We start from the raw sequence: 112154 nt of genomic DNA on the forward strand, positions 1-112154 counted from the left end.
CCAACGCGCCCTGGAAACGTTCATCTTCCAGATCGCGTGACGGTTCCATATGCGCACTCGCGCCGTCCTCGTGCAGCCCTTCGTGTTCGCCGTCCTGCAACAGGTCGTCGAAACTGAACAGGCGGCTGCCCAAGGTATCGTTCAAAATCCCGTAATAATCGTCGAGACTCAATTGGAGTTCGGCCGCAACTTCATGATCTTTAGCGTCACGACCGGTTTTTGCTTCAATTGCACGAATTGCGTCACTGACCATGCGCGTATTGCGGTGTACCGAACGCGGCGCCCAGTCGCCTTTACGCACCTCATCGAGCATCGCGCCACGGATACGGATACCCGCATACGTCTCGAAACTCGCGCCCTTGCTCGCGTCATATTTGGTCGACACTTCGAGCAGGCCGATCATGCCGGCCTGGATCAGGTCTTCCACCTGCACGCTGGCGGGCAGGCGCGCCAACAGGTGATAGGCAATGCGCTTGACCAGGGGCGCATAGCGCTCGATCAATTCGCCCTGGCTGTCACGTGCCGACTTTTTGTAAAGGTTGTAGCCGCTTGATGTCATAGCACAGGTCCCGCGCTCGTCTGATGCACCAGTCGCTCGACGAAAAACTCCAGATGCCCCCGAGGGTTGGCAGGCAGCGGCCAGGTATCGACCTTCTGGGCAATGGCCTTGAACGCCAGTGCGCACTTCGAACGAGGGAACGCTTCGTAGACCGCACGCTGCTTTTGCACGGCCTTGCGCACACACTCGTCATAGGGAACTGCGCCGACGTATTGTAACGCCACATCGAGGAAACGATCCGTGACCTTGGTCAACTTGGCGAACAGGTTGCGCCCTTCCTGCGGGCTCTGGGCCATGTTGGCCAGCACGCGGAAGCGGTTCATGCCGTAGTCACGGTTAAGCAGTTTGATCAGGGCGTAGGCATCGGTGATCGAGGTGGGTTCGTCGCACACCACCAGCAGGACTTCTTGCGCTGCGCGTACAAAGCTGACCACCGACTCGCCGATCCCGGCGGCGGTGTCGATCACCAGCACGTCGAGGTTGTCGCCGATATCGCTGAAGGCCTGGATCAGGCCGGCGTGCTGCGCCGGGCTCAGGTGCACCATGCTCTGGGTGCCGGAGGCGGCCGGCACGATGCGGATCCCACCGGGCCCCTGCAGCAGCACATCGCGCAGCTCACAGCGGCCTTCGATCACATCGGCCAGCGTGTGTTTGGGGGTGAGCCCCAACAGAACGTCCACGTTGGCCAGGCCCAGGTCAGCATCCAGCAGCATGACGCGACGGCCAAGCTCTGCCAGGGCCAGGGACAAATTCACTGACACGTTAGTTTTGCCGACGCCACCTTTGCCGCCGGTCACCGCGATCACCTGTACGGGATGCATGCTGCCCATTTTATTTCTTTACCTTGTCTTGCTTAGACGCAGGCTACATGGCTTGGCCGCGTGTATCGCTTGCAGGCCATCGATGTAGGTACATTTCACGGTGTTCATCCTGCCTCATCCCACCCGTTTTGCCGGGTTGTGATAAAGGTCGGCGAACATATCGGCCATCGCTTCCTCGCTAGGCTCGTCTTGCATTTGCACGCTGACAGCACGGCTGACCAACTGATGACGGCGCGGCAGATGCAAATCATCCGGGATCCGCGGCCCGTCGGTCAGGTAGGCGACCGGTAGTTCATGACTGATTGCCAGGCTCAACACTTCGCCCAGGCTGGCAGTTTCATCCAGTTTGGTCAGGATACAACCGGCCAGCCCGCAGCGTTTATAGCTGTGGTAGGCAGCGGTAAGAACCTGTTTCTGGCTGGTGGTTGCAAGCACCAGGTAATTTTTTGACTTGATGCCACGCCCGGCCAGGCTTTCGAGCTGCATGCGCAGGGCCGGGTCGCTGGCTTGCAGGCCGGCGGTATCGATCAACACCACGCGCTTGCGCAGCAGCGGGTCGAGGGCGTTGGCCAGGGACTGGCCCGGGTCGACATGGGTCACCGGCACATTGAGGATGCGGCCCAGGGTCTTGAGCTGTTCCTGGGCGCCGATGCGGTAACTGTCCATGCTCACCAGCGCGATGTTTTGCGCGCCGTACTTGAGCACGTAGCGCGCTGCCAGCTTGGCCAGGGTGGTGGTCTTGCCCATGCCGGCGGGGCCGACCATGGCGATCACACCGCCCTCTTCCAGGGGTTCGATTTCCGGGGTGGCAATCATGCGTGCCAGGTGCGCCAGCAGCATGCGCCAGGCCTGGCGCGGCTCCTCGACTTCGGCGGTCAGCGCCAGCAGGTCGCGGGACAACGGGCCGGAGAGGCCGATGCGTTGCAGGCGACGCCACAGGTTGGCCTGTTGCGGCTTGCTGCCTTGCAGTTGCGTCCAGGCCAAAGAGCCGAGTTGCACTTCGAGCAGCTCGCGCAGGCCGTTGAGTTCAAAGCGCATCGAATCGAACGCACGCTGATCGACCGCGGCGGCCGGGGCTGGCGCGGCGGGACGCGGCGGTTCGACAAACGTAGGTTCCACCAGCGGCTCGGAAGCGGTCAGCGGCAGGCCGGCGAACAACTGGCGATTGGTGGTGGCGTCGCTGTCGCCGCGCATGCTCAGTTCGGCCTGGGCCGAGACGATGCGCGAAGCGGTCTTGCGCAGCTCGTCTTCAAGCTCCATGTTCGGCACGCGCGGCGCCAGGGCCTGGGGGGTGTAATCCAGGGCAGCCGTCAGCTCGACACCGCCGGCAATACGACGGTTACCGATAATCGCGGCATCGGCGCCCAGCTCATCGCGGACCAACTTCATGGCCTGACGCATATCGGCGGCGAAAAAACGCTTAACTTGCATAACCCACTACCCTCAGCCGTTGGGCCCTACTGTCGCGACGATAGTCACTTGCTTATTGTCAGGAATTTCCTGGTAAGCCAACACGTGCAAATTCGGTACTGCCAGGCGTCCAAAGCGCGACAACATCGCGCGGACCGGACCGGCCACCAGCAAAATCACCGGCTGGCCCTGCATCTCCTGGCGCTGCGCGGCTTCGATCAAAGAACGCTGCAGCTTTTCAGCCATGCTTGGCTCCAGCAACACACCTTCTTCCTGGCCTTGCCCTGCCTTCTGAATACTATTGAGCAATATCTGTTCCAACCTTGGCTCCAAGGTGATAACAGGCAGCTCAGACTCAACGCCTACAATGCTTTGCACGATTGCGCGGGACAAACCGACGCGCACCGCAGCCACCAGCGCGGCAGTATCTTGACTCTTGGCGGCGTTGTTGGCGATGGCCTCGGCAATGCTGCGAATGTCCCGTACCGGCACTTGTTCGGCGAGCAAGGCCTGCAGCACCTTGAGCAACTGCGACAGCGACAGCACGCCCGGCACCAGCTCTTCGGCCAGTTTCGGCGAGGCCTTGGCCAGCAAACCCATCAATTGCTGGACTTCCTCGTGGCCGATCAGCTCGTGGGAGTGCTTGTAGAGAATCTGATTGAGGTGAGTGGCGACCACGGTGCTGGCGTCGACCACGGTGTAACCCAGCGATTGCGCCTGGCTGCGCTGGCTGACTTCGATCCACACCGCCTCCAGGCCGAAAGCCGGATCTTTGGCGGTAATGCCGTTGAGCGTACCGAACACCTGGCCCGGGTTGATCGCGAGTTCGCGGTCCGGGTAGATCTCGGCTTCGGCCAGGATCACGCCCATCAAGGTCAGGCGGTAAGCGCTGGGGGCCAGGTCGAGGTTGTCGCGGATATGCACGGTGGGCATCAGAAAGCCCAGGTCCTGGGACAACTTCTTGCGCACACCCTTGATCCGCGCCAGCAACTGGCCGCCCTGGTTGCGGTCCACCAGCGGAATCAGGCGGTAACCCACTTCCAGGCCGATCATGTCGATCGGGGTCACGTCGTCCCAGCCCAACTCCTTGGTTTCCTGGGCGCGGGCCGGGGATGGCAGCAATTCCTGCTGGCGTGCGATTTCCTGCTGGGCCTGGACCTTGACTGCATTCTGCTTTTTCCAGAACAGATAGGCCGCGCCGCCGGCCATGGCCGCCATGCTCAGGAACGAAACGTGAGGCATGCCCGGCACGATGCCCATGACGGCCATGATGCCGGCGGCCACGGCCAACGCCTTGGGGGATGCGAACATCTGGCGGCTGATCTGCTTGCCCATGTCTTCGGAGCCCGAAGCACGGGTCACCATGATCGCTGCCGCTGTAGATAACAACAGTGATGGCAATTGCGCCACTAAACCGTCACCGATGGTCAGCAAGGCGTACACCTTGCCTGCGTCGCCGAACGTCATGCCGTGCTGGAAGATCCCCACGGCCATGCCGCCGATCAGGTTGATGAACAGGATCAACAGGCCGGCGATGGCATCACCGCGCACGAATTTGCTGGCGCCGTCCATGGAACCGTAGAACTCGGCCTCCTGGGCGACTTCGGCCCGGCGTGACTTGGCCTGGTTCTGGTCAATCAGGCCGGCATTGAGGTCGGCGTCGATGGCCATCTGCTTGCCGGGCATCGCATCCAGGGTAAACCGCGCGCTCACCTCGGAAATCCGCCCGGCACCCTTGGTCACCACCACGAAGTTGATAATCATCAGGATCGCGAACACCACGATACCGACCACGTAGTTACCGCCGATCACCACCTCACCGAAGGCCTGGATCACCTTACCGGCGGCGGCGTGACCGTCCTGGCCATGGAGCATCACCACGCGGGTGGACGCCACGTTCAGCGCCAGGCGCAGCAGGGTCGCCACCAGCAGGATGGTGGGGAACACCGCAAAATCCAGTGGCCGCAGGGCGTACACACAGACCAGCAGCACCACCACCGACAAAGCAATGTTGAAGGTGAAAAACACATCGAGCAGGAACGGCGGCATCGGCAACATCATCATTGCCAGCATCACCAGCAACAACAACGGCACACCCAGATTGCCCCGCGACAGGTCAGTCAGGGTGCCACGGGCCGTGCTGAGCATTTGAGAGCGATCTACCACCGGTATTCCTCGTGTCCTTGAAGCAAAGTTTTGACGCTGTGAGACGTCCTGAAGGCGGTATTGCAAGAAGCCTTCCAACTTTGCTTTCGGGCTCTGACAACCTGCCAAGCGCCCCAGGCCATCGGGCCTGAATCCATTCAAATGTGGGAGGGGGCTTGCCCCCGATAGCGGGGTATCAGCTATGGATTTGTTGACTGACACACTGCAATCGGGGGCAAGCCCCCTCCCACATTTGGTTTTGTGTGCAGCCAGGTAATGCCCAGGAAATTTCCGACAAGGATTTGGGGTTGCCCCTAGGGAAACCCGCTCTCTAGTCTCCGTACACCGCTGCAAACGCAGCGGACGGGCGTCGCGGCCCGGTTTACCAATGCGCAGAAGCACCATTGTCCGCTTTCAGTCAGCGATTTTTTGTCGTTTACTGTGCGGCCCTTATGGTGGCTGTGCGCGGGATACCTTCGGGTATGCCGGGTTCCTTGGTAACCGGTCCGCGAACCTGCGCACAGCTGCCACCCTCCATCGCATCGCGGCGATCAGTGGCAGCTCCACCTTTACCGAGGATATTCACAGTGATCAAACCCGCCCCAAATCCCCCCATCCGGCTGTTTACCATCGCCGCCGGCATCAGCAGCGAAGACCTGCTGGTTAACCTCAGCGAAACCCTCGCCTCGGCCAATGCGCTGAGCTGCGACCTGGCCTTTGACCTGGAAGGCTCGAAACGAGAAGAACTGCTTGGCGTTGCACAGTTGATCGAACTGGCGCAATTACTGGCTGATCGTGTGCACGCCGACACCGGAATGACGGATACCGCAAGCAGCGCATAACGCGGTCCAACTGTGGGAGCAAGCCCCCTCCTACATTTGAGCTGTGTTCTGCCTTGAAATAAACGGCTATTCGGTTGAGTCAACCGTACGCACATTCTCAGCCTGCGGACCTCACCGTGCCCGTTGCCATTGCCGCTCTCCTTTACCCATCGGGTCCCGCCTCGGTGTCATTACTCGCACTGATGGGGAGTGCATAGACGCCGTTGGGTTTATGGATCATCTGAAACGTTATCTGCTCACCAATCGACAGTGCAGTCCAATGCCAATCGCTCCAATCGATGAAGATGTTTTCTTCCCCGTCGTCCAACGCAATCAACCACTCGCCGCGGGTCAACTCATAGGATTTGACAGTACCCGTCGCCACCTTCAATACCGCTCTCCCTGCATCTGGTTTACTACATGCGCGAAGTGCCAGGTATGTAATAAACAACGGGAAGCGCCCTGTGGCTACTGTCAAAGTTGACAGGTAGACGGGGGTCGCCGTTAGGTGCTAGAGCTGGCGAATCATGCATCCGGTGCTTTTTTTCGCGTGTGGGGTTTTCGCAGCTTGGGAGGGGCTTGGGGGACGTCAGCGTTCTTAACGCTTGTCGACTGAACGCCAACCTCATTGCCATCGCGATCCAGAGCCTTGAAGCCAATGCCCTTGACCGCATCGCACCACCTGACCGTGCCCCTGCTCATCATCGCCTCCCGAGCCGCGCATGGCTGCGTGGCTCATCGCTGTATCAAACAGTGAAGGCGGCGTAATGGCTACTGTCAAAGTTGACAGGTAATGGGCACCCTCCTGTAGGAGCGAGCTGGCTCGCGAAGGTGGGTAACGATAACGCGGGGCGTCAGGATGAACGCGGCGACCGTGAGTTTTTCGCGAGCAAGCTCGCTCCTACAGTGAGCAGCAGCGTTCAGGAATCGCGGCGCAGGTCTGGCGGAATCGGCAGGTCCTTGAGCGGATCAGGCCGCTTGCCCTTGCCCGCCCGGTATTGGCGGATCTGGTAGACGTAGGCCAGCACCTGCGCCACCGCCAGGTACAACCCGGCGGGGATTTCCTGGTCAAGATCCGTGGAGTAGAAGATCGAGCGTGCCAGCGCCGGGGATTCCAGCAGCAGAATGTCGTTGGCCACGGCGATCTCACGGATCTTCAACGCAGTAAAGTCGCTGCCCTTGGCCAGCAGCATCGGCGCGCCGCCCTTCTCCGGGTCGTACTTGAGAGCCACGGCATAGTGGGTCGGGTTGGTGATGATCACGTCGGCGTCGGGCACCGAGGCCATCATCTTGCGCTGGGACATTTCCCGCTGCAATTGGCGGATGCGTTGCTTGACCTCCGGACGCCCTTCCTGGTCCTTGTGTTCGTCGCGCACTTCCTGCTTGGTCATCAGCAGTTTCTTGTGGCTTTCCCACAACTGGATCGGCGCGTCCACTGCCGCGATGATGATCAACCCGGCGGACATCCACAACGCGCTCCACCCCACCACTTGCAGGCTGTGAATGATCGCCGACTCCAGCGGCTCATGGGCGATGCGCAGCAGGTCGTCGATGTCGGACGACAACACCGCCAACGCCACGAACAGGATCAGGATGAATTTGGCCAGGGCCTTGAGCAGCTCCACCAGGGCCTTGGTGGAAAACATGCGTTTGAGCCCGGCGCCCGGGTTCATACGGCTGAACTTGGGCGCCATGCTGCCGGCGGCGAACAGCCAGCCGCCGAGGGCGACCGGGCCGATCAACGCGGCCAGCAGCAAGGTGATGAGAATCGGCTGCACCGCCAGCAGCGCGATCTTGCCTGAATGCAGCAGGTACTGGCCCATGGAATCGGGGTTGAGCAACACCTCCCGGGGCAGACTGAAGTTGTGCTTCATCAGCTCCAGCAAGTCCAGCGCCAAGCCACCGCCGTAGATCAGCAAGGCACCGGCGCCGGCCATCATGGTCGCAACGGTATTGAGCTCTTTGGAGCGCGCGATCTCGCCCTTTTCCCTGGAGTCCTTTTTACGTTTCTCCGTGGGGTCTTCTGTCTTGTCCTGACCACTCTCGCTCTCGGCCATGGCTCAGCGCGCCCGTGCCAGGTCACGTAAGAACTGCAGGGCTTCGGTCGCCAGCGGTTGATACTGATTGAGAATGTCAGCCAGGCCGATCCAGAAAATCCCCATGCCCATCACCAGGGTCAAGGGGAAGCCAATCGAGAAAATGTTCAGCTGCGGCGCCGCGCGGGTCATCACGCCAAACGCGATGTTGACCACCAGCAGCGCGGTGATCGCCGGCAGCACCAGCAGCAAGGACGCGCCCAGCACCCAGCCGAGGCGCCCCACCAACTCCCAGAAATGGTTGACCACCAGCCCCGAGCCCACTGGCAAAGTGGTAAAGCTTTCGGTCAGCACCTCGAACGCCACCAGATGGCCGTTCATGGCCAGGAACAGCAAGGTTACCAACATGGTCAAAAATTGCCCGATCACCGCCGCCGACACGCCGTTGGTGGGGTCGACCATGGACGCGAAGCCCATGCCCATCTGGATCGAGATGATTTGCCCGGCCACCACAAACGCCTGGAAGAACAGGCTCAGGGAAAAGCCCAGCATGGCGCCGATCAGGACCTGTTCGGCAATCAGCAGCAGCGCACTGAGGTCGAGCGCGCTGACCGGCGGCATCGGCGGCAGGCCAGGCACGATCACTACCGTAATGGCCACCGCGAAATACAGGCGCACACGCCGTGGTACGAGGGTGGTGCCGAACACCGGCATGGCCATCAACATGGCCGTGACGCGAAACAGCGGCAGGATGAACGAGGCCACCCAGGTACTGATCTGGGTGTCGGTCAAGGCCAACAAGGACTGCATCGGCTCAGCCGATCAACTGCGGAATACTGCCGTACAGCTGCAGGATGTATTCCATGAAGGTTTGCACCAGCCACGGGCCGGCGACGATCAGGGTGATCAGCATCACCAGCAGGCGTGGCAGGAAGCTCAGGGTCTGTTCGTTGATCTGGGTGGCGGCCTGGAACATCGCCACCAGCAGGCCGACCAGCAGGCTCGGCACCACCAGCACGGCGACCATCAGCGTGGTCAGCCACAGCGCTTCACGGAACAGGTCGACGGCAACTTCAGGGGTCATAGCCCTATACCCCCCCGAAACTGCCGGCCAGGGTGCCGATAATCAGCGCCCAGCCGTCGACCAGCACAAACAGCATGATCTTGAACGGCAGCGAGATGATCAGTGGCGACAGCATCATCATACCCATTGCCATCAGCACGCTCGCCACCACCAGGTCGATGATCAGGAACGGGATGAAGATCATAAAGCCGATCTGGAACGCGGTCTTCAATTCCGAGGTAACGAAGGCCGGCACCAGAATCGTCAGCGGCGCCTGGTCCGGGGTGGCAATGTCGGTACGCTTGGACAGGCGCATGAACAACTCAAGGTCGCTGGAGCGGGTCTGCGACAGCATGAAGTCCTTGATCGGGCCCTGGGCCTTGTCGATCGCGTCCTGGGCCGTGAGCTTTTCCGCAAGGTAAGGCTGCAGGGCTTGCTGGTTCACCTTGTCAAATACCGGCGCCATGATGAACAGCGTCAAAAACAGCGCCATGCCGGTGAGGATCTGGTTCGACGGCGTCTGCTGCAGGCCCAGGGCCTGGCGCAGGATCGAGAACACGATGATGATCCGCGTAAAGCTGGTCATCAGCATGACGAACGCCGGGATAAAACTCAGCGCGGTCATGATCAGCAGGATCTGCAGGCTGACCGAGTATTCCTGCGCGCCGGCCGCATTGGTGCCCAGGGTAATCGCCGGGATCGACAACGGGTCGGCGCCCAGTGCCATCGGCGCGGCCAGCAACAGCATGAGCGTCAGGAACACGCGCATTACTTCTTATCCTTCTGATCCTTGCCCAGCAATTCCATCAGGCGCTGGGCGAATTCTGGCGTGGCGGTCTCGGTGCTGGCCGCGTCCACCGGGGTCTTGAGTACGTGCAACGGGGTGATGCGGCCAGGGGTGATGCCGAGCAGGATCTGCTCCTCGCCCACCTGCACCAGCACCAGCCGGTCCCGCGGGCCGAGGGCGCGCGAGCCAACCAGCTCGATCACCTGGGCATTGCCCGGGCCGATGCGCTGCACGCGGCGCATCAGCCAGGCCAGCACGAAGATCAAGCCGATCACCAGCAACAGGCCGAGCAGCAACTGCGTCAACTGCCCGCCGACGCTGCCGACCGCCGGTGCCGCCGCCGCTTGCGCGACCGGCTCGGCCGCCAGCGCGCTCAATGGCAGCGCCAGCCACAGTCCCGCCATCGAGTACTTCATTTCAGCGCAACTTCTTGATGCGTTCGCTCGGGCTGATCACGTCGGTCAGGCGGATGCCGAACTTTTCGTTGACCACCACCACTTCGCCATGGGCGATCAGCGTGCCGTTGACCAGCACGTCCAACGGCTCGCCGGCCAGGCGGTCCAGCTCGATCACCGAGCCCTGGTTGAGCTGCAGCAGGTTGCGGATATTGATTTCGGTGCTGCCCACTTCCATGGAAATCGACACCGGAATGTCCAGGATCACATCCAGGTTGGGGCCGTCGAGGCTCACCGGCTCGTTGTTTTTCGGCACGCTGCCGAATTCTTCCATCGCCAGGCGCTTGCCGGCCGGTGCAGACGCGGCGTCGGCGGCCAGCAGCGCGTCGATGTCGTCCTGGCCGACATCGCCGGTTTCTTCCAGGGCCGCAGCCCACTCGTCAGCCAGGGCCTGGTCTTCGGCGGAAGTGTTTTCGTGTTCGGTAGCCATTACATGTCCTCGGCGTAGCAAAAATGAATGTTGATCAGCGGCGGTTGATCGGTTCGATCACTTGCAACGCCAGGTTGCCTTTGTGAGAGCCGAGCTTGACCTTGAACGACGGCACGCCGTTGGCGCGCATGATCAGTTCTTCCGGCAATTCGACGGGGATCACGTCCCCCGGCTGCATGTGCAGAATGTCGCGCAGGCGCAGCTGGCGACGGGCCACGGTGGCGCTCAGGGGCACGTCGACGTCCAGCAGGTCTTCGCGCAGGGCCTTGACCCAGCGTTCGTCCTGGTCGTCGAGATCCGACTGGAAACCGGCGTCGAGCATTTCGCGCACCGGCTCGATCATCGAGTACGGCATGGTCACGTGCAGGTCGCCGCCGCCGCCATCGAGTTCGATGTGGAACGTGGACACCACAATGGCTTCGCTCGGCCCGACGATGTTGGCCATGGCCGGGTTCACTTCCGAGTTGATGTACTCGAAATTGACTTCCATGATCGCCTGCCAGGCCTCCTTCAAGTCGATGAAGGCCTGCTCCAGCACCATGCGCACCACGCGCAGCTCGGTGGGGGTGAATTCACGGCCTTCGATCTTGGCGTGACGGCCGTCGCCGCCGAAGAAGTTGTCCACCAGTTTGAACACCAGCTTGGCGTCAAGGATGAACAGCGCGGTGCCGCGCAACGGCTTGATCTTGACCAGGTTGAGGCTGGTGGGCACGTACAGCGAGTGGACGTATTCACCGAACTTCATCACCTGCACGCCGCCCACCGCCACGTCCGCGGAGCGGCGCAGCATGTTGAACATGCTGATGCGGGTGTAGCGGGCGAAACGTTCGTTGATCATTTCCAGGGTCGGCATGCGTCCACGGACGATGCGATCCTGGCTGGTCAGGTCATAACTTTTGACACTGCCGGGCTCGGCAGCCATTTCGGTCTGTACCAGACCATCGTCCACGCCATGCAACAGCGCGTCGATTTCATCCTGGGACAGCAGGTCTTGCACGGCCATGTCGTGATCCTACTGCAATACGAAGTTAGTGAAGAGCGCCTGCTCGACTACGACTTTGCCGAGCTCTTTCTGGGCCACTTCCTGCACGCTGGCAGTGACCTTCTGGCGCAGCATCTCCTGGCCCACCGGCGTGGCCAGGCTGTCGAAGCTCTGACCCGAGAACAGCATCACCAGGTTGTTGCGGATCACCGGCATGTGCACTTTGAGCGCGTCCAGGTCCGCCTGGTTGCGCGCCAGCAAGGTGATGCTCACCTGCAAGTAGCGTTGGCGACCGTTCTGGTTGTAGTTGGCGACAAAGGCCGGCAGCATCGGTTCGAAGATTGCCGGTTGCTTGACGTTAGTGGCGGTTTCGGCGGCGGGAGCCGGTTTGCTTGCGTTGCTGTGCATGATGTACCACGTGCCGCCAATCGAGGCGCCAATGGCCAGGAGCAGGCCCAGCACAATCAGCAGGATCAGCTTGAGCTTGCCTTTGCCTGCGGGGGGAGTTGCTGCGTCGTCGCTCTTCGCCATGCCAATAATCCGTCACTATTCGGGGATTCATAGATCTACGGATAGGCAAGAGCAAGTGTTATGCCAGAGTTGTCTGAGAAAGCCAGCAACACAAACCAATGTGGGAGGAGGCTTGCCCCCGACAGCAGTGTGTCAGTCAACAAATCTGTCGCTGATACGGCGCAATCGGGGGCAAGCCCCTCCCACATTTTGGATCTCTATCTGATTCAGGTCAGGCGTAGTAGTCGACGGCGCTGGAGCCGATCACGGTCTGAGTCACCGGCGCCACAGCCTCAGCCACATCCACTTGGCCGGCGCTGTCGCCACCGCGTCCGACGCTGGCGCCCACACCCCGCGCCTGGCTCTGCTGTTGCTGCTGCTCCTGCCCCCGGGACTGGTCGGACACATTTACATCCACCTGCCCCATGCCCTGCTGGGCGAACATCTCGCGCAAGCGGCCGGACTGGCTTTCCAGCGCTTCACGCACCACGGCATGGCCGCTCATGAAACTGACTTGGGCCTGCTGGTCGGGCGTCATGTTGACCTTGATATCCAGGCGGCCCAGTTCGGCCGGCTGCAATTGGATTTCGGCCGACTTGAGGCTGGCGCTGGAGAGGTACATCACGCGGTTGACCACTTCTTCGGTCCAGCCGCTCTGGTGCATGGCCAGCGGGGCGTTGACCACTGGCGGCAAGGCATTGGCGGTTTTTGGCGTGGCGGCCTGGGTCAGCGCGGCCAGGCGGTTGGCGAAGTCATCCACGCGGGTGTCGCTGCCGGCATCCTTGAGGTCCTTGAGGCCGTCATCGATCAGCGCGCCAAAGGCTTTCTCGCCGCCGGTGTCGGTGCTGTCCTTGGTGGCTTGTTGATCGACCATCGTGGCCAGGCCCGCCGCAAAATTCTGCGCGGCGGTCGGCTGATCCAAGGCCGTGCCAGGCGCCGCTTTCTGCGGCGCCTGGCTGCCGGCCGACACATGACCGCCCTGCTCCATCGCCAGGCGCACGGCAGGCATGGCGTCCAGGGGGTCGGCTTCGGGGTCGAAGGCCGGCTGGCTGGCCTCATCGATCACGGTGACGGCGGCCGCCACCGGTTGGGGCGTGTCATCCTCCACAGCCACCGCAGAGGCCGGGGTTGGCAGCGGGACGGCGACGGGTGTGACCGTGGCGATCAAGGCCGGATCCACCGGTGTATCGGACGCGGGCTGTTGCGCCAGGGACGGATCGGCGGGTGTGTCCTCGGCCGCTTTGTCGGTATCGGACGGCTTGGCAGGCAAGGAATTGCCGCTATCGGCAACCGCAGGCGTACTGGCGGCAGACGGGTTGTCGGCTGTTGCCGGCGACGATTTGCCCGGGGCGCTGTCGGTTTTCAGCGTCGGTTTGGCGCCCTGGTTGGCGAACACTTGAGCGAAGCCAGGGCCCTTGTCCCGTGGGTCCGCAGCCGCCACCGCAAGGGTGGCGACAGGCGCTTGAGGCTTGGCCGCGGGGGCAGCCTGAAGGAGCGAATTGGGGGCGACTGGCATAGTTAAAGGTCTCCACTGCATGGGGGTCGGGGATGCAGTATCGGGAGATAGAGCAAGAGTCGGGCCAGGTTGGCAGCGACGACTTATAAAGTGAAACGCTGGCGCTCCGATTCGTACATCGGCTTGACCAACGCGAACTCACGGTCAATCTGATCAACCAACGCACCGAGATCCGATGCGGGCTCAGCGGACTCAGCCTCCAATCGCTGGCACAACTGCGCCAACCGCACCGCGCCCAGGTTGCCACTGCTGCCCTTGAAGCTATGCGCTATGTGCCCCAGCGCCTTGGCATCGTCACGCGCCTTGCGCAACGCGGTGACACGCTCCTGAGAATCATGAAGGAAGGTATCCAGCAATTTCGGGTATTCGCCCTCCATCACCTCCTTCAAACCCGACAACACGTCCGGGTCCAGATGTATATCGACCACTTGCTCGCTCCTTGATCAAGAATTGACGGATTATGCCAGAGCCTTCCAGCAAAACTCCACGCAGACGCAGCGCCCGCCATCGGACCAGCGTACGTCGCCGCTCAGTTGACGCACCAGGTTCAAGCCGCGGCCGGACAGACGGTCAGCATCCTGCGGCCGCGCCAGCACCTCGTCAACATCGAAGCCAGGTCCGCTGTCCTCGACACGTAGCGTCATTTTGCCGCCCTGCGCAGTCGGGGACACCTGCACATGCACCCGGATATGGCCGCTGTTCAAGTGCGCCAGCCGCTCATTGCGCAGGCGGTAGTACTGCGCAAACCCATCGGCATCGCGCTTGAGCTGTGAATCCAGCCCCAGTACGCCATGTTCGAGGGCATTGGCATACAACTCGGCCATCACCGTGTAGAGCGCGCCGCTCTGCTCACGCAGGCCGTGGACCTCCAGCAGCAATTGCAGCAGATACGGCAATGGGTTGTAGCGCCTGAGGGTCTGCGCGCGAAATTCGAAACTCACCGACCAATTCAGCGGGCACGACTGGCCACTGTCGGAATACATCGGCTCGGCCACACGGACCGGTTGGCCGGGCAGCAAAGTGATTTCAACCATGCTGACGTCGTCCCGTGCCTCACCGCGAAAGGCCGCCAGCGCCTGCTCGATATCCTCGAACAAGCGGTCGGGCTCGCGGTTGGCGGCAAACACCTGCTGCAAACGCTCGGCGCCGAACAACTGGTCATTGGCGTCGGCAGTGTCCAGCACCCCATCGGAGAGCAGGAACACCCGATCGCCCAGAGCCATGGGCCAGACTTCGGTGCTGTCATCGAATGCCTGGGCCGGCAGCACGCCCAACGGCAGATGCCGCGACATCAACGCCGTGCGCTTGCCGGTGGCGACCTCATGCACATAGCCTTCGGGCATGCCGCCGTTCCACACCTCCACCACGCGCCGCTCGGTGCTCAGGCACAACAGTGTGGCGCAGCAGAACATGTCCACCGGCAGGATGCGCTTGAGCTTGGCGTTCATCTCGCGCAGGGTTTGCGTCAGCCCATAGCCCTTGGCGGTCATGCCGTAGAACACTTCGGCCAGGGGCATGGCACCGATGGCCGCCGGCAGGCCGTGGCCGGTGAAATCGCCAAGCAGCACGTGCATGTCGCCGGACGGCGTATAGGCCGCCAGCAACAGGTCGCCATTGAACAGTGCATAGGGCGATTGCAGGTAGCGGATATTCGGCGCCGCGTTGATGCACCCCGAATGCGCGACCTTGTCGAACACGGCCTTGGCGGCGCGCTGCTCATGTAGCAAGTAGTCGTTGTGCCGGGCGATCTGGTCACGCTGCTGCAGCACCGTGGCTTGTAACCGCCGCAGGCGGTCCATGGCATTGATCTTGGCGGCCAGAATCAACTGGTTATAGGGCTTGGGCAGGAAATCGTCGCCGCCGGCGTCAAGGCACTCGGCCAGCGCAGCGCTTTCGCGCAGCGAGGTCAGGAAGATGATGGGGACCAACTGCTCGCCCGCCAATTGCTTGATCCAGCGCGCGGCGAGAAAACCATCCATCACCGGCATGATCGCGTCCATCAGCACCAGCTGCGGGCGCTCGCGTGCAAACACTTCAACGGCTTGCTCGCCATTGGTCGCGGTGAGCACATGGTGGCCCTGACGCCGCACGATGGTCGACAACAACAGCAAGTCGGCGGCACTGTCTTCGGCAATCAGGATGGTCAGCGGCTCGGATAAGGGGGCCAGGACTCTCACGATATATCGAACAGCTTGTCGAAATTGGAAATGGCGAGGATTTTGCGCACATCGTGGCTGCTGTTGCTGACGTGCACTTGAGACTCATCGCCACCGGCATGGTCCCTGAGCAGCAGGAGCATGCCCAGGGCCGAGCTGTCCATGTAGGTGGTTTCTTTAAGATCGACCACATACAACTCGGGCACCTTGTAGTAACGCTCGTAGGCATCGCGAAATGCCTGGTGGCTGCCGAAATCGAACCGGCCCTTGATTGCGATCGTCAACTTCTTCCCGTCCAGGGATACTTCTGACTCGATTGACATGTGACTGCTTCCTTGTCATGGGTCTGTGCAACAAGGTGTAGCAGGCGAACCCGATCTGAGCAACACAGCAAATCAAATGTGGGAGGGGGCTTGCCCCCGATTGCGGTGTGTCAGCCAAGGATTTCTTGACTGACACTCTGCTATCGGGGGCAAGCCCCCTCCCACATTTGTAATGCTTCGCTAGTTAGAACTGTTCCTGGCGCGGAAGGCGCTGGGACAGTTCATCCAGCAGTTTCTGCTCGCGCTTGTCTTCGATGGCTCGTGCTTCATCGATATAGCGCTGCACCAGCTTGCGCAACCCTTCGACGCGGGCAAACGCCTGTTGCCAGCTTTCACGGGCCTTGTCGAGGTTGTTCTGATGCCAGGCCAGGCTCTGGCGCTGTTGGCCGACGGCGGTTTCCAGCTGATTGAGAAAGCCCTGGTACCCCATCAGCCACTGGCCCGACACGCCCTTGCTGCCGCGCTCGATCCACTGCTGTTGGTACTCAAGGCGAAAGCGCTCCAGGTCGCCCAGCTTGCTCTCCGCCAGGCGCACCTGGCCCTGGAAATACCCCAGGCGCTGCACGGCGGCTTTTTCGGCCTTTTCGGCCATTTCCACCACCGGGGCCAGGCGCGCGGCGCGGCTGTTGGCCATGGGTTAGCCGCCCGGCGCGGGGGCGAAGATGGACTGCAGATGCGCTTCGCTTTCGCCCATGCTGATCTTGTCGTTGAGGCCCTGGCGCAGGTAGGTCACCAGTTGCGGTTGCAGGGCAATGGCCAGGTCGGTCTCGCGATCGCCACCGGCCACGTAGGCGCCGACGCTGATCAGGTCGCGACTCTGCTGATAACGCGACCACAGCTGCTTGAAGTACTGCGCGCGGGCCATGTGCTCCGGCGTGACCACCGCCGGCATCACCCGGCTGATGGACGCTTCGATATCGATGGCCGGGTAGTGCCCTTCTTCCGCCAGGCGTCGTGACAACACGATGTGCCCATCGAGCACGCCCCGCGCCGAGTCGGCAATCGGGTCCTGCTGGTCATCACCTTCGGACAACACCGTGTAGAACGCGGTGATCGAGCCCCCGCCGGCCTCGGCGTTACCGGCACGCTCCACCAGCTTGGGCAGTTTGGCGAACACCGACGGCGGATAACCCTTGGTCGCCGGTGGCTCGCCGATGGCCAGGGCGATCTCACGCTGGGCCTGGGCGAAACGCGTGAGCGAGTCCATCAGCAACAGGACATTCTTGCCCTTGTCGCGAAAATATTCGGCGATGCGCGTGCAGTACATGGCGGCGCGCAGGCGCATCAGCGGTGCGTCATCCGCCGGAGAGGCAACCACCACCGAGCGCTTGAGGCCTTCTTCACCCAGGCTGTGCTCGATGAATTCCTTGACCTCACGGCCGCGCTCGCCGATCAACCCGACCACGATGATGTCGGCCTCGGTAAAGCGCGTCATCATGCCCAGCAACACTGACTTACCCACACCGGTACCGGCGAACAGGCCCAGGCGCTGGCCGCGACCGACCGTCAATAAACCGTTGATGCTGCGAATGCCCACGTCCAGCGGCACGCTGATGGGGTTGCGGTTGAGCGGGTTGATGGTGGGGCCGTCCATCGGCACCCAGTCCTCGGCCTTCATGCCGCCCTTGCCATCCAGCGCGCGCCCGGCGCCATCGAGTACACGGCCAAGCATGCTCATGCCCATCGGCAAGCGCCCGGTGTCGGCCAGGGGCACCACACGGGCGCCCGGGGCAATACCGGCGAGGCTGCCTACCGGCATCAGGAAAATCTTGTTGCCGGAAAAGCCCATCACTTCGGCTTCGACCTGCACCGGGTGGTAGCTGTCGTCGTTGATCACCATGCAGCGGCTGCCCATGGCGGCGCGCAAGCCCTCGGCCTCAAGCGTCAGGCCGACCATGCGCAACAGGCGCCCTTCGAGGATCGGCTGGCCGGGCAATTGAGTGGCCTCGGCGTAGGTGCCCAGGCGCTTGGCGAAGCTGGTGCGATCAAGGCGCATCGGTGGCGTCCAGGTCAACGCTCAGGTCAGGCTCGGCCGGGTGCAGCGCCTGTTCGTGCGCCTGGTCGAGCAGCTTGGCCATGATCTGGCTGATGCGGGTTTCCACCGTGGCATCGATGCGGCTGTGCTCGGTCTCGACGCGGCAGCCGCCGGGCTGCAGCGCGGCATCCTCGACGATGCGCCAGGTTTCTTCATGGCGCTCGCGCAAGGCTTTGACCTGCTCGAAATCCTGCGGATTGATGTACAGCCGCACATTGCCCACGCCCAAGGGCAGCAGCTTGAGGGCTTCGCGCATCACACTTTCGATCTGGCTGGAATCCAGCGCCAGTTCGCGCTGAATCACCTGGCGCGTGATGTGTTGCACCAGGCCGACCATGGATTTTTCCAGCTGCGAGTCCTGTTCGGCGATGGGGTCGAACAGGCTGCCCATCAAGCGCTCCAGGCTGCCCAGCTTGACGCTGAGGGCCTCTTCGGCCTCCTGACGGACCTTGAGGGTGGTGCTGCGAAAACCATCTTTCTCACCCGCCGCGAAGCCTTCGTTGTAAGCCTCCTGACGGATGGTTTCCAATTCTTCAAGGGTCAGTGGCTGGACTTCTTCCAGCGGCACTTCTTCCATCTGTGCTGGCGGTTCCGCCACCGGCTCAGGCTCTGGCTCCGGCACGTGGGGGTCGAAGCTGGGCAACGACCAGATGTCGAACCCGCCGACATCCCGCGCGCGAATCAGATCGCTGGGCGTCTCATCTTTGTTCGACATGTGGGGCGCCTTAGATCATTTCTTCGCCGCCCTTCCCGCCGAGAACGATTTCTCCGGCTTCGGCCATACGGCGGGCAATGGTGAGGATTTCTTTCTGCGCGGTTTCCACGTCGCTGACGCGTACCGGGCCCTTGGCTTCGAGGTCGTCGCGCAGCAGTTCGGAGGCACGCTTGGACATGTTCTTGAAGATCTTTTCCTTGACGCCCTCGTCCGAGCCCTTGAGCGCCAGCACCAGTACGTCGGACGACACTTCGCGCAGCAACGCCTGGATGCCACGGTCGTCGACATCGGCCAGGTTGTTGAACACGAACATCAGGTCTTCGATCTGGCCGGACAGGGTGTCGTCGATCTCGCGAATCGAGTCCATCAACTGGCCTTCGACCGAGCTGTCGAGGAAGTTCATGATGTCGGCCGCCCGCTTGATACCACCCAGGGTGGTGCGCGAGGCATTCGAGTTGCCCGAGAACTGTTTCTCGAGAATCGTGTTGAGTTCTTTCAGCGCCGCCGGCTGCACGGTGTTCAGCGACGACACGCGCAGGATGATGTCCAGGCGCACTTTATGGTCGAAGTGGCCAAGCACTTCACCGGCCTGGTCCGGGTCCAGATAGGCGACGACGATGGCCTGGATCTGCGGGTGCTCGTAGCGGATCACGTCGGCGACGGCGCGTGGCTCCATCCATTTGAGGCTGTCCAGACCGCTGGTGTTGCCGCCCAGCAGGATGCGGTCGATCAGGCCGTTGGCCTTGTCTTCGCCCAGGGCCGAGGTGAGCATTTTACGGATGTAGCTGTCGGAGCCGACGCCCAGGCTGGTCTGGTCGCCGACGATCTCGACGAACTCGCTCATCACCTGCTCGACTTGCTCGCGGTGCACATTGCGCATCTGCGCCATGGCCACGCCCACGCGCTGGACCTCTTTGGGGCCCATGTGGCGCAGCACTTGGGCAGCATCGGTTTCGCCCAGCGACAGCAGCAACACGGCGGCTTTGTCGACCCGGGAAAGCTTGGCCACAGCGACTCGATCATTCATCAGCGTTAATCCACTCTTTCACGACCTGGGCCACACGGCCCGGGTCTTCTGCCACCAGACTCTTGATTGCGTTCAACTGAGCGTCATAGCCTTCGCTCGGGCTTGGCAACAGGATGCTTTGCGGGCCGCCCAGGCTGACGCGGTCGTTGGCCAACTCGCCGTCCAGGCCGCCCATGCCGCCCAATTCGACGTCGCCGCCAGCAAAAGGCGCCAATTGTTTCTTGCCCCCACCGGTGATGTTGTTGAGCACCGGGCGCAGCACGCCGAACACCAGCACCAGGATGAACAACACCCCCAGCACTTGCTTGACGATGTCCCAGAACCACGGCTGGGTGTAGAACGCCGGGTCGGCGATCACTTCGCCGCGTTCGGCGGAGAACGGCATGTTGATCACGCTGACGCTGTCGCCACGGCTGGCGTCGAAACCCACGGCGTCCTGCACCAGGCGGGTAAAGCGCGCCAATTCGTCGGCGCTCCACGGCGCGCGGGTAACGGCACCGTCGGCGGCGTTGACCTTGACCTGGTCATCGACCACCACCGACACCGACAGGCGATTGATCTTGCCCTGCTGCTGTTTGGTGTGGCTGATGGAACGGTCGAGCTCGAAGTTCTTGGTGGACTGGTTACGCTTGTCCGCCGGGTAAGGCGCGAGCATCGGCTGGCCGGTGGCCGGGTCCATGATCTGCTGACCGTTGGCGTCCAGCAGCGGTTGGCCGGCCGCAATCGCGCCAGCGGTGGCAGCGGCGCCACCGGTGGTTTGCGGTGCGGACGCCGGGGCCGGCGGCTGGTTGCTCAGGGCCCCCGGCACGCCTTGCGGACCATTGCTGGCAGTGCGTTGTTCGCTGGTCGACTGCTCGCTGCGCAGGGCGGGCTGGTCCGGATTGAACTGCTCGGACGTCGACTCTACGGCGCTGAAATCCACGTCGGCGGACACTTCAGCCTTGTAACGGTCGTTGCCCAGCACCGGTTGCAGGATGTTGTGCACGCGCTGGGTGAGCATGCTTTCCATGCGGCGGCTGTAATCGAACTGCTTGCCGGCCTGGCTCAGCGCGGAGTTTTCGGCCATGTCGGAGAGCAGGTTGCCCTTTTGGTCGACGACGGTGATCTGCGACTTGCTCAGTTCGGGAACACTGGTGGCCACCAGGTTGACGATCGCCAGCACCTGGCCAGGCTCCAGGGAACGGCCGGAAAACAGCTCGACCAGCACCGAGGCGCTGGGCTTGCGTTCGTCACGCACGAACACCGAGCTTTTCGGAATCGCCAGGTGCACACGGGCACCCTTGACGTTGTTCAGGCTGGAGATGGTGCGCGCCAGTTCGCCTTCCAGGCCCCGACGGTAGCGGGTGGCTTCCATGAACTGGCTGGTGCCCAGGCCCTGGTCCTTGTCGAGGATTTCAAAGCCGATATTGCTGTCGGACGGCGTCACGCCGGCGGCTGCCAGTTTCATCCGCGCACGCGCCACATCGTCGGCCTTGACCAGCAAGGCGCCGGAGTTGGGCTCCACGGTGTAGGCGATGTCGGCGGCGGCGAGGGTTTCCATGATCTGCTTGGAATCCATGCCCGCCAGGCTGCCGTACAGCGGCCGGTAATCAGGTTGCTGCGACCACAACACCACGGCAAAACCAATCGCCACGCTGGCAGCCAGGCCGACCATCAGGCCCACCTGACGCAACATGGTCATTTCGGAGAGATTTTCCAGGAACGACAGGCCAAACAGCGGTGGTTTGCCGTCTATCTTGGCGGGTACGTTGTCGATTGCTTCTGCCATGAGTTAAATCTCGCCCTTAAACCGGCATCTGCATGATGTCTTGATAAGCCTGGACCAGTTTGTTACGCACTTGGGTCAAGGCCTGGAAGGACACACTGGCCTTCTGCGAGGCGACCATCACATCGGTGAGGTCCACGCCGCTTTTACCGATCTCGAACGCCGTCGCCAACTGGCTGGAAGCCTGCTGGGTATCACTGACTTTATTGATTGCCTGACCGAGCATGTCGGCAAAACTGCTTTGGCCCAATTCCGGCGCTGGCGCGACGGATTTCGGTTGAGCCATGGCATCCATTTGCATGGAGCGCATATCCAACATCAACCGATTGAACTCAATACCCTGGCTCATGAACTTCTCTCTCCGACGACCCGCAATTTTTTGACACTACGCAGCGGTTACCAGGGGGAGGTGCAACAAGGGTGCCAGCTTCGTTGCGACTCGTAAGAAAAGGCGACAAAGCTTGTCGAATTCGTTACCGCACGTTTTTTGTAGGAGCGAGGGGGACGCCTAGTTCTTGCTCGCGAAAAACGTCAACGATAACGCGTGCTTCCTGGATGTACGCGGCGTCCATGAGTGCTTCGCGAGCAAGCTCGCTCCTACAAACAGCATTGACGCGAAGTCAGGTCGCGAAAAGATACGCTTCCACATCCATCCCGGCGTCGCGCATCTGTGCCAGCTTGTAGCGCAGGGTGCGCGGGCTGATGCCGAGCCGCTCGGCCGCTTCCTTGCGACGGCCGCGCTCGGCGCGCAGGGTATCGATGATCATCTGGAATTCGCGGCGGCGCAGGTCATCGCCCAGGGCGCCGGCCGATTCCGTTTCGGCGACGAGCGGTGCCGGCGCGAGGCTTGGCAACGGCGCCACGCCATTGCCCATGGCCAGGCAAAAATCCTGGGGCTGGATCAAGCCGCCCTGCTGCAGGATCAGCGCACGCTGGATCGCGTTGTCCAGCTCGCGCACATTGCCGGGCCATGGATAAGCGACCAGGCAAGCCTGGGCCTCGGCCGACAGCCGCGCCTGGGCGTGCTTCATTTTTTTGACGTGATTGTTCAGCAGGCGCTCGGCCAGGGGAATGATATCCGCCGGGCGTTCGCGCAACGGGCGCCAGGCCAGCGGAAACACCGACAGGCGGTAGAACAAGTCTTCGCGAAAGCGCCCCGCCGCTACTTCGCCCGCCAGGTCGCGGTTGGTGGTGGCGACCACGCGGATATCCAGCTGGATCGGCTTGCGTGCGCCCACCCGCTCCACTTCGCGCTCCTGCAACACGCGCAGCAACTTGGCTTGCAGGCCCAGGGGCATTTCCGAGATTTCGTCGAGCAGAATGGTGCCGCCGTCGGCCTGTTCGAACTTGCCGGCCTGGGCCGCGATGGCGCCGGTGAACGAGCCCTTTTCATGACCGAACAGGGTCGCTTCGAGCATGTTGTCCGGAATCGCCGCACAGTTGATCGCGATGAAGGGTTGCCGGGCCCGACTGGACTGCTGGTGGATATAGCGCGCCAACACTTCCTTGCCGGTGCCGGACTCGCCCGAGATCAATACGGTGGAATCGCTGCGCGCCACGCGGGCCGCCAGCTCGAGCAATTGCGCGCTGGCCGGTTCGAAGGCAATCGGGCCATCACCCTCCACTGTCGAAATCACGCCAAGCGCATGCCGCGCCACCAGCTCGATCAACGCCTTGGGCTCGAACGGCTTGACCAGATAATCCGCCGCGCCCTGGCGCATGGCGTCCACGGCCCGCTCCACGGCGCCATGGGCGGTCATCAGCAGTACCGGCAATTGCGGCTGGCGCGCGCGCAGCAGGCCGAGCAACTGATGGCCGTCCATGCCGGGCATGTTCACGTCGCTGACCACCAGGCTGAAAGTTTCTTGCTCCACCGCCTCCAAGGCTTCCTCGGCAGAGCCGACCGCGCGGTAGTCATGGCCCGCCAACAGCAGCGTGTCTGCCAATGCTTCACGCAGGGCGCGATCGTCCTCAACCAACAAAACCTTGATAGTCATGATCCTTTACTCCGCGCTTGCCGCGCTGGAAAACAGCGGCAAGGTCATCAATGCACAGGTGCCGCGCCCCAACCGGGAACGCAGCTGCAATTCTCCCTGATGCGCACGTGCCACTGCCTTGACCACGGTCAGGCCCAGGCCCGTGCCGTTGGTCTTGGTGGTAAAAAAGGGCTCGCCCAGGCGTTGCAGCACGGCCGGCGCTATACCGCTGCCGCTGTCGCTGATGCACAGGCGCAGGGTTTGCTCGCGGCGGTACAGGTGCACCTTGAGGCGCGCACCCGGGCCGCTGGCCTGGGTGGCGTTTTCGATCAGGTTGAGCAGCGCGCCGACCAGGGTGTCGCGATTGCACAGCAACTCACCCTGATGGCTGTCGCATTGCCAGCGCAGGCTGGCGCCCTCGGTATGCGTGGCCGCCGCTGCCTGCAGGGCTTGCATCAACCCCGCCGGGGTCACGCGATCGGTCAACGGCAGTTCGCCACGGGCAAACACCAGCATGTCGCGCACCTGATGCTCCAGCTCGTGCAGGCGCTCCTTGAGGCGCCCGGCAAAGCGCTGGTGGGTGGCCGCCGGCAATTGCTCATCAGTCAAATGACTGGCGTAGATCAATGCCGCCGACAGCGGTGTACGGATCTGATGCGCCAGGGAAGCGACCATCCGCCCCAACGACGACAAACGCTCATGACGCGCCAGTTGATCCTGCAGGTGACGGGTTTCCGTCAGGTCGTTGAGCAGCACCAACTGGCCCGGCTCGGCATCCAAGGAACGGGTGGCGATGGACAGGCGACGCCCATCTTTGAGGGACACTTCGTGGCCGTCATCGTCACGCGGCGCGAAGCAACGGGTGATGACGTGGCGCCACAGCTCGCCTTCCAGCGGCAGGCCGAGCAGGTCGCAGGCCGCCGGGTTGGCTTCGCGCACGCGGCCCTGGTCGTCGATGACGATCACGCCACCGGGCAACAGCGAGAGCAGGTTCTGCAGGCGGTTGGCCAGACGTTCTTTTTCCGCCAGCTCCTGCATGCGCTGGGCGCTGACCACCGCCAGTTCGCCTTTGAGCTCGGACACCCGGGCTTCAAGCAGACTGTAGGAATCGGTCAGCTGGCTCGACATCTGGTTGAACTGCGAGAACGCCTGTTCAAGACCCTGGCGGGTCGGCGGCTCTACAGGCGAAACCAGCCCCGGGATGGCAGGGGCTGCAGATAGTTGGGCGGCGTGGGGCATCGTGCTCTCTCGCTTGGCTGACCGTCAGTTAAACGGAACGTTGCGAGGGCTATAGCAATACCCGTGCCGAAAAAAAACTACTTATAAATCAATACGCTGAAAAACACGCGTCAATCATCCGCCTGCTCATCACCCTCTTTGCGGCTCATACCGTACTTGCGCATCTTCTCCACCAGGGTGGTTCGGCGAATGCGCAGGCGCTCGGCGGCGCGGGCGACGATGCCGTTGGCATCGTCCAGGGCCTGCTGGATCAGGCCTTGTTCCAGGTTGCCGAGGTAGTCCTTAAGATCAAGGCCTTCGGGCGGCAGCATGGCCGTGGCGCCGAAGTCCGGCGTATGGCCGTTGATCGCCACGCGCTCTTCCATGTCACTGCGCAGGCTGTCGACCATCTGCTCGTCTTCATCGTCGACGTAGCGGAATTTCTTCGGCAACTCGACCACGCCGATCACGCCGTAGGGGTGCATGATCGCCATGCGCTCCACCAGGTTGGCCAGCTCGCGCACGTTGCCCGGCCAGCCGTGGCGGCACAGCGACATGATGGCGGCGGAGTTGAAACGGATGGAGCCGCGTTTTTCGTGCTCCATGCGCGAAATCAATTCGTTCATCAGCAACGGGATGTCTTCCACGCGCTCACGCAGCGGCGCCATCTCGATCGGGAAGACGTTGAGGCGGTAGTACAGGTCTTCGCGGAAGCTGCCGACCTCGATCATGCTTTCGAGGTTCTTGTGGGTGGCGGCGATAATGCGCACGTCCACGCTCTGGGTCTTGTTACTGCCCACGCGCTCGAAGGTGCGCTCCTGCAACACGCGCAGCAATTTGACTTGCATCGGCAGCGGCATGTCGCCGATTTCGTCGAGAAACAGCGTGCCGCCGTTGGCCAGCTCGAAACGCCCGGCACGGCTGGTGATTGCCCCGGTAAAGGCGCCCTTCTCGTGGCCGAACAATTCGCTTTCCAGCAGCTCTGCCGGGATCGCCCCGCAGTTGACCGGCACGAACGGCCCGTCGCGGCGCTTGGAGTGATAGTGCAGGTTGCGCGCGACCACTTCCTTGCCCGTGCCCGACTCGCCGAGGATCAACACGCTGGCATCGGTGTCGGCCACTTGCTGCATCATCTGGCGTACGTGCTGGATCGCCCGGCTGGTGCCGACCAGGCTGCGGAACAGGTTGGGTTCACGATGGCGACCGCGTTCACGGGCCTGGTCGTACATCTCGCGATAGACCTGGGCACGGTGCAGGGAATCGAGCAATTTGCTGTAGCTGGGTGGCATTTCCAGGGTGGAAAGCACGCGGCGGCGCTGGTCTTCCGGCAGGTCCACGGAAGAAATATCGCCCATCAGCAACACGGGAAGGAACTCATCCCAGGTTGACAGTGTCTTTAACAAGCCCAAAAGAGCGCCAGGAGCGTTTACCGTCCCGATCAGCACACAAATGACTTCACGGCTCGATGCCAGCGAGCTGACAGCCTGCTGCCAATCATGGCTACCGCAGGGCAAATTTTCTTCACCAAGAAAATTCAAAATCACCGCTAAATCGCGGCGGCGGACGCTATCGTCATCGATCAGCAGAATTTTGGTTTCACGCCACATGCAATAGCAACTTCCCTAGTAAAACTTCCTGCCCCGGAATCAGGGCAATCAAGACGCCTGTAAGACTTATTACCTACTAGACGTCTGAAATCTGAAAACAGCACTAGTTAAGTCAAAAATGCTGGCACAGTCAAATATATGACGCGCCGTTCGGACCAACTGAGCGTCTATCAGCCGAACAGATGGTAGACCTTTGACGCATTTTTCGCTTGGTTGATCTGCGACATCTCTTCGAAAATCGCCTGGCGCTCGCCGGTGGTCACCTCAAGCAACTGCTGGTACACCGCCAACAGACTCTCCAGTTTTTCGCGCAGCGCATCCTCGTCCACCGGCGCCTGGCTGAGCACGTCATCGATCACGTTGCGACAGCCCAGGTCCAGTTCGCCGATGGCGTCCCAGTTGCGCGCAGCGAGTGCGTCGACCAGGGCTTCACGGGTTTCATCTATGCGTTGCAGTGCGTGGCTCATGACGTGTTCCTCAAGGCCGGTGGCCTTACTGTGCGGCGCCTTGGGGTGCAGCGATGGCATCCCAGCCTTCTTTCACGGTGATCAACAGACGAGCGACTTCGTCGATCATGTCGGCATCGTTATGCAGATTGGCCTCCATCAAACGATTGGTCATGTATACGTACAGGCCTTCCAACTGCTGGACATAAGCCTTGTTGTCACTTTTCTCCGCATCCAGACCATCGCGAAGACCGATAAGAATATCAGTCGCCTTGCCAAGCATCAGGCCCTTCTGAGCGATGTCTCCGCGTGCCAGTGCACCCTTGGCTTGCGCCATACGGTCCAGGCCGCCTTCCATCAGCATCTGCACCAGACGGTGCGGGCTGGCTTCGGAGATTTGCGCATGGGAATTGACCTTCTGGTATTGGCGAAGGGCTCTCATGGGATTCATGTTTCTACCTCGTGACAGGCAACAGCGAGAAGGGTTGCAGTAACCATTATGTCGACGGGATTGCAAAAAACTTTAACCCGCCGGCCGTGGAAAAAACAAAGCCCAGGTCAACGGACCCGGGCTTTTTCATGCGCATTCAATCAGCTTTCGCTGCTTTGCGATTTACTGATCGCACTCAGCGTACCGAGGATGCTGTTGCTCTGTTGGCGCAGCTGCGCGACCAGGGTGTCCATGGCGGTGTATTTGCGCGTCAGCGCATCCTGCATGGTGGTCAGGCGCTCATCCAGCGAGGTCTGTTGCTTGGTCAGGTTCTTCAGGCTGTCGGCCAGCGACGTGGTGCGCGTCGCCAGGATCCCGGTGGTGGGCTTGGCATAGGCGTCGGTCGCCGCCGTCAAGCGCGCCAGCAGGCCGGTCTTGCCGCTGAAGATGCTGTTGATATCCGCGGGATTGCTCAGTACCGCCTTGTCCCACTGCTTGCTGTCGATGCTCAGCGCACCGGTGTCCTGGTCGGTCGTGATGCCAAACTGCGCCAGGGATTTCAAGGTGCCGTTACCGGACAGCGCGTTGAACTCGTTGCGGATCGCCCCCTGCAAGGTGCGCATGGTCGAGTCGCCGGTCAAGGTCGCCGCGATGGAGTTGCCGGCGGCATCCTTGGTCACCTTGGTCTCGGCGTTCATGGCCTTGAGCAAAGCGTTATAGGTGTCGACGAAGCCCTTGACCCCGGATTTCAGGGAGGTGGCGCTGGTGGACACGGAAATGGTCAGGGCCGTACGAACCGGATTGTCTTTATTCGGATCGTTGGCAATAACGGTAGGCGAGACGGTGAGCAACTTGATGCTCACGCCGCTCACCGCATCGGTAATGCTGTTGGTCTTGGATTCGGCAGCAATACCATCGATGGTGTACTTGGCATTCTGAGGCGGAGTCACCACGGTGTAGCCAGTGTCCACCCCCGAGTCACCCGACAGGGTCAAATCCGAACCGACCCCGGCATTGGTGGAGGTCAGGATCAGGCGCGAACCGTTGGAGTCAGTCAGGATGTTCGCACTCAAGCCGGCGGTACCGAACTGTGAGTTGATCGAGTCACGCACCTGTTGCAGGGTCGCACCCGCCGGCACACTAAGGTCGAAGTTCTTGCCCGATTGGGAGATCGTCAGCTTCGTTGCACTGGTGGTGTTATTCACCACCGTCGACGCGCCACCGGCGAAACTTTTGGTCGACAGCTTCGAAGGCGTTGCCAACTGATTGACCACCAGCGAGAAGCTGCCGTTGGCGGCGCCTGGGTTGGCCGTCATGGTGGCGACCTTTTCATCCGAAGAGCTACCGCTCAAGCCAGTAAAGCTGTTGTCGGTGCTCATGCTGGTCAGCGCACCGCGAAAGGCGTCCAGGGCAGCCTGGATCTTGCCGATCGACGAAAGCTGAGTGGTGGCCTTCTGCGACTGGAGGTTGATCTGCGCCTGCTTCGGCGCGCGCTCGGCATCCACCAGGGATTTCACAATCGCCTGGGTGTCGAAGCCCGACCCCACGCCAGTAATCGTTGTACCCGCCATCATCATTCTCCTGTTGCGGTGGCTGCCGTTATCTTGACGAACAACGCTTCAAGACCTGACAGCAACAAGTTTCGTGCCAGCTCAAGCCTTGTCGTCAAACAACACATGACTGGCGCTGGACAAACTCTGCGCCAGCTTCAACGCAGTTTCCGAGGGGATCTGGCGGATCACTTCACCGGTATCGGTGGCAATGACCTTGACCACAACCCTGTGGGTGGAATCGTCAATGGAAAAGTCCAGATTGCGCTGGGCCGCTTGTACGAATTCTTTAATATCAGTGACCGCTTTTTCCAGATCGCCCGTTTGGGACTTATCTGCGGCTGGCGCGGCCGGCTCAACCTTGCTCTTGTCTTTGTCAGCAATCACAGGCGCCATGGAGGCTTGAACGGCCTGAGGCGGATAAGACAGGTTCAGCTTCACATTCATGTCCACGTTCAATCTCCTCTGACTGGACTGGAAAAGACGAAAGGGCACGTAAACGCGCCCTTCCGTCAGTTACCCAGCGCCGTGATTACTGAAGCAGCTTCAGTACAGCCGATGGCAGTTGGTTAGCCTGCGACAGGATCGCAGTGGAAGCCGACTGCAGGGTTTGCTGCTTGGTCAGTTCAGCGGCTTCGGAAGCGAAGTCGACGTCCTGGATGGTGCTACGAGCAGCGGTGGTGTTTTTCTGGATGTTGGACAGGTTGTCTACAGTGCTTGTCAGACGGTTCTGTACAGCGCCCAGGCCCGAACGGGAGCTGGAGATGGTAGCGATAGCCTGGTCGATCACGGAAACGGCGTTCTGAGCCTTGGTGGCGTCGGTCACGTCGGTCTGCGATACGGAGGTCTTGAGCGAGGCAGCGGAAGTCGCGGCACCGAACACGCCAGTCACACCGGCACCTTCCAGGGAGTAGCCCTTGGAAGAGTTCAAGGTCACAGCACCGGTAGCGATAATACCATCGGCCAGGGCAACACCGGCACCGTAAGCGCCTGCGCCATCTTTGGTGGCAACGGTGATGGTGCCGGCAGCGGTCGAAGCGCTGAATGCCAGGTTTTCACCGGTATCGGATTTAACCGACAGTGTGCCTTTGGATTCGTCGTAGTTAACGCTGATACCCAGTTTGGCGGAGTTCGACTTCAGTTGGTCAGCCAGGTTGGAAGTGCTGGTTACGCCAATGAACGTGGTGGCTTGGCCGCCAACGGTCATGGTGAACGAAGCTGGAGCAGCCGCTGCGCCTGCAGCAACAGTGAACTGAGCTTCGGTGCTGGCAGTAGCGCTCAGGCCACCAACGGCGCCATTGAGCTGTGCAGCGATGGCTTTGGCGGAAGCAGCAGCGCCGATGTTGACGGTTTTGGTCTCGCCGTTACCGGTGACAGCAATGTCGCCACCTGCAACACCAGCACCTGGAGCGACGCCCAAGCTTTTGATCTGCTGCGAACCAATGTTGTTGGCTGCAACGTTGTCCAGGCTCAGGTTGATGGTTTCGTTAGCGTTGGCGCCAACCTGGATAGCTTTGGTACCGTACGAACCGTCCAGCAGCTTCTGGCCACCGAAAGTGGTGGTTTGCGAGATACGGGTCAGTTCCGAAGTCAGAGCCTGGTATTCGTCGTTGTTCGACTTACGGTCGTCGGTGCTCAGGGAGCCGGTAGCCGAGGACAGAGCCAGGGTACGCATTTTTTGCAGAATGTCGGTCGAAGCCTGCATTGCGCCTTCAGCGGTCTGCGCGATGGAGATACCATCGTTGGCGTTCTTCACTGCTTGACCCAGGCCATTGATCTGGCTGGTCATACGGTTGGAGATACCCAGGCCGGCTGCGTCGTCTTTAGCGCTGTTGATACGCAGGCCGGAAGACAGGCGCTGCATGGAAGTGGCCAGGGCGCCGCCAGCTTTGTTCAGGTTGCCCTGAGTAGTGATCGAAGCAATGTTGGTGTTTACTGTTAAAGCCATGACGAAATCCTCGATGGATGGATACTGCGGCTTCCGGCCCTGGCAACCGCCGGGTGTGGCCTGAGAACCTACGTAATAGTTATCGTCGTGGTAGCCGGTTGCTTGAGGGTTTTTTTGATTTTTTTTACTAGCCCTGTGCCAGCCCTTGCAATTCAAGCAGTTACCGAGATTAAAACCCCCGGTTTTGTTGGCTTTTCTGGCGCCAAATAAAAAACGCCGATGATCGTTCGATCATCGGCGTTTTTTTACGCACCCCTCAAAGGGTCATGGGCGATACAGAATCGCCGAGCCCCAGGACAGGCCCACACCAAAACCGCTGATGGCCACGCGCTGCCAGGCCGCATTCATCACATGCTTTTCCAGCAGCAACGGAATGCTCGACGACACGGTATTGCCGGTCTCGACCATGTCTTTGATGAACTTGTCCACCGGCGCATCTTCAAAGCGTCGCGCCACGGCGTCAACGATGGCCGCACTGCCCTGGTGAATGCAGAATGCATCGATGTCATCGGCCTTGAGGTCCGACTCATCGAGCAGCTCGTGCAAATGCGCCGGCACCTTGAGCAAGGCGAAGTTGAACACCTGGCGGCCATTCATGAAGAACACGCCGTCGCTGACCTTCAGGTGCGGCGCGCCGGAACCGTCGGTACCGAACTTGGACTTGCCCAGCAACCACGGCGCGTCTTCGCCCATCCAGGTGGCGGTGGCGGCGTCGCCGAACAGCATGGTGGTGTTGCGGTCTTGCGGGTCGACGATTTTCGAATACGGGTCGGCGGTAATGAGCAGGCCATTTTTCAGGCCGGTGGCTTCCATGAAGCCCTTCATTGCGTAGATGCCGTATACGTAACCGGAACAACCCAGGGAAATATCGAAGGCGGCCACGTGGGTTGGCAGGCCCAGTTTGTCCTGGACGATGGCTGCGGTGTGGGGCAGCCCTTCTTCGTCGCCGTTCTGCGTGACGACAATCACCGCGTCGATGGACTCGCGCTTCAAGTCCGGGTTGCTGGCAAACAAAGCGTTGACCGCTTCGACACACAGATCGGAGGTTTCCTGCGCGGCTTCCTTGCGCGGCAGGAAGGCCGACCCGATCTTGCCAATGATGAATTCCTCATCCTTGGCGAATTTGGCACCCTGGGCGTAGTTATCGATACCGTCCGCCGGCACGTAACTGGCGATGCTTTTTATGCCAATCATTGTGGCTTCCCAATACTAAATAGCTGGAGAACACCCCAGGGCCTGCGCCCGAAGTGCTGACAATAAAAGGGGATAACCCCAAAAAATTCGCTGAAAGCCGCCCCGCAAGGACCCCTGTGACGACTTATCCTTTTCACACGATACAGTGAAGATGCGCTTTATGACTCACAGGTCACTCAATTTTGCGCGCTTTATGTAAAACGCCGCAACATTTGTGCGGCCAGAAACGACAACGGCCTCCCCTGTCGCCAGGGGAGGCCGCTTGCCGAGCGCGCCCATTACATGCGGCTGAACAGGCTCAGTTGGGAAATCTTCACAAACGCCAACTGGGAAGCCTGCAGCATGGTCTGTTGCAGGGTCAGGTTGATCGCCGCCTCGCCCATATCGATGTTGGCCAGGTCGCTCATGGTGCTGGTATTGGCGATACCCACGCTGGTGTTCTCGCTGGCCTGGATATCCAGGGCATTGCCCCGCGCACCGATGGAGCCGCGCACGTTGGTGATCTGGGAACTGGAGTTGGCGAGGTTGCCAATGGCAGCGTCCAGCACGTCCTTGAGCTTGATGGTTGCCGCAGGATTGCCGTCAGCCGGCAGCTCCAGCGCTTTGCGCAGTTGGCCGAGGGTATCGAGCGCATTCTGGGTCTTCTGGGTATTGGCCCCCACGGAAAACTGGTCGCCCGGTTGCGGCGGCCCGGCACTGACATCAAATGTCACGCCAGCGGCCGTTACCGTGGTGCCGCCGCCGGTATCGCCCGTGGCGATGGACTTGCTGTCGCTCGAGTAGGGCTGCGCATACACCTCATAGGCGGTCGCACTGGTGAACTTGATCAGTGCGCCGCTATTGGTCGGAAACGTGCTGGTGTAGTCCGCCTGGCTGGATACGCGGGCCCCGGTCAGCTGCGCAGTGGAAGCATTGCTGGGCGTACGCGAGACGCTGAACGTGTCCGGCTTGGCCTCCAGGCTGAAGGAACGGTCCTTGACCAGCGCATCGGCGTTGGCGCCTGGCGTGACGTCCCCCAGGTTGAGGGTTATGTCGAACTTCACCCCGCGCAAGGCCACGCTGGAGCTGCCTTCCTTGGCGGCGTCGAAGGTACCGTTGCCGGCAATCTCCGAGGTCACATCGTTGCCGTTCTTATCGGCGACTTTATATTGCGTGCTGCTGGTAAAGGTCAGTTTGTACGGCTGGCCGTCAGCGAACTTGCCGGCGTAGTCGCTGCTCGACGTCACCAACCCGGCCGACAGCGCCACTTTGTTGTCGTTGACCGTCGGCGGCACTGTCTGCGGCACGGGCGACAGCCACGTGGCCTGGGTACGGCTGGAGTTGGCCGCGCCCTCCAGGATGGTCTTGCCGGTATCGCCTGCGCTGACTCTCAGGGTATTGGAAACCTGCAGGCTCAGCGGCGTTTCGTCGCCCTGATAGCTGTAAGTGCCATCGTTGTTGCGGCTGTAGGGCGGGGTCTGGGTCTTGGACCCGGAAAACAGGTAGTTACCGGAAGAGTCCTTGCTGTTGAGCAAGCCCAGGACTTGATCCTCAATTGCGCCGACTTCACTGGCAATCGAGCGTCGATCGGCATCGCTCACCGAGCCGCCGGCACGCAGGGCCAGTTGCGTGGCACGCTGCAAGGCATCGTCGATCGAGGCCAACACGCTTTCTTCGTTGGTCAGCGAATTCTTCAGGCTGGTGATGTTGCCGTTGAACTGCCCCAGCATGTCTTTCTGCTGTTGCAGCAGCAACAAGCGCGCCGCCGCCACCGGATCATCTGCCGCGGTTTGCACGCGCACGCCGGAACTGGCTTGTTCCTGGGCCTTGACCACGCCGGAGTAATTATCCGAATACTTGGTCGAGCTGGTTTCGAAATATTGAGCAGTGGAAATACGCATCGTCCCAGACTCCCTTAAAGACTATTGATCAGCGTGCTGAAGGTTTCTTGCGCAGCCTTGATGATCTGCGACGACGCGGTGTAGTACTGCTGGAACTTGATCATATCGCCCGCCTCTTCATCCAGGTTGACCTGGGACACCGAGTTGCGCGCATCCTGGTTGGCCTTGAGCAGTGCACCGGTGGCGGTGGTGTCGGTGGCGGCGGAGGCAGCCTTGGCGCCGACGGTCGAGACCAGGCGGCTGTTGGCCGTCACCAGGCTCACGCCGCCGCCACTGCCATCGGACAGGCCGACCGTGGCCTTGGTTTGCAGGTCGAGCATCGCCTGGGCGTTGCGGTTATCCGACTTGCCCGAGGCGTTGAAGGAAAACGTGGTGCTGTCGCCGTCTGCGGGCGAACCGCCGACGGTGGTATCGAACTTGAAGCTCTTGGCCGGCACCAGCAGTGCGCCATTGGCATCGCGCATCGGGACGTCGACGGTGATCTTGTTGCCCTGGCCCGGAACGATAGTGCCGGTGCCGATCGGATTACCCTGGGCGTCATTGAGGGTGTAGCCCTGGGTGCCGTCTGCCGCAGGCTTGCCGAAGACCATCTTCACCGGCATGGAGTGTTCAATGCCGGTACGCAGTTGAGCGGTGTCGGCGCCGCCATGAATATCGATAGGCTGCGTCAGGGACGGCGGCGTAAATGTGCCGGTGCCCTGATTGGTCTTGCTGCTTTCACCCAGCAAGGGCCCCGCGAATGCAATTTTATTGGCGTCCGTCAGTCCGGTGCCGATACCACTGGCACCGTTGGCGGTGGGGCTGACCTTGAAGCTGTCACCGGCTGCCATCGGGCCCTTGCCATCCAGGGCCAACGTGAAACCTTCGATGACCGGCGGCGGCGCGGTGTTGGTGTCGAACGCGCCCATGGCCTTGCCGTCGGAACGCACGACGGTGTAGTTGTTGGCGCTGGTAAAGGTCACTTTGTAGTCGTAGGTCGACAGCTTGCTGGTGTCGCTGATGCTCACGTTCAAGTTGCCGGAGCCGCTGCTGTTGCCCATCGCGCCCTGACTGCGCTGGGCGATGGCGGCCGCGCTGTTGATGTCCTTGAACAGCGACGAACCAAAGTCGCCGTTCAGGTCCAGGCCCTGGCCCAGCTGGCTGTTGACGGTATCGGCGGTGGCCAGGGCGATTCGCCCCAGGTCATTGATGGCCGGCATCAGTGCGTCACTGCGATAGCGCAGCAGGCCGCCGATGCTGCCGCCGCTGAGCACATTGCCCAGGTCGATCGCCGTGCCGCCACCAGCATTGAGTTGAATGGTGTACTGGCTCGGATCGCTGTTGCTCGGGACCGCCGAAATCGTATTGGACTGATCGCCCAGTACCAGAGATTGGCCGGTGCCGGTGCTGACGCTGAACACGCCGTTTTTTTCACTGGTGGTCACGCCCACCAGTTCATTGAGCGAACGCACCGCTTCGTTGCGTGCATCCAGCAGATTGGCCGGGGCGCTGCTGGCGGAGCCCTGGGCCAGGGTGATCTGCTTGTTGAGCGACGCAATCGACGAGGTCAACTGGTTGACTTGATCACTCATGGTGCCGAGCTGGCCATTGATCGACTGTTTTTGCTCGTTCAACTGGCCGGAGATCGAATTGAAACGGTTGCTCAGGGTCTGGGCACTGGTCAGCAGCACTTGCCGGGCGGACACATCGCTGGGGTTGGCCGCCGCAGTCTGCACAGCGGCGAAAAAACCGCTGAGTACCGAGGACATGCCGGTGGTCTTGTCCGACAGGGTCTTATCGATGGCGCTGGCCTGGCTGGCATACGCCTTGGCGTCGTTGCTCAGCGCGGTGCTGTTCTGGTAGGCCGCATCGAGGAATTCGTTATACACCCGGCGCACATCCGCCAGGGTCGTGCCGCTGCCGATATACACACCGCCGTAGGGGTTGTTGGCATTGGCATTCTGCGTGGTCTGCTGACGCGAATAACCCGAGGTGTTGGCGTTGGCAATGTTATTACTCAAGACCGACAGCGATCCTTGAGCGGCATTGAGCCCTGACATCCCGATACTGAGCAAACTCATGGTTCAGACCTTATAAATGTGTGGTTGCGCCAGCGGCAGCGTAATTCTGGTAACTGTTCATGTTTTTGGCGATCTGCGAAATCTTGCTGGCGTAGGCCGGGTCGGTTGCATAACCGGCTTTTTGCAACTCGCGTACAAACTGTTCCGGGTTATCGGCTGATTTCACAACTTCTTTATAGCGATCATTGCTTTGCAGCAGCGTCACGAGGTCATGGAAGCTGTCCTGGTAGGAGCTGTAGGAGCGGAACTGCGCCGTCTCCTTGACCATCGCGCCGTCACGAAACTCGCTGGTGATCGCCCGCGCCTGGCCGCCCTGCCAGCTCTGGCCGGCCTTGATGCCGAACAGGTTGTGGCTGCTGCTGCCGTCTTCGGCACGCATCACCGATTTACCCCAACCGGTTTCCAGGGCGGCCTGAGCCACCAGGTACTTCGGATCGATACCGATACGCGCGGCGGCGGCCTTGGCCATCGGCAACATGGTGGCGACGAACTCATCCTGCGAGCTGAAGGCCTTCTTCGCCGGTGCCAGCGGTGGCTGGGCAATGGCGCGACCGTAGACCTGCATCTTCGCGCTCGGCACAGCAACGCTGCGCGCACCGCTATTGATCACATTGTCATCGGCGGCGCTGTTGCGCAGCGGCGCGACCTTGGCCTCGACCTGGGTACTCGGCACGATCCCCGCGAGCAGGCGGTCGGTCAGTTTGCTTGGCAAGGCAATACGGCGCTGGTTCATCAGCTCCATGTCGTTGCTGTGGGACGCAGCGGCACCGGCCTGTGGCTCGGCGACGCGGTAGGCCCACAACGGACGCTGGCCATTGGAGCGCCCCAACGGTCCCTCGGCCTGGGTGCCGGCGGCGATTTCAGTCGGCACATCGACCTTCTTCACCGTCTCGGCCGTGGCGGGGCCCTGCAAGGTGGCGGCCTGGGCGTCCACCGGTTTGTTCTTCTGCATCTGGCGCATCAGCACGTCGGCCAGGCCGATCCCCCCGCCTTCGCGGGACATCGACACCGCCAATTGCTGGTCATACATTTCCTGGTACTGCTTGGCCGCCGGGGTGTTCATCGGGTTGTCCTTGCCCAGGGCCTCGGTGGCCGAACGCATGGATTTGAGCATTTCGCTCAAGAACAACGACTCGAACTCCTGCGCAACCTTGCGCATGTTGCCTTCGCTGTTCTTGTCGTCGCCGACCTTGAGCTGGTTAAGCCGGTTCAGGTCGGAGTAAGACCCCGAGTCCGCCGTGCTGGTAAGACCGCTCTTGCGCATATCCATGACCATGGCCTCAGATCACGATCAGGTCGGCTTGCAGGGCGCCGGCCTGTTTCAGGGCTTCGAGGATCGCCATCAAGTCGCCGGGGGCCGCGCCCACCTGGTTCACCGCGCGGACAATCTCGTCCAGGGTGGTACCGGGGCCGAACTTGAACATCGGCTTGGCTTCCTGCTGGGCATTGACCCGCGAACGCGGGACCACGGCAGTCTGGCCGTTGGACAGTGGCCCGGGCTGGCTGACGATCGGGTCTTCGGTGATGGTCACGGTCAGGCTGCCGTGGGTCACCGCCGCCGGCGAGACCTTGACGTTCTGGCCGATCACGATGGTGCCGGTGCGCGAGTTGATGATGACTTTGGCCACCGCCTGGCCGGGGTCCACCTCAAGGTTTTCCAGGATCGACAGGTAGTCCACACGCTGGCTTGGGTCCAGAGGTGCAGTCACGCGCACCGAGCCGCCATCGATGGCCTGGGCCACGCCTGGGCCGAGCATGTCGTTGATCTTGTCGACCACGCGCTTGGCGGTGGTGAAGTCGGAACGGTTGAGGTTCAGGGTCAGGCTGTTGCCCTGGTTGAACCCGCTCGGCACGGTGCGTTCAACCGTGGCGCCACCCGGAATGCGCCCGGCCGACGGCACGTTGACGGTGATCTTCGATCCGTCGCGGCCTTCGGCGTCGAACCCGCCCACCACCAGGTTGCCCTGGGCGATGGCATAGACGTTGCCGTCGATACCTTTGAGCGGCGTCATCAGCAAGGTACCGCCACGCAGGCTTTTCGAGTTACCGATGGACGAAACGGTGATGTCCACCACCTGCCCCGGCTTGGAAAACGCCGGCAAGTCGGCACTGATCGACACCGCCGCGACGTTTTTCAGTTGCACGTTGCCCGAACCCGCCGGCACTTTGATGCCGAACTGCGACAGCATGTTGTTGAAGGTTTGCAGGGTGAACGGGGTCTGGGTGGTCTGGTCACCCGTGCCACTGAGGCCGACCACCAACCCGTAGCCGATCAACTGGTTGGAGCGCACGCCGGAAATGCTGGCGATGTCTTTCAGGCGTTCGGCCTGGGAGACGGCGCTCAGGGACAGCAACACTACCGCCGCCATCAGTTGCTTGACGTTCAAAATGGCCACCTAGAAAGGGAACAGCGGGCTGAGGAAGAAACGGTCGAACCAGCCCGGCTGGCTTGCATCGGCAAACGAACCCGTACCCGAGTAGGTGATGCGCGCATCGGCAATCCGCGTCGACGGCACGGTGTTGTCGGTGGCAATGTCATCGGCGCGCACCATGCCCGCAATGCGCACCAGCTCGTCGCCGGTATTGAGGGTCATCCACTTTTCACCGCGTACAGCAATGATGCCGTTGGGCAATACGTCAGCCACGGTCACGGTGATCGAACCGGTCAGCGTGTTGCCCTGGGCCGCCGCACTTTTGCCGTTGGTGGCACGGTCGCCGCTGTAACCGGCGTCAAGGCTCAGGTCACCACTGCCCAGCGGGTTGTTGGTGTTGGGTACGCCACCGAACAACGACGTCAGGCCCAGGCTGGCTTTGCTGGTCTTGCCGATCTGCGAGTTGGCGTTCTTGCTGGCCTGGGTGCGCTCGTTCAGGGTGATGGTAATGATGTCCCCGACCCGGAACGCCTTGCGGTCGCTGTACAGGTTCTGCTCGAAACCGGCCTGGTAGATCGAGCCATTGTTGGCCGCCGCCGGCAACGGCGTGCGCGGCAACACCGGCGCATAGTACGGGTCATTGGGTTTCGGCGACGGGGCGACACAGCCCGTAAGTACGGCGATCCCACTCAATGCCAGAACAGAAACAAAGCGATTCATGACCCTAACCTCACGGTGTTGCAGGCGCTTTCGAAGGCGCCCCATAGACTGATTACAGATTCTGCGTAACGAACGAGAGCATCTGGTCGGCGGTGGAGATCACCTTGGAGTTCATCTCGTAGGCGCGCTGGGTGGTGATCATGTTGACCATCTCCTCGACCGTGCTGACGTTGGACGTTTCCAGGGTGCTCTGCAGCGTGGTGCCGAAACCGTTCAGGCCTGGGGTGCCGATTTGCGGCGCGCCGCTGGAGGCGGTTTCGAGGAACAGGTTGTTGCCCATGGCCTGCAGGCCGGCCGGGTTGATGAAGTCGGCGGTTTGCAGGTTGCCGATCACTTGCGACGCCGGGTTACCGGCCACGGTGATGGACACGGTGCCGTCGTTGCCGACGGTAAAGGTCTTGGCGTCTGCCGGAACCACGACGGCAGGTTCCAGGGCGAAACCGTTGGCGGTCACGATCTGGCCGTTGGAGTCCAGGTGGAAGGTGCCGTCACGGGTGTAGGACGTGGTCCCATCCGGTTGCAGGATCTGGAAGAAGCCACGGCCGTTGATTGCCATGTCCAGCGGCTGACCGGTCTGTTGCAGGTTACCGGCGCTGAAGTTTTTCTGGGTGCCGACGATCTGCACACCGGTACCCAGTTGCAGACCCGACGGCAATTCGCTGTCCTGGGTCGACTGGGCGCCTGGCTGGCGCTTGATCTGGTAGAGCAAGTCCTGGAACTCGGCGCGATCACGTTTGAAACCCGTGGTCGACACGTTCGCCAGGTTGTTGGAAATGGTCGTCAGGTTGGTGTCCTGGGCGGACAGGCCTGTCTTGGCAACCCATAGAGCCGGAAGCATGCTGTTCTCCTCTGTGCGCCTGTTTGTTGGCGCCGTGCTGCACTGTTTATTTAAACGCCCGCTAAGGCTATTAGCTCATCTGCATGACGCGGGTCATGGCCTGGTCGTCTTCTTTGGCGCTGTTCATCATCTTGACGTGCAGCTCGAACTGCTTGGAAAGCGCCAATACCGCGGTCATTTCCTCAACGGCATTGACGTTGCTCGCCTGCAGGAAGCCCGAGGTCAGCTTGACGTTCGCGTCGGCCTGGGCCGGCTGGCCATCCTTGGTGTGAATGGTGCCGTCCAGGCCTTTGGTCATGTTCTTGAGGTCGGGCTGGACCATCTTGATGCGGTCCACTTCCGCCATCACCCGCGGTCCTTCGCCCATGGCGCGGATGCTGATGGTGCCGTCCGAACCCACTTCGATTTTCTGCTGGGGCGGTACGGCAATCGGGCCGCCATTACCCATGATCGGCATACCGTTGCCGGCCCGCAGTACGCCCAGTGCGTCCACGTTCATGCTGGCGCTGCGCACGTAGGCTTCGCCGCCATCCGGGGTTTGCACGGCCATCCAGCCGTCGCCGCTGACGGCCACGTCCAGGTCACGCCCGGTTTCAATCATCGCGCCGGGGGTGAAGTCGGTAGCCGGCCGCTCGGTCAGGGCAAAGGCCCGCGCCGGAAAGCTGTCACCGAACACCGGCATCGACCGCGCCTGCTCCAGGTCGCGCTGGAAACCATTGGTGGAAATGTTCGCCAGATTGTTGGCATGGGCCTTCTGCGCCAGAGCATTCTGGCTGGCGCCGGTCATTGCCACATAAAGGTACTTGTCCACGCTCTATCCTCTTTCTGACGGACGCTTGCCGCCCACCGTTGTACTGAGGAGGCTTAAGCAATTTGCGAACCAACTTTTTAAAAATGGCTGAAGTGCAGGCGGGGCGGGGGTTTTCGGGTGAGCAGCAAGATTTCGAGCATGGGCGAGAGTCGAAAAAACGGCGGACTACTGCCGCTCACGGCAAGCCTCGGTCTTGTAGGCGACGCAAATCAAATGTGGGAGGGGGCTTGCTCCCGATAGCGGTGGGTCAGTCGATCAATCTGTGGCTGACACACCGCTATCGGGAGCAAGCCCCCTCCCACATTTTCACCGCAGTGTGTCAGCGGATTATTTCCCGGCCTTGAGGATTTCGTAATCACGCAGTTTGTTGGCGATAGTGGTGTGGGATACGTCCAGGCGCTTGCCCAATTGCCGACTGCTCGGATGCTCGGCATAGAGACTTTCCAGAACGGCCTTCTCGAACCGACCGACAATCTCCTCCAGCCCGCCTTCCAGCGAGAAATCGCCAAGCGGCTGGCGCACGCCATAATCGGGCAAGCGAATATGCTCAACCTTCACCGTCCCGCCCTCGCACAGTGAAACCGCCTGGAACAGCACGTTCTCCAACTGCCGCACATTGCCCGGCCAGTGGTAGTGGCTGAGCTTGTCCATTGCGGCAGGCGCCAGTTTGGGCAGTGGGCAACCAATCTGTCGGCTGGCTTGATCGAGAAAATGCTCGACCAGGGGCGCCAGCCCATCAAGGCATTCGCGCAACGGCGGGATATGCAGCGACAGTACATTGAGGCGGTGATAGAGGTCCTGACGAAATTCGCCGCGCGCGCACAGTTCGGACAAATCGACCTGGGTCGCACAGATCACCCGCACATCGAGATACACCTCTTCGTCGCTGCCGACACGACGAAAGCAACCGTCCTGCAAAAAGCGCAACAGCTTCACCTGCAGGCGTGCGCTCATTTCCCCTACGCCGTCGAGAAACAACGTACCGCCCGCCGTCAGCTCCAACAGCCCCAGCTTGCCTTCGGCGCGGGCCCCTTCGAATGCGCCGGGGCCGTAGCCGAACAGCTCGGTCTCGGCCATCGACTCAGGCAGACCGGCGCAGTTGAGCGCCATCAAAGGCGATTGCCCACGCGGGCTGGCGAGGTGACAGGCCCGCGCCAGCAACTCTTTGCCGGTGCCGGTTTCGCCTTCTATTAATAGAGGCGCATCCAACGGCGCCATGCGCCGCGCCTCACGCACCACCGCCGCCATGACTTTGGAGCTTTGAAAAATGCTGTCGAAGCCGCGCAGTTCCTGCTTGCGTACATTGTAGATGCGCTCACCTACGCGGTCGGCGCGGTGCAGGGTCAACACCGCGCCGGCCATGGCTTCGCTGTCGTCGTGTTCGGACGACTGCAGCGGCGCGATATCGGCCAGGAACACATCGCCCTTGACCTTGACCCGCAGGCCGTTGATCCGCGATTTGCTCGCGCGCACCAGCTCCGGCAAGTCGAAGTCTTCGGCGTAGCGCGACAGCGGAATGCCCGGCACTTCGTCCACGCGCACACCCAGCAACTGCGCCGCCGCACGGTTAGCGGCGACGATCGAGCCACCCATGTCGATGGACAGCACCGGAAACTCAAGGGCACCCAGCAGCGCATTGAGCTCCATGTGCCGACGCTCGCTGGGCATCAGCCCTACCCTTTTCACGCCGAACACCCCAGCTATCGCCTCGAACTGCGGGCGCAACGCCTGGAACTGCATGTTCACCAGGTTCGGGCAGAACAGGTAGATGGCGTTGCCATGCTCGCCGCCGACCTCGCCCTTGGCGACGTTCACGCCGTACTCCACCAGCAGGTTGAGGATGTCCCGCAGGATGCCGATGCGGTTCTGGCAATGCACTTTGATACGCATGAAAAGGTCCGAAAGTGGGTAAGGCGCCGCGTCTATTTGCCGCTTGGCGCAGAAAGTCGTCAAGATTATGTGACAGTAGACGGGCTTTTCCCAGCCCATGGTCGCGACCAGTCCTGCATACGTAACGAATAGTTTACGAAATACAGTAACCTTTCCTACGCAAAGGCTTTTGAACCGGGTGGAAACCCGCCGCGCCCGGGTTATCAATAGAGACACAGCAGGACATAACAAGAACGAATGCCTAGCAGGAGAGCCGTATGAAGCAGACGCACTACGTGGCCCGCGAGCCCGATGCGCAAGGTTTTATCCACTACCCGCCGGAAGAACACGCGGTGTGGAATACCCTGATCACGCGCCAGTTGAAGGTGATCGAGGGCCGTGCCTGCCAGGAATACCTGGACGGCATCGACAAGCTCGGCCTGCCCCTGGATCGCATCCCGCAACTGGGCGAGATCAACCAAGTACTGGCCGAGACTACCGGCTGGCAAGTCGCTCGCGTGCCGGCGCTGATCCCCTTCCAGACCTTCTTCGAATTGCTCGCCAGCAAGCAGTTTCCGGTGGCGACCTTTATTCGTACCCGCGAAGAACTGGACTACCTGCAAGAGCCGGATATTTTCCACGAGATCTTTGGTCACTGCCCGCTGCTGACCAACCCCTGGTTCGCCGAATTCACCCACACCTACGGCAAGCTCGGCCTGGCGGCCACCAAGGAGCAACGGGTGTACCTGGCGCGTCTGTACTGGATGACCATCGAGTTTGGCCTGGTGGATACCCCTGAAGGCCGGCGCATCTACGGTGGCGGCATTCTGTCTTCGCCTAAAGAAAGTGTGTATTGCCTGTCGGACGAGCCCGAACATCAGGCGTTCGATCCGCTGGAAGCCATGCGCACGCCGTATCGCATCGACATTCTGCAGCCGCTGTACTTCGTATTGCCCGAGCTCAAGCGCCTGTTCGACGTGGCGCAGGAAGACATCATGGGCATGGTCGAGCGTGGTATGGAGTTGGGCCTGCACGCGCCAAAGTTTCCACCCAAACCAAAAGCCGCTTGAACCTTACGTTATAAGGCCAGGTGAGTCTGTTCCCTGGCCCCGCGTTGCTTTAGGGTAACGCCACTGACCTTCAAACATTCGAATTCAGGACACCGCCCATGACCACCTTGAACCAAGCCCACTGCGAAGCCTGCCGCGCCGACGCCCCGCAAGTCAGCGATGAAGAACTGCCGGAGCTGATCAAACAGATCCCGGACTGGAACATCGAAGTGCGCGATGGCGTGATGCAATTGGAAAAGGTTTTCCTGTTCAAGAACTTCAAGTTCGCCCTGGCCTTCACCAACGCCATGGGTGAAATCTCCGAAGCCGAAGGCCATCACCCTGGCCTGCTCACCGAATGGGGCAAAGTCACCGTGACCTGGTGGAGCCACTCCATCAAGGGCCTGCACCGTAACGACTTCATCATGGCCGCGCGTACCGATGAAGTGGCCAAGCGCGCCGAGGGCCTCAAGTAATGCACTTCGATGCGATTGGCCGCGTGCCCGGCGACCCGATTCTCGGGCTGATGGACCTGTACGCCCAGGATACCAACCCGGACAAGTTCGACCTGGGCGTGGGCGTCTACAAGGACGACCAGGGCCTGACGCCGATCCCGGACTCGGTAAAACGTGCCGAGCAGCGCCTGGTCGATACCCAGGCCACCAAGACTTACATCGGCGGGCACGGCGATGCCGTCTTCGGCGCACTGATCAGCGAACTGGTGCTGGGCGCCGGTTCGGCGTTGATCGCCGAACGCCGTGCCGGCGCCACCCAGACGCCGGGGGGTACCGGCGCCCTGCGCCTGAGCGCCGACTTTATCGCCCACAGCCTGCCTGGCCGTGGTGTGTGGCTGAGCAATCCGACCTGGCCGATCCACGAAACCATTTTCGCCAAGGCCGGGCTCAAGGTCAGTCATTACCCGTACGTAAGCAGCGACAATCGCCTGGATGTGGCGGCGATGCTCGCCACCCTGTCCAACGTGCCCAAGGGTGATGTGGTGCTGCTGCATGCCTGCTGCCACAACCCGACCGGGTTCGACCTGTCCCGGGATGACTGGCGCCAGGTGTTGCAGATTGTGCGCGAGCGCCAATTGCTGCCGTTGATCGACTTCGCCTACCAGGGCTTTGGCGACGGCCTGGAGCAGGACGCCTGGGCGGTGCGCCTGTTTGCCGCTGAACTGCCGGAAGTATTGATCACCAGCTCGTGCTCGAAGAACTTCGGTTTGTATCGCGACCGCGTTGGCGCATTGATCGTGTGTGCAGCAGATGCCGAGAAGCTCATGGATGTGCGCAGCCAGCTCGCCAATACGGCGCGCAACCTGTGGTCGACGCCGCCGGACCATGGTGCCGCCGTGGTTGCGACCATCCTTGGCGATGCCGAGCTCAAACAGCAGTGGAGCGACGAAGTCGAAGCCATGCGTTCACGCATTGCGCAACTGCGCGCCGGGCTGGTGGAAGCACTGGCGCCCCACGGCCTGGCCGAGCGGTTTGCCCATATCGGCACACAGCGTGGGATGTTTTCCTATACCGGTCTGAGTGCCGAGCAGGTCAGGCAACTGCGGGAGAAGCACAGTGTGTACATGGTCAGTTCGGGCCGGGCCAATGTGGCCGGGGTTGATGCGACACGGCTGACGCTACTGGCCCAAGCCATCGCCGACGTTTCCAACTGAAGACACCGGGATTAAAAAATGTGGGAGGGGGCTTGCCCCCGATAGCAGTGGATCAGCCAGCTTATATTTAGCTGACCCACCGCCATCGGGGGCAAGCCCCCTCCCACATTTGGCCCAGTCAAGACTTCAGGTTGTGACCATCTCAGCCTTAAGCAGCGCCTCTTTGGCTTGCGCATCCGCCAATCGATACAACTCGATATGCCCATCCCAGTGCTCGATCAACGCCGTGCACGATTCCACCCAGTCCCCGCAGTTCAGGTAATCCACCTCGCCCACCTTGCGGATCTCGGCATGATGGATATGCCCGCACACCACCCCATGCAACTCACGCTTGGTCACCTCGTGGGCGATGGCCTCTTCGAAATCGCTGATAAAACTCACGGCGGTTTTTACCTTGTGCTTCAAGTACGCCGACAGCGACCAATAACCGTAGCCATAGCGCGCTCGCCAGTGATTGAGCCAGCGGTTCAGCGTCAGGGTAAATTCGTAGGCCGAGTCACCCAGGAAGGCAAGCCAGCGGTGGTAACGGGTGATCACGTCGAACTGATCGCCATGAATCACCAGCAGATGACGACCATCTGCCGTGACATGCACCGCCTCGTCCACCAGTTGGATATTGCCCAGGATCAGCTTGGAATAGCGCCGTAGAAATTCGTCATGGTTACCGGTGACATAAATCACCTCGGTGCCGCGCTTGGCCATGGTCAGCAGGCGACGGATCACGTTGGTGTGGGCCTGGGGCCAATACATGCCGCCACGCATTTTCCAACCATCGATAATGTCACCCACCAGGTACACCTTGTCGGCGTGATAGCCCTTGAGGAACTGCGATAGATGCTCAGCCTGGCAGTCCCGGGTGCCCAGATGCACGTCGGAAATCCACAGGGTTCGCACCCGTTGCTTGCGGCTGGGCTTGGCGAATTCGGCACGGGTCATGGGTGTCCCTCGACGCTGTTTTCGCGAGCTTGCGCCCTGGTGGTTAATAGCCCATGACAACTGCGCGTCAGTCTGATGACAACGCTTGGCCGCCCCTAAGCGATGTAGACTGGGGACTTGCCGCCCAGGAGAGCGCAATGAGCCCCAGTCTTACGCTTCGCCAGTACACCGATGCCCCCATCGCCCACAGCCATGACCATGCACAATTGGTGTTTGGCCTGTCCGGGCGCCTGGATTTCGAAGTGGATGGCTGTGCTGATCAGGTGCAGGAAAGCAGCGTGATGATCCTGCCGTTTGCCGCTCACCACGCCTGCGGCAGCCGCGACGGTAGCCGCTGCCTGGTGCTGGATGTGCCAACCGAGCATTGGCTGCTGCAGACACTGGGTGACCACGCCGATGCCAGTCGCCGCCTGCTCGACCGGCCGGCCCGGCTGGCGCTGGATTCGCGCCAGCACCAGTTGGTGCAATGGCTGGCCGGCAGCCCGATACAGGATCCATTGATCGCCCGGCAAGGCGCGCTGCTGCTGCTCGCCAGCCTCAATCATCCGCAGGCGATGCCACCGCCGGGGCGGCGCCTGCCTTATGCCGCGTTCAACGCGCATATCGAACGCCACGCCGCTCACCCGCTGCATGTCGCGGACCTGGCACGGATTGCCTGCCTGTCAGTGGCGCGCCTGCACGCGCGCTTCATGCTTGAATGCGGGCAGACCCCCATGGATTACGTGCGCCACCAGCGCCTGCAAATGGCATTGACGCTGCTGCGCGAGACGCCGCTGCCCGTGGGTGAGATCGCCGCACGCGTGGGCTACCGCTCGCAAAGTGCCTTCGCTGCCGCCATGTTGCGCGAGTTTGGCGCCTCGCCGGGCACAATGCGGCGAACGTCATAGGAAGAGTTTCGCGCTAAAAATCGCGAGCCGCACGACAGACATCCCTTTCACCCAACCTCTAGACTGGTGGTCACTTTCGTTGGTAGGCATCGTAATGACTCCCCGCTCAGCCCTCGGCGCCCTGCATATCGGCGCATTGATGTTCGGCCTTACCGGCGTGTTCGGCAAACTGGCGGCCGCCTCACCGTCCATCATCGTATTCGGGCGTGCCGCGTTTGCGGTGATTGCCCTGGCGGTGTTCGCGCGCTTTGCCAGCAATGCGCCGTGGAAACACCTGCAGATGCGCGACTGGCGCCGCCTGCTGGTCAGCGGCGTGCTGCTTGCCGCGCACTGGGTGACCTTCTTCATCGCCGTCAAGGTCGCCGGGGTGGCGGTGGCAACCCTGGGGTTCGCCGCCTTCCCGGCCTTTACGGTGATCCTTGAGGGGTTGATCTTCCGCGAGCGGATTCGCGCCAATGAAATGGTGCTGGTAGCGCTGGTCAGCATCGGCCTGGTGCTGGTGACCCCGGACTTCAACCTGGCCAGCGACGCCACGGGCGGCTTGCTCTGGGGCATCGCATCGGGGCTGCTGTTCGCCTTGTTGTCATTGAACAACCGCGCCAGCTCCGGACGCATTCCGGCGGTACAGGCCGCGCTGTGCCAGAACGTGGTGGTCGCGGTCTGCCTGCTGCCCGTGGCGGCACCGGGGCTGGCGGATGTGCGCGCACTGGACTGGCTGTGGATCGGCCTGCTCGGGGTGTTCTGTACCGGCCTGGCCCACAGCCTGTTCGTCGCCAGCCTGGCGGTGATCAAGGCGCGCACCGCCTCGGTGGTGTTTGCCATGGAACCGGTCTATGGCATCACCGTGGCCTGGCTGCTGTTTGCCGAAACGCCCACCCTGCGCATGCTGCTGGGTGGCGCATTGATCATCGTCGCCATCGTGCTTTCCGGCCTGATGGGCAGCGCGAGCCAGGCCAAACAGCCGGTGGCGACCTGACGTCACTGCGTGCGGTCGTTATGCCCCAGGTCGCGCTGCGGGTCGATCTGATCGCGCACACGCTGCTTGAGCACCTTGGCTTCCGGAAAACCGCCATCGGCCTTGCGCTCCCAGATCTGTACAGCGTCGCAGGTGATGCGAAACGCGCCGCCGGTCGACGGCTCCAGCGACACTCTGCCCAGATCCTCGGCAAACGTACTCAACAATTCCTGGGCCAGCCACGCGGCACGCAACAGCCACTGGCACTGGGTGCAATAGGTGATCACGATCTCGGGTTTGCTGGCGGACATAACGTGAAAGGCTCCTGGGTGACGGCTTGGGCGGATCGAGCGGCTATAATAGCGGCCTTTATCGCCCAGCCTCGAGATTCATGATGCGCCGCTTGTTGTCCTGCCTGTTCCTGTGCCTGCTTCCCCTGCTCGCCGACGCCGTTGAAAGCCCACGCCCGAAAATCGGCCTGGTGCTGTCCGGCGGCGCCGCCCGTGGCCTGGCGCATATCGGCGTGCTCAAGGCGCTGGAAGAACAAGGTATCCAGGTCGACGCGATTGCCGGCACCAGCATGGGCGCGGTGATTGGCGGGCTGTACGCCTCGGGCTACAAGATCGACGAGCTGGAAAAGCTCGCCCTCAGTATCGACTGGCAACAGGCCTTGTCCGACGCACCGCCGCGCGAAGACGTGCCGTTCAGGCGCAAGCAGGATGACCGCGATTTCCTGGTCAAGCAGAAACTCAGCTTCCGCGACGACGGCAGCCTCGGCCTGCCGCTGGGCGTGATCCAGGGCCAGAACCTGGCGCTGCTGCTGGAAAGCATGTTCGCCCACAGCAGCAACACGCGTAACTTCGACAAACTGCCGATTCCGTTCCGTGCCGTGGCCACCGACATCACCACCGGCGAAAAAGTCGTGTTCAGCAAGGGCCACCTGCCCCAGGTGATACGCGCCAGCATGTCGATCCCCGCGGTGTTCGCGCCGGTGGAGCTGGACGGGCGGCTGCTGGTCGACGGCGGCATGACCGACAACATTCCCCTGGACGTGGCACGGGACATGGGCGTGGACATCGCCATCGTGGTGGACATCGGCACACCGCTGCGCTCACGCAAGCAATTGGCGACCGTGGTCGATGTGCTCAACCAGTCCATCACCCTGATGACCCGGCGCAATTCCGAGGAACAACTCAAGGCCTTGCACCCCAGGGACGTCTTGATCCAACCGCCCCTGGCAGCCTACGGCGTGACGGACTTCGGACGCGCCAGGGACATGATCGACGCCGGCTACCGCGCCACCCGCGCCCTCGACCTGCGCCTGGCGCACCTGCGCCCCGCTGAGCCGGTCGACCCGCAACTGACCGCCGCCCGCACACCGGGCGAACGCACCCCGATCATTACCGCGATCGACGTGGAAAACGACTCCAAGGTCAGCGATGACGTGATCCGCTACTACATCCGCCAGACGTTGGGCGAACCGCTCAACCTTGGCCGCCTGCAATCGGACATGGGCACGCTGTACGGCCTGGACTATTTCGAGCAGGTGCAATACCGCGTGGTGAAAAAGGGCAAGGACAATACCCTGGTCATCAGCGCGCGCGGCAAACGCAGCGGCACCGACTACCTGCGCCTGGGGCTGAACCTGTCCGATGACATGCGCGGCGACAGCGCCTTCAACCTTGGCGCCAGCTACCGGGTGAACGGGATCAACCGCCTCGGCGCCGAATGGCTGACGCGGGTGCAGATCGGTGACCGCCAGGAGCTGTACAGCGAGTTCTATCAACCGATGGACACCGGCTCGCGCTACTTTATCGCGCCCTATATCAGGGCTCAGGCGCAGAACGTCGAGCTGACCCTGGACAACGATCCCATCTCTGAATACCGGCTGGAGCGCTACGGTTTCGGCCTGAACGTCGGACGGCAGATCGGCAACAGCGGCGAAATCCGCTTCGGCGTCGGAGAAGCCTGGGGCAAGGCGGACGTGCGCATTGGCGACCGCGACCTGCCGAGCATGAGCTTCAGCGAGGGTTTTTATGAGTTGAAATACTCGTTCGATTCTTTCGATAACGTGTACTTCCCGCACACCGGCGAAGACATCGGCCTCGCCTTCCGGGAGTTCGCGCCCGGGCTGGGTTCGGACCAGCGCTACCGCCAATGGGAGTTCAAGCTGGACAAAGCCATGAGCCACGGCCCCGACACCCTGATTCTCGGTGGTCGCTACGGACGCACCCTGGATGATTCGGACGTGGTGGTGTCCAGCTTCCTGCTGGGCGGCGCGCGACAATTGTCAGGCTTTCGCCAGGATGCGATCTCGGCCCAGAACATCAGCCTGATGCGCGCGGTGTACTACCGCCGCCTGACGCCGCGCTCATACCTGCCGCTGGATTTTCCGCTGTACCTCGGAGCCTCGCTGGAGCGGGGCCGGGCGTGGAACAATGACAATGAGTTCGACAGCGGCTACATCAACGCGGCGAGCATTTTCCTCGGCTTCGATACGCCGCTGGGGCCGTTGAATTTCAGCTATGGGTTCAATGATGATAACCAGAAGGCGGTGTACCTGAACCTGGGCCAGACTTTCTGACACAGCGCAGAATAAATGTGGGAGGGGGCTTGCCCCCGATAGCAGTGGATCAGCCAGCTTATATTTAGCTGACTCACCGCCATCGGGGGCAAGCCCCCTCCCACATTTCTTGATCTTCGGAACACTGGGGAATCAGGACTTTTCCAGATTCGCCAGGATATGCCCATGGACACGCATGCACACGCGCAGATCCTCTTCGTCCACCCCAACGAACAGTTCATGGCGCAACGCCGTGGCGATGGTCTCGATCTGGTCGATCAGCGGGCGCGCCGTGTCACACAGCAGGATACGTTTGGCGCGGCGATCTTCCACTACGGCCTGGCGTTGCACCAGGCCCTGGCCTTCCAGGCTGTCGAGCAGACGCGCCAGGGTCGGCCCTTCCACGCCGACACTTTGTGCCAATTCACGCTGGGTAGGTGCTTCGGTAAAACGGGCCAGGTGCAGCAGCACCAGCCATCGCGCCTGGGACAAGCCCAGCCCCGCCAGGCGGCGGTCCAGCTCGGCGCGCCAACCTCGGGACATTTGCGCCAACTGCATGCCAAAACGGTGTTGATCGGTTAACGGCATAAAAAACTCATGGTTTAGACTGAAAATAAAGTGTGGCTAATTATTAGTCAGCTAAGCATGAGCCATGCCAGGAGGCAAGGCCCGGTATGTACTGATTCGTTACATTGTCGTAATTGCCACACTAAATTTCGAATTCCGACTGCAAAGCGGCACGCACGCAGTACAAAACACCTTCGGGAACCCGCCCGGCAAACAGCGGCGCGATCTCCGCGACAGGTGGCAATTCGCCCTCCCCGTCGAGAAAGGCGTCCTGGATTTCGCCGAGCAAATCCTCCGGCAAATCAAGGGCCTGCTCCAGGGACAACTGCTGCTTGCCGATGGCTTCGGCCAGCAACGTGTACACATTTTTTTCCGAGCATTGCAGCTGGCCGGCGATCTGGATCGGGGTCATGCCGGCGCGGGCCAGGCTGATCAGTTCGTGGCGGATATCGGCGATTTCCTTCGGTGCTTCGGCCTGGCCGCCGAGCACCTCGAGGAAGGCCTGGCCATAACGCTCCAGCTTGCGTGCGCCCACGCCGCTGACCCTGGCCATTTCGGCCATGCTGGTGGGCTGCTCGCGAAGCATCTCGAGCAGGGTCGAGTCGGGGAAGATGACGTAGGGCGGCACGCTGTGTTCCTGCGCCAGTTTGCGCCGCAGGGTACGCAAGGCCTCCCACTGTTCGCGCTCCTCGCCACGCACCAGCTGGCTGGCCTGGCTGGTGCTGCTCTTGGCGGTGGTCTGCGGCTTGAGGTCGCGGCGCAGCTCCAGGCTGACCTCGCCCTTGAGCAAGGGCCGGCAGCTGTCGTTAAGGCGCAGGCCGCCGTAGCCTTCGATATCGATGTCGACCAGCCCGCGCGCGACCATCTGGCGAAACAGTGAACGCCACTCGCCTTCTGCACGGGCCTTGCCGACGCCATAGACCGAGAGTTTTTCATGGCCGAAGCTGCGGACCTTTTCGTTGTCCTTGCCCAGCAATACATCCACCAGGTGACCGACGCCATAGCGCTGGCCGGTGCGGTAGATCGTCGACAACGCCTGGCGCGCCGGCTCGGTAGCGTCCCAGGTCTGCACGCCGTCGATGCAGTTATCGCAGTGGCCGCAGGGTTGCGGCATGTCTTCATCGAAATACGCCAGCAGCGTCTGGCGGCGGCAGCGGGTCTCTTCACACAGCGAGAGCATGGCGTCGAGTTTGTGCTGCTCCAGACGCTTGTGGCGCTCATCGCCTTCGGAGTTCTGCAGCATCTGCTTGAGCATCACCACATCCTGCAGGCCGTAGACCATCCAGGCATCCGCCGGCAGGCCATCACGGCCGGCGCGGCCGGTTTCCTGGTAATAGGCCTCGAGGGATTTGGGCAGGTCCATGTGCGCCACGAAACGCACGTTGGATTTGTCGATCCCCATGCCGAAGGCGATGGTCGCCACCATGATCAGGCCTTCCTCGTTGAGGAAGCGCTTCTGGTGCGCCGAGCGTGTTTCATTGGGCAAGCCGGCGTGATAAGGCAGCGCCGGATAACCTTGCTCACAGAGGAACGCGGCGACTTCATCGACCTTCTTGCGTGACAGGCAATAGACGATACCCGCATCGCTGCGCCGCTCGGAGAGAAACGCGAGCAACTGCTTGCGTGGCTGCTCCTTGGGCACGATGCGGTAGAAAATATTCGGTCGGTCGAAGCTCGACAGGAAACGCTCGGCGCCCTGCAAATGCAGGCGCTCGACGATCTCTTCGCGGGTACGCTTGTCGGCGGTCGCGGTCAGGGCAATACGCGGCACGTCGGGGAACAGTTCCGCCAGTTGGCCAAGCTGCAGGTATTCGCGGCGGAAATCATGGCCCCACTGCGACACACAGTGGGCTTCGTCGATGGCGAACAGGGCAATTTCCAGGCTCTGCAGGAACGCCAGCATGCGCGGCTGCACCAGCCGCTCCGGCGCCAGGTAGAGCATCTTCACTTCGCCGCGCTTGATCCGCGCGGCCAGGTCGCGCTGCTGCTCGGCGCTGAGGGTGGAGTTCAAGGCAGCGGCGGCGACACCCAGTTCTTCCAGGGTGGCGACCTGATCGTCCATCAATGCGATGAGCGGTGACACCACCACGGCCAGGCCATTGCGCAACAGCGCCGGCACCTGGAAGCACAACGACTTGCCGCCGCCCGTAGGCATCAGGACCAGGGCATCGCCGCCACTGGCCACGCGCTCAATGATCGCACCCTGGCGGCCACGAAAACTGTCGTAGCCGAAGATGTCCTTGAGGACGCGTTGAGCCTGCTCGAGCATGTAAAACTCCAAAATGGTGCGCAAATCCCTCTGTACAGGCTGGCCGAAAAAACCCGTTTTCACGGAAAATAATCCGTAAGCGAAGTTTTCCCGGAGTGCCGCATGGCCTGCAGGGGCATCACAAAACGCGGCAGTATACTCGAGCGTTCACCGGCAAAGGGCGCGACTGACGAATAGACACCGCTGTCTAAAACCGGGCAAATATGCCGTGCGGCTGGCCTGGGCGCTCAAGAACGCCTAGAATTCCCGCATCGTTTATTCCCAAGGTAATTCTTCAATGTCCTTCGCTGAGCAACTAACCCGCCTGCAAGCCTTCCTCGACGCCGATGAGCTGCATGACGAGGCGCTGGACTATGTGGCCGCCCACGGCTACCTGACCGCGTTGTCTATCTGCTCCGAAGTCGTACCCGACCGTGAGTGGATCGACGCGCTGTTCGCCGAAGAACCTCATTACGCCGACGACGCCCAGCGCGAAGAAATCGAAGCCACTCTGCTGGCCCTCAAGGCCCACATCAGTCGCCAACTGGCTTCCGATGAAGAGTTCGAGCTGCCGTGCGAACTGGACCTGGGCGACGATCCGGACGACTCCGACCTGCGCGGCTGGTGCATCGGCTTCATGGAAGGCGTGTTCCTGCGCGAAGCCGCCTGGTTCGAAACCGCCGAGGAAGAAGTCAGCGAAATGCTGCTGCCGATCATGGTCGGTTCGGGGCTTTTTGAAGAAGAAGCTGAATTTTCCGATATCGCCGCCGACGCCAACCTGATGGACGACATGATCGTACAGATCCCGGAAGCCCTCACCGCGCTGTACCTGCTGTGCAACGCGCCTGACGAAAAACCGGCGATCCTCAAGCCACGTCACCACTGAGTCGCTTGCCCGTGGACCCCATGGGCAAGCGCTCGCCGCTCCTGCGTTACGCGCTGCTGGCCATCGGCTGGCTGAGCGTAGCGCTCGGGGCGATCGGCATTTTCCTACCGGTATTGCCGACGACCCCCTTTCTCCTGCTGGCCGCCGCCTGCTTCGCTCGAAGCTCCCCGCGTTTTTACCACTGGCTGGTCGAACACCCGCGCCTGGGCCCCTGGATTCGTGATTACCTGGACGGTAATGGCATCCCGCTCAAGGGCAAGGTCTACGCCATCGGCTTGATGTGGCTGAGCATCACCCTGTCCTGCTACCTGGTGCCGTTGCCGTGGGCACGCGGGTTCATGCTGACCAGCGCGGTGCTGGTGACGATTTACATCCTGCGCCAGAAAACCCTGCCCCCTCGCTAAGCCGCGACATCAAGTCGCGCTCAGACCTTGGTCGACACTGACTAACCCCAAGCATCATGCGAGACTGTCCGACCGGGCCCGCACTGCCCGGGTGTTCCTATGCTCGGAGTTACCATGACGCTGTCCAGCGGGCTGATCGCCGCCGTTGCCCTGGCCTATATGGCCATTATGTTCGCCATCGCCTTTTACGGTGACCGCCGCCACGCGCCGCTGCCGCCGCGTGTGCGTGCGTGGGTGTATAGCTTGTCGCTGGCGGTGTATTGCACCAGCTGGACGTTCTTCGGCGCCGTGGGCCAGGCGGCCGAACAGCTTTGGGCATTCCTGCCGATCTACCTGGGGCCGGTGCTGCTGCTGGTGCTGGCGCCCTGGGTGCTGCAGAAGATGATTCTGATCAGCAAGCAGGAAAACATCACGTCCATCGCCGACTTTATCGCCGCACGCTACGGCAAATCCCAGTCCCTGGCAGTGGTGGTCGCGTTGATCTGCCTGGTCGGCGTATTGCCTTATATCGCCCTGCAGCTCAAAGGCATCGTGCTCGGCGTGAACCTGTTGATCGGCTCCGGGCCCGACACCACGGGCACCCGAGCCCAGGACACCGCATTGGTGGTGTCGCTGGTGCTGGCGCTGTTCACCATCGTGTTCGGCACGCGCAACCTCGACGCTACCGAACACCACCGGGGCATGGTGCTGGCGATTGCCTTTGAAGCGCTGGTCAAGCTGTTCGCGTTTCTGGCGGTCGGCGTGTTTGTAACCTACGGGCTCTACGACGGTTTCGGCGATCTGTTCAGCCAGGCGATGCTCGCACCGCGCCTGGAGGAATACTGGAAGGAGACCATCAACTGGCCGTCGATGGTGGTGCAGACCGGCGTCGCGATGATGGCGATCATCTGCCTGCCCCGGCAATTTCATGTGACGGTGGTGGAGAATATCGACCCGCAGGACTTGCGCCTGGCCAAATGGGTGTTCCCGGCTTATTTGATCCTTGCCGCGCTGTTCGTGATCCCCATCGCCCTCGGCGGCAAGATGCTGTTGCCCGGTTCGGTGCTGCCGGATTCCTACGTGATCAGCCTGCCGATGGCCGAAGCCCACCCGGCCCTCGCCGTACTGGCCTTCATCGGCGGCGCCTCGGCGGCCACCGGCATGGTGATCGTGGCCAGCATTGCCTTGTCGACCATGGTCTCCAACGACATGCTGCTGCCCTGGCTGTTGCGCCGCTCCAGCGCCGAACGCCCCTTCGAAGTGTTCCGCCACTGGATGCTGTCGGTGCGCCGGGTCAGCATCGTGATCATCCTGCTGCTGGCCTATGTGAGCTACCGACTGCTGGGTTCCACCGCGAGCCTGGCCACCATCGGCCAGATCGCGTTTGCCGCCGTGACCCAGCTGGCACCGGCGATGCTCGGTGCGCTGTACTGGAAACAGGCCAACCGGCGCGGGGTATTTGCAGGCTTGGCGGCGGGGACGTTCCTGTGGTTCTACACCCTGGTCCTGCCGGTTACCGCGAAAAGCCTGGGCTGGTCGCTGAGCCTTTTCCCCGGCCTGACCTGGATGCACTCGCACCCGTTCGGCTTTTCCGTGACCTCACTGACCTTGGGCACCGTGTTCTCCCTGGCCGGTAATTTCACGCTGTTCGTATGGGTATCGATGCTGTCGCGCACTAGGGTCTCCGAGCATTGGCAGGCCGGCCGCTTTATCGGCCAGGAAATCAGCCAGCGCGCCAGCGCCCGCTCCATGTTGTCGGTACAGATCAGCGATCTGCTCAGCCTGTCGGCGCGCTTTGTCGGTGAAGAACGGGCCCAGCAGAGCTTTATCCGTTTTGCCTATCGCCAGGGCAAAGGCTTCAACCCCAACCAGAATGCCGACAACGACTGGATCGCCCACACCGAGCGCTTGCTGGCGGGCGTACTCGGTGCCTCCTCCACGCGCGCCGTGGTCAAAGCCGCCATTGAAGGGCGGGACATGCAACTGGAGGACGTGGTACGGATCGCCGACGAAGCGTCCGAGGTGCTGCAGTTCAACCGCGCCCTGCTGCAGGGTGCGATCGAAAACATCACCCAGGGCATCAGCGTGGTGGATCAGTCGCTCAAGCTGGTGGCCTGGAACCGGCGCTACCTGGAGCTGTTCAACTACCCCGACGGCTTGATCAGTGTCGGCCGGCCAATTGCCGACATCATCCGCTACAACGCCGAGCGCGGCCTGTGCGGCCCTGGCGAGGCGCAAGTGCACGTGGCGCGACGCCTGCACTGGATGCGCCAGGGCCGTGCGCACACGTCAGAGCGGCTGTTTCCCAACGGACGGGTGATCGAACTGATCGGCAACCCGATGCCCGGCGGCGGTTTTGTCATGAGTTTCACCGACATCACCGCGTTCCGCGAAGCCGAACAGGCGCTGACCGAGGCCAACGAAGGTCTGGAACAACGGGTGACCGAACGCACCCATGAACTGTCGCAGCTCAACCTCGCGTTGACCGAGGCCAAGGGCGTGGCCGAATCCGCCAGCCAGTCGAAGACCCGTTTCCTGGCGGCCGTCAGCCATGACTTGATGCAACCGTTGAACGCCGCACGCCTGTTCTCCGCCGCCCTGTCCCATCAGCATGAAGGCCTTTCCAGCGAGGCCCGGCAACTGGTGCAGCATTTGGACAGTTCGTTGCGCTCGGCCGAGGATTTGATCAGCGACTTGCTGGATATCTCGCGCCTGGAAAACGGCAAGATCAATCCACAACGCCAGCCGTTTGTCCTCAACGAGTTATTCGACACCCTGGGCGCCGAATTCAAGGCCTTGGCCCATGACCAGGGCTTGCGCTTCCGTTTGCGCGGCAGTCGCCTGCGGGTGGACAGCGACATCAAGTTGCTGCGGCGGATCCTGCAGAATTTCCTCACCAACGCCTTTCGTTATGCCGATGGGCCGGTGCTGCTGGGCGTACGTCGCCGCCAGGGCCAGTTGTGCCTGGAGGTCTGGGACCGTGGCCCTGGCATCCCGTTGGATAAACAGAAAGTGATTTTCGAAGAGTTCAAGCGCCTGGACAGTCACCAGACCCGCGCCGAAAAGGGCCTGGGCCTGGGCCTGGCGATTGCCGACGGCCTGTGCCGCGTGCTGGGCCATCGCCTGAGCGTAAGCTCGTGGCCGGGCAAGGGCAGCGTGTTCAGTGTGCGTGTGCCGCTGGCGCGTAACCAGACCGCCGCACCGGTCAAGGCCGCGCAGGAAAATGGCCTGCCACTCAGCGGCGCGCAAATACTGTGCGTGGATAACGAAGAAAGCATCCTGATCGGCATGCGCAGTTTGCTGACGCGCTGGGGTTGCGAGGTGTGGACCGCCACTGACCAGGCGCAATGCGCGGTCCTGCTGGCTGAAGGCATGCGCCCGCAACTCGCGTTGGTGGATTACCACCTGGACCACGGCGAGACCGGTACTGAATTGATGGGCTGGCTGCGCGCCCAATTGGCCGAGCCGATTCCCGGCGTGGTGATCAGTGCCGATGGCCGTGCGGAGATGGTGGCCAAAGTGCATGCGGCGGGGCTGGATTACCTGGCCAAGCCGGTGAAACCGGCGGCGTTGCGGGCGCTGTTGAGCCGGCATTTGCCCCTTTAATTCAAGTGTACTCCGTACAATGTGGGAGGGGGCTTGCCCCCGATAGCGGTGCATCAACCAATAGATCTGGCGACTGACACTCCGCAATCGGGGGCAAGCCCCCTCCCACATTTTGGCCTGTGTTTACTCAGGAAGATGCGCTACACCGTCAGCATCCGTCATCGCGCGCTCGAGCAAATCCGCCGGCAGGCTCTTGCTGGCTCGGGCGCCGAGCAATCTTAACTGCTCGGTACGGCTGACCAGATTCCCGCGTCCGTCCGTCAGCTTGTTGCGCGCTGCGCTGTAAGCCTTATCCAACTGTTGCAGGCGATTACCCACTTCGTCCAGATCCTGGATAAACAGCACGAACTTGTCATACAGCCAACCCGCGCGCTCGGCGATTTCCCGCGCGTTCTGGCTCTGACGCTCCTGCTTCCACAGGCTGTCGATCACCCGCAGGGTGGCCAGCAAGGTGGTAGGGCTGACAATCACGATATGGCGATCAAAGGCTTCCTGGAACAGGTTCGGCTCCGCTTGCAGCGCTGCGGAAAACGCCGCTTCGATCGGCACGAACAACAGCACGAAATCCAGGCTGTGCAGGCCTTCCAGGCGCTTGTAATCCTTGCCGGCCAAGCCCTTGACGTGATTGCGCAAGGACAGCACATGCTGCTTCAACGCCGCCTGGCCAATCACCTCGTCGTCCGCCGCCACGTACTGCTGGTAGGCGGTCAGGCTGACCTTGGAGTCCACCACCACCTGCTTGTCGCCCGGCAACATGATCAGCACGTCCGGCTGGAAGCGTTCGCCATCCGGGCCCTTGAGGCTGACCTGCGTCTGATACTCGCGACCTTTTTCCAGGCCCGCATGTTCCAGCACCCGCTCGAGGATCAGCTCGCCCCAGTTACCCTGGGTTTTCTGGCCTTTAAGGGCGCGGGTCAGGTTGGTGGCTTCGTCCGACAGGCGCAGGTTCAGTTGCTGCAGGCGCTCAAGCTCCTTGGCCAGGGAAAAGCGTTCGCGGGCCTCGTTCTGGTAGCTTTCTTCAACGCGCTTCTCGAAGGACTGGATGCGCTCCTTGAGCGGGTCCAGTAACTGCCCGAGACGCTCCTGGCTGGTTTCGGCAAAGCGTTGTTCGCGCTCGTCGAAAATCTTCCCGGCGAGTTCGGCGAACTGCGCGCGCAGTTCATCCCGGGAACCTTGCAGGTCGGCGAGACGTTGTTGATGGCTGTCCTGCTGTTCCCGCAACTCGGCGCGCAGGGCTGCAGCCAAGGCGTCAAGGCGGCGCAGTTCGGTTTCCTTGGCGCTGCGGTCAATATTCCACGCGTGGGCCGCGTCGCGGGCGTTATCGCGGTCGATCTGCAACAACTCGACTTCGCGGCGTACCGCAGCCAGGTCGGCCTGCTTGGCGGCGTTGGCCTGGCTCAGATCGCTGATCTCGTCACGGCTGGCGTCCAACTGCGCAGCAAGCCCTTCCTGGGCCAGTTGCGCGGTGGCCAGGCGCTCTTCCAGCAATTCCCAGCCGGTGGTGCGCGCGGTCAGCCGCCGTTGAATCTGCCAGCACCACGCCAATAAAGGCAGCGCTGCGCCTGCAAGGCCAAGGGCGACACTGGTCCAGTCGAACACCATAGTCATTTCTGCCTTCACCCAAAAACAGCAAGGTTAACCAAGCAAGGCACGGGAGGACAGCTCAGTCTTCGACCTGGCCCAATTCGCGCTGGGCGCGGCGATCACCGGCACGAGCCGCCGAACGCAGCAGGTCCTGGCCGATACGCCGGTCGCGGGCATTTCCGCATTCACGGCACATCAGCTGGCCCAGGCGGCTCTGCGCGGCCACCACGCCTTCGCGGGCAGGCTGCTTGAGCAGGCGGCCAGCCAAGTGCTTGATGTTGGTACTCTGCCCCAGGCGCGGGCTGTCGAGCAGCCACAAGGCAACTTTCAAAGAGAAGCGCTTGGGCGCGGTAACAGTTTGAGGAGTGTCGGTAACAGAAGGTGATACTGAGCGAAACTTCATAAAGCACTGTGGGACAGAACGGAAGGCGCGCCACTCTACTCTTTTTTTCGTACAGGTAAAGCTGAAAAAACGCTGCACGCCCGTTCTAGAGCAAGCGCTTGGGACAATCCACAGAAGCTGTGGATAACTCAGTGGACAACCCCGCTTTAACCCGCGCAAAGGCCCATGGAGCGGGGGCTGCAGTCAAACTGACGATTTTTTCACCAATAAAAAAAAGCCAGATTTTTCATTGACTTAAATTTTGATTGCAGGCAAATGAGCGGGCTCCGGGGCTGCTGCCCATGAGGTTACACAGGCTGCGACGAATGTGCACAACTCACCAGCCAATGGTTATATCGCCAGCTTTTTGGATCCGACAGACTGGGAAAATGTTACTGCCGGCAAGCCTGGGGACTTTTCAAAGCTGTCGCGGCTCGCCACACTCCCCCCCCCGAAAACGCAACCGTGCAGGGCCGATGAAAGGAATTCTGTTATTCGCCGCGTTGCTGCTGGCCATTTGCGCGACGGCCCTGGGCATCAACGCGCTATTACCGTCCCCGGACGGCGCGCTGTTTGCCATCGCTATCCTGGTATCCGCCGCTCTGACCGCGTCAAGTCTGTGCATCGAACTGGGAGAAGGCGGGATCGACGACATGCGTGATGTCGTGCGAGTTATCGAGACCGGCAAGTCCGTAAGGCTGACACTCGCCGCCTACGGGCTTGGTTGTACGTTGGCCGCGTCGATCACCGTGCTGGTCTATCGCGGGCTGCTGGGGGGCTGATCGGGATTTTTTACGGGACCCCTTCCCTTCCTTGTTTCGATCCGTTACTATCCGCAGCGTTAGTACCAAGCTGAAAGTCAATTCTGGTCGAACATATCCCCTGAACCACATGGGATCGACCACCTCGATGGTTTCCAGATATCACTTGCGACGACACGGCCTTTGAACAAGCAAAGGGTGTCGCGAAGTCTCCATACTCTGACCGAACCAACCTGCAAATTGATCAGGATCTTCACCCCGGGCCCAGAACCTTTGCCCCTGTTGTGTTGCCTGCCCTCCTAAGTACCTACCTGCCAGCCCAAGCGCGCCTAATTCAATAGCGCTTCAAACTGGCTGCTTTGTTCCAGTCGGGTTCTTCGTTTGATCAATGGTGATCAACGTCACTGGAACGTTTTAATACGGCACGGTTCTTATCTGTGTCATTTGTAGGAACACCCATAATATGAACGCTCAAATCCATACTCAGGATGCCATCCGCACCCTCACCAACGCTTTTGCCCCAATGAACTGCCTGATCATGGCTGCTCGCAAAGGCTGCTTCAGCTTCACCCTGGTCAACGAACACGGCATCGCGCGTCACAGCGAACGCCTGTACCCCGATCAATACTCCAGCGCAGAACCGCTGCAGGCCGTGATCGAGCGTACCCGTCAGGCATTGACTGCCTGATCGACCCGAGTCGCTGAAACACAAAAACCCTGTCTGAAAAGCAGGGTTTTTTATTGCCTGAAATTTAGCCGAAGACTTTTTACTAATCACAAATAGATATAAACGTTATAACCGGATAACAAAGATGTTTTAAAAACAGTCCTTTACAAGACGAATATGACACTACACTTCAACTCAAGCAGCATGATCCGCTTGCGACGGGCCTGAGATCCGATTCACCGCTGCCAAGCCCTCCTTCTCGGGCCCGTCATTCATTTTCTCGCGATGAGGCTCTTATGGGTATTGCCGCCAGCGAATTGTGTCGTTATGTGATCAGGCCGACCCTGAAGTACCTCGGGCGCCATAATCCGACCGCCGAAGCCCTGCTGCTGGGCATTGCCGCCAGCCAGTCGGAGCTGGGCTCGGCCTTGCATGATCGTCGCGGCCATGGCCTCTACAGCATCACCGAACCCCGTCACCGCGCCCTCTGGGATGCCTACCTGGCGCTCGATCCCGAGCGTGCGAGCCTGGTGCGCGGGTTGGCCAGCCAACATGCTTTTCTCAGTGCGCCACAATTGGAATTGACGGTGAACCTGCGTTACGCCACGGCGATCGCGTGGCTGCTGGTCGAACAACAGCGTCCCGCCCTGCCCGCGCCGGGCGATGTACTGGGCATGGCGCGTATCTGGAAAGAAATATTTCACCCTCAGGGTCGCCTGCGAGATTTCTCCCAGGCCTGGCAAACCTGTGTCTCCCCCATGAAACAGGTGGCCTGCTGACCGGGCAATTTGCAAGATTCGCCAAAAAACCGCAAATCTGGTCGGATTGTCCTACAAAACCGCTCTATCTCCTGCATTACAGCCTATAGCGCGATGTGAAATTTATTGATACTTTCCGCAGCGGTGATCACACGGAGTTCTAATAATGAAAAAAGTAATGCTCAAGACCACACTTAGCCTCGCCGTTGCCATGGCCTCTTCCCAACTGTTCGCCAGCGGCTTCGCCCTGAACGAACAGAGCGTCAGCGGAATGGGCACCGGTTTTGCGGGTCGCTCATCTTCTGCCGATGACGCAAGCACTGTCTATGGCAACCCTGCCGGTATGGCTCGCCTGAACGGCCAGCAGATCACCGGCGGTGTCGCAGCCATCGATGCGTCCACCGATCTGAGCGATACCAGCGGTCGCTCCAGTGGCAGCAACAAGGGCGATATGGTGCCGTTCACCGCCGTCCCTTTCGGTTTCTACACCAATAAACTCAACGATCAGTGGTCTGTGGGTTTCGGCGTCTATGCTCCGTTCGGCCTGATAACTGACTACGAAAGCGGCTTCCAGGGCCGTGGCTTCGGCAGCAAAAGCGAAGTGAAAGTCATGACCTTGCAACCGACGGTCAGTTACGCCTTCAATGATCGCGTTTCCGTGGGTTTTGGCCCGACCATCAACCGCATTGCCGGCACCCTGGAATCGGACCTCACGCTGAACCCTCGCGCGCCGGACACCAACATCAAGATCAAGGGTGACGACACCGCGCTGGGCTTCAATATCGGCGTGCTGGTACAAGCCACCGATACCACCCGCGTCGGCCTGACCTATCACTCCAAGGTCAGCTACAAGCTGGACGGCCACACCGAAGTCACCGCGCCGACCGCGACTTCGCCGTTCCTGCGCAGCAATCGCTACGACGCTTCGCTGAAGATCGACACGCCTGAGTCCTACGACCTGTCGGTGACCCAGGACCTGACCGACGCCTGGAAGCTCTACGCCGGTGCAACCTGGACCCGCTGGAGCCGCCTGAAAGACATCACCGTCAAGAACGAAGGCGTGACAGCCGCAGCGGGTGGCGCGCTGGCCCCCGGCCTGGTCAGCACCATCAAGGAAGACCAGAACTGGCACGACACCTGGGCGTACGCCTTGGGTACTTCGTATCAGTTGACCAAGCAAGTGGTGCTGCGTACCGGCCTGACATTCGACCAGTCGCCGACCAACAACACGGATCGCTCGCCGCGCATTCCTACCGGCGACCGCACCATCTTCAGTCTGGGCCTGGGCTACGAGGTCATGCCGAACATGACCGTCGACGTGGCTTACTCCTACCTGAAGGAAGAGGACGTCAAGGTTGCACGCTCCAATCAACTGGCCAGCTACAACGCCAAGTATGAGAACAGCGCCAACGGTTTCGGCCTGGGCATGACCTACCGCTTCTGATTCATCGCGGTCTAAAAAAGCCCCGCTCTCCTGAAAAGGAGGCGGGGCTTTTTAATGGACGATCATGTATCAGGGCTTGGAAGCTATCGCCTGCTCCACCGCCTTGATCAGCTCGGGGCTGTCAGGCTTGGTCAGGCTGGAAAAATTGGCAATCACCTTGCCCTGGCGATCCACCACATACTTGTAGAAATTCCACTTCGGCGGCGTGTCGGTCTGCTGCGCCAGGCTCTTGAACAGGTGCACCGCATCCGGCCCCTTGACCTTCTGCGGTTCGGTCATGGTGAAGGTCACGCCATAATTGACGTAGCAGACCTTGGCAGTCTCCTCGCCGGTCTTGGCCTCCTGCTTGAAGTCGTCCGAAGGCACGCCAATCACCTCCAGACCTTCACCCTTATAGCGCTGATACAAAGCTTCGAGGCCTTTGAATTGAGGAGCGAAGCCGCAGAAGCTCGCCGTATTGACGATCACCAGAGGCTTGCCTGCAAAGCGCTGGCACAGGTCAATGGATTCCTTGGCCCGCAACTTGGGCAATTGGCCTTCCAGCAACGGCGGGCATCCGGCGGCCAGGGCCACGCTGCCAGCAGCCATCAGGACGGGTAGAGCGAGCCAGCGCATCAACATATCAAAGGTCCTCGATTCGGTTCAGACAGAGAACTTAACAGATCGCCATGCCCAACTGCATCAATGCCAGGCCGCCTTGCTGCCAGCCCCACCAGGCCAGCAGCAGCAACACCAGCGTCGCCGCCAGGATCACGCACCGCAGCGCTGCACTCATGCCGCCTCCATTTGCGCCTGCACACGCGCCACCGGCCGTTCACGCACCGGCCAGTTCAAGGCCGCCGCGAGCAGGCTGAGCAGAATTGCCACTTGCCAGATCAGGTCATAGCTACCGGTTCGATCATAGACCACCCCGCCCAACCAGCCACCGAGGAACGAGCCGAGCTGGTGGAACAGGAACACAATCCCACCCAGCATCGAAAGGTTTCGCACGCCGAACAAGGTGGCGACGGTGCCGTTGGTCAGCGGTACGGTGGACAACCAGAGGAATCCCATCGCCATGCCAAACACGTATGCCGTGACCTCGGTGACCGGCGCCCACAGGAACAGCACGATCACCACTGCCCGCAGCAGGTACAAGCCGGTGAGCAAGCGCGGCTTGGACATGCGCCCACCCAGCCAGCCGGCGGTGTAGGTGCCGAACACATTGAACAAGCCGATCAAGGCCAGCACCGTGGTGCCCACTGTGGCCGGCAGATGCTGGTCCACCAGGTACGCCGGCAGATGCACACCGATAAATACCACTTGGAATCCGCAGACGAAAAAGCCGAAGGCCAGCAGCCAGAACCCGCTATGGGAACAGGCCTCCTTCAACGCTTCACGCAGGGTTTGTTGACCGACCGTCACCGGCAGCGGTTTATCCTTGAGCATGGCCACCAGCGGCAGGATCAACGCCACCATCAAGCCCAGCGCCAGCAGCGCCGCCGACCAGCCCAGCCAACCAATCAAGCCGAGGGTGCCAGGCACCATGGCGAATTGGCCGAAAGAGCCGGCGGCGCTGGCGATGCCCATGGCCATGCTGCGTTTCTCCGGTGCTACGGCGCGGCCGACCACGCCGAGGATCACTGAAAACGACGTGCCGGACAGGCCGATGCCAATCAGCAACCCGGCACTCAGCGACAATGACCACGCCGAGTCCGACATCCCCATCAGCACCAGGCCCACGGCGTACAACACGCCGCCGACGAACACCGCCCTGGTCGCGCCGAAGCGGTCGGCCAGCGCCCCGGTGAACGGCTGTGCCAGGCCCCAGATCAGGTTCTGCAAGGCAATGGCAAAAGCGAACGTCTCACGGCCCCAGCCGAATTCGCTGCTCATCGGCGCCAGGAACAGCCCAAAGCCGTGCCGCACGCCCAGGGACAACGCCAGGATCAGCGCACTCCCCAAAAGAACCCAGCCACTGGTGCGCCACATCGAGGTCATTTCTTATTCTCCGTTCGCGGGTATATACCCGCTTGTAGCCGAACAAACCGCCGTTCAGGCAAGTTCATCCAGCAAGGCCAACAGGGTTTCGCGCTTTTGCGCGCCAAGCTGATCGATCAATGTCTGTTGCGCCGCTTCCCATGCCGGCAGGGCCGCCGCCAAACGCTGCTGGCCCGCCTCGGTCAATACCACCAGGCGATTGCGCAGGTCGTCACCCTCGACCAGCCGCACCAGGCCCTCCCCTTCGAGTACGCGCAAATTGCGCCCCAGGGTGCTGCGGTCCAGGCCCATGGCTTCTGCCAGGCTGGAAATGCTCGGCTGATCGAGACGTTGCAGGTTGCACAGCAAGGAATACTGCGCAACGTTGATCCCGAAGCCATCGAGGGCGCCGTCGTAATGCCTGCTGACGCCACGGGCGGCACGTCGCAGGTTGGTGCATAAACATTGGGAGGCAAGCATGGAGCGTGTATATACCCGGAGTTGTGGAAATGCAAGAAAGTGTTACAACGCCAGTCCAATCAGCACCACCGTTTCCAGCAGTTCCAGCAGTGCGCCCGCAGTATCGCCGGTGGTGCCACCGAGGCGCCTGATCATCACCTGGCGCAACCCGATAAAACAAGCTGCGGCGAACAACACCGCCAGCCCACCGCCGAAGCCGCCGATCAGGATGCAGGCCAGTCCGCTGAGGATCAGCACTTGCTGGCCGACAACCCTGGGCAAATGATCCGACAGCGCCTGACCTAATCCGCCCGCGCGCACGTAACGCGTGGTGAGAAACAGCGCCAGCATCGACGCCCGGCCGATCAACGGCGCGAGAATCAGCGCAGCGCCATTGCGCTGCTCGATCAGCGCCACCAGCGCGGTGAACTTGAGCAGCAGCACCAGGCCCAGGGTGACCACGGCAATGGGCCCGCTGCGTGGGTCTTTCATGATGGCGAGGGTGCGTTCACGGTCGCCGAAGCCACCCAGCCAAGCGTCGGCACTGTCGGCCAGGCCGTCCAGGTGCAGGCCACCACTGAGCAGCACCCAGGCGCTCAACAGCAGCGCGGCGTGCAGCAACAGGGGCGCGCCCGTCAACAAAGCGTTCAGGCCCCACAGGAGCAAGCCGAACAGCACGCCCACCAGCGGATAAAACAGCAACGAACGCCCCAGCTCCTGCGGTTGCGGCATGCCCGGCAGGCGAATCGGCAGGCTGCTCAGGAACTGCAGGGCGATCCAGAATGGCAGCATGTTCAGCCCCCTTCCTTCAACGTGCCATCGGTCGCGACTTGCAAGTTGAACAGCCCGCCGTGGCCGACTTCGACATTCAGCAATTGTTCACGGGGCAAGCCGCGCGCGCGCGCCAACAGCAGCCGCATCACACCACCGTGGCTGATCAACAGCACACGCTCACCGGCATAGGCCTGGCGCAGACGTGAGACAGCGCCGAGCACCCGCTCGGAAAACGCGTCCACCGGTTCGCCTTCCGGCGGGGTAAAACTGTACGGGTCCGCCCAGAACAAGCCCAAGGCCTCGGCATCGGTCTGCATCAACGCCGCCGCGCTCTGTCCTTCCCAGGCGCCGAAGTGCAGCTCCTGCAGGTCTTTTTCCAGGCTGACCGGAAGGTCGAGACGTTCGCCCAGCTCCTGGGCAAAGCGCGCGCAGCGTTGCAACGGCGAACTGATCAGTCGGTCCCACGGCCCCCGCCCTGCGACAGCGGCGCGCATCTGTTCCCAACCCTTGGCCGTCAGGGCGTCATCCAGGCTGCCGCGCAGGCCGCCGCCCAGTTCGGTTTCACCGTGGCGCAGCAAATCCAGGTGCAAGGTCATGCGGGGCGGTCCGCCACGGCCGCTTCGGCGAAGGTCGCCATCTGCCCGTGCAGCGCACAGGCCAGGCGCAACAGCGGCACCGCCAACGCCGCACCACTGCCTTCGCCCAGGCGCAGGCCCAGGTCGAGCAGAGGCTGCGCGTCAAGGCTGTGCAGCACGTGACGATGACCCGGCTCGGCGCCACGATGGCCGAACACCAGCCATTCGCGGCATGCCGGGTTCAGGCGCGTGGCAACCAGTGCGGCGACGCTGCAGATGAACCCGTCCACCAGCACCACGATGCCCGCCTGGGCACAGGCCAGGTAGGCACCGACCAGCGCGGCGATTTCAAAGCCCCCGAGGTTGAACAGCGTCTGCAACGCGTCGTCGCGCTGGGCCGCGTGCCGTTCCAGGCCGCGCTCGATGACCGCCACCTTGTGACTGACACCCTGGGCATTCAACCCCGTGCCTGGCCCGGTCAGGTCACTCACCGGGCAATCGAGCAGCACACAGGCCAACGCACTGGCGGCGGTGGTGTTACCGATGCCCATCTCGCCACCGATAAACAGCTGTGCGCCGTTTTCCAGGGCGCGGTGTGCGCTGTCTCGCCCGGCCTGCAGGGCCTGATTGCCCTGAGCCTGGGTCATCGCCGGGCCGTTGACAAAGTTGGCCGTGCCCGCGCCGATATTCAGGTGACGCACGCCGGGCAACGCCAGGGATGGCGTCACCGTGCCGAGGTCGACCACCTCCAACTGTGCGTCCAGTTGCCGAGCCAAGACGCTGATGGCCGCGCCACCGGTGACAAAGTTATGCAGCATCTGCCCGGTCACTTCCTGGGGAAACGCCGACACGCCTTCCGCGACCACCCCATGGTCGCCGGCAAAAATCGCGATCCACAGTCGATCCACCGACGGCTTGACCCGTCCCTGCAAACCGGCCAATTGCACCGCCAGCGCTTCCAACTGGCCGAGGGAGCCGGCGGGTTTGGTCAACTGCTGCTGACGGTCCCGCGCCTGTTCCTGCGCAGAAGCATCGTTGGCCTTGCAGGGGTTGAGCCACCAGGAATCGGTCATAACGCAGTACCTTTCAAAGTCAGGGGCAGGCCGGCCACCGTCAGCACCACACGCTGACACCGCTCGGCCAAGGCTTGATGCAGCCAACCGGCTTCATCCACATAACGGCGAGTCAATTCGCCCAGCGGCACGACACCCAGTCCGGTCTCGTTGCTGACAAAAATGATTTCACCCGGCAGCGACGCCAGGCTGTGCAGCAGTTGATCGCGCTCGAATGCCAGGCGCTCGGCATCCTCGAGCATCAACAGGTTGGTCAGCCACAAGGTCAGGCAGTCGACCAACAGGCAATGATCGGCAGCGGCGTTTTCGCGCAACACATGCGCCAGTTCGACGGGTTCTTCAATCAGGCCCCAGTGGTCGGGCCGACGCTCACGGTGCAGGGCAACGCGCTGGTTCATCTCACCGTCCAGCGGTTGGCTGGTGGCGATATAAATCACGGACAGACCGCTGTCGCCGGCAAGCTTTTCAGCCAGGCGACTCTTGCCCGAACGAGCGCCGCCAAGGATCAATTGATGCATGAGCACATACCTTCCAAGTCCCGCGCCACCGAACAATGTGGGAGGGGCGGTGCGACGATTCGACTTGCCCCCGATGAGGGAGTAACAGTGAATACATCGATAACTGACCCACCGCTATCGGGGGCAAGCCCCCTCCCACAATTCGTCCGCGGCTGTCTACACAACTCAGTAGCGCCCAAGCCTAACCACGATGCGCAGCGAGTCGCTCTTGATCTTGATCTTGATCTTGATCTCAGGCGCCCCGTTAAACCACGCTGGCCGAACGCAGGCTTGAATCCGTGGGTAACCCGGCAGGACGCCGGGTTAGCCGCACTGGGCCATGGATGGCCCATTGCGGCGGCCCACGGATTCAAGCCGGAGAGAGGGCACACCGAGCCCAGGCGAGGTGCCGAGTGGTGGGGCAAGAGCCCTTTGGTTACTTTGGGGCTTTTCCAAAGTGACCCGCTGTAAGAGCGGAACCCTAAGCAGCCGTGACCGCAGAAACGGATATGTACCCGGTCCGACCCAACATCCTGGTCGGCCCAGAGGCCGCCATCGAGAGCAAGCCCCCTCCCACATGTTGTCCGCGTACACACCGTCAAAGCCCGCACAGTTTGCGCAACAAGTCCGTATCCAGATGGTTCTCCACCAAATCCGCCAACCGCTCGATATCCCGCTCACGCAGGGCGTGATAATCCACCTCCTGCACGTCCTGCAACCCCGCCCAGCGCAACAATGCACTGCACGCGGCCGGCGTTTCGAACAACCCATGCAGATACGTCCCGAGAATCTGCCCATCGGCACTCTGCGCCCCCTCACTGCGCCCATCATCGAGCCGTACAGCGGCATTCGCCAGCGCCTCGCCGCTCGTCACGCCGGCATGGATCTCATACCCACTGACCTCGACATCCTCCAGCAACAAGCGCCCGCGCACATTGCGCAGCTGCTTCTCCTGCGCAAGCGTGGTACTGAACGCCAGCAAACCCAGACCATCGCTGGAGCCGGCAGCACCTTCCAGACCCAGCGGGTCATGCACCTGCTCGCCGAGCATCTGCAACCCGCCACAAATGCCCAGCACCTTGCCGCCATAACGCAAATGCCGCGCCACGGCCGTATCCCAGCCATTGGCACGCAAATACGCCAGATCACTGCGCACGCTTTTCGACCCCGGCAGGATCACCAGGTCGGCAGCCGGGATCGACTGGCCCGGCCCGACGAATTGCAGGTCCACCTGGGGATGCAGGCGCAGCGGGTCAAAATCCGTGTGGTTGCTGATGCGCGGCAGCACCGGCACTACCACCTTGAGCACCTGGGCGGCCTTGTCGATCTGGCGCCGATCGATGCCGTCTTCGGCCTCCAGGTGCAGGTCCATCACATAGGGCAGCACGCCCACCACCGGCTTGCCGGTGCGCGCCTCCAGCCAATCGAGCCCCGGTTGCAGCAGCGCAATATCACCGCGAAAACGGTTGATGATGAACCCCTGGACCCGTGCCTGTTCGCTGGCAGACAACAATTCCAGGGTGCCGACCAGATGGGCGAACACCCCGCCGCGATTGATGTCGGCGATCAACAGCACCGGGCAGTCCACGGCCTCGGCGAAGCCCATATTGGCGATGTCATTGGCGCGCAGGTTGATTTCGGCCGGCGAGCCCGCGCCTTCGACCATGACCACCGCATAGGCCTGGCTCAACCGCGCATGGGAGGCGAGCACCGCCTGCATCGCGATGGCCTTGTAGTCGTGGTAGGCGACGGCATTCATGCTGGTCACGGCGCGGCCATGGATGATCACTTGGGAGCCGGTGTCGCTGTTGGGCTTGAGCAACACCGGGTTCATGTCGGTGTGGGGCGCCAGGTGGGCGGCCTGCGCCTGTACCGCCTGGGCGCGGCCGATCTCGCCGCCTTCGGCGGTCACCGCACTATTGAGCGCCATGTTCTGTGGCTTGAACGGTGCGACCGGGACCCCCTGGCGCACCAGCCAGCGACACAGCGCGGTCACCAGCGTGCTTTTGCCGGCGTCGGAGGTGGTGCCCTGCACCATCAGCGTAGTCATGTCGCTTCCTTATAGGCGGCCAGGGCCGTCTCGAGGCGCTGCCAATCGGCCTCGCTGTCGGGCAGGCCGAAACGCACGCTGCTGTTGTGCACGAACAGGCGCAGCAGGATGCCGCGCTGGGCCATGAATTCGTGCAAGCGTTCGGCGTGCGGTGTGATCAGCCACTGGAACAGGGCGCAGCCTCCCTGGGGTTCAAAGCCCTGGCGCTCCAGCAGGTCAAACAAGCGCTGGCCGGCCTCGATGCAACGGGTGCGCTGGCGGGTGTGCCCGGCGCTGTCGCGCAGGCAGTGCTGACCAATCACCCGTGTCGGCCCGCTGACCGCCCAGGGCCCGACCTGTTCGGCCAGCAACCTGAGCAACTTGCGCTCGGCCAGCACAAAACCCAGGCGCACCCCGGCCAGGCCGAAGAACTTGCCGAACGAACGCAACACGATCAAGCCGACCTGATGGGTGTGGCCGGCCAGGCTCAAGTGCGGGGTAACGTCCATGAAGGCCTCGTCCACCACCAGCCAGCCGCCGCGCTGGGCCAGCCGCGTATGCCAGTCGAGCAGGCGCTCCGGGGCCAGGCTCAAGCCGGTGGGGTTGTTGGGGTTGACCACCACCAGCACGTCGAGGCCGTCGAGAAAGAAGTCGACTTCCTGCTCCTGCACTTCGCGTACGACATAACCGGCCCGCCGCCAGGCCTCGGCGTGCTCGGCATAACACGGCGACAGCACCCCGACCTTGCCCGAACGGCGCAGGCGCGGCAGTAACTGGATCGCGGCCTGGGAACCTGGAACCGGCAACACTTGAGCGGCGCCGTAGTAGTCGCTGGCCGCTTTCTCCAGGCCGTCATCGACTTCGGGTAACCGCGCCCAGGCGCGCAACGGAATCTCGGGAATCGGCCACGGCCAGGGCGCCAGGCCACTGGACAAATCGAGCCAATCCGCTTCGGCGATCCCGTACTCGATCGCGGCCTTACGCAGCCGACCACCGTGTTCAAGCATAAAATTGCGCCCCCGCGCACAGGATCAGCAGCCATAACCATACGCCGCGCTGCACCAGTTGCCAGCCGCGGTCGATGGCGTCAGCGTCGGCCGGCGGGCCTTCGCCCAACGGCGGGCGCTGGTGCACCTCGCCGTGATAAATCGCCGCGCCCCCCAGTTCGACGCCCAACGCGCCAGCGCCAGCGGCCATCACCGGGCCGGCATTGGGGCTGTCCCAGGTCGGCCCCTGGGTGCGCCAGCATGTGAGCGCCAGCCGCGTCTTGCCCAGCAATGCGTAGGTTAATGCCACCAGACGTGCAGGAATATAGTTGAGCCCATCGTCGATCTTCGCCGCCGCCCAGCCAAAGCGCTCGAAGCGTTCATTGCGATAGCCCCACATGGCGTCGAGGGTGTTGCTCAGGCGATAGAGCACCACGCCCGGCACGCCGGCCACCACAAACCAGAACAGTGCGGCGAACACGGCGTCGCTGCCGTTTTCGAGCACCGACTCGGTGGCGGCGCGGGCAACTTCAGTGCGATCCAACTCGCTGGTCTGGCGGCTGACCAGATAGCTCACGCGTTTGCGCGCCTCGTCCAGATCATCGCTGCGCAGGGCCTGGGCAACCGGGATCACATGCTCCCCCAGGCTGCGCATGCCCAGGGCGCAATACAGCGCCAGGATTTCCAACACCCAACCGATATAAGGCGCCCAGGATAATGCGGTGGCCAGCAGGGTCAGCGGCACCACCGCGATAAACCACGCGGTCACGCCATGGCTGCGCCAGCCCCGGCCCCCCGGGTTGAAACGTTGCTCGATCCGCCCGGCAAAATTGCCGAACGCCACCAGCGGATGCCAGCGCCTGGGCTCGCCCAGCAGCGCATCCAGCGCCACTGCGGCGACACACAGCAAGGCCACACTCATTGACTCACCCCCCACAGGTTTTCATACAGCATGTCACTCAATGGCCGAGGTTCGGTCCAGCCTTCAAGTTGCAACATCGGTGCCGGATAGAACTGCGCGACCGGTCCCAGGCACAGTACCGCCAGGGGTTTGGCGCCCGCCGGCAAACCCAGCAGGTCGGCCAGTGCCTGGGGTTCGAACAGCGAGACCCAGCCCATGCCCAAGCCCTCGACGCGGGCGGCCAGCCACAGGTTCTGAATCGCGCAGGACAAGGACGCCATGTCCATTTCCGGCAAGGTGCGTCGGCCGAAGATGTGCCGCTCGCGATCGTCCATCAGTGCCGCCACCAGCACTTCGGCGCAGTCGTGGATGCCTTCGACCTTGAGCTTCATGAAGTCGTCGGAGCGCTCGCCCAGGGCCTCGGCGGTGCGGATGCGTTCTGCTTCCACCAGTTGTTGAATGCGGCCCCGCAATTGACGGTCACTGATGCGGATAAAGCGCCACGGCTGCATCAGGCCGACGCTCGGCGCCTGGTGGGCGGCCTGGAGCAGGCGCTGCAGTAATTCAGGCGCGACGGTGCCACCGCTGAAGTGGCGCATGTCGCGGCGTTCGGCGATGGCGCGGTAGACGGCTTGGCGGTCGGCTTCGGGGAAGGCGTGGTCAGTCATGGCCTCATCGGGGGCAAGCCCCCTCCCACATTGGATGGGGTTTCAACTCGGTAAATTGTGGGAGGGGCGGTGCGACGATTCGACTTGCCCCCGATAGCGGTGTCGGGACCTGGCGCAAACAATGCGGCCACCGCCGCCGGGTTCGACGGAAAGTAAAAGTGCACATAGGAGGCTGTCATCCGCCCCTGCCGATAGACCGCCTCGGCCCCGCGCCCACCATTGGGGCTAAGCCCGCGGGCGATCGGCTCCAACGCTGTGCTGGTCAAGGAGTGATGATAGGTATGCCCGCGCAACGTGCCCTCGGGCAGCTCCACGCTTTGCAGCGCCAGGGCGGCCAATTTCTTTTGCATCACTGCATCGCCCTGCAGCAGACCGAGCAGTTCGGCGCGGTTGCCGTCGACATCGGTCAGCGAGTCGAGCAAATACAGCATGCCGCCACACTCGGCGAGCAATGGCTTGCCGGCGGCATGATGGGCGCGGATCGCCTCAAGCATTGCAGTATTTTGCGACAGCGCCAGGTGATGCAGTTCCGGGTAGCCACCTGGCAGGTACAGGCTGTCGGCGTCAGGCAACGTATGATCGTGAAGGGGCGAGAAAAACGTGAGCTGCGCGCCCATGGCCCGCAGCAGGTCGAGGCTGGCGCCGTAGATAAAGGCGAAGGCTTCGTCGCGGGCTACCGCAATGCGTACCCCGGCGAGCAAGGGCTCGGCCTCGATGACTTCGGGCGCGGCAAACATTACCGGCGGCGGCACAGCCACTTCGCAACTGCTGCCCAGCGCTTGGGCGGCGGCGTCCAGGCGCGCGTCGAGGTCATTCAGTTCGCTGGCTTGCACCAGGCCCAGGTGACGGCTGGGCAATTCGATGCCGGTTTCGCGCGACAGCGCGCCGTACCAACGCAAGCCTTCGGTCAGGCTGCCCTCCAGCAACTGCGCATGGCGCAGCGTGCCGACGCGGTTGGCGAGCACCCCGGCGAAGGGCAGGTCCGGCTGGTAGCGTGCCAGGCCTAACGCGAGCGCGCCGAAGGTCTGCGCCATGGCCGTGCCGTCGATCACGCCCAGCACCGGCACCCCGAAATGCCGCGCCAGGTCGGCGCTGGAAGGGGTGCCGTCGAACAGGCCCATCACGCCTTCGATCAGGATCAGGTCGGCCTCACCCGCCGCTTCCCACAACAAGCGACGACTTTCCTGCTCGCCGACCATCCACATGTCCAATTGATACACCGGCGCGCCACTGGCGCGTTCGTGAATCATCGGGTCAAGGAAGTCCGGCCCGCATTTGAATACGCGGACCTTGCGCCCCAGGTTGCGGTGCAAACGCGCCAACGCGGCGGTGACCGTGGTTTTGCCCTGGCCGGACGCCGGTGCGGCGATCAATACGGCCGGGCAATGACGGGGCTGATTCAAAGTTCGACGCCTTTCTGAGCCTTGATACCGGCCTGGAACGCGTGCTTGAGCATGCCCATGTCGGTGACGGTATCGGCCATTTCGATCAGTTCCGGCTTGGCACCCCGGCCGGTGACCACCACGTGCTGCATCGGCGGGCGGGCTTGCAGGTCGCCGAGCACCTGGTCCAGGTCAAGGTAGCCGTGCTTGAGGGCGATGTTCAACTCGTCCAGCACCACCAGGCCGATGGAGGGGTCATTCAGCATCGCCCTGGATACCGCCCAGGCCGCTTCGGCGGCGGCGATATCGCGCTGGCGATCCTGGGTTTCCCAGGTAAAGCCCTCGCCCATCACATGGAAGCGCACTTGCTCGGGGAAACGGCGGAAGAACATCTCTTCGCCGGTACTGTTGCGCCCCTTGATGAACTGCACCACGCCGCACTGCATGCCATGGCCCATGGCCCGGGCCAGCATGCCGAAGGCCGAGCTGCTCTTGCCCTTGCCGTTGCCGGTCAGCACCAGCAGCAAACCGCACTCATTGGGCGAATTGGCGATGCGTTCATCGATCACGGCTTTTTTGCGCAGCATGCGCGCCAGGTGGCGTTCGTCGCGGTCGGGGGTATCGGTCATGGCAGCTCTCCGTTGGGGCTGGACAAAAAACGGCGGGCAGGAAAAAAACAAAACAGACAGCCAAGCATCGCCCACCGTGATGCTGTTGAATGTTTCAGGCCGGTCTCCGGGCTCATGAGTGGCACTCGGTCTGTGTAAAAGACCGTGCAGGCCGACGGCGCGCCTTCCCATATCGCCTGCGATACAGTGGCCAACAGCGCCGTCTTGACTCATTTACCGTTGCGGGGGCAGCGCCGGAATTGCGGCAGCACTGTGTACAAGTGCGCTCACTCACCGGCTTCCCTGTTTCACTCTGTCGGCGCGTACGCCACGGAGCACCTGAAACAAGCCGCGAAGGTTAGTGGGTTGGGGGTGGAGCGTCAATTAAAGCTGGTCCTGTACTTGAACCATCAAGGTGATGTGCTTCTCTACCCTTACAGGTATTCAGGAGAACACCATGCATAAAACCAGACTTGCCTTACTGATCATGCTGGCCGGCACCCTCGCCGCCTGCGGAGAAAGCTCTACCCTGCAGGTGACGGATGGCACCGGGCCCTCGCCCAAGCTGCCGGAACCGAACAAGACGCTGATCCCTACCGTGAACATCGCGCCGGCTGTCGGCTGGCCCGACGGCGCCAGGCCAACCGCCGCTGCCGGCACGCAAGTGGCCGCATTCGCCGAGGGCCTGGAGCATCCGCGCTGGCTCTATGTGCTGCCCAACGGCGACATACTGGTGGCCGAGACCAACGCACCGCCCAAGCCGGATGACACCAAAGGCATTCGCGGCTGGGTCATGGAAAAAGTCATGGGCCGCGCCGGCGCTGGTGTGCCGAGCCCGAACCGCATCACCCTGCTGCGCGACGCCGACCACGACGGCGTCGCCGAAACGCGCACGGTGTTCCTGGAAAACCTCAACTCGCCGTTCGGCATGGCCCTGGTCGGCAACGACCTGTACGTGGCCGACTCGGACAAGTTGCTGCACTTCCCCTATCAGCCTGGCGAAACCGCGATCAAGGCGGCCGGCACCAAGGTCGTCGATCTACCGGGCGGCAGCCTCAACCATCACTGGACCAAAAACGTGGTGGCCAGCCAGGATGGCAGCAAGCTGTATGTCAGCGTCGGCTCCAACAGCAACGTCGGCGAGAACGGCCTGGAAGCCGAAGAAGGCCGGGCGGCGATCTGGGAGGTCGACCGCGCCACGGGCCAGCATCGTATTTTCGCCTCCGGCCTGCGCAATCCCAACGGCATGGCCTGGGAACCCCAGAGCGGCAAGCTATGGACGGCGGTGAACGAGCGCGATGAGATCGGCAGTGATTTGGTGCCGGACTACATCACTTCGGTCAAGGACGGCGCCTTCTACGGCTGGCCTTTCAGCTATTACGGGCAGCATGTGGATGTGCGCGTCACGCCGCAGAACCCGCAGCTGGTGGCCAAAGCCATCGCGCCGGACTATGCGGTGGGCCCGCATACCGCGTCGCTGGGGCTGACCTTCGCCACCGGCAACAAACTCCCTGCCCAGTTCAGCAACGGCGCGTTCATCGGCCAGCATGGCTCGTGGAATCGCAAGCCGCACAGCGGCTACAAGGTGATCTTCGTGCCGTTCGAAGGTGGGCAACCGAAAGGCAAGCCGGTGGATGTGCTGACCGGGTTCCTGGATAAGGACGAGAACGCCCTGGGCCGGCCGGTGGGCGTGGTGATCGATCAGCAAGGTGCGTTGCTGGTGGCTGATGATGTGGGCAACAAGGTGTGGCGGGTGTCTGCTGCCCAATAAATATTTCCGAGACAGATACAAAACCAATGTGGGAGGGGGCTTGCCCCCGATGGCGGTGGGTCAGCTGAAATTTTATCAACTGACCCTCCCTCATCGGGGGCAAGCCCCCTCCCACATTTGAATCAGGTCTGTGTCTGACTCAGGGATTGCGTGCCAGGTTTGCCGGCAGCACGCGCTTGGCGCTCAGGTAGGCATTCTGCCAATACGCCTTGGACAAGGTATCGAGCTTCACCGTACCGCCGGTCTGCGGCGCGTGCACAAAACGGCCCTCGCCCACATAGATTCCGGCATGGCTCACCCGCGAGCCACCACCGGTGGCAAAGAACAGCAGGTCACCGGTTTGCAGGTTTTGCTCGCTGACGTCCTGGGCGCGCATCACGATCAGTTCGCGGGTGGTACGCGGCAGGGAAATACCGGCCGCATCGCGATAGACGAAGCCGATCAGGCCGCTGCAATCAAACCCCGAGTCCGGCGTATTGCCGCCCCAACGATAGGGCGTGCCCACCAGCCCCAGCGCGCGGAAGAGCACGTCTTCGGCAGCAGGCGAGAAATTCTGGGTGGAATAGTTGAACACCGGCTTGGGCTTGACCGCTACGGGCGCGGGCGGCGGTGGACGGTTCGCGCAGGCGCTGAGGAGCGCGGCGCAAACAAGCAGAATGAGGCGGGCCGAGGTCGACATGTGCAGAACAATCCTGGACTGGATGCGGCTTTCGCTGCCGAACGTTGAAAACCAGAACGCGCAAGCAGGGCTCGCGCGAACGGATTACAACAATGTCCAGGGATTCTAGCGCTTACGTGTCAAACTTCAAGTATCACTTTAACTTTACTTACTGGCGGTAACCGTAGACGGGGCCATGGCAAGTGCGCGCTTGGCTTCGATGAAGGTTTTGCTCCAGTAGCTGTCGCCCAGGTTATCGACCCGCACCCCACCGCTACGGCGGCTGCTGGAGTGGATAAACTGGTTATCGCCCAGGTAGATACCGGCGTGACTGACACGACCGCGACCGGCTGTACTGAAGAAAAGCAGATCACCGGGCTTGAGGTTGTTGCGAGCGACCAACGGTGCATTCACGTTGATCATTTCGCGAGTGGAGCGCGGCAGATTCATGCCGGCTTCTTCACGAAACAGGTAGCCGATAAAACCGCTGCAATCGAAACCGGCTTCGGAAGTGCCGCCGAAACGGTAACGGGTACCGATCAGGGACATGCCGCGTTCGAGAATGCTGTCGGCCAGAACGGGAAGCTGGTAAGGCTTGCTGCCGGAGAAGTTGGCGAGTTCTTTTTCGGTTGCCAGCTCTTCTTCATAAACAGAAGCAGACTGTGCAGCAACGAATTTAGCCTGATTTTGAACCTGTGGTTTTTGCTGTTCTGCCACCTGCTGAGGGTGGGAGGCGCAACCAAACAACAGGGTAACGAGTGCGAGAGGCACGAGGGGTGCGAAGCGATTTAGCATGGGCACGACCGTGGCTGATGTGTAAAGAAGGCGAGACTATGCCCGCTATCACATCGATTTGCAAATTCAATCGAGTTCTTTGTGACTTCTTGTTTGGACTATGCCATCTAAGCCCTTGATCCCTGATACCTGTCTTTAGCGTGGCCAAACCGGCTCAAACGCAGGTTTTCTGGCGCCTGGAATTTGCCGAAAGCCTGGAAACACACGGGTTGGCTACCAGCCGAGGGTTTCCTTGAGGAACGGAATGGTGAGCTTGCGCTGGGCCTGCAGCGAGGCCTGGTCGAGCTGTTCGAGCAGATCGAACAGGGCACTCATGCTGCGTGTGCCACGGGTGAGGATGAAGTGCCCGACCTCGTCGGTCAGGTGCAAGCCGCGACGCGAAGCGCGCAGTTGCAGGGCGCGCAATTTGTCCTCGTCGGACAAGGGGCGCATCTGGAAGATCAACGCCAGCGTCAGGCGCGACTTGAGGTCGGCCAGCTTCACCGGCAACTCACGTGGCGAGGTGGACGCGGCGATCAACAGGCGCCGGCCGCTGTCGCGCAGGCGGTTGAACAGATGAAACAGCGCCTCTTCCCAGTCCGCCTTGCCCGCAATGGCCTGCAAGTCGTCCAGGCACACCAGCTCATATTGTTCGAGGTTGTCGAAGATCCCGACCCCATGGTCCATCAGCTCGGCCAAAGGCAGGTAGACCGCCGGCTCGCCCATCTGCTCGAAGCGCAGGCACGCGGCCTGCAGCAAGTGGGTTCGCCCTACCCCATGTTTGCCCCACAGATAGATCAGGCTTTCAGTCCACCCGGCGTCGGCTTCGCAGAGGCGCTCGACATAGCCGAGTGCAGCGGCATTGGCGCCTGGGTAGTAATTGATAAAGGTAGCGTCGTCACGCAGACGCACACCTAGGGGCAGCTGAATCGGTTTCATGCTGACTGAACGGCTCCCATCGAACCGTTAGTGGCCTCTGTGTAAAGTTTGCAAAGTTTATACGCGTGGCGCCGAGCGCACAATGCAGCAGACCATAAGCAAAATCAAAGGTTTGCGTTAACCTGTTGGTTTTATGCGAATTGTTTGACGCCTCCACCCCCGTAAACAACAAACCCGGCGATGAGCCGGGTTTGTGATACCTCGATTACAGATCGGGGTCTTCAACCCCCGTGTACACGTCCGAATCCTTGTACAGATCGTGAACATGCCGCACCAGTACCATAATCACCGCCGCCACCGGCAGCGCCAGCAGGATGCCGGTAAAGCCGAACAGCTCACCGCCCGCGAGGATCGCAAAGATCACCGCCACGGGATGCAGGCCGATGCGATCGCCCACCAGCAGCGGCGTCAATACCATGCCTTCCAGCGCCTGACCGACCATGAATACCGCGACGATCCCGAGCATCGGGTACAGGTCGCCACCAAACTGGAACAACCCCGCCACCAGCGCCGCACCGATACCGATGACGAACCCCATGTACGGCACGATCGCGGCCAGGCCGGCGATCAGGCCGATCAACAGGCCCAGCTCAAGGCCGATCGCCATCAAGCCGGCGGCGTAGATGATACCCAGCGCCAACATCACCAGCAGTTGCCCACGTACGAACGCGCCGAGTACTTCATGGCACTCGCCGGCCAGCGACACGATGCGTTCCTCGCGGTCGCGCGGCAGCAGGCTGCGGATCTTGGCCATCATGATGTCCCAGTCACGCAGCAGATAGAACGCCACCACCGGGATCAGCACCAGGTTGGTCAGCCAGCCGATCAGCGCAAGGCTGGAAGCGGTTGCCTGGCTGAGCACCATACTGACGATATCGGTGGTCTTGTCCATGTGCTCACTGATTGCCGCCTTGACCTTGTCGAACTTCCAGAACCCGTCCGACAGCCCCAGCTTGGCCTGGGCCCACGGCATGGCCGTGTGCTGCAACCAGTCGAGCATCTGCGGCGCCAGTTCGTAAAGTCGATACAGCTGCTTGGCCAGCATCGGCACCAGCACCAGCACCAGCGCGGTGACGATCAGGGTAAACAAGGCAAATACCGCGATCACACCCCAGGTTCGCGACAGGCCGGCCTTCTCCAGGCGATCCACCACGGGATCGAACAGATAGGCGAGCAACAACGCCACCAGAAATGGCGTCAGGATCGAATGCAGCAAGAACACAAAAACGCACAGCAGGACAATCCCGCCAAGCCACACCCAACGACGCGTATCCGCCATATACCACTTCCTCTGTTATTGGCTTCCCTCTTCTATATAGAAGGAAGACCGCTTACCCACTTATTCATTTACCAATGAAAACGTAACTGCGCCTGAGGCTCAGGCGCGACGGCCGGTTGTGCGCCGTCAGCCGGTGGTTGCTGGACGGAGGCATCACCGGCCGGCACTTCCTGCAACTTGGCCAGGCTCAGCTGGGTACGCAACTGGTCGGCGCTGCCATTGACGCGATACACAATACGATCGCCATCCACCCGCTGCGGCTGACCACCAAAGGGCTCCAGCAAACGACCCAGCGCGGCATAGCGCTCCAGGTTCATGCCTTGCACCTCAAGCAACTGCTCGGAGCTGACCCCCGGCTTGACCGCAAAGCGCGGTGCCAGCGTCTGGCTGACAGCGAGCAATACAGCGTCGGCGACCGCGGCGGTGTCAGCCCCCTGGACGCTGCCCTGCTCGGTCTTGTCGCCCAGCCACAGACGCCATTTGGCCTGCCACTGGCTGCCTTCCTGGCGCGCATGAACCGCCAGCAGCGCATCGGCGCCATAACGTTCGGAGGCGGCGCGCAGCGGCGTGGCGTCTGCGCTTTCCAGATTCGGTGCGGTGGCGACGACCTGCTCGTCCAAATCACCCAACGGCAGACGCAGCGGCAAACCACGGTGCTGGGCCGCCCGGCGTAGCGCCTGAGCCACCGCCTGGCCGTCGCCGACCAGGCTGCTGCCGTCGGTGGAGTCGTTCAGCCACCAGCCGAGGATCGAGGGTCGATTGCTGCCCCAGATCGCCAACCCGGCGTCGCGCAAGGCGCGATCGGTGCTGACCGGGTCGAAATCCACTTGCAGGCTTTCCGGCGGGCCGGCGTCGTAGCCGTATTGGCTGATGATTTGCTGCGGGTCCTTGCGGATCGCCGCCAGGCCCGGGCCCTCGGCGGCCTTGGCATCGCCGGTCAGGCGGATGACCAGGGTCTGCACGGCGCGCTGGGTGGCCTGGTCGCGCTCTTGGGGCGACTGGCTGCTGACCGGTTCGAGGACTTGATAGAGGCCATTGAGGGTTTCGGCATGACTCGCCAGGCTGACCCATGACAAGCAGCCTACAAAAAAGAATTTACACAGACGCATGGAAGATTCCCGAACGACAAATTTAGCGGCTGGAACAGACCGCGTGATCTCGGTTTGGCAAGGCTGTGACACAGCGACCGCTAAAACATTCACGGGTCTCGGTAAGTTTTCATACTGTCATAACGATAGCGGGTTCAAGGCTATACCTTAATACGCTCCATTACCGCGCCGATTCCGGTTTTTTTAAGCTCATATGCCCTGCCCGTCGGCCCGAGGATGGCCGCTGCCCCTCAAGCCTGATAAAATCGCGCGCCTTCGCAGACCGTCAACGGCTGGGCCTTCCAAAAGTGCCCGCCCGCCCGGTCGTTACCCAGAAATCCCCCCTAAAGGCCTGGATCATGAGCAAGCAACCCTCCCTGAGCTACAAGGACGCCGGTGTAGACATCGACGCCGGTGAAGCATTGGTCGAACGCATCAAGAGCGTCGCCAAGCGCACCGCGCGCCCCGAAGTCATGGGCGGCCTGGGCGGTTTTGGCGCCCTCTGCGAAATCCCGGCCGGCTACAAGCAGCCTGTACTGGTCTCCGGCACCGACGGCGTGGGCACCAAGCTGCGCCTGGCGCTGAACCTGAACAAGCACGACAGCATCGGCATCGACCTGGTTGCCATGTGCGTCAACGACCTGGTGGTGTGCGGCGCCGAGCCGTTGTTCTTCCTCGACTACTACGCCACCGGCAAGCTCAATGTCGAGACCGCGACCCAGGTGGTCACCGGCATCGGCGCCGGCTGCGAACTGTCGGGTTGCTCCCTGGTGGGCGGCGAAACCGCTGAAATGCCAGGCATGTACGAAGGCGAAGACTACGACCTGGCAGGCTTCTGCGTCGGCGTGGTGGAAAAAGCCGAGATCATCGACGGCTCCAAAGTGGCTGCCGGCGACGCCCTGCTTGCCCTGCCATCCTCCGGCCCGCACTCCAACGGCTACTCGCTGATCCGCAAGATCATCGAAGTGTCCGGCGCCGACATCGAGACCATCCAGCTCGACGGCAAGCCACTGACCGACCTGCTGATGGCCCCGACGCGCATTTACGTCAAGCCGCTGCTCAAGCTGATCAAGGACACCGGCGCCGTCAAGGCCATGGCCCACATCACCGGCGGCGGCCTGCTGGACAACATCCCACGCGTGCTGCCAAAAGGCGCCCAGGCGATCGTCGACGTGGCCAGCTGGCAGCGCCCTGCAGTCTTCGACTGGCTGCAAGAGAACGGCAACGTCAACGAGACCGAGATGCACCGCGTGCTCAACTGCGGCGTGGGCATGGTCATCTGCGTGGCACAGGAACACGTTGAAACCGCGCTGAACGTCTTGCGTGAAGCCGGCGAACAACCTTGGGTCATCGGCCAGATCGCCACGGCTGCCGAAGGCGCCGCTTCGGTTGAACTGAAAAACCTTAAGGCTCATTGATGCAAGAGCGGATGCCCGCGACCTGTAATGTCGTGGTGCTGCTTTCCGGCACCGGCAGTAACTTGCAGGCCCTGATCGACAGCACGCGTGCCGGCGACAGCCCGGTGCGCATCGCTGCGGTGATTTCCAACCGCAGCGACGCCTATGGCCTGCAGCGTGCCCGGGACGCGGGTATCGAGACCCGCTCGCTCGATCACAAGGCGTTCGAAGGTCGCGAGGCCTTCGACCAGGCCTTGATCGAGCTGATCGACGCCTTCGACCCCAAGCTCGTGGTGCTCGCCGGCTTCATGCGCATTCTCAGCGCAGATTTCGTGCGCCATTACCAAGGTCGCCTGCTCAATATCCACCCGTCCCTGCTGCCCAAGTACAAAGGCATGCATACCCATCAGCGCGCCCTCGATGCCGGTGACAGCGAGCACGGCTGCAGCGTGCACTTTGTCACCGAGGAACTCGATGGTGGGCCTCTGGTCGTACAGGCAGTGGTTCCGGTAGAGTCAGGCGACTCGGCGCAGACGCTTGCGCAACGGGTTCATACCCAGGAACACAGGATTTACCCGCTGGCCGTTCGCTGGTTTGCCGAGGGTCGGTTGATTCTTGGTGAACAGGGTGCATTATTGGACGGTCAGTTACTCGCGGCCAGCGGCCACTTGATTCGAACCTAGGAGATTTTATGCGTCGCGCCCTGCTTTTCGCTTTTGCGCTGTTCGCTCTGCCTGCCGTGCAAGCGGCAGACCTTCACCCCTTCTCCGTCAGCTATACCGCCGACTGGAAGCAATTGCCCATGAGCGGTTCGGCTGAACGCAGCCTGACCAAAAACGGCGACGGCACGTGGACCTTGAACTTCAAGGCCTCGATGATGATTGCCAGCCTGACCGAAACCAGCGTGATCCTGTTCGACAAGGACACCCTGCAACCCAAGAGCTACAGCTTCGAGCGCGGCGGCCTGGGCAAAGCGAAGAAGGTCAACCTGGATTTCGACCAGGCGACCAAGAAAATCACCGGCTTTGAAAACAAGGACCCGGTTAACGTCACCCTCGAAAGCGGCATGCTCGACAAGTCCACCTATCAACTCGCCCTGCAGCGTGACGTGGCTGCCGGCAAGAAAAGCATGAGCTACCGAGTGGCCGAAGGCACGGACGTCGATACCTACGATTTCCGCGTCATTGGTGCGGAAAAGGTCCAGACCAAAGTGGGCGCCATCGACGCGATCAAGGTTGAACGCGTGCGTGACCCCTCCCAGAGCAAGCGCATCACGCAGATGTGGTTTGCCAAGGACCAGGGCGGCATTCTGGTTGCCTTGCGCCAGGTTGAGACCGATGGCAAGGAATACAACATCATGCTGCAGGATGGCACCGTTGACGGTAAGGCCGTTAAAGGTAGCTGATTGCACGGATGTGCTTGAAGAGAGCCTCGCTGAATGCGGGGCTTTTTTTCGCCTGCAGGTATTGGTGTTGAAGCATCCACAGCCATCGGGGGCAAGCCCCCTCCCACATTGGAATGCATTTCAAAGGTGGGAGGGGGCTTGCCCCCGATGGCGTCAGTGTCGGCCCCCAAACATGAAACTTTTGTCATCTACCCTCCACCACCGCGACCAAATGCCACGGTTTACAAGGCCTGCAGCACTGTTGCGTTTCCTGCAATGAATTGTTGCATGCAAAACCGGTTTACTTAGCAAGCTAACAAATCATATAACAAAGACCTGCGACGACTTGCCGCAGATCAACCAGAGATTGGAGCAAGCAGATGACTGTAAAAGTAACTGAACGCGACGATGAACATATGTCCCATGAAGCGGTAGGCCACGGGATTCACATCTGGGATGTACATCAACAAGATTTGCTGGTCGGCATGTTTCATAACGAGAGCGATGCTCATAATTATAAAACCGAACTTGAATCGCTTGAGATGAAACGCCAGGCACAAGGCTCCTGAAATTCCGAAATCGCGTAGACGCCCGGCCCACGCAGCCGCGCCGCCTGCAAACGAAAACCCCGCCTTTTGAGCGGGGTTTTCGTTTTTAGAAAACGCCCTCGCCGCCCTGAATAATCGTTTCCGCAAAAAGCGTAACAACAAATAGACATTTGGTAATGATTCTCGATAGTATCGCTGCGCTTTTACTCGACCCCACGGAAACGGAGTTTGACTTGATGCACGGACATGTCACCACACCGGAAAAATCCCTGCTTGACCGCTGGGGTGAAGCACTCGCCACCCGTCAATTCCAAGCCAGGCACATTACGATCGATACGCTGGTCGCAACCCTGGCGCCAGCCTGCGAACGCAGTTTCCAGCGCCTGATCCAGGCACTGTTTCGTGAAGGCCTGCTTGATCCGGACACACTCAGCCATGACGAACACGGCCACGGCTGGCTGACGCTGCCCGACCAGACCCGCGTGCGCTTCGAGCATCTGCGCCGCGGCCGCATGGCCAGCTGGGATTTGCGCGGCAAGGTCAGCGTGGTGCGGGCTGGGCAGCCCGAACAGAGAATCCAATTCCCGTCGCAGTTGCTGACCTTACTGAACACCCGCCTCCAATCGTCTGCCGAGCCAGAGGTCCTGGACCGCCTCAACACAGAAATCGACGACAGCTTCATCAACGATACCCTGTGCCTGGCCTTTCACGAGCAATGGACGCTCCAGTTGCAGGCCGCAATGGACCCTGTGCATCAGGGCAACCTGCTCGGCTATCTGAAGAATGACCCTGGCGTTGGCAACCCGACGTCAGTGCTTGAGCAATGGGGTACGCTCGGCCATCCCTGGCACCCGAACTACAAGACGAAGCTGGGTCTGGGAACGGAACAGGTGATCGATTTCTCACCGGAGTTCGAAGCGCGCTTCCCGGTATTGCTGTGTGCCCTGCACCGCCAGTACGCCCACGTCGAAAGCCTGGGCGGTACCGCGGACTACTGGCAGTGGTGGCAACACCAGTTCCCGCAGGCTGCCCGCCAACTGACGGCGCACCTGACCGCCCAGGGCCTTGAGGCCAGCGATTATCTGCCGCTGCCTGCCCATCCCTGGCAAGCTCACCAGGAGTTACCGCAGTTGTTCGCCAATGAGATCGCCGATCGGCTGCTGGTGCTGACCGACATCGTTGCCTTCACGGCCCACCCGACCATGTCGTTCAGGACCGTCCTGCCTGAAGGCCGCAGCGACGCGCCAATGGTCAAGCTCCCGGTTTCACTGCGCCTGACCAGCGTGCAGCGCACGGTGTCACCACGCTCGGCGCGCATGGGCCCGCGCATCAGCCATCTGCTGCAGACCATTCTGGCGCGTGAGCCCGACATCCAGCGCCTGCTCAGCATCGTGCCCGAACGCCTCGGCGTGCATTTCAAACCACAACCGGTAAATGACGAGCACTCCCGTCACCTGGCAGTGCTCTACCGCGACAACCCGCAAAGCCTGCTCGAAACGGGCGAGATGGCCATTCCGGTAGGCAGCCTGTTTGCCACCGACCAACATGGGCAGCCGTTGCTGCGGCAGTGGGTGCGCCTGAGTAAAGGCACTGACGACGCACAGGCCATCCGCGCATTCTTCAAGGACTACGCATCCATCGCAGTGCCCGCCCTGCTGGGCATGTACCTGCGCTACGGCGTGGCCTTCGAGGCCCATCAACAGAACTCCTTTATGGTGATGGGCGCAGACGGACACGTCAGCCGCCTGCTGTTGCGCGATTTCGGCGATATCCGCATCGACCGCAAAACCCTGCACGCCCAAGGCCTGGACATCGAATTGCATGACCCGAAGATGACCTTGTACGACGATGCGGGTTTCGTGCGTGACAAGTTGCTGCACACGGTGTTCATGTGCCATTTGGGCGAGTTGGTATTGCTCTGCGCGCGCCACTTCGAGATTGCCCAGGCACTGCTGTGGGACGAACTGTCAGCGCAAGTCAGCCAGTGCTTCGATGACGTGCGCAGCCAGGTCGAACCACAACGCTGGCTGACCGAACGCGCCGCATTGCTGGAACAGGACTGGCCGGCCAAGTCGTTTATGCGCATGCGGCTGATGGAAAGCCATGCCGACATCGTCGGGCGTCTCCCCAACCCGTTGAGCACTGCCGCCCATGTCGGCTAACAGCACTGCGCTGCGCTTGCTGGTGGTGATTCAGTTGGTGTCGATGGGTGCCATGGAAATGAGCGGGCCTTTCTGGCCCTTGCAGATCCAGAAATTGCTTGGCACTGCGAACGCCCACTACACCGGCCTGCTTTCTTCGCTGGTGTACGCCGGGCCGATGATGGCGGCGATGATCCTCACGCCCATGTGGGGGCGTCTGGGTGACCGTACAGGTCACAAGCCAATGATCCTGCGCGCGCTGCTGGCGCTGGCGCTATGCCAGGCGCTGGCCGCCGTCACTGACGACCCTTGGCTGCTGGTACTCGTCCGTGTGGCGCAAGGCGCGTTGGCCGGCTTCATCGCGGCAGCCCAGGCCTATGCACTGGCCTGCTGCGGCGACGGCGGTCGCGGGCATATTCTGGCCCGGCTGCAATCCGCCACCGCCGTGGGCTCCCTGGCCGGGCCGGTGTTGGGGGGCTGGCTGATGGATATATCCGGTTTCGCTTTGCTGTGTTACAGCGCCACCGCAGTCTGCCTGATATGCGCAATAATCAGCGTGTTCCTACCCAGCGACTCACCACGCTCGAGACCCGCACTCACGTCCAAGCCTGCTGCGCTTCCCAAAGGTTGGCTTGGCGCGATGCTGGGAATCATCGTATTGATCCAGGCCGCCAAGATGATGCCGCAACCGTTCTACGCGTTGTATGTTGCCGATGTTCTGCATGCGCCCGCATGGCTGATCGGCGCCAGCTACGCCGCCAGCGCGCTGACCCTGGCGCTGTCCGCGCCGCTGTGGGGCCGTTTGTTTGACCGGCACTCACCCGCACGCACGCTGCACATCATCGAATGGGTCACCTGGTTCTGCGCCCTGACCCTGGCCTTCACGGCGTTGGCCGGCGAATGGCTGGGGTTCCTTGCCAGCCGCCTGCTGTGGGGCGTGTGGCAGGGCGCGTTGCTGCCTGTCGCCTACACCTTGATCGCCAACACCGTTGCCCCCAGCCAGCAGGGATTTGCCTTGGGCATGGGCAACAGCGCCGCCAAGGCCGGCGCGTTGTGCGGCGCGCTGTTGGGTGGCATCGGTATGGCAATGGTGGGCCTGGCGCACAGCTTCTGGCTGGTGGCACTGACGTATGCCCTGGCCGCACTGGGCATCCGCGCGATTCGTTCGTTCACCCGAACACCTGAAATGTCCGATTTTTCTGTCAATACTTCTAATAACTCAAAGGCAAGGTCATGAATACAACACAATGGGCGATTCTGCTGCCCCTGCTCGGGTCGATCAGCGCCCCCGTCTGGGCCGACCAGACTGAGGAGACGCCAGCGGCGAACAACCTGCAGTTACAGGCCACGGTGGTCTCGGCCACGCGCAGTGAAACCAGCATCGCGGCGATCCCGGGCTCGGTGCAGGTTATCGACGAAGAAGAGATCCGCCAGCAGACGTCGGCGGGACGCCGGGTTGCCGATATCCTCGGGCAACTGGTCCCCGGCATCGCCCCCTCCAGCGGCGGCATGAGCAACTTCGGCCAGACGCTGCGCGGGCGCAATACGCTGATCCTGATCGACGGGGTATCCCAGAACGCCACGCGCGACAACTTCCGCCAGCTCAACAGCGTGGCGCCGGAAAGTATCGAGCGCATCGAAGTGATTTCCGGCGCCAGCAGTGTCTACGGCGCCGGCGCATCGGGCGGCATCATCAACATCATCACCAAGCGCAACACAGGTGAAGACCTGGCCTTCAGCAGCAAGATCGGCATGACCGCCGGCGACAACCTCAGCCGCAAAGGCTTTTCCTACCAGGCCTTCCAGAGCGCAACAGGCCGCCAGGGCCCGCTGGACTGGTATGTGTCGGGCAACACGGTGCAACGCAACGACCAGTTCGACGGCAACGGCAAGCGCATTCCCCAGGACACGTCCCAGGGCAGCAACATGGACACCGACACCTATGACCTGCAAGGTCGCTTCGGCTACGCGCTCGATGACGACAAGAAGATCAGCCTGTCGCTGCAGGACTATAAAGACGAACAGGACACCCGCTACACCAAGAACCCGCGCATCACCAGCGAGGCCGTCGCGGTCAAAGGCCTGGACCTGGACGACCAGCCGTCCACCCACAATCAGGCGGTCAACCTCAATTACGCCGACAAGGACTTCTACGGCCAGGGCCTGCAGGTGGAAAGTTACTGGCGCCGCGCGGATGCGTTGTTCTTCCCGGACCTGTCCAGGGGCCGGGCAGGCGTCTCGGACAACAACAGCGTGCAAGACGTGTATGGCTTGCGCGCAGCCATCGACACGCAGATGCCGGACATCGGCCCCGCCACCGGCAACCTGGTGTGGGGCGCCGACTACGATCACGAAACCTCGCGCCAACGCGGCGACCAATACCGGGTCAACGGCCTGACGTACACCAAGACCGGTACCACCTTCGAGTTGGGCCCGGACATCCAGACCACCACCAAGGCGATCTTCGGCCAACTGTCCTATGACATCGGCGACTGGACCTTGCGCGGTGGCGTGCGCCGTGAGTGGATCCAGAGCGAAGTCGACGACAGCATCGCCTACGGCGAAATCGTTCAGACAGGCAACCGCGCGACGCTGCCGGGCGGCACCCTCAAATATGACGACACCCTCTACAACCTCGGCGCGGTGTACCACCTGAGTGAAAACCAGGACGTGTTCGCCAACTTCAGCCAGGGCTTCTCCCTGCCGGATATCCAGCGTTTCCTGCGTGACGTCAACAGCACGTACAACATCCAGGACCTCAATGCCCAGGCGCTGAAGGTCGACAGCTATGAACTGGGCTGGCGTGGCAACTGGGACAAGTGGCTGGCCAATGTCACGGCGTATGAAAACACCTCGGACGTCACGCAGTTCTACGATGCCAATGACCGCGTACTGCGCCTGATCAACCAGAAAGAGCGCGTGCGCGGTATTGAAACCAGCCTGACGTACAACGTCACCGATCAGTGGTCGGTAGGCGGCACGTACGCGTACGCCAAAGGTGAAACCCAGCAGAACGGCAAATGGATCGACCTGCCCGCCACGCGTATTTCCCCGGCCAAGGCCACCGCCTTCGTCGGCTATCAGCGTGACGACTACAGCCTGCGCTTGCAGGGCATGCGTCTGGCCAATTACGACGCGGCCTTCAAGGACAACAACGGTCGCGATATCCAGGGCTACACCCTGGTTGACCTGCTGGGCTCGGTCAGGCTGCCGGTCGGTCGCCTCGAAGGTGCGGTGTACAACCTCACCAACCGCAACTATCAGAACATGTTCGCCCAGGCCAACGCCCGCGCACCGTACCCGAATGCCGAAGGTCGCACCTTCAGCTTGAGCTACGCGGTGGATTGGTAACCGGCAGGCGCTGTACGGTAAAACACAAACCCCGCCTGTTGGCGGGGTTTGTCGTTTCTACAGCCTTACCACATCAGATCATCCGGGATCTGGTAGGCGGCGTACGGATCATCCTCATCCGGCACCTGGCTTTCGGTCAGGATATTGAGCTGCACGATACGTTCCGGCGCGCGCTCCTGGATCTTCAGCGCGGCTTCGCGCGGGATCACTTCGTAGCCGCCGCCGTGGTGCACGATGGCCAGGGAGCCATTGCTCAGTTTATTGCGCATCAGCGTGTTGACCGACAGGCGCTTGACCTTCTTGTCATCCACAAAGTTGTAATAGTCCTCGGTGGTCAACTTTGGCAGCCGTGAGGTTTCGATCAATTGCTTGACCTGGGCCGTACGGGCCTTGGCCTCGGCTTTTTCCTGCTGCTGGCGGTTCAGTTCCTGGTCGCGCTTGACCTTCTCGGCGTGCGCCTCGGCCGCCAGGCGCGCCTGGGTGTCATCGACCTCAGCCTGACCCTTGTGGACCAGCCGCTGCTGTTTCTGCTTCTCTTTGCCGACCTGCTTGGCCTGCTTTTGGTTGACCAGACCTGCTTTGAGCAACTGGTCGCGAAGGGAAAGGCTCATGGTGCTTACTCACTTGGGCAACTGCTCAACCGCAGCTGGATATAGTCTTTTCCTGGCGTTTGGCTTCGCCCCACAGGGCGTCCAACGTTTCGAGGGTGCAATCTTCTATGGGTTGCTGTGTATCGCGCAATGCCTGTTCGATAAATCGGAAACGTCGCTCGAACTTGGCATTGGCGCCGCGCAGCGCGGTTTCAGGGTCGACCTTGAGGTGACGGGCCAGGTTGACCGCTGCGAACAGCAGGTCGCCGACCTCATCGGCAATCGCTGCCGAGTCGTTATCGGCCATGGCTTCGAGCACTTCATCCAGCTCTTCGCGTACGTTATCCACCACCGGCAACGCGGACGGCCAGTCGAAACCCACCTGACTGGCGCGCTTTTGCAATTTCGCGGCGCGGGACAGCGATGGCAAGGCGGTGGGCACGTCATCAAGCAGGGACAGTTGCTCGGGCGCGTCGGATTTTTCCACACGCTCCTCGGCCTTGATCTGCTCCCAGCGCTGCTTGACCTGCTCCTCGCTCAACCGCGGGATATCCAGCGGTGCGTAAAGATCGCCGGTAGGAAACACATGGGGATGACGCCGGATCAACTTGCGGGTGATGCTGTCGATCACGCCGGCAAATTCGAAGCGCCCATCTTCGCGTGCCAGCTGGCTGTAATACACCACCTGGAACAGCAGGTCGCCCAGCTCACCTTGCAGATGATCGAAGTCGCCGCGCTCGATGGCATCGGCCACCTCGTAGGCTTCTTCAAGGGTATGCGGCACGATACTGGCGTAGGTTTGCTTGATATCCCACGGGCACCCGTATTGCGGGTCGCGCAGGCGGTTCATCAGGTGTAGCAGGTCATCTAGTGAATACATTGATCTCTTTCCAATCAGGTATGAACACCGCCGATCCAATGTGGGAGGGGGCTTGCCCCCGATGGGAAAGGATCAGCCGACACCTGTATTGACTGACCCACCGCTATCGGGGGCAAGCCCCCTCCCACATTATTTGACTGCGTTCAACCAGGGGTGCGATTGCGCCGCGTCTCAATGATGTTCGGCAACTGGGAAATCCGCCCCAGCAACCGCCCCAGCGCGTCCAGCCCCGGAATCTCGATGGTCAGGGACATCAGCGCGGTGTTGTCCTCTTTGTTCGAACGGGTGTTGACCGCAAGTACGTTGATCCGCTCATTGAGCAGCACTTGCGAGACGTCACGCAGCAAACCGGAACGGTCGTAGGCGCGAATGATGATGTCCACCGGGTAGGTGAGCACCGGCACCGGGCCCCAACTGACCTGGATGATCCGCTCCGGCTCGCGCCCGCCCAGCTGCAGCACCGAGGCGCAGTCCTGGCGGTGAATGCTCACGCCGCGGCCCTGGGTGATGTAGCCGACGATGGCGTCGCCCGGCAACGGCTGGCAGCAACCGGCCATCTGCGTCATCAGGTTGCCCACGCCCTGGATCTGGATATCGCCGCGCTTGCCGGGCTTGTAGCCGGTGGCCTTGCGCGGGATCAGCTCCAGCTGTTCGTTGCCACGCTCCGGCTCCACCAGTTGCTGGGCCAGGTTGACCAATTGGGCCAGACGCAAGTCGCCGGCACCGAGGGCGGCGAACATGTCTTCGGCAATCTTCATGTTGGCCTTTTCGGCCAGCTTGTCGAAGTCCACCTGGGGCAGGCCCAGGCGTGCCAGTTCGCGTTCGAGCAGGGTCTTGCCGGCGGCGACGTTCTGGTCGCGGGCCTGCAGCTTGAACCAGTGGACGATCTTCGCCCGTGCCCGTGAGGTGGTGATATACCCCAGGTTAGGGTTCAGCCAGTCGCGGCTCGGCGTGCCGTGCTTGCTGGTGATGATCTCGACCTGCTCACCGGTTTGCAGGCTGTAGTTGAGCGGTACGATGCGCCCGTTGATCTTGGCGCCACGGCAGTTGTGGCCGATTTCGGTGTGCACGCGGTAAGCGAAGTCCAGCGGCGTGGCGCCCTTGGGCAAGTCGATGGCGTGACCGTCGGGGGTGAAGATGTAGACCCGGTCCGGTTCGATATCCACGCGCAGCTGTTCGGCCAGGCCGCCGATATCGCCGAGTTCTTCGTGCCACTCCAGTACTTGGCGCAGCCAGGAGATCTTCTCTTCGTACTGGTTCGACCCGGCCTTGACGTCGGTGCCCTTGTAACGCCAATGCGCGCAGACGCCCAGCTCCGCCTCTTCATGCATGGCATGGGTGCGGATCTGCACTTCCAGCACCTTGCCCTCAGGACCGATCACCGCCGTGTGCAGCGAGCGATAGCCGTTTTCCTTGGGGTTGGCGATGTAGTCGTCAAATTCCTTGGGGATGTGACGCCACAGGGTATGGACGATACCCAGCGCGGTGTAGCAATCGCGCATTTCCGGCACCAGCACACGCACGGCCCGTACGTCGTAGATCTGGCTGAACGCCAGGCCCTTGCGCTGCATTTTGCGCCAGATGGAATAGATGTGCTTGGCGCGGCCGCTGATGTCGGCATCGACGCCGGTGGCCTGCAACTCGGCGCGCAACTGGCCCATCACGTCGCTGATAAAGCGCTCGCGGTCGAGCCGCCGCTCATGCAGCAGCGTGGCAATCTGTTTGTATTGATCGGGTTCGAGGTAGCGGAAGGACAGGTCCTCCAGCTCCCATTTGATATGACCGATACCCAGGCGGTGCGCCAGCGGCGCGTAGATGTCGAAGACTTCGCGGGCAACGCGGTTGCGCTTTTCGTCGTCGGCGGTCTTCACCGCACGGATCGCGCAGGTACGTTCAGCCAGCTTGATCAGCGCGACGCGGACGTCGTCGACCATCGCCACCAGCATCTTGCGCAGGTTTTCCACCTGGCCCTGGGTACCCAGCACCATGGACTGGCGCGGGCTGAGGCTGGCACTGATGGCCGCCATGCGCAGCACGCCGTCGATCAGCTTGGCCACCACCGCGCCGAAACGCTGGCTGACGGTCGGCAACGGGATATGTCCTTCGCGCACGCCGCGATAGAGCACGGCGGCGATCAGCGAATCCTGGTCCAGCTTGAGATCGGCCAGGATCTCGGCGATTTCCAACCCGGTACGAAAGCTTGAAGTGCCCTCCGCCCACAGGTTCTTGGCCGCATTGTCCTGCTGTTCAGACTCACGAGCGAACTCGCAGGCTGCTTTCAAGGCTTCACGGTCCAGTGCCGGGTCGACACTGACGGCATGATCCAGCCATGCCTCGAGATTGATACTGCCGTCGGTGTTGATCGGCTGGTGTGCTCTCACCTGTACCATCTTGCTTACCTTCCCTACGACGCACCTTGGATGCGCCAAAAATCATCGCCGACCTTGCTGCAGATTCCCTGGCAGTTCACGGCCCTGGAGACTGCAGGCCAGTCGGATTAAACGGGCATCCTAGCCCGCTTCAAATAACGCCATGGCCTCGACATGCGCTGTCTGCGGAAACATGTCGAGGATCCCGGCACGCTTTAGCCGGTAGCCTTGCTTGACCAATTCAACCGTGTCCCGCGCCAGCGTCGCCGGATTGCAAGACACATACACCAGGCGCCTGGCGCCCAGGGTGGCAAGTCTGCGCACAACTTCCTGGGCACCGTCGCGCGGTGGGTCCAAGAGTACCGCAGAAAAGCCTGGTTTGGCCCATTCCGCGTCAGTCAGGGGCTGGGACAAATCGGCCTGAAAAAACCGCGCGTTATGCAAATTGTTGCTTACGGCGTTCTGTGCCGCGCGTTCCACCATGGTCTGCACGCCCTCCACGGCAACGACTTCGCGGACCTGCCTGGCCAGTGGCAGGGCAAAATTGCCCAGCCCGCAAAACAGATCCAGCACCCGTTCATCGGGTTGCGGCGCCAACCATTCCAGGGCCTGGGCGACCATCGCCTCGTTGACCCCGGCGTTGACCTGCACAAAATCACCCGGCCGGTACGCCAGCTCCAGGTCCCATGCCTCCAGGCGGAAACCGAGCGTGCGACCCGGCTCGACCGGCTCCGGCTGGCCCTCGCCATGCAGCCACAACTGGGCATCATGGAAGCTGCAAAATTCTTTCAACACCTGCATGTCCGCCTCGGACAGCGGTGCCATATGCCGCAGCAACACGGCGATGGACGTTCCACTGAACAATTCCACATGCCCCAACGCCTGAGGCTTGCTCAAGCGGCGCAGCATGTTCGGCAGACGCTGCATGATCGGCTGCAAGGCCTGTACCAGGACCGGGCAATCATCGATGGCGACGATGTCCTGGCTGGCCACGGCACGAAAACCGACCTCCAGGTGTTTGGCCTTGGCATCCCAACGCACGGCCACGCGGGCGCGGCGACGGTAGCCGAATTCCGGCCCGCTCAACGGCGCAGCCCACGCTTGCGGCTCCACACCGGCCACACGGGACAATTGCTCGGCGAGCATGCGCTGTTTCAGCGCAAGTTGTTCGGCATGGGGCAGGTGTTGCACGCTGCAGCCGCCACAGCGGCCAAAATGCGCACACGGCGCCGGGCGACGCAGTTCGCTGGCCGTGAACACACGCTCGGTGCGCGCCTCGACCACCTTGCCGTGGGCGCCGAGCACCCGCGCTTCCACCTCTTCGCCGGCCAGCGCACCGTTGACGAACCAGGTACGCCCTTCGAAGAACACAATGCCGCGTCCGTCATTGGCCAGGCGTTCGATGGTCAGGCGTTGCTTCTTGCCCACCGGAATCTGCGGAGCCCGGCTGCCGCCCGTCGGTTGAAAGCGCAGGCCTCTCTCGTGCTTGGCCATCAGTTGGGTTCGTCAAAGATGCCGGTCGACAGGTAACGGTCGCCTCGGTCACAGATGATCGCGACGATCACCGCGTTTTCCACCTCTTTGGACAAGCGCAACATACCGGCCACGGCGCCACCGGACGACACACCGCAGAAGATGCCCTCTTCACGGGCCAGGCGGCGGGTGGTGTCTTCGGCTTCACGCTGGGCCATGTCGATGATGCGGTCCACGCGCGTGGCGTTGTAGATCCTGGGCAAATACTCTTCGGGCCAGCGGCGGATGCCGGGGATGGCCGCGCCTTCCATCGGTTGCAGGCCGACGATCTGAATCGCCGGATTCTGCTCCTTGAGGTAGCGCGAATTGCCCATGATGGTGCCGGTGGTGCCCATGGAGCTGACGAAATGCGTGATGGTGCCCTGGGTCTGGCGCCAGATTTCCGGGCCGGTGCTGGTGTAGTGCGCTTCGGGGTTATCACCGTTGGCAAACTGGTCCAGCACCACGCCACGGCCTTCGGCGGCCATGCGTTCGGCGAGGTCGCGCGCGCCCTCCATGCCTTCTTCCTGGGTGACCAGGATCAGCTGTGCGCCATAAGCGGTCATCGCCGCCTTGCGCTCGGCGCTGCCATTGTCGGGCATGATCAGCACCATCTTGTAACCCTTGATCGCGGCGGCCATGGCCAGGGCGATCCCGGTATTACCCGAGGTGGCTTCGATCAGCGTGTCCCCCGGCTTGATCTGCCCGCGCAGTTCGGCGCGGGTGATCATCGACAGCGCCGGACGGTCCTTGACGGAACCGGCGGGGTTGTTGCCTTCAAGCTTGAGCAACAGGGTATTGCTGGTTTCACCCGCCATGCGTTGCAAGCGGACCAGGGGCGTGTTGCCGACGCAATCGGCGATTGTTGGGTACTGCAAGGTCATGGCGTATTCGCAATCCAGACTGCGGGGGCGGACATCATACCGGGAAAGGTCGGCGGGCCATATCACGCAAAGTGTGGTGCTTATGGCTTATAGGAATAAGGCAAAGAGGTGGAGACTGGGCGGACGCCACCGAGGGCAAGCCCCCCTCCCACACTGGACCGCATTCTCATGTTGGGACGCTGTCAACTGCGGGAGGGGGCTTGCCCCCGATGGCCACGCCTCGATAATCCGCCTGGCCCTAGTCCCCACCGCCATGATTTCTCTGAAAAACCTCTTCCCCCATCGCCGCAATCTGCCCCTCGATCAATGCTTCAAAGGGTTTGAGCAGCGTCTCGAACGATGCTGGCGCTTCCAGTACCTGCAACGCTTGCACGATCGCTTCGACCGTCGACAACGCGCCCGGGCCCGGTGCCTTGCGCAGTCGATAGCGCGACACACCGCCATCGGCCAGCGTCACCCGAGGCAACGCCGCCAACAGTGGGTTCAGATGCAGCAACTTGCGTGCCTTACGCCAGGTGCCGTCGGGCACCACCAGCAACAGCGGCTGATCGTTTTGTGCGTAGGCTTGCAGGGGTTGGGCATCGTCGGCCGGAAACAACAGCCGCGCCTGATAACCGGGCCGGTTCAACAGGTTCGCCAAGTCATTGAACACCTCGCCCACCACCAACTGCGCATTGTTCAACCCCAACGCCGCGAGCCGCGCGGTGTTGAGCGCGTGGTTGACCTCGCTCGGATGCTGCAGCAGCAACACGCGGGTGCGACTGTCGAGACGGGGAATCAGCGGGCACAAGCAGTGGCTGACTGGCCTGAGACAACGGGGACACTGGGGTCTGGACATGTTTTTTTTCAGGCCTGGTTGAGCTGGGCTTTAAGTAGATCGCGAAAGGTCTGTATCAGCGGTTCGCGGCTTCGGCCCCGGCGCATGATCATCGAAAACGGCGCCTGGTAGCCAAAGGTGGCCGGCAGCAGCACGCGCAGGTCGCCCTTGTCGGCCCAGGCCTGGGCGTAGTGCTCGGGCAGATAGCCGATGTAGGCCCCCGACAGCACCAGGATCAGCTGCGCCTCCATGCTTTCCACGGTGGCCGCGCTGTGCTTGAAGCCGTGGCGCGCCAGTTCGGCCTGGCTCCAATAACCCCGCCCGACCATACGTTGCTGGGTAATGACCTGCTCGGGAATGCGCCGTTCATTGAACAACGGGTGCCGGGTGCTGCAATAGAGCCAGTGCTGTTCGCGGTACAGCGGCATGTAGATCAGCCCGCTCATGCGGTTGGAAAACGCGCCAATGGCCAGGTCCAGGCGATTGTCCTGGACCCCCAGTTGCAGTTCATAAGGGCTCATCACCGACAGATGCAAATGAACCGCCGGGTGTTCGAGGCTGTAGGCACCGATCACCTCAGCGAACGGCAGCGCTTTGTCGCTGACGGTGGAGTCGAGCACGCCGAGCTTGAGCGTGCCGCGCAATTCGCCCTTCAACGCGGCGGCATATTGTTCGAAGCCTTCCAGCTCGGCCAATAAACGCAAGGTTTCCTGATAAAACAGCGCGCCCTTGCTGGTCAGGCTGAAGCCGCCCCGCCCGCGATGGCACAGCACCAGGCCCAACGCCGATTCCAGCTGGCTCATATAGGTGCTGATGGCTGACGTCGACAGGTTGAGTGCGTGCTGGGCGTTGGCGAACCCCTGGTGCCGCACGACGCTGACGAAGATGCGCAGCAGTTTCAGGTCGGGCAAGGCGTTGGCCATTAAATCTCCGCAGGCGCTCTCATTTGAACCGAGTTTACCCCAGGCTTTAGTTTAGAAAAATCTGAACTAAGTATTTGCCTCTGCCGATTCTTCCCTGCCCTCGCTTTTTACAGAATCGGCCACCTGATAAACACCACAACGATGAGGCAATCCCGTGGACAAGATTTTCCACCAACCACTGGGCGGCAACGAAATGCCGCGCTTCGCCGGCATCGCCACCATGATGCGCCTGCCCCACCTGCAAACGGCCAAGGGCCTGGACGCGGCCTTTATCGGCGTGCCCCTGGACATCGGCACCTCGCTGCGCGCCGGCACCCGCTTCGGGCCTCGGGAAATTCGCGCCGAATCGGTGATGATCCGTCCGTACAACATGGCCACCGGTGCTGCGCCGTTCGATTCGCTGTCGGTTGCGGATATCGGCGACGTGGCGATCAATACCTTCAATCTCCTCGACGCCGTGCGCATCATCGAACACGCCTACGATGAAATCCTCGAGCACGACGTCATCCCCATGACCCTGGGTGGCGACCACACCATCACCCTGCCGATCCTGCGGGCGATTCACAAGAAACACGGCAAGGTCGGGCTGGTGCACATCGACGCCCACGCCGACGTCAACGACCATATGTTCGGCGAGAAAATCGCCCACGGCACCACCTTCCGCCGTGCCGTGGAAGAGGGTCTGCTCGATTGTGACCGCGTGGTGCAGATCGGCCTGCGTGCCCAGGGCTACACCGCCGAAGACTTCAACTGGAGCCGCAAGCAGGGCTTCCGTGTGGTCCAGGCCGAAGAATGCTGGCATCACTCGCTCGCGCCGTTGATGGCCGAAGTGCGCGAAAAGGTCGGCGGCGGCCCGGTGTACCTGAGCTTCGACATCGATGGCATCGACCCGGCCTGGGCACCGGGCACCGGCACGCCGGAAATCGGCGGGCTGACCACCATCCAGGCGATCGAGATCATTCGTGGCTGCCAGGGCCTGGACCTGATTGGTTGTGATCTGGTGGAAGTTTCGCCGCCCTATGACACCACCGGCAACACCTCGCTGCTGGGTGCCAACCTGCTGTATGAAATGCTCTGCGTACTGCCTGGCGTGACACATCGCTGATGAACGATGAGCAGTTCCAAAAACAATGAAAACAGTGTCTTCACACTAACAGTCAAGGGGATCGCACAGATCCCCAACCACTGATGTACCTGACCTTGGCTCGCACGTTTGCCGAGCCGACTGCCGCCTGATCGTCCATAAAAAATATAATCGGAGAATCAACGCCATGGCTTTGGATCTATTCGTCGTACTCATCTACACCGCCGGCATGCTGGTGCTCGGCTACTACGGCATGCGCCGCGCCAAGACCCATGAAGATTACCTGGTGGCCGGACGCAACCTGGGGCCATCCCTGTACATGGGCACCATGGCCGCCACGGTATTGGGCGGCGCCTCCACCGTCGGCACCGTGCGCCTGGGTTATGTGCACGGTATTTCCGGTTTCTGGCTGTGCGCCGCACTGGGCGCGGGGATCATTGCGCTGAACCTGTTCCTGGCCAAGCCGCTGTTGAAGCTGAAAATATTCACCGTCACCCAGGTCCTGGAGAAACGCTACAACCCCATGGCTCGCCAGGCCAGTGCAGTGATCATGCTGGCTTACGCACTGATGATTGCAGTGACCTCGATCCTGGCCATTGGCACTGTGCTACACGTGCTGTTCGGCCTGCCGTTCTGGATCTCGGTGCTGCTGGGCGGTGGCGTGGTAGTCGTGTATTCGACCATCGGCGGCATGTGGTCGCTGACCCTGACCGATATCGTGCAGTTCGTGATCAAGACGGTGGGGCTGATGTTCATTCTGTTGCCGATCTGCCTGTACCGCGTCGGCGGCTGGGATGAACTGGTGGCCAAGCTGCCGGCATCGAGTTTCAGCTTCACCGCGATCGGCTGGGACACGATCATGACCTACTTCATGATCTACTTCTTCGGCATCCTGATCGGCCAGGATATCTGGCAGCGCGTATTCACCGCCCGCGACGAAAAAGTTGCCCGGCACGCCGGCACCTTCGCCGGGTTCTATTGCATTGTTTATGGCCTGGCATGCGCATTGATCGGCATGGCGGCGCATGTGCTGATCCCGGACCTGGACAACGTCGACAACGCGTTCGCGGCCATCGTCAAAGCCTCGCTGCCGGACGGCATCCGCGGCCTGGTAATTGCTGCTGCCCTGGCGGCGATGATGTCCACGGCCAGCGCCGGCTTGCTCGCCGCCTCCACCGTGCTGACCGAAGACTTGTTGCCACGTTTGCGCGGCGGCAAGCAGTCGAGCCTGGGCGTCAACCGCTTGTTCACCCTGCTGACCGGCATCGCCGTGCTGGGCATCGCACTGGTGGTGAACGATGTAATCAGCGCCCTCACCCTGGCCTATAACCTGCTGGTGGGCGGCATGCTGATCCCGCTGATCGGAGCGATCGTGTGGAAACGCGCGACCACCGCCGGGGCGATTACGTCGATGGGCCTGGGGTTCTTCACCGCGCTGGTATTTATGTTCAAGGATGGGCTGGATGCAAACACGCCGATTTATTACAGCCTCGCGGTGGCGTCGGTGAGTTTTGTGCTGGTGAGTGTGGTGTCGCGTAAACCGGGAGCGGTGGCGGCACGGGTGGCTTGAAACAAATGTGGGAGCGGGCTTGCTCGCGAATGCGGTAAATCAGTCAACTATTTATCGACTGACTCAACGTATTGGCAAGCAAGCCCGCTCCCACCTCAATCCCGAGTTGGCTGGGGCTCAACGCCGACGGGGACGGCGTTGCTCGTCATCGGTGCGAATCGGCACCGGCTGCAGTGGAGGCTCGATCAAGCCTAGCGCAACGCCAAGGTCATGGAGCCAGGTTTGAATTTTCTCTTTCATGATGTGCCCCCTTTGAGGGTAATGCGTGTAGGCGCCCGTTTTGTCGCCCTTTCCTACACTGATAGTAGCCCTAAGTCCTACGTATTGCTTGCGCGAAACCACAACGAACTATTACTGAATGGATCAGGATCCTGACGAATCGTTCAAGCAATCTCGCGCCTGTCTTGCACGCTGTCTGCCTGGCTCGCCTGCTGCAACTCGATCCATGCATTGAGGTTAGCGCCGAGCATACCCTTTCGCCACATCAACCAGGTGGTGGCAGTGGCAAAAGGCCCAGTCAGCGGATGAACGGACACGCTGTCCCTGCCCGGCAGGCTGTCGAGCATGGATTCGGACATCAACGCCACGCCTGAACCGGCGATGACACAGGCGAGCATGCCTTGGTAGGACTCGATCTCGATGGCGCGGCCCATGGCCACACGCTCGTGGGAAAACCACGTCTCCAGGCGGGTCCGATAGGCGCAACTGCGGCGGAACGTGAAGACCGAGCGGCCGGCCACATCCTGGGGGCCGCGCACCGGCGGGTGGTCGGCCTCGCAAATGATCACCAGGCGCTCTTCGCACAACGGCACGCCGTCCAGCGTGGCAATCGTCAATGGACCATCCACCAGCGCCGCATCCAGCCGCCCGGTGATCAAGCCTTCCAGCAGTTCGCCGCTCGGCGCAGATTGCACCTGCAGGTTCACTTTCGGGTAAGCCTTGTGATAACGCGCCAAAAGGGTGGGCAAGTGAATCGCCGCCGTGCTGTACATGCTGCCAAGGACAAAATCACCCGCCGGTTGCCCGCCCTGCACGGCGCCGTGAGCTTCGTCGTGCAGCGCCAATAGACGGGTGCTGTAGTCCAGCAGCACTTTACCCGCAGGAGAAAGTTGCAAGCGCTGGCGTTCACGCACAAACAGCTCGACGCCAAGCTGTTCTTCCATTTGCTTGAGCCGGGTCGACAGGTTCGACGGCACACGGTGCAAGCGCTCGGCGGCGCGGGTAATGGAGCCCTCCTCCGCCACCGCCTGGAAGATGCGCAGTTGACTGAACTCCATAGCCTTTCTCCAAAACTGAACAAGTTACTCACTATTATTCATTTTTACAGAAAGTCAATCCGCTTTAGCCTGAAGGTCTTCGCTTTCTCGCAGGACACTTGAACATGTCACCGTTGATTCGCTTAACCGCCAGCTTTGTCGCCCTGATGATGGCCATGGGCATTGGTCGCTTTGCCCTGACCCCGCAGATGCCGCATTTGCTCAGCGAAGGTCAGATCGACCTGACCGGCGCCGGGGTGATCGCGGCCGCCAATTACCTGGGTTACTTCGTCGGTGCGGTGGACTCGATCTTCGCCCGCAGTCATCAACATATCAAAGGCCGCTTGTACGGCGGGTTGTGGCTGTGCGTGCTGCTGACACTGGCGTCCTATTGGGCCGAGGGCTTCTGGCCCCACCTGCTGCTGCGTTTCGGCACTGGTGTCGCCAGCGCCTGGGCCCTGGTGATGATTACCAGCCTGAGCCAGCCGCTGGCGATTGCCGCCGGCCGGCCACGCCTGGGAGCGCTGGTGTTCGCAGGGCCTGGCTTGGGCATTGTGCTCACCGGCCTGCTGGCGCTGGGCGCCAATCTATTGGGGCAAAGCTCCGCGACGCTGTGGCTGGTGTATGGCGCGGTGGCACTGGCGATGCTACTGGCGATCCTGCCCTTCCTGCCGAAGCCGACCACACTGGCTGCACCCGCCTCCACCGCCGGCAATAACGGCAGCATCGCGCACTTGGGCTGGATCTACTTCCTGTACGGCCTGGGCTACATCATTCCAGCGACCTTCCTGTCGCAGATGGCCAGTGCGCAGTTCAAGGGCGCCTGGCAGGCCGACGTGTTCTGGCCGTGCTTTGGCCTGGCCGCAGCGATGGGCGTGGTGATTGCCAGCCTGCGCCGCAAGGACCCGAACACCACCCGACGCTGGCTGATGACCACGCTGTGGCTGCAAGCGGCCGGCGTATTCACTTGCCTGCTGGGCAATGGCTGGGGGCTGGCGTTGGGGGTGTTGCTGTGCGGAGCACCGTTTCTGGCCTGCATGCAATTGGTCATGGCGCGCCTGCGCGAGATAGCGCCCCACGGCTACCAGCGCAGCACCGGGTTGTTGACGGCCAGCTTTGCCATTGGCCAATTGAGCGGGCCGCTGCTGGCCTCGGTGAGCAGCCACTGGAGCGGCGGCCTGCAACCGGCGTTGGTGATTGCCGGTTGCGGCCTGCTGGTGGCGGGCGGTGTAGTGCTCAGCCAGCGACCACAGGGGTTGGCAAACGCACCTGCTCACGCCGCGCCAGTACCAGAAAAAACAGCCCACCCAGGAAGCAGCCGGTAAACCAGGCGAAATTGGCCATGCCTTGCAACGCCGGCGTGAAGGTGATGGCGACGCCCACCAGCGTCGCCGGCACCAGGGCCTTGACCGCCGTCCAGTTCACTCCGCCGTCGAAGTAATAGCGCCCGCTCGGACTGTCATCGAACAGCGCATCCACGTCGATGCGCTGCTTTTTGACCAGGTAAAAATCCACCAGGAGGATGCCGAACAGCGGCCCGATAAACGCGGCCAGGATATCCAGGGTGTAGTGAATCATCAGCGGGTTATTGAACAGGTTCCATGGCGTGATAAAGATCGACGCCACGGCCGCGATCATTCCACCCGCACGCCAGCTGATTTTATTCGGCGCGATGTTGGCGAAGTCGAACGCCGGCGAGACAAAGTTGGCGACGATATTGATGCCGATAGTGGCGGTGACGAAAGCGAAGGCGCCCAGCAACACGGCCATGCTGTTGTCGATACGCGACACGGTGGCGATGGGGTCGTGCAACATTTCGCCAAATACTGGCAAGGTGCCCGAGACGATCACCACAGTTACCAGGGAGAATGCCAGGAAGTTCACCGGCAGCCCCCAGAAGTTGCCCCGGCGCACGTCCTGCATGCTGCGGCAGTAGCGGCTGAAATCGCCAAAATTCAGGGTAGGCCCGGAGAAGTACGACACCACCAGCGCCGTCGCCACGATCACCTGGCCGAACGCCTGCCAGCCCGACAGCGATTTTTCCGCCAGGGTAAAGCTGATATTTGCCCAGCCCGCTTTCCACACAATCCAGCCGGCCAGGGCAAACATCACCGCGTACACCACCGGGCCGGCCCAGTCGATAAAGCGGCGGATGGACTCCATGCCGGCCCAGAACACAGCGGCCTGCAGCACCCACAGGGTAAGAAAGCCGAACCAGCCCAGGTAAGACAACCCGGCAAAGTGCGGCTCGGCATACACGGCCATCGACGGAAAAAAGCGCAGCACCACAATGATCAAGGCACTCGACGCCAGGTACGTCTGAATCCCGTACCAGGCAACCGCGATCAGGCCACGGATCACCGCAGGAATATTTGCGCCAAATACACCAAATGCCAGTCGGCAAATCACGGGATAAGGTACCGCCGCTTGCTGACTCGGCTTGGCCACCAGGTTGGCGATCAATTGCACAATGCAAATGCCCGCGAGCAAGGCAATCAACACCTGCCAACTGGCCAGCCCCAGGGCAAACAGACTGGCGGCGAACACGTACCCGCCGACGCTGTGCACGTCGCTCATCCAGAAGGCGAAGATGTTGTACCAGGTCCATTTTTGCGGCAGTGGACCCAGGTCCTGGTTATACAGGCGTGGACTGTAGCCTTTGGGCAATGGGTCGGTCATCGCGAAACTCCTCGAAATATCGCCCTGCGCTGCCGTAGCGAAATGCATACGGTAGGCAATACGGGTTGTATACGAGGTAGTCAGCAGAATGCGTGCCAACGGCACACAATACCTGTGGAACGGCGCTCCAAAGACACTATGATGGTTTAGATAAAACAGTTATGCGCAGCAACGGTGCACGACAATCCTGTACACAATCACTGGCGCACCCGTTGTGCACAGAGGTAGCCGACTGTGCAACAGATCGCTGTGAGAACAGTCCCCCACGCCATGTCCATTACCGCCAAGCCGGCGGACCAGCCTTGCAGTGTGGCCCAATTGCTCAGGTCGTAAGTGCCATAGGCCACCAACCCAAGCAAGGCGCCCAAACGCGCAGCGCGTTGCCAGCTCGCGCTGGGCAGAACAACGAAGATCACGCAACCGAGGACATACAGCAGATAGAACACGACGGCGGGCAGCAGTCGGGGCTGATCGAGCATCAGCGAGCCGAGCAGGCTCTTATAGGTAGGGCCCATGAGGACGCCCAGCCAGAGCCCGTCCAGCACCAGAAAGGCGACCAGCGTGCCGAGGTAGGCAAACAACGTTTTCTTAGACATTTGACCGGTCCACTGTAGGAGCAAACATGCTCCTACAGCAGAGCCAGGCGCACTCAGCTTAGTTCAATGCGATCGGCATGAATCACAATCTGCCCCTGCTTGTAGAGCGCACCAATGGCCTTTTTGAAGTTGCCTTTGCTCACGCCGAACAAGTTGCTGATGACGGCGGGATCGCTTTTATCACTGACCGGCAAGGTGCCGTTGTTGTCACGCAATTTGGCGAGGATCTTCGAGTTGAGGCTCGAAGCCGCTTCCTGGCCAACCGGCTGCAGGCTCAGGCTGATGTTGCCATCGGCGCGGATCTCTTTGATAAAGCCTTTCTCTTCCTTGCCCGGGCGCAGGAACTTGAACACTTCGTTCTTGTGGATCAGGCCCCAGTGCTTGTTGTTGATGATCGCCTTGAAGCCCATGTCCGTGGCTTCGGCCACCAGCAGGTCGACTTCCTGGCCCACCTGGTAATTGGCCGGCGTTTTGTCCAGGTAACGATCAAGGCGCGCGGTGGCGGTGATGCGCCGGGTGTGCTTGTCGAGGTAGACATGCACCACGCAGTATTCACCGGCGCTCAACTGACGTTTTTCTTCCGAATAGGGCAGCAACAGATCCTTGGGCAGGCCCCAATCGAGGAACACACCGATGCTGTTGACTTCCACCACTTTCAAACTGGCAAATTCGCCCACTTGAACTTTGGGTTTTTCCGTGGTGGCGATAAGTTTGTCATCACTGTCCAGATAAATGAAAACGTTAAGCCAGTCTTCATCTTCACTGGGAATGTCTTTGGGGATATACCGATTAGGCAAGAGGATTTCACCGTCCTGCGCACCATCCAGGTACAAACCGAAGTTAGTGTGTTTAACCACTTGCAAGCTGTTGTAGCGCCCGACTAAAGCCATTTCCAGATACCCTCATTGCGTGGGCGGCATTCTACCCGAGTTGAGCCAGACACGCGCGCGCGCCTGAAAAATCCGCGGGCTGAGGTGGCGCGCCAATGGCACCGCCCGCTCGTCTGATCAGTCCTGCGAATTTTACCCGCGGCCAGCATCCGTACGTCTCAAGCTTTCGAATTAAAACAGTCAGTTAGCGGGTTAATGGGTTGATCAAGTTCGGTCTTTTGCAGACGCGACATTTAATTCCTCGGGGATATTTGCCAAGCAATTGTCAAGTATTTCCTGTACGATGCCTGGCCAAGTTAATTTTCTACAGGTTAGTGGCCGCCATGCGCGTAAAAGCATCCAACAGCAAAGCAAAGCCAGCTCCCGCCGTTGAAACCAGCGAATCGATCAACAGCCAGATTGCTGCGTTCCTCAAGTCCGGTGGCGAAATCCAGCAAATTGCCAAGGGCGTGAGCGGCCAGACTTTCGGCCCGTCCAAGCAGATCAGCCTGGGCAAGAAGTAATACCTGCGCAACGCACCTGGTCCCTATGCGTCTTGCCTTCAAGGCGCTAGGACTAGAGCCCGAAACACCTTCGCAACACCTTGATCCTCACATCAATCGACGAACGGGCCTCACCTGCGAGCTTTCGCCGGTATCCTTGCACACGTCTAGCACGGGCATCTGCTCGTCTTTCTTCGTCACTGCTCCTCGCTTTTCATGGAGTGAAGCATGCTCAAATCCTGCATTCTACTGGTCAGCGCGCTTGTCGCTTGTCCGCTCGCCGACGCGCAGATTTTTCAGCGCGAATTGGGCGACTTCGACCTGAAATTGGGCACCACTCCCAGCCGCAGCATGGCACAGGGCCTGGTCAAGCCGACCTCCCCCGGCAGCGATGCGTTCCATGGCGGGCTGGACGTGAGTCACGACAGCGGCCTGTACGTCGGCCAGTTTTCACCGAACATGGGGTTGTCCTCGCCCAGCACCCTTGAAGTCGACTCCTATATGGGCTTCAAACACCCCTTCGACCAGACCCTGGGCTACGAAGTGGGTTTGATTCACTACAGCTACCCCAAGGTCAGCCCCCTCGACAGCCAGGCGTTTTATGGTGGCCTCAACCTGCTGGGCAACCGTTTCGGCGTGTCCTTCAGCAACGACCCCGACCGCCAGGACAGCACGCTGTTTGCCGACCTCGGCGGCACCCAGCCGTTCGGCATCGGCGTCAGCATGAAGTACACCACCCATCAACTGGGCACACCGGTGTCGGTGGAGAACGGCGCCATCAGCAGCTTCAGCGACTGGTCGGTGCAACTTTCCCGGGCCTGGAAAGGGGTCGACCTGGACCTGATCTACAGCGACTCCAGCCTCAGTGGCGGTGACTGCTCGGCCTACTCCGGACACAATTCGCAATGTGACGGTCTGTTGACCTTGAAGGCTGTTCGGTCGTTTTATTGATGGGCTGAACTGTCGCACCCTGTGCAGGTTCACATGCATTAACCCCACCCGTGCAAGGAACCGCCCATGTTGCGTCGGCTCAAACTTCTGGTGTTATTGCTGACCCTGAGCCTGGTGCTCGCCGGCTGCAATCGCGTGGGCCTGGCCTACCGTAATCTTGACGTGATCATCCCCTGGACCCTCAGCGACTATCTGGAGATGAATGCCGGGCAGAAGAGCTGGTTCAACGACACACTCAAGGAGCATCTGACCTGGCACTGCACCACGCAATTGCCGGGTTACCTGGACTGGCTGGACCGCCTGCAACAGATGGTCGACAGCAATCAGGTCACCGACGCCGCCTTGCAGGCCCGCACCGTCGAAGCCAAACAGGCCATCGCCGAGATCGCGCGTGAAATCACCCCGTCTGCGGTTCAACTGCTGCAAGGCCTGGACGATCAGCAGGTCAAGGAGATGAACGACGCCCTGGCCAAAGACCTGCGCAAACGCCAGGACGAATACCTCAAGCCGCCGTTGGCCCAGCAGATCAAGGAGCGCGCCGAGCGCATGAGCAAGCGTCTGGACGCCTGGATCGGCCCACTCAGCGCCAGCCAGCAGCAGCGGGTGATGGCCTGGTCTGTGGCGCTGGGGGATCAGAACAACGCGTGGATCGGCAACCGTGCCCACTGGCAGGCGCAGTTCAGCGAGGCGGTGCAGCAGCGCAACAGCGCTGAGTTTGCGCAAAAAATGCAGCGATTGTTGGTCGATCGGGAAAGCCTCTGGACACCGCAATACCGTGCTGCCTATGCACAGACCGAAGCTGCGGCGCGTAGCCTGATCGTGGATTTGATGGCGCAGAGCACTGAGCAACAGCGCATGAAGCTGAGCCAGAAAATCGACAAGGTTCGCAGCGACTTTCAGGCCCTCAAATGCCTCAAGGCTGCCTCTGCGTGATGTGGGAAAGGGCGTGCTCTCGATAGCAGCGGGTCAGATTCTTCTCAGCGACTGACAAACTGCTATCGGGGGCAAGCCCTACCGCCATCTGTAGGAGCGAGCTTGCTCGCTCCTACACTGACCGGGATTGGGGCAAGCCCCGTCCCACAGGGTTGTGCGAGGTCTTCAGATCGCGCCGCCGGCAATTGCCGCCTTGGAGGCCACGTGATCGAAGGTCGCTTCGTCCAGCGCATCTTCCTGCTGGTCCAGCACATGGCGTGGATGGTGTTCGCCTGGAATGGAACTGTCGATCAGGGAGAGCAGGCTAGAACCGCGCGGCGTCAAAATGAAGTTCTCCCCATTGCCGCCTTCCTCCTGCGGACGCGATTCGATAAACCCACGCTTGAGCAACAGCGCTTCGTAGTCGGCAGCAGTCTTTTTCAGCGTATCCAAGTTACCTACGGACTCGCCCGCCGTGGCTTTCTCGGCGGCTTCCTGTTCGGCGTACTTGCGCGGGGCAAAGCTGCCCTCACCATTCTGCACTTCGTGCAGCAGACGTTCGATCAGATCCCAGTTGTAAGTCGTCATCCTGATTCCTCCTGCAGGCCCACGAAAAAGTAGCCCGTCTGCAGGTGTGACACGCCAGGTCGGCCGCCGTTCAGCCGGATCGACGGCTGCCATTTCTCTGAACTTTCCCGACGTTCGCCCCCTCAACCGTACACAATCGCCAAGGAGGTCCCCGATGAAAACCCTGATGAACCTGGCCATCGCCGCCACGCTGCTGAGCACGCTGCCCGCCTGGGCCTGCACGCCGGAAGAAGCCACCGCCAAGCGTGAGCAACTGGCGCGGGAAGTCACCCAGCTCACTGAGCAGAACCCGACCAAGGCCAAAGAGATGAACGACGAGTTGCAGAAAATGGACCTGGACACCGAAAGCGCGGAATTCCCCGACAAGTGCCAGTTGATCGATGCCCGGCTCAAGGAACTCAAGGAAGCGGCGGCAAAGGCCAAAAGCTGAATGCAGGAGTGGACGCGGAGCGTCCTGGGAACGATCAAAAAAAAACCGGACATCGTCCGGTTTTTTCATATCAACCGATCTTATTCGGCAGCCGGCGTTTCCGGCTTGCGGCGCTTGAGCGGGGCCATGCCGTCCTTGCTGACGAGCGACAGGTTGTCGGTCTTCGGCCGGTTGGCTATCTTGCGCTTGGTCGGCGACTTGGCGCCGGCTTTCTTCTTGTCGCCCTTGGCGTCGGTCTTTTTCTTCTTCACCCCAACCGCCTTGCCCGAGGCCTTGACCTTCTTCGGCCCGGTGTAGGTGCCTTTGACTTCCTTGATGGTACGGCGCTCGAATGATTGCTTGAGGTAGCGCTCGATGCTCGACATCAGGTTCCAGTCGCCGTGACAGATCAGCGAGATGGCCAGGCCATCGTTGCCGGCACGCCCGGTACGGCCGATACGGTGCACGTATTCGTCGCCGCTGCGCGGCATGTCGAAGTTGATCACCAGGTCCAGGCCATCCACGTCCAGACCGCGCGCGGCGACGTCGGTGGCGACCAGGATCTTCACGCCGCCGGCCTTGAGGCGGTCGATGGCCAGTTTGCGATCCTTCTGGTCCTTTTCGCCGTGCAGCACGAACGCCTTGTATTCCTGCGCCACCAGCCGGCCGTAGATACGGTCGGCAGCAGCGCGGGTGTTGGTGAAGACGATGGCCTTCTGATAGGTCTCGTTGGCCAGCAGCCAATTGAGGATCTGTTCTTTATGCACGTTGTGGTCAGCGGTGACGATCTGCTGACGCGTGGTCGCGTTCAGGTCGCTGACGTTGTTGACCTGCAGGTGCTCGGGGTTGTTCAGCACCTTGGCGACCATGTCGCGCAGGGTCGAGCCGCCGGTGGTGGCGGAGAACAGCATGGTCTGCTGGCGGTTGACGCACTCGGCTACCAGGCGCTGCACGTCGTCGGCAAAGCCCATGTCGAGCATGCGGTCGGCTTCGTCAAGCACCAGCACTTCGACTTCCTTGAGGTCGAGGTTGCCGGCATTGAGTTGCTCGATCATGCGGCCCGGGGTGCCGATCAGGATGTCCGGCACCTTGCGCAGCATGGCGGCCTGGACCTTGAAATCTTCACCGCCGGTGATCAGGCCGGACTTGATGAAGGTGAACTGCGAGAAGCGCTCCACTTCCTTCAAGGTCTGCTGGGCCAGCTCGCGGGTCGGCAGCAGGATCAGGGTCTTGATGCTGACGCGGACTTTGGCCGGACCGATCAGGCGGTTGAGAATCGGCAGGACGAAAGCAGCGGTCTTGCCGCTACCGGTTTGCGCCGTCACCCGCAGGTCACGCCCCTGGAGCGCGAGCGGAATGGCCGCTGCCTGCACAGGCGTAGGCTCGACAAATTTAAGCTCGGCCACGGCTTTGAGCAGGCGTTCGTGCAGGGCGAATTGGGAAAACACGGGTGCTACCTCGAAGAAATACAAAATATCAGCTGCATAGGTTACCGGTTTCGGGCGTCCAAACCGAGTTTCTTTACGCGAACGGTGCTAATCAGCTGCTTTTTTGTCAGCGATTTTGTCCGTGGCGTCAACTTTGTTGCACTTAAATGCTCTAATCGGCCCGTGTTGTCTTACAGAAGAATCGGTTAACCCATGGATATCAAACAGCTCTGGCTCAACGTCCAAGACCTCTGGGGCGCCCTCGATGAACACC

The 112154-nt window shown here is 61.5% G+C and carries 108 protein-coding genes and 1 riboswitch (2 of these 109 cut by a window edge); of the genes, 30 read left to right on the forward strand and 78 right to left on the reverse strand.

Annotation, left to right across the window (positions count from 1 at the left end; translation table 11 throughout):
• The 4 genes from fliA to flhA form a co-directional block, all read right to left on the reverse strand.
• Window positions 1–559: the 5' portion of an RNA polymerase sigma factor FliA gene (fliA, locus tag PspCFBP13528_RS12370; RefSeq protein WP_065884564.1), read on the reverse strand. The gene continues 182 nt to the left of window position 1, outside the view; 559 of the gene's 741 nt are visible here — the first part of the coding sequence; its start codon is at window positions 557–559; its stop codon lies beyond the left edge, outside the window.
• On the reverse strand, window positions 556–1389 hold the full coding sequence (fleN, locus tag PspCFBP13528_RS12375) for a flagellar synthesis regulator FleN (protein WP_003192912.1): 834 nt from the start codon (window positions 1387–1389) through the stop codon (window positions 556–558). The genes fliA and fleN overlap by 4 nt, the downstream gene beginning before the upstream one ends.
• Window positions 1390–1494: 105 nt before the next feature.
• Window positions 1495–2811: a flagellar biosynthesis protein FlhF gene (gene flhF / locus PspCFBP13528_RS12380; protein ID WP_101218508.1), complete on the reverse strand. Its 1317-nt coding sequence runs from the start codon at window positions 2809–2811 to the stop codon at window positions 1495–1497.
• A gap of 12 nt (window positions 2812–2823) precedes the next feature.
• Window positions 2824–4938: a flagellar biosynthesis protein FlhA gene (gene flhA, locus PspCFBP13528_RS12385; RefSeq protein ID WP_101218506.1), complete on the reverse strand. Its 2115-nt coding sequence runs from the start codon at window positions 4936–4938 to the stop codon at window positions 2824–2826.
• A 584-nt stretch (window positions 4939–5522) separates the two neighbouring features.
• Between flhA and PspCFBP13528_RS12395 the strand changes: the two genes are divergently transcribed.
• Entirely contained in the window at window positions 5523–5777 is a 255-nt protein-coding gene (locus tag PspCFBP13528_RS12395; protein WP_137200323.1) for a DUF6124 family protein, read from the forward strand.
• A gap of 142 nt (window positions 5778–5919) precedes the next feature.
• Here the strand turns inward: PspCFBP13528_RS12395 and PspCFBP13528_RS12400 are convergent, their stop codons facing one another.
• The 36 genes from PspCFBP13528_RS12400 to PspCFBP13528_RS12585 form a co-directional block, all read right to left on the reverse strand.
• A complete protein-coding gene (locus tag PspCFBP13528_RS12400; protein ID WP_241669087.1) occupies window positions 5920–6141 on the reverse strand; it encodes a hypothetical protein in 222 nt (73 codons plus the stop codon).
• A gap of 535 nt (window positions 6142–6676) precedes the next feature.
• Window positions 6677–7813 carry a flagellar biosynthesis protein FlhB gene (gene flhB, locus PspCFBP13528_RS12415; RefSeq protein ID WP_065949668.1) on the reverse strand — a complete coding sequence of 379 codons (1137 nt, stop codon included), beginning with the start codon at window positions 7811–7813 and terminating at the stop codon, window positions 6677–6679.
• A 3-nt stretch (window positions 7814–7816) separates the two neighbouring features.
• Window positions 7817–8602, reverse strand: coding sequence for a flagellar biosynthetic protein FliR (fliR, locus tag PspCFBP13528_RS12420; protein WP_065949669.1), 786 nt, complete (start codon window positions 8600–8602; stop codon window positions 7817–7819).
• Between the two features lie 4 nt (window positions 8603–8606).
• Window positions 8607–8876, reverse strand: a complete 270-nt coding sequence (gene fliQ / locus PspCFBP13528_RS12425) for a flagellar biosynthesis protein FliQ (RefSeq protein WP_057721355.1) — start codon at window positions 8874–8876, stop codon at window positions 8607–8609.
• Between the two features lie 4 nt (window positions 8877–8880).
• The gene (fliP, locus tag PspCFBP13528_RS12430; protein WP_032895954.1) at window positions 8881–9624 is read right to left on the reverse strand and encodes a flagellar type III secretion system pore protein FliP; all 744 of its coding nucleotides are present in this window, start codon (window positions 9622–9624) and stop codon (window positions 8881–8883) included.
• Complete coding sequence (gene fliO, locus PspCFBP13528_RS12435; RefSeq protein ID WP_065949670.1) at window positions 9624–10058, reverse strand: flagellar biosynthetic protein FliO; 435 nt, start codon at window positions 10056–10058, stop codon at window positions 9624–9626. Before fliO ends, fliP begins: the two co-directional genes overlap by 1 nt.
• Before the next feature lies 1 nt (window position 10059).
• Window positions 10060–10527, reverse strand: a complete 468-nt coding sequence (fliN, locus tag PspCFBP13528_RS12440) for a flagellar motor switch protein FliN (protein WP_065949671.1) — start codon at window positions 10525–10527, stop codon at window positions 10060–10062.
• A 34-nt stretch (window positions 10528–10561) separates the two neighbouring features.
• Window positions 10562–11530: a flagellar motor switch protein FliM gene (gene fliM / locus PspCFBP13528_RS12445; protein ID WP_010166091.1), complete on the reverse strand. Its 969-nt coding sequence runs from the start codon at window positions 11528–11530 to the stop codon at window positions 10562–10564.
• A 9-nt stretch (window positions 11531–11539) separates the two neighbouring features.
• Window positions 11540–12040: a flagellar basal body-associated protein FliL gene (fliL, locus tag PspCFBP13528_RS12450; protein ID WP_137200325.1), complete on the reverse strand. Its 501-nt coding sequence runs from the start codon at window positions 12038–12040 to the stop codon at window positions 11540–11542.
• A gap of 211 nt (window positions 12041–12251) precedes the next feature.
• Window positions 12252–13535: a flagellar hook-length control protein FliK gene (locus PspCFBP13528_RS12455; protein ID WP_137200326.1), complete on the reverse strand. Its 1284-nt coding sequence runs from the start codon at window positions 13533–13535 to the stop codon at window positions 12252–12254.
• Between the two features lie 83 nt (window positions 13536–13618).
• Entirely contained in the window at window positions 13619–13963 is a 345-nt protein-coding gene (locus PspCFBP13528_RS12460) for an Hpt domain-containing protein (RefSeq protein ID WP_065949674.1), read from the reverse strand.
• A 30-nt stretch (window positions 13964–13993) separates the two neighbouring features.
• On the reverse strand, window positions 13994–15712 hold the full coding sequence (locus tag PspCFBP13528_RS12465; protein WP_065949675.1) for a fused response regulator/phosphatase: 1719 nt from the start codon (window positions 15710–15712) through the stop codon (window positions 13994–13996).
• Window positions 15709–16014 (reverse strand): STAS domain-containing protein, encoded by a 306-nt coding sequence (locus tag PspCFBP13528_RS12470; RefSeq protein ID WP_065884552.1) that lies wholly within the window; start codon window positions 16012–16014, stop codon window positions 15709–15711. Before PspCFBP13528_RS12470 ends, PspCFBP13528_RS12465 begins: the two co-directional genes overlap by 4 nt.
• 184 nt (window positions 16015–16198) lie before the next feature.
• A complete protein-coding gene (fliJ, locus tag PspCFBP13528_RS12475) occupies window positions 16199–16648 on the reverse strand; it encodes a flagellar export protein FliJ (RefSeq protein WP_065949676.1) in 450 nt (149 codons plus the stop codon).
• Between the two features lie 3 nt (window positions 16649–16651).
• The gene (gene fliI / locus PspCFBP13528_RS12480; RefSeq protein WP_065949677.1) at window positions 16652–18010 is read right to left on the reverse strand and encodes a flagellar protein export ATPase FliI; all 1359 of its coding nucleotides are present in this window, start codon (window positions 18008–18010) and stop codon (window positions 16652–16654) included.
• Window positions 18000–18764, reverse strand: a complete 765-nt coding sequence (fliH, locus tag PspCFBP13528_RS12485) for a flagellar assembly protein FliH (RefSeq protein WP_065949678.1) — start codon at window positions 18762–18764, stop codon at window positions 18000–18002. The genes fliI and fliH overlap by 11 nt, the downstream gene beginning before the upstream one ends.
• Window positions 18765–18774: 10 nt before the next feature.
• Entirely contained in the window at window positions 18775–19791 is a 1017-nt protein-coding gene (gene fliG / locus PspCFBP13528_RS12490) for a flagellar motor switch protein FliG (protein WP_057721344.1), read from the reverse strand.
• Window positions 19784–21559: a flagellar basal-body MS-ring/collar protein FliF gene (gene fliF, locus PspCFBP13528_RS12495; protein ID WP_065949679.1), complete on the reverse strand. Its 1776-nt coding sequence runs from the start codon at window positions 21557–21559 to the stop codon at window positions 19784–19786. The genes fliG and fliF overlap by 8 nt, the downstream gene beginning before the upstream one ends.
• Window positions 21560–21575: 16 nt before the next feature.
• Window positions 21576–21905, reverse strand: coding sequence for a flagellar hook-basal body complex protein FliE (gene fliE / locus PspCFBP13528_RS12500; protein ID WP_017134937.1), 330 nt, complete (start codon window positions 21903–21905; stop codon window positions 21576–21578).
• A gap of 271 nt (window positions 21906–22176) precedes the next feature.
• Entirely contained in the window at window positions 22177–23553 is a 1377-nt protein-coding gene (locus PspCFBP13528_RS12505) for a sigma-54 dependent transcriptional regulator (protein ID WP_065949680.1), read from the reverse strand.
• Between the two features lie 6 nt (window positions 23554–23559).
• On the reverse strand, window positions 23560–24771 hold the full coding sequence (locus PspCFBP13528_RS12510; protein WP_065949681.1) for an ATP-binding protein: 1212 nt from the start codon (window positions 24769–24771) through the stop codon (window positions 23560–23562).
• Window positions 24772–24881: 110 nt separating this feature from the next.
• On the reverse strand, window positions 24882–26357 hold the full coding sequence (locus PspCFBP13528_RS12515; protein WP_101218492.1) for a sigma-54 dependent transcriptional regulator: 1476 nt from the start codon (window positions 26355–26357) through the stop codon (window positions 24882–24884).
• A 170-nt stretch (window positions 26358–26527) separates the two neighbouring features.
• Window positions 26528–26824: a flagellar protein FliT gene (locus PspCFBP13528_RS12520; protein ID WP_065884542.1), complete on the reverse strand. Its 297-nt coding sequence runs from the start codon at window positions 26822–26824 to the stop codon at window positions 26528–26530.
• A gap of 25 nt (window positions 26825–26849) precedes the next feature.
• Window positions 26850–27254, reverse strand: coding sequence for a flagellar export chaperone FliS (gene fliS, locus PspCFBP13528_RS12525; protein ID WP_065949683.1), 405 nt, complete (start codon window positions 27252–27254; stop codon window positions 26850–26852).
• Window positions 27255–27394: 140 nt separating this feature from the next.
• On the reverse strand, window positions 27395–28804 hold the full coding sequence (fliD, locus tag PspCFBP13528_RS12530) for a flagellar filament capping protein FliD (protein WP_065949684.1): 1410 nt from the start codon (window positions 28802–28804) through the stop codon (window positions 27395–27397).
• Window positions 28805–28885: 81 nt separating this feature from the next.
• Window positions 28886–29236 carry a flagellar protein FlaG gene (locus tag PspCFBP13528_RS12535; RefSeq protein ID WP_065949685.1) on the reverse strand — a complete coding sequence of 117 codons (351 nt, stop codon included), beginning with the start codon at window positions 29234–29236 and terminating at the stop codon, window positions 28886–28888.
• A 79-nt stretch (window positions 29237–29315) separates the two neighbouring features.
• Window positions 29316–30731 carry a flagellin gene (locus PspCFBP13528_RS12540; protein WP_065949686.1) on the reverse strand — a complete coding sequence of 472 codons (1416 nt, stop codon included), beginning with the start codon at window positions 30729–30731 and terminating at the stop codon, window positions 29316–29318.
• A gap of 264 nt (window positions 30732–30995) precedes the next feature.
• Window positions 30996–31925, reverse strand: a complete 930-nt coding sequence (locus PspCFBP13528_RS12545; protein WP_101218490.1) for a ketoacyl-ACP synthase III — start codon at window positions 31923–31925, stop codon at window positions 30996–30998.
• A 278-nt stretch (window positions 31926–32203) separates the two neighbouring features.
• On the reverse strand, window positions 32204–33805 hold the full coding sequence (locus tag PspCFBP13528_RS12550; RefSeq protein ID WP_137200327.1) for a flagellar hook-associated protein 3: 1602 nt from the start codon (window positions 33803–33805) through the stop codon (window positions 32204–32206).
• Window positions 33806–33819: 14 nt separating this feature from the next.
• Complete coding sequence (gene flgK, locus PspCFBP13528_RS12555; RefSeq protein WP_137200328.1) at window positions 33820–35865, reverse strand: flagellar hook-associated protein FlgK; 2046 nt, start codon at window positions 35863–35865, stop codon at window positions 33820–33822.
• Window positions 35866–35875: 10 nt separating this feature from the next.
• Window positions 35876–37141 carry a flagellar assembly peptidoglycan hydrolase FlgJ gene (gene flgJ / locus PspCFBP13528_RS12560; protein ID WP_065949690.1) on the reverse strand — a complete coding sequence of 422 codons (1266 nt, stop codon included), beginning with the start codon at window positions 37139–37141 and terminating at the stop codon, window positions 35876–35878.
• A gap of 4 nt (window positions 37142–37145) precedes the next feature.
• Window positions 37146–38234 carry a flagellar basal body P-ring protein FlgI gene (locus tag PspCFBP13528_RS12565; protein ID WP_065949876.1) on the reverse strand — a complete coding sequence of 363 codons (1089 nt, stop codon included), beginning with the start codon at window positions 38232–38234 and terminating at the stop codon, window positions 37146–37148.
• A 27-nt stretch (window positions 38235–38261) separates the two neighbouring features.
• Window positions 38262–38957, reverse strand: a complete 696-nt coding sequence (gene flgH / locus PspCFBP13528_RS12570) for a flagellar basal body L-ring protein FlgH (protein ID WP_065949691.1) — start codon at window positions 38955–38957, stop codon at window positions 38262–38264.
• Between the two features lie 52 nt (window positions 38958–39009).
• Complete coding sequence (gene flgG, locus PspCFBP13528_RS12575) at window positions 39010–39795, reverse strand: flagellar basal-body rod protein FlgG (RefSeq protein WP_057721328.1); 786 nt, start codon at window positions 39793–39795, stop codon at window positions 39010–39012.
• Window positions 39796–39865: 70 nt separating this feature from the next.
• On the reverse strand, window positions 39866–40606 hold the full coding sequence (locus PspCFBP13528_RS12580; protein WP_065949692.1) for a flagellar basal body rod protein FlgF: 741 nt from the start codon (window positions 40604–40606) through the stop codon (window positions 39866–39868).
• Between the two features lie 327 nt (window positions 40607–40933).
• On the reverse strand, window positions 40934–42496 hold the full coding sequence (locus tag PspCFBP13528_RS12585; RefSeq protein ID WP_065949693.1) for a sigma-54-dependent transcriptional regulator: 1563 nt from the start codon (window positions 42494–42496) through the stop codon (window positions 40934–40936).
• 257 nt (window positions 42497–42753) lie between these two features.
• Between PspCFBP13528_RS12585 and phhA the strand changes: the two genes are divergently transcribed.
• The 3 genes from phhA to PspCFBP13528_RS12600 all read left to right on the forward strand — a co-directional run bounded on the left by phhA (window position 42754) and on the right by PspCFBP13528_RS12600 (window position 45193).
• The gene (phhA, locus tag PspCFBP13528_RS12590) at window positions 42754–43545 is read left to right on the forward strand and encodes a phenylalanine 4-monooxygenase (RefSeq protein WP_065949694.1); all 792 of its coding nucleotides are present in this window, start codon (window positions 42754–42756) and stop codon (window positions 43543–43545) included.
• Window positions 43546–43643: 98 nt separating this feature from the next.
• The gene (locus PspCFBP13528_RS12595) at window positions 43644–44000 is read left to right on the forward strand and encodes a 4a-hydroxytetrahydrobiopterin dehydratase (RefSeq protein WP_137200329.1); all 357 of its coding nucleotides are present in this window, start codon (window positions 43644–43646) and stop codon (window positions 43998–44000) included.
• Window positions 44000–45193 (forward strand): amino acid aminotransferase, encoded by a 1194-nt coding sequence (locus PspCFBP13528_RS12600; protein ID WP_137200330.1) that lies wholly within the window; start codon window positions 44000–44002, stop codon window positions 45191–45193. The genes PspCFBP13528_RS12595 and PspCFBP13528_RS12600 overlap by 1 nt, the downstream gene beginning before the upstream one ends.
• A gap of 126 nt (window positions 45194–45319) precedes the next feature.
• On the opposite strand, the gene PspCFBP13528_RS12605 is transcribed toward PspCFBP13528_RS12600, so the two are convergent.
• Window positions 45320–46129, reverse strand: coding sequence for a UDP-2,3-diacylglucosamine diphosphatase (locus PspCFBP13528_RS12605; RefSeq protein WP_065884526.1), 810 nt, complete (start codon window positions 46127–46129; stop codon window positions 45320–45322).
• 137 nt (window positions 46130–46266) lie between these two features.
• On the opposite strand from PspCFBP13528_RS12605, the gene PspCFBP13528_RS12610 reads away from it, so the two are divergent.
• Both PspCFBP13528_RS12610 and PspCFBP13528_RS12615 read left to right on the forward strand, forming a co-directional pair.
• Complete coding sequence (locus PspCFBP13528_RS12610) at window positions 46267–47016, forward strand: AraC family transcriptional regulator (protein ID WP_065893776.1); 750 nt, start codon at window positions 46267–46269, stop codon at window positions 47014–47016.
• A 94-nt stretch (window positions 47017–47110) separates the two neighbouring features.
• Complete coding sequence (locus PspCFBP13528_RS12615; RefSeq protein ID WP_065893777.1) at window positions 47111–47992, forward strand: DMT family transporter; 882 nt, start codon at window positions 47111–47113, stop codon at window positions 47990–47992.
• Between the two features lie 2 nt (window positions 47993–47994).
• Here PspCFBP13528_RS12615 and PspCFBP13528_RS12620 read toward each other — a convergent pair whose 3' ends face one another.
• Entirely contained in the window at window positions 47995–48282 is a 288-nt protein-coding gene (locus PspCFBP13528_RS12620; protein ID WP_065893778.1) for a SelT/SelW/SelH family protein, read from the reverse strand.
• 83 nt (window positions 48283–48365) lie between these two features.
• Here PspCFBP13528_RS12620 and PspCFBP13528_RS12625 point away from each other — a divergent pair, with 83 nt between their 5' ends.
• Window positions 48366–50555, forward strand: a complete 2190-nt coding sequence (locus tag PspCFBP13528_RS12625) for a patatin-like phospholipase family protein (RefSeq protein ID WP_137200331.1) — start codon at window positions 48366–48368, stop codon at window positions 50553–50555.
• Window positions 50556–50687: 132 nt separating this feature from the next.
• Here PspCFBP13528_RS12625 and PspCFBP13528_RS12630 read toward each other — a convergent pair whose 3' ends face one another.
• A complete protein-coding gene (locus tag PspCFBP13528_RS12630; protein ID WP_065884521.1) occupies window positions 50688–51122 on the reverse strand; it encodes a MarR family transcriptional regulator in 435 nt (144 codons plus the stop codon).
• 121 nt (window positions 51123–51243) lie between these two features.
• Complete coding sequence (gene recQ / locus PspCFBP13528_RS12635) at window positions 51244–53370, reverse strand: DNA helicase RecQ (RefSeq protein ID WP_065949700.1); 2127 nt, start codon at window positions 53368–53370, stop codon at window positions 51244–51246.
• A 277-nt stretch (window positions 53371–53647) separates the two neighbouring features.
• On the opposite strand from recQ, the gene PspCFBP13528_RS12640 reads away from it, so the two are divergent.
• The 3 genes from PspCFBP13528_RS12640 (at window position 53648) to PspCFBP13528_RS12650 (ending at window position 58224) form a co-directional block, all read left to right on the forward strand.
• Window positions 53648–54235 (forward strand): YecA family protein, encoded by a 588-nt coding sequence (locus PspCFBP13528_RS12640; protein WP_057721316.1) that lies wholly within the window; start codon window positions 53648–53650, stop codon window positions 54233–54235.
• A 20-nt stretch (window positions 54236–54255) separates the two neighbouring features.
• Window positions 54256–54639, forward strand: a complete 384-nt coding sequence (locus tag PspCFBP13528_RS12645) for a YbaN family protein (protein WP_065949701.1) — start codon at window positions 54256–54258, stop codon at window positions 54637–54639.
• 114 nt (window positions 54640–54753) lie between these two features.
• On the forward strand, window positions 54754–58224 hold the full coding sequence (locus PspCFBP13528_RS12650; protein ID WP_065949702.1) for a PAS domain-containing hybrid sensor histidine kinase/response regulator: 3471 nt from the start codon (window positions 54754–54756) through the stop codon (window positions 58222–58224).
• 123 nt (window positions 58225–58347) lie between these two features.
• Here the strand turns inward: PspCFBP13528_RS12650 and rmuC are convergent, their stop codons facing one another.
• Both rmuC and PspCFBP13528_RS12660 read right to left on the reverse strand, forming a co-directional pair.
• Window positions 58348–59712 (reverse strand): DNA recombination protein RmuC, encoded by a 1365-nt coding sequence (gene rmuC, locus PspCFBP13528_RS12655; RefSeq protein WP_178084430.1) that lies wholly within the window; start codon window positions 59710–59712, stop codon window positions 58348–58350.
• A gap of 175 nt (window positions 59713–59887) precedes the next feature.
• On the reverse strand, window positions 59888–60211 hold the full coding sequence (locus tag PspCFBP13528_RS12660) for a hypothetical protein (protein ID WP_065884517.1): 324 nt from the start codon (window positions 60209–60211) through the stop codon (window positions 59888–59890).
• A 455-nt stretch (window positions 60212–60666) separates the two neighbouring features.
• On the opposite strand from PspCFBP13528_RS12660, the gene PspCFBP13528_RS12665 reads away from it, so the two are divergent.
• The 4 genes from PspCFBP13528_RS12665 (at window position 60667) to PspCFBP13528_RS12685 (ending at window position 63820) form a co-directional block, all read left to right on the forward strand.
• Entirely contained in the window at window positions 60667–60972 is a 306-nt protein-coding gene (locus PspCFBP13528_RS12665) for a hypothetical protein (protein WP_065949704.1), read from the forward strand.
• 442 nt (window positions 60973–61414) lie between these two features.
• The gene (locus PspCFBP13528_RS12675; protein ID WP_005790139.1) at window positions 61415–61639 is read left to right on the forward strand and encodes a hypothetical protein; all 225 of its coding nucleotides are present in this window, start codon (window positions 61415–61417) and stop codon (window positions 61637–61639) included.
• A gap of 275 nt (window positions 61640–61914) precedes the next feature.
• A complete protein-coding gene (locus PspCFBP13528_RS12680) occupies window positions 61915–62397 on the forward strand; it encodes a hypothetical protein (RefSeq protein ID WP_137200332.1) in 483 nt (160 codons plus the stop codon).
• Window positions 62398–62542: 145 nt separating this feature from the next.
• On the forward strand, window positions 62543–63820 hold the full coding sequence (locus PspCFBP13528_RS12685) for an outer membrane protein transport protein (protein WP_065949705.1): 1278 nt from the start codon (window positions 62543–62545) through the stop codon (window positions 63818–63820).
• A gap of 69 nt (window positions 63821–63889) precedes the next feature.
• Here PspCFBP13528_RS12685 and PspCFBP13528_RS12690 read toward each other — a convergent pair whose 3' ends face one another.
• From PspCFBP13528_RS12690 to cobO, 13 genes are all read right to left on the reverse strand, one after another.
• Window positions 63890–64441, reverse strand: a complete 552-nt coding sequence (locus PspCFBP13528_RS12690; RefSeq protein WP_065949706.1) for a redoxin domain-containing protein — start codon at window positions 64439–64441, stop codon at window positions 63890–63892.
• Window positions 64442–64591: 150 nt separating this feature from the next.
• The gene (locus tag PspCFBP13528_RS12695; RefSeq protein WP_162515425.1) at window positions 64592–65791 is read right to left on the reverse strand and encodes an MFS transporter; all 1200 of its coding nucleotides are present in this window, start codon (window positions 65789–65791) and stop codon (window positions 64592–64594) included.
• Window positions 65792–65854: 63 nt separating this feature from the next.
• Window positions 65855–66259, reverse strand: a complete 405-nt coding sequence (locus PspCFBP13528_RS12700) for a MarR family transcriptional regulator (protein WP_065949708.1) — start codon at window positions 66257–66259, stop codon at window positions 65855–65857.
• Between the two features lie 42 nt (window positions 66260–66301).
• Entirely contained in the window at window positions 66302–67030 is a 729-nt protein-coding gene (locus PspCFBP13528_RS12705; protein ID WP_137200333.1) for an adenosylcobinamide-GDP ribazoletransferase, read from the reverse strand.
• 2 nt (window positions 67031–67032) lie between these two features.
• The gene (gene cobC / locus PspCFBP13528_RS12710; RefSeq protein WP_137200334.1) at window positions 67033–67608 is read right to left on the reverse strand and encodes an alpha-ribazole phosphatase family protein; all 576 of its coding nucleotides are present in this window, start codon (window positions 67606–67608) and stop codon (window positions 67033–67035) included.
• On the reverse strand, window positions 67605–68660 hold the full coding sequence (gene cobT, locus PspCFBP13528_RS12715) for a nicotinate-nucleotide--dimethylbenzimidazole phosphoribosyltransferase (protein WP_137200335.1): 1056 nt from the start codon (window positions 68658–68660) through the stop codon (window positions 67605–67607). Before cobT ends, cobC begins: the two co-directional genes overlap by 4 nt.
• On the reverse strand, window positions 68657–69178 hold the full coding sequence (gene cobU, locus PspCFBP13528_RS12720; protein ID WP_065949712.1) for a bifunctional adenosylcobinamide kinase/adenosylcobinamide-phosphate guanylyltransferase: 522 nt from the start codon (window positions 69176–69178) through the stop codon (window positions 68657–68659). Before cobU ends, cobT begins: the two co-directional genes overlap by 4 nt.
• 577 nt (window positions 69179–69755) lie before the next feature.
• Window positions 69756–71207 carry a cobyric acid synthase gene (locus PspCFBP13528_RS12730; protein WP_137200336.1) on the reverse strand — a complete coding sequence of 484 codons (1452 nt, stop codon included), beginning with the start codon at window positions 71205–71207 and terminating at the stop codon, window positions 69756–69758.
• The gene (cobD, locus tag PspCFBP13528_RS12735) at window positions 71204–72193 is read right to left on the reverse strand and encodes a threonine-phosphate decarboxylase CobD (protein WP_065949714.1); all 990 of its coding nucleotides are present in this window, start codon (window positions 72191–72193) and stop codon (window positions 71204–71206) included. The genes PspCFBP13528_RS12730 and cobD overlap by 4 nt, the downstream gene beginning before the upstream one ends.
• Complete coding sequence (gene cbiB, locus PspCFBP13528_RS12740; protein ID WP_065949715.1) at window positions 72186–73094, reverse strand: adenosylcobinamide-phosphate synthase CbiB; 909 nt, start codon at window positions 73092–73094, stop codon at window positions 72186–72188. The genes cobD and cbiB overlap by 8 nt, the downstream gene beginning before the upstream one ends.
• Complete coding sequence (bluB, locus tag PspCFBP13528_RS12745) at window positions 73091–73741, reverse strand: 5,6-dimethylbenzimidazole synthase (protein ID WP_065949716.1); 651 nt, start codon at window positions 73739–73741, stop codon at window positions 73091–73093. Before bluB ends, cbiB begins: the two co-directional genes overlap by 4 nt.
• A complete protein-coding gene (locus PspCFBP13528_RS12750) occupies window positions 73738–75144 on the reverse strand; it encodes a cobyrinate a,c-diamide synthase (protein ID WP_137200337.1) in 1407 nt (468 codons plus the stop codon). Before PspCFBP13528_RS12750 ends, bluB begins: the two co-directional genes overlap by 4 nt.
• Entirely contained in the window at window positions 75141–75752 is a 612-nt protein-coding gene (gene cobO / locus PspCFBP13528_RS12755; protein WP_065949718.1) for a cob(I)yrinic acid a,c-diamide adenosyltransferase, read from the reverse strand. The genes PspCFBP13528_RS12750 and cobO overlap by 4 nt, the downstream gene beginning before the upstream one ends.
• A gap of 79 nt (window positions 75753–75831) precedes the next feature.
• Window positions 75832–76089: riboswitch (cobalamin riboswitch) on the reverse strand.
• Window positions 76090–76188: 99 nt separating this feature from the next.
• Here cobO and PspCFBP13528_RS12760 point away from each other — a divergent pair.
• Window positions 76189–77502, forward strand: a complete 1314-nt coding sequence (locus PspCFBP13528_RS12760) for a sorbosone dehydrogenase family protein (protein WP_137200338.1) — start codon at window positions 76189–76191, stop codon at window positions 77500–77502.
• Between the two features lie 139 nt (window positions 77503–77641).
• Here PspCFBP13528_RS12760 and PspCFBP13528_RS12765 read toward each other — a convergent pair whose 3' ends face one another.
• The 5 genes from PspCFBP13528_RS12765 to PspCFBP13528_RS12785 form a co-directional block, all read right to left on the reverse strand.
• Complete coding sequence (locus PspCFBP13528_RS12765) at window positions 77642–78181, reverse strand: C40 family peptidase (protein WP_065892596.1); 540 nt, start codon at window positions 78179–78181, stop codon at window positions 77642–77644.
• Window positions 78182–78325: 144 nt separating this feature from the next.
• Window positions 78326–78955: an NlpC/P60 family protein gene (locus PspCFBP13528_RS12770; protein WP_065949720.1), complete on the reverse strand. Its 630-nt coding sequence runs from the start codon at window positions 78953–78955 to the stop codon at window positions 78326–78328.
• Between the two features lie 213 nt (window positions 78956–79168).
• Window positions 79169–79873 carry a DnaA regulatory inactivator Hda gene (gene hda, locus PspCFBP13528_RS12775; RefSeq protein ID WP_065884498.1) on the reverse strand — a complete coding sequence of 235 codons (705 nt, stop codon included), beginning with the start codon at window positions 79871–79873 and terminating at the stop codon, window positions 79169–79171.
• Window positions 79874–80078: 205 nt separating this feature from the next.
• A complete protein-coding gene (locus PspCFBP13528_RS12780) occupies window positions 80079–81152 on the reverse strand; it encodes an AI-2E family transporter (RefSeq protein WP_065949721.1) in 1074 nt (357 codons plus the stop codon).
• Window positions 81153–81220: 68 nt separating this feature from the next.
• Window positions 81221–82261 carry a DUF2066 domain-containing protein gene (locus PspCFBP13528_RS12785; protein ID WP_137200339.1) on the reverse strand — a complete coding sequence of 347 codons (1041 nt, stop codon included), beginning with the start codon at window positions 82259–82261 and terminating at the stop codon, window positions 81221–81223.
• 338 nt (window positions 82262–82599) lie between these two features.
• Here PspCFBP13528_RS12785 and purM point away from each other — a divergent pair, with 338 nt between their 5' ends.
• From purM to PspCFBP13528_RS12820, 7 genes are all read left to right on the forward strand, one after another.
• Window positions 82600–83658, forward strand: coding sequence for a phosphoribosylformylglycinamidine cyclo-ligase (gene purM / locus PspCFBP13528_RS12790; RefSeq protein ID WP_065949723.1), 1059 nt, complete (start codon window positions 82600–82602; stop codon window positions 83656–83658).
• 11 nt (window positions 83659–83669) lie between these two features.
• Window positions 83670–84320 carry a phosphoribosylglycinamide formyltransferase gene (purN, locus tag PspCFBP13528_RS12795; protein WP_137200340.1) on the forward strand — a complete coding sequence of 217 codons (651 nt, stop codon included), beginning with the start codon at window positions 83670–83672 and terminating at the stop codon, window positions 84318–84320.
• Between the two features lie 8 nt (window positions 84321–84328).
• Window positions 84329–85042 carry a DUF3108 domain-containing protein gene (locus tag PspCFBP13528_RS12800; protein WP_065949725.1) on the forward strand — a complete coding sequence of 238 codons (714 nt, stop codon included), beginning with the start codon at window positions 84329–84331 and terminating at the stop codon, window positions 85040–85042.
• 359 nt (window positions 85043–85401) lie between these two features.
• The gene (locus PspCFBP13528_RS12805) at window positions 85402–85590 is read left to right on the forward strand and encodes a hypothetical protein (protein WP_083217915.1); all 189 of its coding nucleotides are present in this window, start codon (window positions 85402–85404) and stop codon (window positions 85588–85590) included.
• Between the two features lie 215 nt (window positions 85591–85805).
• Window positions 85806–87731 (forward strand): IucA/IucC family protein, encoded by a 1926-nt coding sequence (locus PspCFBP13528_RS12810; RefSeq protein ID WP_137200341.1) that lies wholly within the window; start codon window positions 85806–85808, stop codon window positions 87729–87731.
• Window positions 87721–88947: an MFS transporter gene (locus PspCFBP13528_RS12815; RefSeq protein WP_065949728.1), complete on the forward strand. Its 1227-nt coding sequence runs from the start codon at window positions 87721–87723 to the stop codon at window positions 88945–88947. Before PspCFBP13528_RS12810 ends, PspCFBP13528_RS12815 begins: the two co-directional genes overlap by 11 nt.
• Window positions 88944–91061 (forward strand): TonB-dependent receptor, encoded by a 2118-nt coding sequence (locus PspCFBP13528_RS12820; RefSeq protein ID WP_137200342.1) that lies wholly within the window; start codon window positions 88944–88946, stop codon window positions 91059–91061. Before PspCFBP13528_RS12815 ends, PspCFBP13528_RS12820 begins: the two co-directional genes overlap by 4 nt.
• Before the next feature lie 65 nt (window positions 91062–91126).
• Here PspCFBP13528_RS12820 and PspCFBP13528_RS12825 read toward each other — a convergent pair whose 3' ends face one another.
• The 7 genes from PspCFBP13528_RS12825 to PspCFBP13528_RS12855 form a co-directional block, all read right to left on the reverse strand.
• Window positions 91127–91672, reverse strand: coding sequence for a DUF2058 domain-containing protein (locus tag PspCFBP13528_RS12825; RefSeq protein WP_014719402.1), 546 nt, complete (start codon window positions 91670–91672; stop codon window positions 91127–91129).
• A 25-nt stretch (window positions 91673–91697) separates the two neighbouring features.
• Window positions 91698–92531: a nucleoside triphosphate pyrophosphohydrolase gene (gene mazG / locus PspCFBP13528_RS12830; RefSeq protein WP_137200343.1), complete on the reverse strand. Its 834-nt coding sequence runs from the start codon at window positions 92529–92531 to the stop codon at window positions 91698–91700.
• Between the two features lie 143 nt (window positions 92532–92674).
• Window positions 92675–94921, reverse strand: a complete 2247-nt coding sequence (relA, locus tag PspCFBP13528_RS12835; RefSeq protein ID WP_065893746.1) for a GTP diphosphokinase — start codon at window positions 94919–94921, stop codon at window positions 92675–92677.
• 120 nt (window positions 94922–95041) lie between these two features.
• Window positions 95042–96394 (reverse strand): 23S rRNA (uracil(1939)-C(5))-methyltransferase RlmD, encoded by a 1353-nt coding sequence (gene rlmD, locus PspCFBP13528_RS12840; RefSeq protein ID WP_065949731.1) that lies wholly within the window; start codon window positions 96392–96394, stop codon window positions 95042–95044.
• On the reverse strand, window positions 96394–97296 hold the full coding sequence (gene cysM / locus PspCFBP13528_RS12845) for a cysteine synthase CysM (protein ID WP_065949732.1): 903 nt from the start codon (window positions 97294–97296) through the stop codon (window positions 96394–96396). Before cysM ends, rlmD begins: the two co-directional genes overlap by 1 nt.
• Window positions 97297–97534: 238 nt before the next feature.
• On the reverse strand, window positions 97535–98134 hold the full coding sequence (locus PspCFBP13528_RS12850; RefSeq protein WP_137200344.1) for a DTW domain-containing protein: 600 nt from the start codon (window positions 98132–98134) through the stop codon (window positions 97535–97537).
• 8 nt (window positions 98135–98142) lie between these two features.
• Window positions 98143–99036: a LysR family transcriptional regulator gene (locus PspCFBP13528_RS12855; protein ID WP_137200345.1), complete on the reverse strand. Its 894-nt coding sequence runs from the start codon at window positions 99034–99036 to the stop codon at window positions 98143–98145.
• Window positions 99037–99190: 154 nt separating this feature from the next.
• Between PspCFBP13528_RS12855 and speB the strand changes: the two genes are divergently transcribed.
• Window positions 99191–100141, forward strand: coding sequence for an agmatinase (speB, locus tag PspCFBP13528_RS12860; protein WP_065949735.1), 951 nt, complete (start codon window positions 99191–99193; stop codon window positions 100139–100141).
• A 166-nt stretch (window positions 100142–100307) separates the two neighbouring features.
• Window positions 100308–101690, forward strand: a complete 1383-nt coding sequence (locus PspCFBP13528_RS12865; RefSeq protein WP_137200346.1) for a sodium:solute symporter — start codon at window positions 100308–100310, stop codon at window positions 101688–101690.
• A gap of 117 nt (window positions 101691–101807) precedes the next feature.
• On the opposite strand, the gene PspCFBP13528_RS28060 is transcribed toward PspCFBP13528_RS12865, so the two are convergent.
• Together PspCFBP13528_RS28060 and PspCFBP13528_RS12870 are read right to left on the reverse strand one after the other, a co-directional pair.
• Window positions 101808–101930, reverse strand: coding sequence for a PA1414 family protein (locus PspCFBP13528_RS28060; RefSeq protein WP_017737772.1), 123 nt, complete (start codon window positions 101928–101930; stop codon window positions 101808–101810).
• Window positions 101931–102073: 143 nt separating this feature from the next.
• A complete protein-coding gene (locus PspCFBP13528_RS12870; RefSeq protein ID WP_137200347.1) occupies window positions 102074–102967 on the reverse strand; it encodes a LysR family transcriptional regulator in 894 nt (297 codons plus the stop codon).
• Between the two features lie 104 nt (window positions 102968–103071).
• Here PspCFBP13528_RS12870 and PspCFBP13528_RS12875 point away from each other — a divergent pair, with 104 nt between their 5' ends.
• Complete coding sequence (locus PspCFBP13528_RS12875; RefSeq protein ID WP_137200348.1) at window positions 103072–104271, forward strand: MFS transporter; 1200 nt, start codon at window positions 103072–103074, stop codon at window positions 104269–104271.
• Here the strand turns inward: PspCFBP13528_RS12875 and PspCFBP13528_RS12880 are convergent.
• The 3 genes from PspCFBP13528_RS12880 to PspCFBP13528_RS12890 form a co-directional block, all read right to left on the reverse strand.
• Window positions 104183–105625, reverse strand: coding sequence for an NCS1 family nucleobase:cation symporter-1 (locus tag PspCFBP13528_RS12880; RefSeq protein WP_137200349.1), 1443 nt, complete (start codon window positions 105623–105625; stop codon window positions 104183–104185). The genes PspCFBP13528_RS12875 and PspCFBP13528_RS12880 overlap by 89 nt on opposite strands.
• Before the next feature lie 197 nt (window positions 105626–105822).
• Window positions 105823–106221: a DUF2177 family protein gene (locus tag PspCFBP13528_RS12885; RefSeq protein ID WP_065949740.1), complete on the reverse strand. Its 399-nt coding sequence runs from the start codon at window positions 106219–106221 to the stop codon at window positions 105823–105825.
• A 53-nt stretch (window positions 106222–106274) separates the two neighbouring features.
• The gene (locus tag PspCFBP13528_RS12890; RefSeq protein WP_065884480.1) at window positions 106275–107111 is read right to left on the reverse strand and encodes a S1-like domain-containing RNA-binding protein; all 837 of its coding nucleotides are present in this window, start codon (window positions 107109–107111) and stop codon (window positions 106275–106277) included.
• A gap of 323 nt (window positions 107112–107434) precedes the next feature.
• Here PspCFBP13528_RS12890 and PspCFBP13528_RS12895 point away from each other — a divergent pair, with 323 nt between their 5' ends.
• The 3 genes from PspCFBP13528_RS12895 (at window position 107435) to PspCFBP13528_RS12905 (ending at window position 109477) form a co-directional block, all read left to right on the forward strand.
• Window positions 107435–107614, forward strand: coding sequence for a hypothetical protein (locus PspCFBP13528_RS12895; protein ID WP_003193095.1), 180 nt, complete (start codon window positions 107435–107437; stop codon window positions 107612–107614).
• A 207-nt stretch (window positions 107615–107821) separates the two neighbouring features.
• Window positions 107822–108544: a TorF family putative porin gene (locus tag PspCFBP13528_RS12900; RefSeq protein WP_137200350.1), complete on the forward strand. Its 723-nt coding sequence runs from the start codon at window positions 107822–107824 to the stop codon at window positions 108542–108544.
• A gap of 66 nt (window positions 108545–108610) precedes the next feature.
• Window positions 108611–109477, forward strand: a complete 867-nt coding sequence (locus PspCFBP13528_RS12905; protein ID WP_065949742.1) for a DUF6279 family lipoprotein — start codon at window positions 108611–108613, stop codon at window positions 109475–109477.
• Window positions 109478–109642: 165 nt separating this feature from the next.
• Here PspCFBP13528_RS12905 and PspCFBP13528_RS12910 read toward each other — a convergent pair whose 3' ends face one another.
• Window positions 109643–110044 carry a transcriptional regulator gene (locus PspCFBP13528_RS12910; RefSeq protein ID WP_065949743.1) on the reverse strand — a complete coding sequence of 134 codons (402 nt, stop codon included), beginning with the start codon at window positions 110042–110044 and terminating at the stop codon, window positions 109643–109645.
• Between the two features lie 154 nt (window positions 110045–110198).
• On the opposite strand from PspCFBP13528_RS12910, the gene PspCFBP13528_RS12915 reads away from it, so the two are divergent.
• Complete coding sequence (locus tag PspCFBP13528_RS12915; RefSeq protein WP_065949744.1) at window positions 110199–110474, forward strand: hypothetical protein; 276 nt, start codon at window positions 110199–110201, stop codon at window positions 110472–110474.
• A gap of 80 nt (window positions 110475–110554) precedes the next feature.
• Here PspCFBP13528_RS12915 and PspCFBP13528_RS12920 read toward each other — a convergent pair whose 3' ends face one another.
• On the reverse strand, window positions 110555–111901 hold the full coding sequence (locus tag PspCFBP13528_RS12920) for a DEAD/DEAH box helicase (protein ID WP_065949877.1): 1347 nt from the start codon (window positions 111899–111901) through the stop codon (window positions 110555–110557).
• A 192-nt stretch (window positions 111902–112093) separates the two neighbouring features.
• Between PspCFBP13528_RS12920 and PspCFBP13528_RS12925 the strand changes: the two genes are divergently transcribed.
• A protein-coding gene (locus PspCFBP13528_RS12925) for a mechanosensitive ion channel family protein (protein WP_137200351.1) crosses the window boundary here: on the forward strand, window positions 112094–112154 show its beginning. The gene runs 1229 nt beyond the window's last position; only the first 61 of its 1290 coding nucleotides appear in the window; it begins with the start codon at window positions 112094–112096; its stop codon lies beyond the right edge, outside the window.

The organism is Pseudomonas sp. CFBP13528, assembly GCF_005233615.1.
In the GTDB taxonomy this organism is placed as follows: Bacteria; Pseudomonadota; Gammaproteobacteria; order Pseudomonadales; family Pseudomonadaceae; genus Aquipseudomonas; species Aquipseudomonas fluorescens_AM.

Excerpts from the sequence above, each read along its gene's own strand:
- PspCFBP13528_RS12910 (WP_065949743.1), bottom strand. The coding sequence starts at position 110,044 with ATGACGACTTACAACTGGGATCTGATCGAACGTCTGCTGCACGAAGTG.
- cobT (WP_137200335.1), bottom strand. The coding sequence starts at position 68,660 with ATGACCGATTCCTGGTGGCTCAACCCCTGCAAGGCCAACGATGCTTCT.
- PspCFBP13528_RS12455 (WP_137200326.1), bottom strand. The coding sequence starts at position 13,535 with ATGCCAGTCGCCCCCAATTCGCTCCTTCAGGCTGCCCCCGCGGCCAAG.
- fliL (WP_137200325.1), bottom strand. The coding sequence starts at position 12,040 with ATGGCGAAGAGCGACGACGCAGCAACTCCCCCCGCAGGCAAAGGCAAG.
- PspCFBP13528_RS12545 (WP_101218490.1), bottom strand. The coding sequence starts at position 31,925 with ATGATTGGCATAAAAAGCATCGCCAGTTACGTGCCGGCGGACGGTATC.
- cysM (WP_065949732.1), bottom strand. The coding sequence starts at position 97,296 with ATGACCTTGCAGTACCCAACAATCGCCGATTGCGTCGGCAACACGCCC.
- PspCFBP13528_RS12520 (WP_065884542.1), bottom strand. The coding sequence starts at position 26,824 with ATGAGCCACGCACTGCAACGCATAGATGAAACCCGTGAAGCCCTGGTC.
- cobU (WP_065949712.1), bottom strand. The coding sequence starts at position 69,178 with ATGCATCAATTGATCCTTGGCGGCGCTCGTTCGGGCAAGAGTCGCCTG.
- flgH (WP_065949691.1), bottom strand. The coding sequence starts at position 38,957 with ATGAATCGCTTTGTTTCTGTTCTGGCATTGAGTGGGATCGCCGTACTT.
- PspCFBP13528_RS12630 (WP_065884521.1), bottom strand. The coding sequence starts at position 51,122 with ATGCCGTTAACCGATCAACACCGTTTTGGCATGCAGTTGGCGCAAATG.
- PspCFBP13528_RS12550 (WP_137200327.1), bottom strand. The coding sequence starts at position 33,805 with ATGCGTATTTCCACTGCTCAATATTTCGAAACCAGCTCGACCAAGTAT.
- cobD (WP_065949714.1), bottom strand. The coding sequence starts at position 72,193 with ATGCTTGAACACGGTGGTCGGCTGCGTAAGGCCGCGATCGAGTACGGG.
- PspCFBP13528_RS12900 (WP_137200350.1), top strand. The coding sequence starts at position 107,822 with ATGCTCAAATCCTGCATTCTACTGGTCAGCGCGCTTGTCGCTTGTCCG.
- PspCFBP13528_RS12875 (WP_137200348.1), top strand. The coding sequence starts at position 103,072 with ATGTCACCGTTGATTCGCTTAACCGCCAGCTTTGTCGCCCTGATGATG.
- flgG (WP_057721328.1), bottom strand. The coding sequence starts at position 39,795 with ATGCTTCCGGCTCTATGGGTTGCCAAGACAGGCCTGTCCGCCCAGGAC.
- PspCFBP13528_RS12820 (WP_137200342.1), top strand. The coding sequence starts at position 88,944 with ATGAATACAACACAATGGGCGATTCTGCTGCCCCTGCTCGGGTCGATC.
- PspCFBP13528_RS12605 (WP_065884526.1), bottom strand. The coding sequence starts at position 46,129 with ATGACCCGTGCCGAATTCGCCAAGCCCAGCCGCAAGCAACGGGTGCGA.
- fliH (WP_065949678.1), bottom strand. The coding sequence starts at position 18,764 with ATGTCGAACAAAGATGAGACGCCCAGCGATCTGATTCGCGCGCGGGAT.
- bluB (WP_065949716.1), bottom strand. The coding sequence starts at position 73,741 with ATGACTGACCACGCCTTCCCCGAAGCCGACCGCCAAGCCGTCTACCGC.
- PspCFBP13528_RS12760 (WP_137200338.1), top strand. The coding sequence starts at position 76,189 with ATGCATAAAACCAGACTTGCCTTACTGATCATGCTGGCCGGCACCCTC.
- flgK (WP_137200328.1), bottom strand. The coding sequence starts at position 35,865 with ATGAGTTTGCTCAGTATCGGGATGTCAGGGCTCAATGCCGCTCAAGGA.
- flhF (WP_101218508.1), bottom strand. The coding sequence starts at position 2,811 with ATGCAAGTTAAGCGTTTTTTCGCCGCCGATATGCGTCAGGCCATGAAG.
- fliR (WP_065949669.1), bottom strand. The coding sequence starts at position 8,602 with ATGCAGTCCTTGTTGGCCTTGACCGACACCCAGATCAGTACCTGGGTG.
- PspCFBP13528_RS12865 (WP_137200346.1), top strand. The coding sequence starts at position 100,308 with ATGGCTTTGGATCTATTCGTCGTACTCATCTACACCGCCGGCATGCTG.
- PspCFBP13528_RS12895 (WP_003193095.1), top strand. The coding sequence starts at position 107,435 with ATGCGCGTAAAAGCATCCAACAGCAAAGCAAAGCCAGCTCCCGCCGTT.
- PspCFBP13528_RS12695 (WP_162515425.1), bottom strand. The coding sequence starts at position 65,791 with ATGTGGCGCACCAGTGGCTGGGTTCTTTTGGGGAGTGCGCTGATCCTG.
- purN (WP_137200340.1), top strand. The coding sequence starts at position 83,670 with ATGCCCGCGACCTGTAATGTCGTGGTGCTGCTTTCCGGCACCGGCAGT.
- PspCFBP13528_RS12785 (WP_137200339.1), bottom strand. The coding sequence starts at position 82,261 with ATGCGTCTGTGTAAATTCTTTTTTGTAGGCTGCTTGTCATGGGTCAGC.
- flhB (WP_065949668.1), bottom strand. The coding sequence starts at position 7,813 with ATGGCCGAGAGCGAGAGTGGTCAGGACAAGACAGAAGACCCCACGGAG.
- relA (WP_065893746.1), bottom strand. The coding sequence starts at position 94,921 with ATGGTACAGGTGAGAGCACACCAGCCGATCAACACCGACGGCAGTATC.
- fliE (WP_017134937.1), bottom strand. The coding sequence starts at position 21,905 with ATGAGCCAGGGTATTGAGTTCAATCGGTTGATGTTGGATATGCGCTCC.
- PspCFBP13528_RS12705 (WP_137200333.1), bottom strand. The coding sequence starts at position 67,030 with ATGCTGCCATTCTGGATCGCCCTGCAGTTCCTGAGCAGCCTGCCGATT.
- PspCFBP13528_RS12660 (WP_065884517.1), bottom strand. The coding sequence starts at position 60,211 with ATGAAGTTTCGCTCAGTATCACCTTCTGTTACCGACACTCCTCAAACT.
- fliF (WP_065949679.1), bottom strand. The coding sequence starts at position 21,559 with ATGGCAGAAGCAATCGACAACGTACCCGCCAAGATAGACGGCAAACCA.
- cbiB (WP_065949715.1), bottom strand. The coding sequence starts at position 73,094 with ATGAGTGTGGCCTTGCTGTGTGTCGCCGCAGTGGCGCTGGATGCGCTG.
- fliG (WP_057721344.1), bottom strand. The coding sequence starts at position 19,791 with ATGAATGATCGAGTCGCTGTGGCCAAGCTTTCCCGGGTCGACAAAGCC.
- PspCFBP13528_RS12565 (WP_065949876.1), bottom strand. The coding sequence starts at position 38,234 with ATGGCGGCGGTAGTGTTGCTGTCCCTGAGCGCCGTCTCCCAGGCCGAA.
- PspCFBP13528_RS12505 (WP_065949680.1), bottom strand. The coding sequence starts at position 23,553 with ATGACTATCAAGGTTTTGTTGGTTGAGGACGATCGCGCCCTGCGTGAA.
- PspCFBP13528_RS12810 (WP_137200341.1), top strand. The coding sequence starts at position 85,806 with ATGCACGGACATGTCACCACACCGGAAAAATCCCTGCTTGACCGCTGG.
- fliS (WP_065949683.1), bottom strand. The coding sequence starts at position 27,254 with ATGAATCCCATGAGAGCCCTTCGCCAATACCAGAAGGTCAATTCCCAT.
- PspCFBP13528_RS12585 (WP_065949693.1), bottom strand. The coding sequence starts at position 42,496 with ATGCGTATCAAAGTGCATTGCCAGAACCGCATCGGCATCCTGCGGGAC.
- PspCFBP13528_RS12765 (WP_065892596.1), bottom strand. The coding sequence starts at position 78,181 with ATGTCGACCTCGGCCCGCCTCATTCTGCTTGTTTGCGCCGCGCTCCTC.
- fliP (WP_032895954.1), bottom strand. The coding sequence starts at position 9,624 with ATGCGCGTGTTCCTGACGCTCATGCTGTTGCTGGCCGCGCCGATGGCA.
- PspCFBP13528_RS12905 (WP_065949742.1), top strand. The coding sequence starts at position 108,611 with ATGTTGCGTCGGCTCAAACTTCTGGTGTTATTGCTGACCCTGAGCCTG.
- PspCFBP13528_RS12625 (WP_137200331.1), top strand. The coding sequence starts at position 48,366 with ATGCGCCGCTTGTTGTCCTGCCTGTTCCTGTGCCTGCTTCCCCTGCTC.
- PspCFBP13528_RS12645 (WP_065949701.1), top strand. The coding sequence starts at position 54,256 with ATGGGCAAGCGCTCGCCGCTCCTGCGTTACGCGCTGCTGGCCATCGGC.
- PspCFBP13528_RS28060 (WP_017737772.1), bottom strand. The coding sequence starts at position 101,930 with ATGAAAGAGAAAATTCAAACCTGGCTCCATGACCTTGGCGTTGCGCTA.
- PspCFBP13528_RS12890 (WP_065884480.1), bottom strand. The coding sequence starts at position 107,111 with ATGGCTTTAGTCGGGCGCTACAACAGCTTGCAAGTGGTTAAACACACT.
- PspCFBP13528_RS12615 (WP_065893777.1), top strand. The coding sequence starts at position 47,111 with ATGACTCCCCGCTCAGCCCTCGGCGCCCTGCATATCGGCGCATTGATG.
- PspCFBP13528_RS12595 (WP_137200329.1), top strand. The coding sequence starts at position 43,644 with ATGACCACCTTGAACCAAGCCCACTGCGAAGCCTGCCGCGCCGACGCC.
- PspCFBP13528_RS12800 (WP_065949725.1), top strand. The coding sequence starts at position 84,329 with ATGCGTCGCGCCCTGCTTTTCGCTTTTGCGCTGTTCGCTCTGCCTGCC.
- PspCFBP13528_RS12510 (WP_065949681.1), bottom strand. The coding sequence starts at position 24,771 with ATGCCCCACGCCGCCCAACTATCTGCAGCCCCTGCCATCCCGGGGCTG.
- PspCFBP13528_RS12825 (WP_014719402.1), bottom strand. The coding sequence starts at position 91,672 with ATGAGCCTTTCCCTTCGCGACCAGTTGCTCAAAGCAGGTCTGGTCAAC.
- PspCFBP13528_RS12855 (WP_137200345.1), bottom strand. The coding sequence starts at position 99,036 with ATGGCCAACGCCTTGCCCGACCTGAAACTGCTGCGCATCTTCGTCAGC.
- fliI (WP_065949677.1), bottom strand. The coding sequence starts at position 18,010 with ATGCGCCTTGATCGCACCAGCTTCGCCAAGCGCCTGGGCACCTACGCC.
- purM (WP_065949723.1), top strand. The coding sequence starts at position 82,600 with ATGAGCAAGCAACCCTCCCTGAGCTACAAGGACGCCGGTGTAGACATC.
- flgJ (WP_065949690.1), bottom strand. The coding sequence starts at position 37,141 with ATGGTCATGGATATGCGCAAGAGCGGTCTTACCAGCACGGCGGACTCG.
- PspCFBP13528_RS12780 (WP_065949721.1), bottom strand. The coding sequence starts at position 81,152 with ATGGCGGATACGCGTCGTTGGGTGTGGCTTGGCGGGATTGTCCTGCTG.
- fliO (WP_065949670.1), bottom strand. The coding sequence starts at position 10,058 with ATGAAGTACTCGATGGCGGGACTGTGGCTGGCGCTGCCATTGAGCGCG.
- PspCFBP13528_RS12650 (WP_065949702.1), top strand. The coding sequence starts at position 54,754 with ATGACGCTGTCCAGCGGGCTGATCGCCGCCGTTGCCCTGGCCTATATG.
- PspCFBP13528_RS12870 (WP_137200347.1), bottom strand. The coding sequence starts at position 102,967 with ATGGAGTTCAGTCAACTGCGCATCTTCCAGGCGGTGGCGGAGGAGGGC.
- PspCFBP13528_RS12915 (WP_065949744.1), top strand. The coding sequence starts at position 110,199 with ATGAAAACCCTGATGAACCTGGCCATCGCCGCCACGCTGCTGAGCACG.
- PspCFBP13528_RS12515 (WP_101218492.1), bottom strand. The coding sequence starts at position 26,357 with ATGTGGCGTGAAACCAAAATTCTGCTGATCGATGACGATAGCGTCCGC.
- fliQ (WP_057721355.1), bottom strand. The coding sequence starts at position 8,876 with ATGACCCCTGAAGTTGCCGTCGACCTGTTCCGTGAAGCGCTGTGGCTG.
- fliN (WP_065949671.1), bottom strand. The coding sequence starts at position 10,527 with ATGGCTACCGAACACGAAAACACTTCCGCCGAAGACCAGGCCCTGGCT.
- PspCFBP13528_RS12620 (WP_065893778.1), bottom strand. The coding sequence starts at position 48,282 with ATGTCCGCCAGCAAACCCGAGATCGTGATCACCTATTGCACCCAGTGC.
- PspCFBP13528_RS12690 (WP_065949706.1), bottom strand. The coding sequence starts at position 64,441 with ATGTTGATGCGCTGGCTCGCTCTACCCGTCCTGATGGCTGCTGGCAGC.
- PspCFBP13528_RS12540 (WP_065949686.1), bottom strand. The coding sequence starts at position 30,731 with ATGGCTTTAACAGTAAACACCAACATTGCTTCGATCACTACTCAGGGC.
- PspCFBP13528_RS12675 (WP_005790139.1), top strand. The coding sequence starts at position 61,415 with ATGAACGCTCAAATCCATACTCAGGATGCCATCCGCACCCTCACCAAC.
- PspCFBP13528_RS12640 (WP_057721316.1), top strand. The coding sequence starts at position 53,648 with ATGTCCTTCGCTGAGCAACTAACCCGCCTGCAAGCCTTCCTCGACGCC.
- cobC (WP_137200334.1), bottom strand. The coding sequence starts at position 67,608 with ATGACCTTGCACCTGGATTTGCTGCGCCACGGTGAAACCGAACTGGGC.
- fliD (WP_065949684.1), bottom strand. The coding sequence starts at position 28,804 with ATGGCGGGTACAACGATTACTGGCGTGGGGTCGGGCTTCGACACCCAG.
- PspCFBP13528_RS12600 (WP_137200330.1), top strand. The coding sequence starts at position 44,000 with ATGCACTTCGATGCGATTGGCCGCGTGCCCGGCGACCCGATTCTCGGG.
- fliJ (WP_065949676.1), bottom strand. The coding sequence starts at position 16,648 with ATGGCCAACAGCCGCGCCGCGCGCCTGGCCCCGGTGGTGGAAATGGCC.
- PspCFBP13528_RS12685 (WP_065949705.1), top strand. The coding sequence starts at position 62,543 with ATGAAAAAAGTAATGCTCAAGACCACACTTAGCCTCGCCGTTGCCATG.
- rlmD (WP_065949731.1), bottom strand. The coding sequence starts at position 96,394 with ATGGCCAAGCACGAGAGAGGCCTGCGCTTTCAACCGACGGGCGGCAGC.
- fliM (WP_010166091.1), bottom strand. The coding sequence starts at position 11,530 with ATGGCCGTGCAAGACCTGCTGTCCCAGGATGAAATCGACGCGCTGTTG.
- recQ (WP_065949700.1), bottom strand. The coding sequence starts at position 53,370 with ATGCTCGAGCAGGCTCAACGCGTCCTCAAGGACATCTTCGGCTACGAC.
- hda (WP_065884498.1), bottom strand. The coding sequence starts at position 79,873 with ATGAAACCGATTCAGCTGCCCCTAGGTGTGCGTCTGCGTGACGACGCT.
- cobO (WP_065949718.1), bottom strand. The coding sequence starts at position 75,752 with ATGACCGATACCCCCGACCGCGACGAACGCCACCTGGCGCGCATGCTG.
- PspCFBP13528_RS12770 (WP_065949720.1), bottom strand. The coding sequence starts at position 78,955 with ATGCTAAATCGCTTCGCACCCCTCGTGCCTCTCGCACTCGTTACCCTG.
- flhA (WP_101218506.1), bottom strand. The coding sequence starts at position 4,938 with ATGCTCAGCACGGCCCGTGGCACCCTGACTGACCTGTCGCGGGGCAAT.
- phhA (WP_065949694.1), top strand. The coding sequence starts at position 42,754 with ATGAAGCAGACGCACTACGTGGCCCGCGAGCCCGATGCGCAAGGTTTT.
- PspCFBP13528_RS12805 (WP_083217915.1), top strand. The coding sequence starts at position 85,402 with ATGACTGTAAAAGTAACTGAACGCGACGATGAACATATGTCCCATGAA.
- PspCFBP13528_RS12885 (WP_065949740.1), bottom strand. The coding sequence starts at position 106,221 with ATGTCTAAGAAAACGTTGTTTGCCTACCTCGGCACGCTGGTCGCCTTT.
- PspCFBP13528_RS12680 (WP_137200332.1), top strand. The coding sequence starts at position 61,915 with ATGGGTATTGCCGCCAGCGAATTGTGTCGTTATGTGATCAGGCCGACC.
- PspCFBP13528_RS12700 (WP_065949708.1), bottom strand. The coding sequence starts at position 66,259 with ATGCTTGCCTCCCAATGTTTATGCACCAACCTGCGACGTGCCGCCCGT.
- fleN (WP_003192912.1), bottom strand. The coding sequence starts at position 1,389 with ATGGGCAGCATGCATCCCGTACAGGTGATCGCGGTGACCGGCGGCAAA.
- PspCFBP13528_RS12850 (WP_137200344.1), bottom strand. The coding sequence starts at position 98,134 with ATGTCCAGACCCCAGTGTCCCCGTTGTCTCAGGCCAGTCAGCCACTGC.
- PspCFBP13528_RS12610 (WP_065893776.1), top strand. The coding sequence starts at position 46,267 with ATGAGCCCCAGTCTTACGCTTCGCCAGTACACCGATGCCCCCATCGCC.
- mazG (WP_137200343.1), bottom strand. The coding sequence starts at position 92,531 with ATGTATTCACTAGATGACCTGCTACACCTGATGAACCGCCTGCGCGAC.
- PspCFBP13528_RS12470 (WP_065884552.1), bottom strand. The coding sequence starts at position 16,014 with ATGTCAATCGAGTCAGAAGTATCCCTGGACGGGAAGAAGTTGACGATC.
- PspCFBP13528_RS12730 (WP_137200336.1), bottom strand. The coding sequence starts at position 71,207 with ATGACTACGCTGATGGTGCAGGGCACCACCTCCGACGCCGGCAAAAGC.
- PspCFBP13528_RS12665 (WP_065949704.1), top strand. The coding sequence starts at position 60,667 with ATGAAAGGAATTCTGTTATTCGCCGCGTTGCTGCTGGCCATTTGCGCG.
- PspCFBP13528_RS12815 (WP_065949728.1), top strand. The coding sequence starts at position 87,721 with ATGTCGGCTAACAGCACTGCGCTGCGCTTGCTGGTGGTGATTCAGTTG.
- PspCFBP13528_RS12880 (WP_137200349.1), bottom strand. The coding sequence starts at position 105,625 with ATGACCGACCCATTGCCCAAAGGCTACAGTCCACGCCTGTATAACCAG.